Raw genomic sequence first — 109,787 nt, 5'->3', positions numbered from 1 at the left:
AACAGCGTGTGCACCGCGAACCACGACGCCGCGACGGACGCGATTCCGAGCAGGGCGGCCACGATGGCGGGGGCGCCCGTGCGCGACCCCGCCGCCACGACGTAGCCGACGCCGACGAGGCTGGCGACGCTGGCCGACACCACGACGGTGTCGGCGACCCAGCGGGTGGGATCCTCGCGGGTCACGTAGGCGCGGGTTTGTTCGGCGTCCATTCCGCCGATGAGCAGCCGCGTCCACAGCACATAGACGCCGGCGGTGACGACCCATCCGATCAGTGCGAACCGCCAGCCGACCGTGTTGCCGACCGTGACGGCGACGGCCACGCCCAACACCACGGCTATCAGGATCCGGACCGCGACCGTGTCGCGGGACAGCGCAAGGAGGGATTTCACACTTCCGACCTAAGCATCATCGGAAGCGCCCCCGGCCGAAAATTAGCCGTTCTGGGCCCGCGGCGGCGCCTGCCCGAGCTTGTTGACCGCGAACGTCGCGGCCTGGTTGACCATGCCGTTGTCGATGTAGGACATGTGCGACATGATGTTGCCGCCCGGGGAGCAGATCGGGTCGTCGGGGGCGCACAGGCTGATGGTCTTGCCGACCAGCGCCGGGCTGATCGTGGGCAGCGGCTGGCCGCCCCACAGCATGCTGGAGAACCCGCTGGTGGGTTCCCCGAACAGGGCGACGGCGGCGACGCGATCGGCCGCCGGGCCGGGCAGCGTCTGGCTGGCCAGGTCGATCACGGTCGAGCCCTGCGAGTACCCGCCGAGCACCATCTTCGTGTTGGGGCAGCTGGCGGCGACGTCCTGGATGTGCGCGCTGGCGTCGTTGGCTCCGGCCGTCGCGCTGTTGTGGTAGTCGTCGTTGGCCGGGTAGTTGACCGCGTAGGCGCTGATGGAGCGCCCGCCGAGCTGTGTGGTGAGCGAGTCGACGAATGCCTGCCCCACGTTGGCCAGGCCGGGTTCCTGATGGGTGCCGCGCGCGAAGACCACCGCGACGTCGGTGCATGGGTCGGCGGACGCGACCGGGGCGGCGAAAGGCGCGCTCAGCGCCGCCCACGCCGTCACGGCCGAAACACCAACGATGCGGGCAAGGCTGCGTGAATTCATTGCCAAATGCTGACACACCATCGGCGGTGGCGGCGCACGCGGGCCGAGCGCTGTCCGGCGCGCGGCATGGAAACGTTTGGTGAATACCGAGAATTTCGGGCCGGAGTTTCCTAGAGTCGGCATACCGGCCGGTGGCGTGAGCTGCCCGTCCCCGGTATCGAACGTGGTTGTGGGGTAGAGGGGAAGGACACCGGGGGATGAGTTTCCTGACGTCGCCGCCAGAGATAATCTCGGCGCTGCTTCACGCGGGCGCCGGCCCCGAGCCGATGCTTGCCGCGTCGGCCGCGTGGGACGGGCTGGCCACCGAACTGGGGTCGGCCGCGCAATCGTTCTCCTCGATCACCACCGGGCTGGCCGGTGACGCGTGGCAGGGAGCCGCCTCGACGGCGATGCTGTCCACCGCGGCGCAGTACTCGAGCGTGCTGAGCGCGGCGTCGGCGCAGGCGCAAACGGCCGCCGCCCAGGCCCAGGTGGTGGCCGCCGAGTTCGAATCCGCCCTGGCCGCCACCGTGCACCCCGCGCTGGTCGCCGCCAACCGCAGCCAATTCGTTCAGCTGGTGTTCTCGAACCTGTTCGGGCAGAACGCCCCCGCGATCGCCGCGGCGGAGGCCCAGTACGAGCAGATGTGGGCGCAAGACGTGTCCGCGATGGTGGGCTATCACGGCGGGGTGTCGGCCGCCGCTTCCCAGCTGTCCTCCTGGGCGTCGGCCATCCAGGGCCTGCCGGCCCAGGCGTCCGCCGCGATCGCCGGCAGCCCCGCGGCCGCGGCCTTGACCCCGGCGGCCGCGCCGGCCGCCAACCCGGTCCTCGACCTGCTCGGCGGCGTCGAGAGCGAGGCGACCAACGTCGTCGCCCAGGCCGAGCACTACGCCGTCGCCATCATCAACGCGCCCACCTCCCTGTTGTTCGGCTTCCCGCTGATCGGCGGCGGGGCGGCGGCGCCGCTCGGCGGCACGATCACCGGCGGGAATGCAACCGCCCCGCTGACGGTCTTCGGCGGCACCGAGCCGCTGGTGAACGCCTCCGTCGGCCCAGGGTCGGGCATGCCGCTGCTGGTGGACACCGGATCGACGGGCCTCGTCGTCCCCATGACCAAAGTCGGGGGCCTGATGGGAATGCTGGAAATGGGCATACCGCGGGGCCTTGGCATCGGCGGTTACAGCGGCGGGCTGGACTACCTGTACCTCACCTACAACGCGCCGGTGAACTTCGGCGGCGGGCTGGTCACCGCGCCGACCCCCGTCAACGTCGAACTCTTCGCCTGGCCGGTGTCCTTCCAGTCCGCGATGAACAGCGGCCTGACGTTCCAGTCGTTCTTCGCCACCGACGGGGCGTCGGGCGTCCTGGGTGTCGGCCCGAACGCCGGCGGCCCGGGCCCGAGCATCCCGCTGCAGGCGCTGCCGTCGCCGTATAATCAAGGCCTGCTGATCGACCAGCCCGCTTCTCAACTACAGTTCGGTAGCTTCTCGACACTCGGATCGCCCACGGTATTAGCGCAGCTCACCGGGGCGCCTATTCCTACTTCCGGCCTGGACGTGACAGTCACTCACGGCGCGACTACGACGTCGTATCCGAATGTCCCATCGATCGTCGACTCCGGTGGTGTGGAAGGAACTTTCCCGACGGGCTTAAACGCGCAGCCGGGAGACACGATTAATGTCTACGCCCCAGGCAACACAACGACGCCGCTGTACACGTTCCAATACAACACGAATTACTTCCCGACGCCGATCTCGAGCGGGTTGATGAACACCGGGAACATGATGTTTGCGGAACACCCGGTATATATCAATTACCTCACCGGCAACTCGACCGTTTTCCAGTGACCTGAGGCGCCTCCGCGCCCGAATTCCGTTGGCGGAACGCCGCATTTTCACGTCGGCGTCGCGAGCTTTTCCTAAAGTTTGCCGTACCGGTCTAGGCCGTTCTCGAATCCGACCGGGCGCGGAGGGGAAGGACATCGGGGATGAGCTTTCTGGTGTTGCCGCCGGAGATCAATTCGACGCTCATGTACGCGGGCGCGGGCTCGGGGCCGATGCTGGCGGCCGCGACGGCGTGGGACGGGCTGGCCGCCGAGCTGGGCTCGGCGGCGCAGTCGTTTTCGTCGATCACCTCCGGCCTGGCCGGCGAGGCCTGGCAGGGGACCGCCTCGACGGCGATGCTGTCGACCGCCGCGCACTACACCAGGGTGCTGAGTGCCGCTGCGGCACAAGCACAATCGGCCGCCGCGCAAGCCCAGACGATCGCGAGCGCGTTCGAATCCGCCGTGGCCGCCACCGTGCATCCCGCGTTGGTGAGCGCCAACCGCAACGAGCTGGTGCAGCTCGTCGTCTCAAACCTGTTCGGGCAGAACGCACCCGCGATCGCCGCCGCCGAATCCGACTACGAGCAGATGTGGGCCAGGGACGTCGCCGCGATGGTCGACTACCACGGCGGTGTGTCGGCGGCGGCGGCGCAACTGAGCTCGTGGTCGGCCGCGCTGACGGGCCTGCCGGTCCAGGTATCGGCCGCGACGAGCGCGAATCCCGTTGGCACGGTTCTGAGTTCACTGAACTCCGCGGCCACCACCCCCGGACTCGGGGCTCTCGAGCACTACGCCCTCGCCGCGATCAACGCGCCCACCGAGTTTCTCATCGGCCGCCCGCTGATCAGCGCCGGGCCGGCGGTAGGCCTCGGCGGGACGGTGAGCGGCGGGACGGCCACCGCGCCGCTGACCCTCTACGGCGGCGCGGAGCCGTTGGTGAACGCCTCGGTGGGCGGCGGGGCGCCGGTCCCGTTGCTGGTCGACACCGGGTCCACCGGTCTGGTGATCCCCTTCCAAAACGCCGGGGGACTGCTGGGAACACTTCAGCTTGGTTTGCCCAGTGGCTTCGGCATTGGCGGTTACAGCGGCGGAATCAACTATCTGTACGCCACGTATAACGCGCCGGTGAATTTCGGCGGCGGACTCGTCACGTCGAGAACGCCCGTCGACATCGAGCTCTTCGCATGGCCGGCATCCCTTTCGGCGGCGATGAACCACGGCCTCACGTTCCAGTCCTATTTCGCGTCGGACGGCGCGAGCGGCGTGTTGGGTGTCGGCCCCAACGCCGGGGGTCCGGGCCCGAGCATCGCCACCCAGGCGCTGCCGGCGCCGTACAACACGGGCCTGCTGATCAACGAAACGGGGCAGCACCCTTACCTGCAGTTCGGCGCGCCGCCGACGAACCTGAACCCCATCGCCACGTTCTCCGGGGCTCCGATCGCCACCCTGGAAATCGGGACCGGCCCGCTCGGCGCGATTTTCCCGCAATACTCGGTGAACGCCGTCATCGATTCCGGCGGCGTTTCGGGGACCATCCCCAGCGGCCTCAACGCCGTTCCCGGCGAGCTCATCAGCGTCTTCGCCCCCAGCGGCGCGCTGCTGTACTCCTACATTTACGACGGCACGTACTTCCCGACCCCGTCGCCGTACATCATGAACACCGGCGCGCTGCCCTTCCTCGCGCACCCGGTGTACATCTCGTACAGCCCCAGCGGCGTCGGGACGACGACGTTCTACCAGTGACCCGTCGCTCACACCGCGGCGTTTTGCCTCGCTGAGCCCCGGGGTACCTGCAGGGGCATGGGGTGGGTGACGGCGCACGCGGTCGCGATCGTGGCGGCGTTGCTCGCGGCGTTCTGGGCCGCGCTGGGCATCGTGGTTCGGCAGCGGGTCGCCCAGTGCGTTCCCGCCGACGAAGCCATCTCGACCGCCGTGACGGCGACCGTGCTCCGCGATCCATTGTGGTGGGCGGGCACGCTGGCGGCGGTCGCCGGTTACGTCTTTCAGGCGCTGGCGCTGGCTCACGGATCCCTGTTGTTGGTCCAGCCCCTGCTGGTGTCCTCGCTGCTGTTCGCCTTGCCGATGAGCGCGAGGCTCAGCCACCAGCGCATCAGCTGGGCCGAGTGGGGCTGGGCGGCCATGCTGACCGCCGCGCTGGCGGTGTTCGTCCTCGTCGGACAGCCCCGCGAGGGCCACAACCGGCCTCCGGTGCCGGCGTGGACGCTCGCGCTGGCGATGACCGTGCCGCTGGTGGTGGTGTGCGTGGTCGCGGCCCGCCGCGCCGCTGGGCGCGCGCGGGCGATGCTGCTGGCCGTCCCGGTGGCTGTCCTGCTGGGGATGGTCGCCGTGCTGACCAAGATCTGCACGCGCCATTTCGCGATCGGCGGCTGGCACGGGCTGATGACCGTCCCGGCACCGTACGTGTTGGTCGCCCTGGCCGTCGCGCTGACGGTGTTGCAGCAGTCGGCCTTTCATGCCGGTGCGCTGCAGGCGTCGGTGCCGATCATGTTGGTGGGCGAGCCGGTCGTCGCCGTAGCGCTCGGGGTGGTCGTGCTCGGCGAACACGTCGCGGTGCGCGGCGCGGCCGCGCCCGTCCTCGCGGTCGCGGTGCTGGCGATGGTGGCGTCGGCCACCGCGCTGGGCCGCGATCAGGCGCCCGGCCCGACTGCGGCGACGCCGTCGTCGCGGGTGCCCCCGATGGCCGCCGCCGGGGTCGCTACCGTTGACGTACCCCGACTCGGACCGGACCGAGGTGAACGTTATGAGCCGTAGCCGTGCAGGCGCCGTTGTCCTGGGAGCGATCGTGGTCGCGCTCGCCGGCGTCACCCAGCCAGGTGCGGCGATGGCCGCGACGGGGCTCGCGCCCACCACCGTGCTGGCCGACGCGCCCCGGATGCCGGAGGGCGCGCAGCCGCAGCTGGCGTCCGACCCCGCGCAGCTGGCCGACGACCTGGTCGCCGACGAGCACGCGCTGCGGGACCCGTCGACGGCCGAGCCGGCGCTGACGGCGGCGGCCAAGCGCCAGCAGGCGGCGTATCGCGCCGTCGGGCGGCACCCCGAATGGGACGCGACCACGCGACCGCGCATCCCGGCGGCGCTGCTCGATGTCTACGACCGCAACGTCGACGCCCGCCGGCAGCTGACCGCCATGACGCCCGTGCGGGACACCCTGCCCGCGTGGCGCATCGAGCCTCCGGCCCCGGCCGACGAGCTGCTGGGCTACTACCACCAGGCGGAGGCGAACTCCGGCGTCGGCTGGAACTACCTGGCCGCGATCAACCTCATCGAGACCCGGCTCGGCAGCATCGTCGGCGTCAGCACCGCCGGCGCGCACGGACCCATGCAGTTCCTGCCCGCGACGTTCGCCAGCTACGGGCAGGGCGGCGACATCGACTCGCCCCGCGACAGCATCATGGCCGCGGGCCGCTACCTGGCGGCCAACGGCTTTGCGAACGATCGCGATCACGCCATCTACCAGTACAACCACGCGAACGAATACGTCCGAGCGGTCGACCAATACGCGGCGCTGCTGGGGTCCGACCCGTCGACCTTCGGCGCGTACTACCGCTGGGACGTCTACTGCCGCACCACCGCGGGCGACGTCTTGCTACCGATCGGCTACGCCGCGACGTCGCCGATTTCCGCCGCGGACTACGTGGCGAGCCACCCGCAGTAACACCAAGACACGAAACAGGTTGGTGTACAGCCGTTTTCGTGTCAGGTCAGTTCTACAGCGCGTGGCGCAGATCGGGGCCCCGGGTCTCTGGAGACCTCTGCTGCTTCGCGGCGTAGAGATCGTCGTCGGCGACCGCGTACAGCGCGGCGACGTCCGCGTTTTCACCGGGTGCGGATGCCGCGCCGACGCTGGTGCCGGGGGTGTGCATCCGCACGCCGGCGACGAACCGTTCGGCCGCCGTCGGCGTCCGGCCCGCGCGCTCCGCGATGCACACGGCGAATTCGTCGCCGCCGAACCTGGCCAGAACGGCGTTGGCCGGAGCCACTTTTCGCCACACGCTGGCGCGGCTGACCAGGTGCTCGTCCCCGGCGACGTGACCGTCGGTGTCGTTGATCCGCTTGAAGTTGTCGATATCGAGCGCGATGACGGTGACGGTGGCCGCCGACGAGCGGGCCCGTGCGAGCAAATCGGTGGTGGCGATCTCCCAGCCGGCCCGGTTCAGCAGGCCCGTGAGCGGATCGGTGCAGGCCGCAGCGACCAGGCTGCGCGTCACCAACCCGAAGGATTCGGCGGCCCCGACGATCGCGACCACGAAGATGATGTAGTCGATGTAGAACTTGGCCGTGTGCGAGACCGCCAGGCCGGCAACGGACGCCAAGGTCAGCAGGCCGACCAGGGCGACACCGCGGCGCGGCGAGTAGAAGGCCCGCAGGTACATCGCCAGGAACATCGGCGCGATCAGGCAGGCCAATTCCGCGCTGATCGCGATGTGGAAGGCCATCACGATGGGCGTGGCCACGATGGCGACCGCCGTCGCCGGCCCGGGTTTGTCGGGCCGGACGGCCAGCCACACCAGCGCGGCGACACCGAGGGCGATCGCCACGATGCCCCCGGTCGGATTCCCCATGGGCCGGCCGGGGTGGAGCGGAAACACGGTGGTGAACACCACGCCGTAGGCGTAGAGGAACGTGGTCGCGCCCAGATAGATCCGGAGCAGCCGGACCTGGTGTGCGGCGTAGAAGCCGCTTCCCGAATCGGCGCGCAGCCGCAACGGGTATCGGCGAGTGGCCCGACGGCCGAAGGGGCCTGCGAGGCGAAGACCCATCCCGTCACTCTCTGGTCAGATGTGGTTATGCGAGCGCATCCGCGATCATCTGAACCGTAATGGATGGGTCGAGCAATTTCCGCAAAAGAAGGGGACGGTTTTAATCCGTCTCACTTCAACATATTACGCACCCGGGGGCTTGCGGCAAGACCGGGGTCATGCCTCAAAATCGCTGGTCGAAACGGAATCGGCGCGAATTGGGGGGTAGCGAAATGAGTGTGTTGGCAACGGCGGGGGAAAACCACGCGGTGCTGATCGCCGGGGGAGGCCCGACGGGGTTGATGTTGGCCGGCGAATTGTCGCTGGCCGGGGTCGAGGTCGCCATTGTCGAGCGGCGTACCAGCCAGGAGTTGATCGGCGCGCGGGCGGGCGGGTTGCATTCGCGCACCATCGAGGTCCTCGACCAGCGCGGCATCGCCGACCGGTTCCTCGCGGAGGGCCAGGTGGCCCAGGTCGCGGGGTTTGCCCAGATTCGGTTGGATATCAGCGACTTTCCCACCCGGCACCCCTACGGGCTGGCGCTCTGGCAGACCCACATCGAGCGGATTCTGGCCGGTTGGGTCGACGAGCTGGCGGTGCCGATCTATCGCGGACGCGAGGTGACCGCCGTCGCCCAGGACGACACCGGCGTCGACGTGACGCTGTCCGGCGGCCGGTTCCTGCGCGCCCGCTACGTCGTCGGGTGCGACGGCGGACGCAGCGCGGTCCGCAAGTCCGTCGGCATCGACTTCCCAGGATGGGATCCGACGACGAGCTACCTGCTCGCCGAGGCCGAAATCGCGGGCGACACCGAGCCGGAATGGGGCATCCGCCACGACGCGCTCGGCGTTCATTCGCTGAGCACGGTGGAGGACGGCGGGCGGGTGCGGGTCATGGTGACCGAGCGGCAGGTGCGCGAATCCGGCGAGCCCACCCTCCGCGAGCTGAGCGAGGCGCTCGTCGCCGTCTACGGGACCGATTTCGGGATGCACAGTCCGACTTGGATTTCGCGGTTCACCGACGCGGCGCGACAGGCGGCGGCCTATCGCGCGGGGCGGGTCCTGCTCGCCGGCGACGCCGCGCACGTGCATCACCCGATCGGCGGGCAGGGCCTCAACACCGGCGTGCAGGACGCGGTGAATCTGGGCTGGAAGCTGGCGCAGGTGGTCAAGGGGATATCGCCCGACGGGCTGCTCGACAGCTACCACGCCGAACGGCACCCGATCGGCGCGCGCGTGCTGCGCAACGCGATGGCGCAAATGACGCTCCTACGCCCCGATGAGCGCCTGAAGGCGTTGCGCGACAGCGTGTCCGAGCTGCTCAGCATCGACGAGCCGCGGCGACGATTCGGTGCGATGATGTCGGGCCTGGACATCCGTTACGACCTCGGCGAGGGCCACCCGTTGCTCGGGCGCCGCATGCCCGACCTGGAGGTGGTCACCGCCGACGGCCCGGCGCGGGTGTTCGGCATGCTGCGCGATGCGCGGCCGGTGCTGCTCAACCTCGGCGAGGATGCGTGCGACATCGGCGCCTGGGCGGATCGGGTGAAATCGGTCAAAGCCAAATACGTTGGGGCGTGGGAACTCCCGGGGCTCGGGGCGGTTTCCGCGCCGACCGCCGTGCTGATCCGGCCCGACGGATACGTCGCCTGGGCGGGGGAGCGCGACCGCGCCGGGCTCGCCGCTGCCCTCACCACGTGGTTCGGCGACGGTCAGCGGCGTCCGAACGCGCCGGGCCCGGCGTGAAAGAGCCCGATCAACAGCACCCCGAGCGCCGTCGCGCAGAACGGCCACAGCGGGTCGCGCCCGTGGAATGCGGCGTGCAGCGCCACCGCGGCCAGCACCAAACCGGCCCATCCCGCAACAACATTGGGGACGGGGCCACCGCCCCACGCGTTCGGGTAACGCTGTTTGGTGATGCCACGGACGAAGTGGGGAATGGCGTTGCCGGCCAGCAGGCCGCCGAGGAACGCGAGCGCAATAGCCGGGATCATGGCTCTCCTTTCCCCGAACCGCGCGTCAGCACGGGCATCAGCACGGCGTCCACGATGCGCGCGACCTCGACGTCATCGAGCGGCTGGCCGGTGACCAGGATGCGCGTGAAAACGAGCGCGGCGGCGATCTCGGACGCCAACTCGTGGTCCGCCCGGGCCGGCAGCTCGCCGCGCTCGATCGCGCGCGCGACGAGCTCACCGATCACCGATCGCTTGGCGCGCAAGACCTGACCGCGGACGTGCTCGGCGAGCTCGCCGTTTTCGCGCATCGCATTGAGCAGGCCCAAAATCAACGCGCCGTCCTGCGATGCCAGGCTGTCGCGCATCTGCTTGATCGCTTGGGCCAGGTCGCCGCGGAGATCACCGGTGTCCACGTCCGCGGCCGCGGCCGTGCCCTGCCGCGACAGCGCCGCCATCACCAACTCGGGCTTGCCCGGCCAGCGCCGGTAAATCGTCGCCTTGCTGGCGCCCGCTCGCGCCGCGACCGCGTCGATCGTGAGCCGCTCGTAGCCGGTGGCCGCCATCAACTCCAGGACCGCATCCAGAATCGCGTCGGTGCGCGATTCTCCACGAACCACTCGGCCCTCCGATGAACGAAACGGTTTCGTACACTTAGGCTCGACGATAGGGGCGCCACGGCCGGCGGTCAAGGCGGGAAGGAACCGGACGTTCGCTCAGTTTGTAGTGCACGTGCCCGGCCGGACCGCCAAGATCGGCTTGCAGACACGATGAGAGGCGAAGATGACCGACTCAGCCAGCGGGGTTAGGCCCAACAGGGTGCGGATCGGCGTTCAGCTGTGGCCCGGGGGGACGCCCGACTACCGCACGTGGCGGCAGGCCGTGCTGCGCGCCGAAGAGCTCGGCGCCGACGCCATCTTCGGCTACGACCACTTCCACAAACCGTTCGTCGACATCGTCGACGGCGTCCCGCAGCTGCACGACGAACAGCCGGAGGTCAACAACTTCGAGGGCTGGACGGCGCTGGCGTCCTGGGGCGAGATCACCAGCCGAGCCGAGATCGGTCTGCTCGTCACCGGCATGCCCTATCGCAACCCCGACCTGGTCGCGGACATGGCCCGCACCGTCGACCACATCAGCGGAGGCCGCCTGATCCTCGGGCTGGGGGCGGGCTGGTACTGGAAAGACTTCACGGTCTACGGGTACGACTACGGCAGCGTGCGGGCCAGGATGGACCAGTTCGACGAGGGCCTGGCGCGCATCGAGCACCGGCTCGCCCACCTGACACCGGGTCCGGTGCGGCACATCCCGATCCTCATCGGCGGCGGCGGCGAGCGGCGGACCATTCCGATCGCGGCGCGCCACGCCGACATCTGGCACAGCTTCGAACCCATCGAGGCATTTCGTCGCAAGAACGAACTCCTCAAGAGGCTGGCCGCCGAGGCCGGACGCGACGAGTCCGCCATCGAGCGGGGGATGGCGTGGACGGACGCCGCGACCGCCGACGCGTTCGTCGACGAGGGGGTCACGCTGTTCACCACCGAGATCCACCCGGACGGCAACGGCTACGACTTCTCCGAACTGGAGACGATGCTCGCCTGGCGCGATCGGTAAGGCGAGCCGGTAGGGCTAGTCCGGCGGCTCTTCCTCGGTGCCGCCGGTGGCTGCGGCCTGCTCCCGCTCGCTGGGCTTGCCGGGAACGTCCTCCGCTTCCCGCTCGTTGGCGACCTTCTCGCCGAGCTCGTCGACGATGTCCTCCAGCTGCTGGGCGTGGGTCACGGGATCTCTGTCGGGGTTCGTCATATCGCCTACCCCATACCCAGCCGCGCGATTGGTAATCGTTCGTATTGGGAATGGGAATTGGGATAGCATCAACCGGACGCGTCGCAGGGCTGCAGACACGGCGCGGCGATGGAAGTATCTCAACAGTGGCCACCAAGAACCCGCAAACGATTTCGTACCCGGCGCCGGAGAAACGCCCGCGCCGCCACCAATCCGAAGCGCTCGACCCCCACGTCATCGTCCTGTTCGGCGCGACGGGGGATCTGGCCAAACGCAAGCTGATCCCCGGCCTGGCCTACCTGGACCAGTCGGAGCTCGCCCCCGATATCCAGATCGTCGCGACGTCGCTCGAAGACCTCAGCGACGACGAATTCCGCGAGCTCGCCAAGAACGCGATCGACTCGTTCGCCACGCACAAGCTCACGGACGAACAATGGGCCAACTTCGCGAAGATCATCACCTATGTCCCACAAAGCGCCGGGCCCGAGGCGCTCGCCGCCGCCGTCGCCGAGGCCGAGAACAACCTGGGGCCCGACGTGTGCCGGCTGCATTACCTGTCGGTCCCTCCGAAGGCGGCGCGCGCCGTCATCACGATGCTGCGCGACGCCAAGCTCGTCGAGCGCTCGCGGGTGGTGATGGAGAAACCGTTCGGCACCGATCTGGCCAGCGCGGTGGCGCTCAACGACTTCGTGCACGAAACGTTCGAGGAATCCCAGATTTTCCGGATCGACCACTTTTTGGGCAAGGAGGCCGCCCAGAACATCCTGGCATTCCGCTTCGCCAACGGGCTGTTCGAGCCGATCTGGAACCGCAACTTCATCGACCACATCCAGATCGACATCCCCGAGGCGCTCGGGCTCGATCAGCGGGCGAACTTTTACGAGGAGACCGGCGCCTACAAGGACATGGTCGTCACGCACCTGTTCCAAGTCATGGCCTTCGTGGTGATGGAGCCCCCGACCGCACTCGAGCCGTTCGCGATCAGCGAGGAAAAGAACAAGGTCTTCCGGTCGATGCTGCCCATCAAGCCGTCCAACGTGGTGCGCGGCCAGTACAGCGGGTACCGCGACGAGAACGGGGTGGCCAAGGATTCGGACACCGAGACGTTCATCGCGCTCAAGGTCGGCATCGACAACTGGCGCTGGGCCGGCGTGCCGATCTATCTGCGCACCGGTAAGAAGATGGCCGAGGGTATCCGCATCATCTCGATCGCCTTCAAAGAGGCTCCGCGAACGATGTTTCCGCCAGGATCGGGCGTGGGAACCCAAGGCCCCGACCATCTCACGTTCGACCTCGCCGACAACTCGAAGGTGTCGCTGTCGTTCTACGGCAAGCGCCCGGGTCCCGGCATGAAGCTCGACAAGTTGTCCATGCAGTTCTCCTCCCAAGAGATCGACACCGTCGTCGATGTGCTGGAGGCCTATGAGCGGCTCATCCTCGACGCGATGCGGGGGGATCACACGCTGTTCAACACCGCCGAGGGCATCGAATCATTATGGGAGCGTTCGGAAGACCTGCTCAACGATCCCCCCGCCGCCAAGATGTATCAGCCCGGCACGTGGGGTCCGAACGCGATTCACCAGTTGATCGCGCCCAACGCCTGGCGGTTGCCGTTCGAGCGGGAGTGGCGCGAGAAGAAGGACAAGCCGTCAGATTAGTTCGATCGACCCCCGGCAACCCCGGGTATATGAGGAATCGAAACGACACCACACCGGACGTCGCGGCAATCGAAGCCGTGACCCATGCCTGGGAGAAGGCATTGGCCGAGCACGATGTCGAGGCGCTCCTGGCGTGCTATGCACCCGACGCGGTGCTGGAGAGCCCGGTCGCGGCCCACATTCTCGGCGCCCAGGGCGTGTGCCGGGGTCACGACGAGTTGCGTCCTTTCCTCGCCGAAGTCGTCGCCCGCACACCCGAAGAGCGGCAATATCACCGCGCCGGCTTCTTCACCGACGGCCGCCGTGCGACGTGGGAATATCCCCGCCAAACCCCGAACGGCCAGCAGATGGACTTCGTCGAGGTGATGGAGATCGACAACGGATTGATCACCGCGCACCGCGTCTATTGGGGATGGCGGGGCGTGCAAATCCTTCTCAACGACGAGTACCACCGGCCGTGATCGCCGGTTAGTCCGTAAACTCCGTCCGCCCCGGCGGATGACCCAGCCACTCGCGCAATTTCGCGTAGATCTCGGCGTGATTGAGCAGGTCGAAGTGGTGCAGGCCGGTCAGCGTCAGGCCGTGGTCGGGGTCGAACGGAACCTGACGCGACTTGCCTTTGCCGGATGCGCTGTGCGGGCGCACCAGGCGGTCGCCGAGCACGGCCCCGACCGCCCCGGGGCCGGCGCTGGTCGCCACGAAGTGGTAGACGGCATGGGGCAGGAACGGGACCTCGTTGCAGCGGTCGCGCAGGAACTCGTCCGGGTCGCCGTCGCACCAGTCCTCGTCGAGCAGGGCGCCGTAGCGCAGATCCTTCGTCCCGGCACTGCGGGCGTTGAGAAACGCTGCCAGGCCTCGGGTTTCGGGTAGCCGCGCCAGCGCCCAGGAGGCGGCATTGACGCCCTTCTCCAAGTCGGCGCCCAGGTGCGGGGATCCCAGGCAGACGACGTGGCGAACGGAGTCGGGCCAGCCGTGCCGGTGCTCGGTCCCGTAGTGGCACGCGCTGCGCGCCACCAGGCCGCCCATCGAATGACCGATCAGCGCGAGCTCCTCGACCGGAACCGGCCACAGCGCCTGCAGCCGATCAAGAAGGGCGGCCAACGATTTCCCGTTCTCCGAGATGTGCAGGCCCGTGTTGTAGCGCAGGTAAACGGGGGTGAAGCCCAACTCGTCGCGCAGCCGGGCGCCGTACGGAGTCATCTCCTTGCCGTCGCGCGGCCGCCGCCACCACGAGCTTTCGGTCATGCACCAGCCGTGCACGAACACCGCGATCCGCCTGGTGGCTTCCGGGAACGCCGCGGCAGTGTCGGTGGGGCTCATCGCGATCGGCTTGCCGCGCCGGCGGATCTGCATGGTCAGCGCGAAGCCGTTGCCGTGGTCGGTCAGCTCATCACCATAGATTCCGTTGAGCGCGGCGATGAATCCGGCGACCCGGGGATCCGATTCGACGGTCTCGTCGTCGTCGCTGCCGCGCGCCTCGGCGGCCAGCGCGCCGGCCCCGCGCAGCGCCGCCCGAAGCGCGCGATCGACGGCGTGGTAGGTCGCCGCGGCGGTCGTGTTGTGGACGACCTCCACGGGTTTGGCCACCGGGCCGATGGAGCCGAAAACCCGCCGCGCGATGCCGCTGTGCGTGTCGCGCACCAGGCTCGTGAGGACGTGAGTGCCCTCGCCGGCGAGGTCGGCGAGTGATCGGATCTCCTGTCGCTGCATGAGCCACTCCTTCCCGTTCCCACCCAGGGTTCCCACTCCGGGGGCTGGTTAAAGCGGCCAATACGAACCGAGAAACGCGGTTTTCAAAACAATGGACAGCAAACTTTTGACGTAATCCAGTTTGTTACCTACGGTGACGCAACTCGCGCCGGCTGACACGGCCAATGATCAAACGCCAATTCGGCTCCGGAGCGATCGCCGGCTGTTACGATCTGCCGATCGCCAAATGTCTCGGCGTTACATTTAGCGACTATTCGGTGGAGGGCGGGATTATGTCGTTGCTGAACATCGCACCAGAGTTGGTGTCAGCGGCCAGTGGAAACCTAGAGAACTTGGGCACTACGCTGCGCAGCGCGACGGCGGCGGCGGCTGGTCAGACGACCGCGATCGCGGCGCCCGCCGCCGACGAGGTTTCCGCGGCGGTGACCGCCCTTTTTGGTGCGCGGGGTCAAGAATTCCAGACGCTCAGCGCCAAGGCGGCGGCCTTTCACGACGAATTCGTGAACCTGTTGAATGGTGGGGCCGCGCAATATGTGAGCACCGAAGTCGCCAATGCCCGGCAAACGGTGCTGAACGCGGTGAATACGACCGGCGCCGGGGCGGCGGCGGCCAGCCCGGCTCAAACGTTCAGCCAGAACTTCGGCCCGGTGCAGGTGGTAATAAGCGGGGGCGCCGGGGGCGTGGCTGAATCCTTGATCCTGAACGGCCCGTTCGGCCAAGTCGGGTCGTTGTCGCTGAGCGGGATCCCGTTCGCTGCGCCCGGCGGCTCGGGCATCGGACTGGCCGTGAATGGCACGGGAAGCATCAACACGCCGCTCGGCCCGCTGACGTGGTTGTCCGCGACCGGCAGCGAGTACGCGGGTCCCGGCGGGTTCGGGGCAAACCTCGGTGGGCTCACACCGGTCGGCTACCAGGCGATTTCGGTGACCGGAAACGCTTTGGGCCAGATCACCGGCGGGTCGTTTACCACCTTCGGCATGGAGTTCTTCTTCCAAGGATCCCAGTTCGGCGTTATTCCGCTGTTCGCGAACCTGCCGCCCGTGATCTTCTAGCCGGGCGCACCGCCTACCCTTGCCACGTGGACGTCGAACACCACGGGGCACCAACGCCGCGGCCGCGCAGATCGGCCCTTTACCTGCCCGGCAACAACTCCCGGGCGCTGGAGAAGGGCAAGACCCTGCCGGCGGACGTGTTGATCTTCGACCTCGAGGATGCCGTCGGACCGGACGCGAAAGCCGATTCACGGACGAAGGTGTGCGACGCGATCTCGTCGGCGAGCTACCACCCTCGCGAGGTCGTAGTGCGCATCAACGGCCTCGACACCGACTGGCATCACGACGATTTGGCCGCAGTCGCCGCGTCGGTCGCCGACGGGGTGCTGGTACCGAAGGTCGAGACGGGCGAACAGGTCCGCGCGCTGGCCGCGTCGCTCGACAAGCTCGGCGCGCCGGAGTCGCTGCGGCTGTGGGTGATGATCGAGACCCCCCGCGCTTTCCTGAGGACCGAGGAGATCGCTTCGGCCAGCGGCCGTTTGGCCGCCTTCGTGGTGGGCACCAACGATCTCGTCAACGACCTGCACGCACTGCACGTCCCCGGGCGCGCGCCGGCGCTCACCGCGTTGTCGCTGGCGGTGTTGGGCGCGAGGGCGGCCGGAAAGGCGGTCCTGGACGGCGTTTTCAACGACATCGGCGACGAGGACGGGTTTCGTGCCGAGGCCCGGCAAGGTCGCGAGCTGGGGTTCGACGGAAAGACCCTCATTCACCCGTCCCAAATCGCGCCGGCCAACGAGCAATTCGGTCCGTCGCACAAAGAGGTGGCCGACGCCCGCAAGATCGTCGCGGCCTACGATCAGGCCCGGGCGGCGGGAAAGAGCGTCATCACGGTCGATGGCCGGATGGTCGAGAGCCTGCACGTGCGCGACGCCCAGCGGATCCTGGCCCTCGCCGAGCTCATCTCAGAGCGCGAACCCGCTTCCTAGCGCGCGGCGATCCACTGGGTGAGCGCGTCCTCGAGCGCCGCCGTGACACTCACGCCGGCGCTGGTGGCGGCGTCCTCGAACCGTTCGACCAAGTCCGCCGGCACCGAGGCGTTTACCTTGCAGCGGTCCGGCTTTTGGTTCCCCTGCGCGCGGGCCACCGGCTCGTGTCGCGCGACGGTCGCGTCCATCGTCTCGCGCAGCGCGGGCATCTCGTCGAGCAGGCGGGCGAGCTCGTCGCGCTCGATGCGAAGCACCTCCGACGGCCCGGTCGTCGTCACCGTCGCGGAACGCAGTTGCCCGCGGCGGAGCACGGATTCGCCGATCACCTCGCCGGGGCCCAGCACGGCGATGCGGTCCTGGCCGACGTACACCCCGGCCTCGCCGTTGAGCATGATGTAGCAGGCGTCCGAGGGCGTCTGCTCCTGAATCAGCGGCCAGGGCTTGGACCGCGCGATGCGGTGCGCCGCTTCGACGAGACGCCGCAACTCGCTTTCGGAGAATTTGTCGAATGCGTTGAATTCGCGTAGCCGGCGGACGTCTTGCTCCTGGTGTCCTTCCGCGTCCACTTTCATAGCGGGCTCCTCGTGCGCGATGTAAACCCGGACATCGAGGAGCCTAACGTGAATTTGCAGCAATAACGGGGAAAAAGTTAATCGGCGGCATGCGCCTGCCAGCCGGCCGGGTCCCGGCACCCGGTAGGTTGAACGCGAATCCGGACGACACCGAAGGGAGACACCGTGCGCCAAACCGCGGCCATGGCTGAGGCCGACCGCGCGTGGATGATCGATACTCTGCTCGCGCTGCTGCAGACCCCGAGCCCCGCGGGGCGCACGGACGCGGTGATGCAGCTGATCGGCGACATCTTCGACGACTTTGGCGTGCCGTTCACCCTGACCCGCCGCGGCGCGCTGACCGCCGAACTGCCGGGGGAGTCCGCGACCACCGACCGGGCGCTGGCGGTGCACGCGGACACCATCGGCTGCATGGTGCGCGCCCTCAAGGACAACGGACGCCTCGAGCTGGTTCCCGTCGGCACCTTTTCGGCGCGGTTCGCCACCGGCGCCCGGGTGCGGATCTTCAGCGACGACCCGGACGAGTTCATCACCGGCACCGTCCTACCGCTCAAGTCCAGCGGGCACGCGTTCGGCGACGAGATCGACACCCAGCCCACGGACTGGAAGCACGTCGAGGTCCGCGTCGACCGCAAGGTGTCCTCGCGGGACGACCTGGTCCGTCTCGGGCTGAACGTGGGTGACTTCGTCGCGCTGATCGCCAGCCCCGAACTCACCGCCGACGGCTTCATCGTTTCGCGGCACCTCGACGGCAAGGCCGGTGTCGCGGTCGCGCTCACACTGGCCAAGCACTTTTCGGAGAACAAGGTTGTTTTGCCGCACCGCACCACGGTCATGGTCACCATCACCGAGGAGGTCGGCCACGGGGCCAGCCACGGCCTGCCCGCGGACGTCGCCGAGTTGGTCTCGGTGGACAACGCGGTGTGCGCGCCCGGCCAGCACTCCATCGAGGACGGCGTGACCATCCCGATGGCCGACATGCACGGCCCCTTCGACTACCACCTGACCCGCAAGCTGTGCCGGCTCGCCGAGGAGCAAGGGATTCCCTTCGTGCGGGACGTGTTCCGCTACTACCGCTCCGACGCCGCCGCGGCCATCGAAGCCGGCGCGGAAACCAGGGCCGCGCTGGTCGGCTTCGGCCTCGACGGCAGCCACGGGTGGGAACGCACCCACATCGAGTCGCTGGAGGCGGCGTACAACCTGCTGCACTGCTGGTTGCGGACGCCGCTGACCTTCGCCAAGTGGGACGCCAAGCCGTCGGGCAACCTGCGCGACTTCCCGTCGTCCAAGCAGCCCGCGCCGACCGAGCAGTGGGTGCCGCTGGCCCGTGGCGAGCACGCCGAGCCCGGCGACGCGTCGCCGGGGTCGCACTGGCCGCCGTCGGAGGGCCCGCAGGCCTGACGACCCCAGGCCTGACGATGCGCCGCGCGGCGGCGAAATCTGTCCTGGACCGCTCCACCTGCGCACCGCGGCTCAAAGGCGGGAAGCGAGGGTCTTTACCGGGCCCCGCGCGGCGGATAGTGTCGACTGCCAAGCATTAAATCAAGCGATTTATTTAAGCATCGGGCGAGTGCGACCGGGAGAACGACATGTCACACGACATTGCCGACCGAAGCGAAACCGAGCAGATCGTTCTCGACTTCATCCACGCGGCGTACGGCGAGCACATGAACATCGACGCGATGACCGCGTTGATGGCGGACGACTTTGCCTGGCAGCTGCACGTCCCCCTGTCACCGGTGGTGGTCGGACGCGACGCGGCCCGCGCCGAGCTCGAGAAGCACGCGAGCCTCTCCACCGGCATGATCGAGGGCAGCGAAATTCGCACGATCGTGTCCACCGGTGACACCGTCGTAGTCGAACGAATCGACGTGAACGCCATGAACGGCATCACCGTGAAGTTCTTCGTCACAGCGATTTTCGAGGTCCGCGACGGTGCGATCACGCACTGGCGCGAGTATTGGGACACCAGCCACGTTGCGCGGCAACTCGGTATCGACCCGGCGCACATGTTCGATCCGCTGGCCGGCGACTCCTAGCCGGCGTGTACGTCCGGGGTGCGCACATGCTCCGGGCGGAAGCCGCGCCCGACGATGATCGGCGGGATGAACTGCAGGGGGCCGCGACCGACGAACTTGGGAACGGGGATGGGGGACAGGTCCCCGGTCAGATTGGGTTCGACCGCCCGGTTCTGGATGAAGACCTGACCGGCCTGGATGATTCGGGTGGGCAGCTCGCGGCGTTTCTGGACCTTGGCGAGGTCGGCATCGGTCAGCCGGTTTTCGCGGAGGGGTCCGGACAGAATATTCGCCGCGGCGACCGCATCGGCGACCGCGAGGTTGATGCCGACCCCGCCGGCCGGCGACATGGCGTGGGCGGCGTCGCCGATGCACAGCAGCCCTGTGCGCCACCACTTTTCGAGCCGGTCCACCCGCACGTCGAGGTGGCTGGTGTCATCCCACGAATGCAGGTCGTTGACGTGCTCGCGCAGCTGCGGCCGCGCGGAGACCAGGCGCTCTTTGAACGCATCCAGCGAACCCTCGCGCGGGTCGGTTCCCTTGGGCATGAGGTGGGCGACCTGCCAGTAGTCGCCCCGGTAGATCATGGCCATCAGCAGTCCCCTGCGGATCACCCCGAACAGCTCTTGGGGGTCGCCGGGACGCCATTTCAGCCGGAACCACAGGACGTCCATCGGTGAGTGCGCGGCGGCGATGGTCATGCCCGCGGCGTCCCGCACGGCGGACTTGCGTCCGTCGGCGCCGACCACCAGCTCCGCGCGCACCTCGAGGTCGGGCGTGCGCACCCCGGCGACTCGCTCGCCGTCGAAGATCAGGTCTTTGACCTCGGCGTTGCGGATCAGCGTGAATTCCGGGTAGGCGCTTGCCTTTTCGGCCAGGAAGTCCAGGAAGTCCCACTGCGGCATCAGCGCGATGTAGGGCTGCGGAAAGCCCAGCCGCTTCAGCACGCTGAAGTTGCCGAAGGTCCGAAGCGAGCCGTCGGTGTCGAAGGCGACACGCGTGATCTTGGTGTGGGGCAGGCGCAGGAACTCGTCGATGAACCCGAGCTCGTCCATGATCCGCAGGGTGGTGGGATGCACGGTGTCGCCGCGGAAATCGCGCAGGAAGTCGTTGTGCTTCTCACACACGACGACTTGGACGCCGGCGCGGGCGAGCAGCAGAGCGTGAACGAGTCCGGCGGGACCGCCGCCGGCGACACAGACCTGGGTCCGCAGAACGGTCATGCGCTGACCCTACTCGCCGGGGGTGGCGATCTCGCCCGCTGCGAAGCGGCATCGTCAACAACGACGCTCGGCGAGCCGAAACAGCTTGCGGACGAATTGGTTTCGCCGCAGGCGGGGCGCGTATCCCACCGCGTGGTGTGCGCGCGGCCGCCCATAATCTAAACTTTATCTAAGAGCCTCTTACTATTTCCTTAGTATTCGGGTAGGGTCGGATTCAGGCTGGTCGAGCGATTGCGGGAGCGGAATGAAGGTATTCGACGTCGTCGTTGTGGGTGCGCGGTGCGCCGGTTCACCGCTGGCCACGATGCTCGCGCGCAGGGGTTTGAGCGTCTGCCTGGTCGACCGTGCGCACTTTCCGTCGGACACCCCGTCGACCCACATCATTCAGCCTTCGGGCGTGCAGGTGCTCGAGGAACTGGGCGTGCTGGACGCGGTGATGGCCGCCGGCGCGGTCTCGCTCGATCGCATGACGATGGTGATCGACGATGCGGTGCGAATCGAGGCCACGGTCGATCCCACGATCACGACCCCGCGCGGCGTGTGCATTCGGCGTGTGACGCTGGACGCCTTGCTGGTCGACGCGGCGGCCGCGGCCGGCGCCGACGTTCGCACCGGCTTGCGCGTGACAAACCTCATCACCGAGGACGGGCGCGTGACCGGTGTCGAGACGGCCGGCGGCCCCATCCATGGACGGTTGGTGGTCGGCGCCGACGGGCGCCATTCGACGATCGCGGCGCTGGCCGGTGCCCGCGAATATCACGTCGCGGCTCCCGGAAAGATGTTTGCCTGGGCGTATTTCGAGGGCGTGCGCGACCGCGAGGGACACGCACGGCTCGGCCGCCGGGGCGATCTGGGCTTCCTCGCCGGGCCCACCGACGGTGACCTCTACATGGCCGCGATCGCGATCGATATGGCGAAACAAGCCGAGTTCCACGCCAACCGAGACGCCAACTTCACTGCCGGCCTGCGGGCCTGGCCCGAACTTGCGGAGGTGGTCGGAGGCGGTCGACGCGTCGGCCCCATTCGGGTGCTGACGAACTGGCACGGCTACTTCCGCGAGGCCGCCGGCCCCGGATGGGTGCTCGTCGGCGACGCCGGCCACTTCAAGGATCCGTCCCCGGGGCAGGGGATCGGCGACGCGTTCCGCCAGGCGCGCCGGCTGGCCCGCTCGATCGAGGAGGGGCTGGGCGACACCAGTCCCGACGAGGCCATGCGGCGCTGGTGGCAGTGGCGCGACGACGATGCCTATGAGATGCATTGGTTTGCAAACGATTTCGGCATGCCGGGCGCCACGACACCGTTCAGAACGCGCCTGATGAAGGAGGTCGCCGCCGAGCCCGCACCGAAACAGATGCTTCTCGGTGTGCTCAACCATGACGTCCGTCCCTCGCAGTTGTTCACGAATCGACTCGTGTTCCGGGCCGCGGCGCGCACGCTGCGCGACAGGCCCGACCGGCTGTTCGCCACGCTCAAGGAGATCGTCGGCGCGGGGAAGCAGAACGCGCTCCGTGCCCGGCGGCGGCGGCTCGTTCCGGCGTAGCTCCGCGAACGGCGGTACCCGTCAGGACGTCGGGGCCACCGCGGCGCAGTGGTGCCGCGCCCGGTTTCCGCCGCATCGCTTGGCTTCGTACATGGCGGTGTCGGCCTCGGCGACCAGCTGACGGAACGCACGCTCGGCGTCGTCGCAGCCCACGCTGCGCAACGGCAGGGTCGCGGTTCCCACGCTGGCCGTCACCGGGGCGGGGATCGCCGCCACGGCGCGACAGAGCCGATGACCCCACCCGTGCGGCGGTTCTGCCGCGACGACGTCGGCGATCAGAAATTCCTCCCCGCCGACGCGACCGATGACCGAGGTGTCCAGGCAGGCGGCCGTGAGCGCCCGGGCCGCCGCGACAAGCGCCTTGTCGCCGGCGGCGTGCCCTTGGCTGTCGTTGACCGCCTTGAAGCGGTCAAGGTCGACCATGGCCACGGCCAGATACATGTGGTCGCTGCCGGCGAGAATCCGCCCGATGACGGCGCGGTCGCAGGCCCGCCGATTCAACAGGCCGGTCAGCGGGTCGCGATCGGCGCGCAATAAATCGACGCCCAGCGCCCGCACGACGATTTGGATGGCGAATGGCACGATCACGTTGAGTTCGAGCACGAGAAAGTAACCGGTGAAGGCCAGTGTCGCATCGCCGGCGAAGACGAGGCGCACCACTTCGAAGGCGCCCACCGCACCGGCCAGGCAAAAGTTCAAAGCCATATACCGGCCGGTGTGAAAAAACGCGACGTAGCCACCCGGAACGGCTAAAGCCGAGCACGCCATCAGCGCGACGATCGGCTCGGTCTGCCAGAGGCAGCCGGCGGCCACGCTCGCGCTGCCGGTCATCGCGAACACGATCGATTGGCGCCGCGTGGGCCACCGGGACAACCACACCAACGCCATGCCCAGCCCGACCAGGCCGGCGAGCGTGGAGACGGTCAGCGCCACACGCGGATAAAACGGGGTCTGACCCCACAGCACGTTGACCGGCCACAGCGCCAGCGACGCAGAAACCCCCGCCAGGACCCGGCGGGTGTTGGCGCTCAGACCGTGGGCTTGCAGGTAGCCGGTCAGCCAGTCGAAGTGGTCGGGCTGTCGCCACCACGCCGCCAACCAATTCATTGATTGCCTTCCGGGTTGGTCATCGAGATTTACCAAACTAAACCCGGATCGCACGCTGATTACGACGAATGCTGCTATTCGACCGGAGGAATGCTTCGGGCGAATAATTTGGAATGCAAGTCTGATGTACGCTCGTGTTTTTCGACGACCGAATATGTGACGCGCCAGAATCATTCGCGCCGTGAAAGCGGAGGATCAGTGCACAATCGACCGCTCGAGGGCCGCCAGCGATTGCTCCAGGTAGTCCGGACCGAAGATGGGCATCGTGCCCACCTGGTCGCGGAAATCCTGCGGCGTGCCGCTCCAGTCATAGGTGAGGGTGACGTCGGTGCGGTCCCCGTTCGGGGCGAGGTCGTAGCGCCAGAACCACCCGCCGGGGCGGTGCTTGCCCGCCTCGTCGAGCTGGCCGGGCATCCAGCCGATCACGCGGTCCTTCTCGAACACGTTCACCAGGTTGTGGACGACGTAGTCACCGCCGGCCCGGTCCAGAAACATGTTCATCGCGAACATCTGTCCGGCGCCGGTGATCGGTGCGACGTCCACCGCGTCGCGGACCCAGTCGGTGGGTTCGGTGTTGCAGTGGTGAGACGGGTCCGCGAGGACGGCGAAGATCTGCGTCGGCGTCGCGGCCATCGTGCGGGTGGCGACGTAGCGTTCGGCGGTGGCGGTCATGAGTTGTCCCTGGGTCCGTAGGCTCGGGCGATGTCGGGGGAGTCGAGCCAGCCCGAGTATGTCGGGCGGGAGGGCCAGCCTTCGGGGGAATCGAGCCATTCCTCCTGCCGGCCCCACGGCAGGATGTCGATCAGCCCGAACGAATGGCTGAGTTGCTCGGTGCCCCGCCCGTTCGTGTGCCACGTGCGATACACGGTGTCGCCGTCACGCAGGAACACATTGACCCCGAAGCCCCCGCCGGGAGGCGCGTCCATGTCGGCGCCGAACGTGCTCTCCGACGCGGAGTACCACTCCATGCGGTTGCCGACCTTGCGCTTGTAGGCGAGTGCCTCCTCGATCGGTCCGTTGGTGACGATGACGAACCGGGCGTCGTAGTTGTCGAGGAACTCCAGTCGGGTGAATTGCGACGTGAAGCCGGTGCACCCGCCGCACTGCCATTCGGCGCCGTCCGACCACATGTGGTGGTAGACGATGAGCTGCGCACGGCCGGCGAACACATCCACCAGACGGATGGGGCCGTCGGGGCCGATCAGAGTGTAGTCGGGCAACTCGACCATCGGCAGGCGCCGGCGCTGGGCCGCGACCGCGTCAAGTTCGCGGGTCACGGCCTTCTCGCGCTTGCGCAGTTCGTCGAGCGCCGCGCGCCACGTCGAGTGGTCGACGATGGGGGGTAGGGCAGTTTTATCCGAGGGCATGGGATCCACCTTTGCGGTCAATGTCTTGCTCCGAAAGGTCTGACTCGTGGCGCGCCCGAAAGTCATCGGTAGCCTTACGCGGCATGACCGACTCCGTCGTCGTCAAGGTCAAGCCCGGCAGCCGCAAGGGGCCCCTTGTCGAGGTCGGTCCCGACGGCGAGCTGACGATCTACGTCCGGGAGCGCGCGGTCGACGGCAAGGCCAACGAGGCCGTCACCCGGTTGCTTGCGGCGCACCTGCAATTGCCCAGGAGCCGAATCGAATTGGTCTCCGGAACGACGGCGCGGCTCAAACGTTTCCGGGTCAGCCGTTGAGCATTCCTCCGACTACGCCGTCACCGCGTTCAACGCGGCGATCGCGTCGACCACCGCGTGCGGCCGATCCAGGGAGACAAAGGTTCTCGCGTCGGGCACTTCGATCAGCTGCGCGTTGCTGAACAACGCGGCCAGTCGCCGGCCCAGGCCCGGGGTGAAGCAGCGGTCTTCTTGGCCCCACACCAGCGTGACCGGCTTGGTGAAACGGGGCAGCCGGGTGGCGACATCGGTGAGATCGAAGGTAGCCACCTGACGCAGCAGTGCCGCCAGGTCGCGGCAGATGCGTGAGTCGGTGAGGCAGGGCTGCAGCCAGGCGGAGGTGAGGTCCGGGTCGGGCCGCTTGATGAGCAGGCCGAAGCCCAGCGGCGAGTGGCGCAGCGTGCGCGACCGCAGGAGTCGAATCAGCGCCTTGATCGAGGTGGGGCCCCGAAGCAGGCCGAATGCGACGTCGAACGGGAAGGGCGGGCACTTGTCGAAGGCGTCGCAGTTGGTGAGGAGCAGCCGGCCGATCCGGTCCGGGTGGGCGTCGACGACCAGTTGGCACAGCCCACCGCCCGTGTCGCTACCGACCAGCGTCACGCCGGAAAGGCCGAGGGCGACGATCACGTCGTTGACCAGCTCGGCGACCCCGGGCAGGGACAGCACGCCGGCGTCGCGGACGGGGATGGTGTGCGAGCCCAACGGCAGGGTCGGCACGATGCAGCGGAAACCGCGCCGCGCCAGGCCTTCGGCGACCTCGCGCCACAGTCGACCGTCCACCAGGATCCCGTGGACGAACAGCACCGGCGCGTGCGGTGAATCCTTCGGTCCGAATTCCTGGTATTCGATCGTGGCCTGCCGGAGCGCGAGCTGTGCCATGACGGTCATTCCTCCCTACAGCGTTTGGTGCCGACCCCACCCGAATCGAAGCTCAGCGGCCGCTGCCAGGGCCACCCCGGACACTGCCATGGACTGCCAATGCCTGGTCAGGGCTCCAGATTCACCAGCGCTGCGCCGGTCGCCAAATCCAGGGGAACCGACACCTGGTCGTGCGTAATGACCCAGCGGCCGCCGAGCTTGCGAAGGCACATCGTCGCCCGCACCCAGAAACCGTTGGTGGCCACACCGGTGCGCAGCGTGCCGCTGAGCCGATTGAGGCTGTGGGCGAACGCCACGCCCTCGCCCACGGTGACGGCCAGCTCGCGAACCTCGTACTCAAGGGGGCACTCGTATGCCGCGAACACGCGTTCCCAGTTCTTCCGTTTTGCCTGCCCACCAACATGCCGGAGCGGTGGTTCGATGTCGAAGGACACCACGTCGGACGCGTAGATCGACATGACCGCATCGAGATCGTGGGCCCGAAGGGCGCCGGCCAGCTCGTCGATGAGCCGTCGAATCTCGGCTTCGTCGGCCGCGGGGTCGGTTTCGGTCGTCACGAACTCGACGGTAGCCGCCCCGGACCTATTGACCTGCACGGCCGGGCTCGGTTCGATGATCCATATGCCACACGGGGGAGGCTTGCCATGAGAACGTTCGTTCGCCGTCTCGTTCCCGCCGCCTTGGCGGCGTTGGCATCGATGGCCGCCGTGACGATCGCGACGCCGGCGGTGAGCAGGGCCGACTGCGCGGACGGCGAGTGGTGGGACCCGACCGGCAAGGTCTGCCGGCCGCTCGGTGTCGGGCCGCAGCCGCTGGCATGCGACCCGGGGCAGTGGTGGGACCCGACGGCCAATGTGTGCCGGCCGCTGGGTGTCGGGCCGCAGCCGCTGGCATGCGACAACGGCTGGTGGTGGGATCCGGGCGCCAACGTTTGCCGTCCGCCGCTGGTACCGCCGGCGAGCTGATCCCGACGTGGCCTCAACAGATCGCTTAGTAGACGCTGGCGTTCCTTCGCCACGCATAGTAAGCTCATAGCTAATAGTGAACGTGCTCGTCTATAATCCGCAGAACGAAGGCGCCATGTACACCGCCCCATCGCCTTTTGACGACCCGACGACCCCGATTGACGCTCAGGCGTTGCGAGCATGGTGGGCGCGCCAGCGACGCCAGCCGCAGCCAGTCGACCGGCGCAGAGCAGAGCGGGTCGTGTTCACGCGGCAGAGGTAGCGGCTCAGCCGGCGGCGTTCAGGATCTTGATCGCGAAGACGAGCGTGTCGCCCGGCCGGATGCCGGCGCTGGGCTGACCGTCGGGATAGCCGTCCGCCGACGTCATGGCGACGGCGACCGTGGACCCGACCTTTTGTCCCGCAATGGCCTTCTGGAACCCGGGCACGACCCCGCCGAGGGGGAAGTCGACCGCGGCGCCGCGGTCATAGCTGCTGTCGAACACGGACCCGTCGCGTCCGTTGACGCCCATGTAGCAGACGGAAACCTTCGCCGTGCTCGGGACCGTTGCGCCGTCTCCGGCGTGCAGCGTGTGCACCTGCGTCTGGGCCACGCTGAAGGGTGCCGTCACGCTCACGCGCGGAGCCGCCGTATCCGTGGACCCGGTGACCGCGACGCTGCCCGTGGTTCCGGCCAGCGTCCAGTCCGGCGCCCCGCCGTTCGGCGGTGCCGCGGTGGGGCAGGAGCCGGCGGCGGTGGCCGTGCCCGGCGTGACGAGCATGACGCTGGCCGCAACACAGGCCGCGAGCGCGACGGAGTGGGACACCCGGGAAGATTTCACGGCCGTCACGCTACAGGGCCTTCGGACTAGCTTGCGATCCCAGCCAGTTCGTGTGCCACCGCATCGAAGGCGCGCAGCGTGTCCAGCATGTGCGGCTCGTGGGAATGCGGCTGGCTGGACAATTTGGCGGCGACCATCTCGGTCTCGCGGTTGATGTAGATCATCTGGCCGCACATGCCCAGGCACAAGGCCACGTTGTTGCCGGGGTAGGGGAGCCACACCTGGTTGCGGTACATCCCGCCGGGTAGTTCGGTGTCCTCGGGGCACGCGGCGAACGCCTGGCGCGAGTCGGGGCCGCCGTGGAGCGTGTCGGCGATCCACGCCGCCGGCACCACTTGTTCGCCGGTGAGCGAGACGCCGTCGCGCAATACCAGCTCGCCGAATCGGATCATGTCGGTGAGGCAGGCGTTGATGCCGCCGTCGAAAAATCCGGTGCCGGCGGGGTCTACACCGATGGTGGCGTCGCATTGGGCGCCGATGCGGCTCCACAGCAGCTCCGACATCAGTCCCGGCATCCGCCGGCCGCCGGCGACCTCGCAGATCCAGCCGAGCACATCGGTTTCGCACGAACGATATTCGAACGGGCCGCCGTGAGCCGACTTCTGCCGCAAGGTGAGCAGGAACTCGCGCAGGCCGGCGGGGGCGTCCGGACTGCGCCTGGGCGCCCAGCCCATCGCCTGGTCGAGCAGATGAATTTCCGCGGACGGGTCGCCGTAGTTTTCCGAAAAGGCGATGCCGGACCTCATGTCCAGCAGGTGGCGCACCGTCGCACCCGCGTAGCCGCAATCCGCAAGGGCCGGAACGTAGTTCGTGACCGGCGCTTCAAGCTCGATCGCACCGGCCCCGTGCAGCACGCCGACGACGGCCCCCACCAGCGATTTGCTCACCGAGAAGAGCAGGTGCCGGGTGTCGGCTTTGAGATCGTTGAGGTACTCCTCGGCCACCATCGACCCGCGATGGGCGACGGCCCACCCGTCGGTCGCGGTGGCCGCCATCACCGCGCCGACGCTCGTGGCCGCCCCGTCGGTGTTGGTCACCGGGATCTCCGCGAGGGGAGCGGTGGCCGGCGGGATGGCAGCGACCGGGCCGGTCCCGCGCGAGATCAGCGCGGTCGGCACCATGTCCTCGACATGCTGGAACGACCACTGCAGGTAGGGCGGCGACAGCCAGTTGTCCAGTGAGATGCCGGCCGGGGCGCTCACGCGCGCGCGACGAGCCGAGAAACGATCGGCGCGGCGGGCGTCAGGGGCGTCGAGACGAACTTCGCCTTCATGCCCTTGACCCAGCGCTGGCAGCGCTCGCTGAGCTGGTAGTCGTCCGTCTGCAGATGTGAGCGGGTGACAAGCACGCCGAGTTGGGCGCCCTCGGAACGCAAGTCGCCGGGAGCCGCGACCCGCATGTAAAAGGCCTCGGACCCGTCGAGCAGCGTGGCCCAATCGTTGGCGGTCCGCGAGAAGGAGACCCGACCGTCGTCGTCGATGCGCCAGACCCCGGTGCGTGGCGTCGCGGTGAAGATCTCGATATCGGGCGAGGTCTCGGTGAGTATCACCTGGCCCCAGACCTCATCCTCGCCATAGCCGCGCTCCCAGCGCGTGTTGATCTCGTCGATGTCGAGCTCGTAGTCCACGTCCATGTACTCGAGCAGGTGGAAAAGGAACAGCGGCATGTCGGCGTAGGCCTCGGCGGTCAGGTTCGTCATCGGGCTGGCGCCGCTGAGGCGCGGATTCACCTCGCCGAGGTAGAGCTCGTCGGAGTCGAGGTCGTGCAGCAGGTCCACCTCGAAGTAGCCGAGGTAACCCTCGCGGCGCATGACGTCGCCCAGCTTCGTCACCATTTCCCGCGCGGCATGTGTCTGTGCGGGCGGCAGCACCTCGTGCCAGATGTCGTTGCCGCACCAGCTGCCCCGGCTCGGCGTCAGCTCCGAGTAACCGACGAGACTGGTCATCGCGGGCCCAACCACGGTGCCGTGGCGGGTCACGGCGCCCTCGAGGCACACCTCCACATTGCGGATCCGCTTCATCACCTTGAGGTCCTGCCCGACCAGGTCGCCGGCGTTCTTGTCCCAGTCCTGCTGCCCGTGGACGAAGAACGTCCCGCTGCCGGCATTGCCATAGGCGATCGATATGACGAGGTCATCGCCCAACCCGGCGTTTTGTGCGAGCTCCAGCAGCTCGTCGTACGAGCCGGCCCGCCCGATCGTGTTGGGCACGCTGGGCACCCCCGCCTCGTCGGCCAGGCGCGTCATGACAATCTTGGAGCCCAGCCGATTGCGCAGCTCGATCGGCGGGTGCATGACCTCGAGGCCCGCCGACCGCGCGAGGGCCTGGATTTCCTCGTTCATCATCACAAAGCAGCACTTGCCGCCGGGGCCTTTGCCCGCGATGAACTCGAGCGTCTCGGAATCGGACAGCAGGTGGCTGCACACCTCGTCCATGGAGTCGAAATCGCGGCGGTCCCGCCGCCGGGGCACGAACACGCGCGAGTGCGTGCCCTCGAAAGAGTCAAAGTAGGTGAGGTAGAAGAAGTTTCGTATCCAGCGGTCGACGCCCAGCAGGTTGAACGGTGTGGGAGAGATGAAGTACAGGGGCACCTTGTTGGTGTGGAAGAACGCGCGGATGTCCGACAGACCGTTCAGGACGCGCGGCGCGGGCTCACTCATGTTCAGGCCTCCCGCGTTGACGTCGACGCCCGGGACGGGAGCGCTGGGGTTTGTGCGACGGTGATGACATCACGTAGCTGCATTGCACAATTGTGCGCCCTGCCGCCGGTCGATGTCTGGGGAACTCCGGGGACGGCGAGCCGAAGCGGCGTAGCAGCACCCAGCAGCTGGTCGACTTGGGCGGTCGGCTGTCAAGAGTTGGGCATGATCTCAACCGGATGTTCGCTCAACGGCTCAATGACGATTCCGAAGTTCTTCATCAGGTCAATGGACCGGGTCGTATCTATCACGCTCTTGATGTCACCCTCAATTATCATGTACGCCGCCCGGTTCGATCTGTCATAGAACTCTCGCATCGATTCCATGGTGCGAAAGACCGGAAAGTACTGCACGCCTTCACGTTCAAGCAAAAACAACCTCTGATTGCCGTCTTTCGTGTCACCAAAAGGGGTGGAGTAGAAGACCCTCTCGTCATCGGTGTCCGTTCGTGCGGCGCGCTTCTTTCTTTTAAATAGGCGCACGATGTCTCCTTTAAGCGGGTGTCGTTGGCGAACTCAGTATTCAGTGAACCACTCCACCGCCCGGTCAAAGTCGTGCGCAACGGGGTGCGGTCACATGCGACGCGCTGATGTCTCAGCTCCAGTACGTGGCAGTCGTGGTGTACATGCGTCCGGTTAGCTCGTCGACGGGTAGGTCGCGCAGTTGCGCGCTGAGCACCTCGACGCTGACCGTACCGTCCCAGCCGCGGTCCAGCAGCGTTGTGGCGAAACGGTTTAACTCGAGAACACCTTCGCCGGGCAAGGCGCGGCGGTGCAGGCTTTCGCGGATCATCCGGTCTGGATACTCAGGTTCCAGTGCATCGGCGAACTGAACGTAGGCGATGTCGTCCAGCGGCACCGCCGACAGGTCCTCCCACGTGTTGGAGCTGAAGCAGAAGTGCCACGAGTCAATCATCAGCCCGGCCCGCGCCGTCTTGCCCGCGGCCAGCACATACTCCATGCCGTCGCTGATCGTCGGAATTGCGCCCAGCGGTGTGTATTCCACCGCAATACCAGCACCGGCATCGTCGAAGATCCTGGCGCAGCGTCGAATTCGCTCCGCTGGCGCCTTGTCAGTGAACACCGTCAGCACCCAGTCCGCGCCGATGGTCTTCGCGCGGTCAGCCAACTGCTCGGCGTTTGCCATGGTGGCGGATTCGTCGTCGCCGACTATGAAGGCGAGCAGTTCGTGGCAGCGCACTCCAGTTGCGGCATATGCCTCGATGGCGGCCGCGTCGACCCGCTCAGCGTTGATGCCGACTGAGTCGAACCCGGCCGCGCTCGCCGCCGACACCAGGTCGGACGTCGCGATATCCCACTTGCCGTCGGGTGTCAGAGCAAGCTGCACAATCGCAGGACGCTACTCCGCGGCTAGATCCGGCACCCACACCGCATCGTTGATTGCGATCAGGACGCGATGAACGCGAGCAGATCCGGATTGAGGACATCTGCGTGCGTGGTCAACATGCCGTGGGGGTAGCCGGCATAGCTCTTCAACACGCCGTTCTGAAGTAGGTCGAGCACTCGGGGTACCGAGCTGGTGAAGGGAACGATCTGATCGTCATCGCCGTGCATCACCAGGACGGGGACGGTGATCGCGCGCAGATCCTCGGTGTAGTCCAGCAGCCAGGCAGACACGGTCTCATAGTGAGCGTGGGCGCTGCCGGACATGCCCTGTCGCCACCAGTTCGCAATGACCGCCTCGGACGGCTCCACCCCGGGTCGGTTGAATCCGTAGAACGGACCCTCGGGCACCGCGCGGAAGAATTCCGATCGATTTCCCAGGATGCCCGCCCGCACCGCGTCGAACCACTCTTGGGGTTGCCCGCCGGGATTGCTCTCGGTCTGCAGCATGGTCGGCGTCGGGGAGGACACCAGTACCGCCTTGGCGACTCGCTCTTGGTGACGGGCCACATAGCGGGCCACCTCAGGACCGCCGGTGGAGTGCCCGATATGGACGGCCTCGCGCAGGTCGAGTTGCTCGGTCAACGCGGCCAGGTCGGCCACCCAGTGCTCGATGTCATTGCCGTCCCCGGTCTGCTCCGATCGGCCGTGTCCGCGCCGGTCGTGCGCGATCACCCGATAGCCGTGGTGCAGGAAGAACATCATCTGCGCGTCCCAGTCGTCGGCCGTCAGCGGCCAGCCATGACTGAAGACGATCGGCTGGCCCGAGCCCCAGTCCTTGTAGAAGATCTCGACACCGTCCGAGGTGGTGATGGTGGGCATGGCCTTTCCTCCCGCGGTCGCCTCTCGCGGGCGCCTCCCGCGGTCGAGTGACAGTCAACCGCAAGCCAGAAACTTTTTCCTGCTGGCCTCTCCAGCTCGTTGATGGAAGGAGCTGTCATGGGTCTTGGCTCTAGCGTTGCGCCACCGGCGATCTGGGCTCCGCCGGCCGACACGCCGTGCGCCGCCGTGCGCGAGGCGGGTGGACGAGGCCCAGGCACTACCACGGTGCTGGAACTGCTCGCTGCCAGAATCCAGTTGTCTGCTGGCATCATTGGTCGGAGTAGTTCCGATGAGGCATCGGCATTGGTGCGCCGGTCCGGGAAGGTACGCCGTGCTGAAGGGGGAGCGCCAGGACAGCTGGTCGTACCGTCTCCAGACGACTTTCGGAGACCGACGATGACACCGCCCAACGATGGCGCCTGGGATCCGGCCACCGGCGTGGGAGCCACGGCCACGATGGCGGCCGCGGCAAGAGCCGTCGCCACCAGGGACGGGACCATCAACGACGTATTCGCCGAGCCATTGGTGCGCGCGGTCGGGGTGAACTTTCTGACCCGCTGGGCCACCGGTGAGCTGGTCGCCTCGGATCTCGACGTCGAGGGCAGCCCATGGGGTCTGGCACAGATGCCTGCATCGATTGCGGCCCGAACGGCGTACTTCGATGAATTCTGTGCCGACGCTGCGGCGGCGGGCATCCGCCAAGTCGTCATTCTCGCCTCGGGCCTGGATGCTCGTACTTATCGACTGGACTGGCCGACAGGGATGACGGTATTCGAAATCGATCAGCCGGCCGTCATTAAGTTCAAAGCCACGACGCTGGCCCAACTCGGTGTCGAACCGAAAGTCGATGTCCGCCCGGTCGCAGCCGACCTGCGCGAGGACTGGTCGATAGCGCTGAAGACGACGGACTTCGACACCAGCAAGGCCACGGCGTGGATCGCCGAAGGTCTGTTCGGCTATCTGGCACCGGAGGCTCAGGATCGACTGCTCGATGCCGTCACGGCACTCAGCGCGCCAGGCAGCCGCCTCGGAAGCGAGGCCGTGCCGAATACCGCCGACATGGACCCCAACGCAGCGCGCGAACGCATGCGGGAGGCGACGGCCAAGTGGCGCGAGCACGACTTCGAACTCGACTTCGACGTGATCGCGTTCGAGGGCGAGCGCCACGACGTCTCCGCGTACCTTGACGCGCGCGGCTGGACATCGGTCGCAACGCCAATGGCCGAGCTGCTCGCCGGCCACGGGTTGGGGGCGATCGCGCAATCCGACGACGATCGACAAACGATGAACGGCGTCACCTACTACACGTCGACGCTGGGCACAGCACGCTAGCACCGCCGAAGCGGGGGTCAGCTGCAACTCGACCCACACCACAGCACGACGCGAGGAGGAAACCCATGGGAACGATCGCATACCGCCACCCGGCCGTCGTCGGCGTGGCCGCCGTCGCGCTGATCAGCGTCGGCTGCAGCAATGGCAAGAGCGTCGACGCGTCGCCACCACCTCAGGTCGGGGGGAACACCATCTCCACGTCCAGCACACCAGCGCAGCCCGCCGAGGTGAAGCTCACCGGGGTGGGTGACGTGGAAGTGACTTTGACCGGCCCGATCGCCGCCAAGTACTTGTCGGCAACCGATGCTCAGAAGAACGCTCTCGGCAAGCCGCTGACGGGTGACCGCAACGCGGGGACACGGGAGAGTGGCCTGGTATTCCAGCAGTTTCAGGGCGGCGTGATCACCGCCAGGAACGCCGCGGCCGGCACGCCCGCATATATCACCCTGGGCATGATCCGGGAAGCCTGGAATGTCCCACGCGGTCCGGACGGCACACCTGAGGTCACCGGCACTAATGGTTCGGCGGGTCCGCTGGGTTTCCCAACCAGCGATCAGAACGCCGTCGGCGATCTACTCGTAACGACCTTCGAGCACGGCAAGGTCGAGTACAACCAGAAAACCGGCCAGGTCGAGGTAACGGTAAACGGCAAGGTCGTGCCATCCGGCCTGTAGCCTGACCCAGCTATTTCATGCCGGGTGGTCGCGTTGTCATCCGCGAGCTCCGAAAATGCCAAGCTCACTGAGACTACGGTGCTCGTATGTGTCTCAGTTAAGTTGTCATTTCCGTAATGGCGACTAGTCGCTCACCTTAAGTCAGGGACCAACGATTGGTGGCGCGTGCGCAAAGGGGGATCGAGACCTTCCGCTCGTCCGCGGCTTGGCTGGGCCTGATATAGCGGCGCGGCGCGGGGTATTACGTTCCGGGCGCGCCGCTCAGCTTCGTGGGGCAAGGCCTCGGCACCCAGTTGGCTTGATCTCAAGCCGATACGCCAAAACTCCGAACGGCGGTATCTTTGCAGATTATGATCATGAGGCGTTCACTTGTCGGCGGGGCCGGCGCAGCTAGTTCTCGGGCAGTTCACCCATTGGACGTCATCCAACGAGCCACGATCGTCGGAAGTAATGATGAATAAGGACCCTCGAGATGGTCAAAGCGATGAGTTGGCTGCGACACACACCTCAGAGTCGGACCTGTTGCGGCGCGACCCCAGCATAGATGCGCATCGTCTTTGCGAGGCTGCCGGTGCAGTGGCTCTGCGCGCCTATGCTCCGTATTCACATTTTCGAGTCGGCGCCGCGGTTCAGGTCGACGATAAAATTTTTGTCGGTGCGAACATTGAAAACGCAACCTTCGGTGCCACAGTTTGTGCGGAACGCATCGCCCTGGCCAACGCAAAGATAGCCGACGTCGGCACGGTTCGCGCACTAGCGTTGCATTTTCCTGATGCTGACAGTGATGCCCCTATTACCTCCATGGTTCCGTGTGGAATATGCCGTCAATGGCTGACCGAATTATATCCAGAATGCCTCGTCATCATTTGTCAACGCGATCGTGTTTTCACCATGCGGGAACTCCTACCAAACCCATTCGTGTTGTAAGCAGAAATTGGCAGGATCCACCGGACGAGAATCACGCGCCACTACCTGACAAGCCGGGTACCTGCGGAGATCGATTTCACGTCGCGACTGGCCTCTCACGACGCAAATTAGTGTCTGGATCTGACAGCAACTTGATTCTTACATATGACGCGCGATATTGGTATGCTATCTGCGTGTCCACGGACGATGCTACAGATGCTGATGGGGACGATGAGATGGTCGATCAACAGGACCAGCCGGATCAAATAACTTTGCTCGACCTTCTTTATGCCGTGGTTGCAACAGATCTCGGTATGCGGGTTAACGCGGCGGATCTAAGTCAGTTCAGCTGCGCCGATTGGTCCACAATTGCATTGGTCGGATCGGTGATCATTTTGAGCTGGATCGGATTCCACAAAAACCGGACGGCCGTGTATTCGGAGCGCAAACCTGTTGGCTCGATGAATTTCTGCTCGCCACGATTTGCCCAGTTCATGGCTTCAGTTGTTGTGGTTGTCTTGTATTTCGCGATGGGTATACAGCTCAGCTTGCCGGGCAAAGACAACCCAAGCCCTCCTGCTCTTGATGTCCGAGAAGAGCGGATGGCGTTAATGCTACTACTTATATTCGGTGCATACGTGATTTGGGATCTATTAGACATCGTTGAGGCGAACATAGCTAATTCTAGCGACTGGAGAAAGCGTGCAGCGAAGGGCGCGCTCGTTACCGCCGCTTTCCTGCTTCTATTTGCGCTAGTATGGGGTGGTACATACTGGCTTTTTGGAGCTGTGGTTCCCGGCGTGTGGTTGATTTTCGGTATAAATATCGTTCTGATCTTGTGTCTATGGTTCTTCCGTGTTGCTCAAGACACGTGGGGAAACACCGCTAGTTGAACGGGCGCAATCCGGAGCCGATCAATACTCTGCTGTCGCGATGCTCATCGGAATGTTATGCCGGACAACGAGTTAGGCATCAGTTCGACGTATCCACCCCGCTATCTGACATGAATACTGTTGTGCTGGGCATGATTTGAAAGGTGGATACGCGCAGTTGACGTTTGCATGACGGCTCAGACGGTTGGCCAATCTCATTCTGTGACTGGTTGATCCAGTTCTAAACTCGGAGTTAGTGACCTCTAGCGATATCGAGGATATTGCATTGGGCGCAACGGCAACGCCCTTGTCACCGACGCGGCAGGCCGCATCCCGTAGTCATACCAGCTCCGTGTCATACCAGCTCCGTGTCATCCCAGACGGGCAGGACCAGTTGGCGCAGGTCGCGCCTTCCGCGCCACCGTCTCACCGGTGATACACTGGCGTGTATGGACACAGTGACGGTGCGCGAACTCCGGAACAGCGGAGGAGAAGTTCTGCGGCGCGTGGAGCACGGTGAGCGCATCGTCATTACCCGGGACGGCACGCCGGTAGCAGAGCTTCGCCCTCTGCCTCGTTCCAGCGCCGGCCCAGCGGAACTGATTCGTCGCCGTAAGACTCTTCCACAGGTAAACCCGAACGCCCTCCGGCACGACATCGACAACCTGATCGACCCGTCGCTGTGACGGAAGCCCAGGACCGCGGGATGCTGGATACCTCCACAGTGATCCTGCTAGGCCAGATATCCGACCCAACCGAGCTCCCCGACGAATCGGTGATTAGCGCGATAACGCTGGCCGAGCTTTCCGTAGGTCCGCACGTCTCGCGCGACGATGCCGAGCGCAGTGCCCGCCAACAACACCTCCAGCAGGCCGAGGCGGACTTTGACGTACTTCCGTTCGATGGCGACTGCGCCCGAGCATTTGGCAGCGTAGCGGCCGCACTGCGCGCGTCGGGGCGCAAGCCGGCTGCGCGAGCATACGACGCACTCATCGCAGCCAGCGCAATCGCACATGCGGTGCCGCTATACACGTGCAATCCCGCCGACTTCGCAGGAATCCCGCGACTGGAGCTCCGATCGGTCACCCACCCGTATCACCAGCAGGGAACTGACAAATAGCGATGAAAAGCGTTGGGCAGCAATACGATATGTAGTCGTTTACCGGTAACCTCTTGATCGAGAAGACGCCAGTCATATTGGGGATCGGCGATGCAGTGATCTTCGATGCGACACGACTCGAACATGAGACGACGCCGTTGATCGCAACGGCCGGGAATAAGCAGCCGCAAAGGATAGTGCTCGTCGCCCGTTATTACCTACAACCTTAGGGCCCGGCCAGCTGCCAGCCCAGGCCTGGAGGTGCCGGCTTCACGACGGCGTTCCGAGCCGCCCGCCGAGCGGGGTGGAGGCTATCCCTGATTCCTGATGAATACGGCGGACTTAACTTGACATAATGTCGCTTATCGGCATAACTCAACCGCAGCTGGCGGCCCGGCGACTCGGTGGCGCACCCGCACTGGACGATCGACCACCGCGAGCATGGCTCGTCGACATCGCCTTCCGCCCGCAATCGCACGCTTTCAACCGACGGCACCGTCCGTCCGCTCGACCGACCATCGACAGATGTGGACCCAACCGGAACCGTGACGGCCGGCCGGGCCACCCGTCGCGACCCGGCGAGCCCTTCCTGCTTCTGCCCACCGCACGACCCCCAATACGTCACTGTGACGAATTGGCTTGGTGCGCACGGTCATTCAGTCCGGGCCGCCGCGCACCGGACCGCGCGACCCACGACCGTAACCGCTGCGAGCCCCGGCCAACGCATGGCCATTTTCGTGGCCGACCGATCGCATGCCACCCGCGCGCGGAGCGATGGGACCGCCGAGGCGTCGGTTCCCGCCGGCCGGACGCACTCGCCCACCGCCGGCCGCAGAAGGTCTATGCGACCCCATTCCGTCACGTGACGATTCGCCGCTCTCCACCGGCCCGGCGCGCCGGCTAGAACAACGGCGAAAGGCCCGAGTTGATTATCGCCGACAGGTCGTTGAAGTTGTCCGTCCACGTGGCCGGCGTCCCGCCGTTGGCGAGCGTCGTCGCGATGGACTGCGGGATCTGCACCAGCATGGTGTCGACAAGACCGGCACCCAAAGGACTTTCGGCGGACGTCAAGAGCCCGGCATACGAGATGTCGAACGTCGACGCGTATCCGTTGAGGAACGCGCCGGTGCCGGCGGCGGGCACATTCAGCACATCGGACAACGCCACCAGCGGTTGCCCGGCGTTCCACGCATCCACGGCGGCCTGCATGGTGTCGGCCACCGCCTGGGACGTGCCGAACGAGATACCCAATGGTGCAAGCAGAAGTTCCAGCCCGATGCTCGGCAGCTGTTGGGACAGCACGTTGGTGAAGTTCTGCGATATCAGGCCGGGAATCTGGAGAAGGTCGACCAGCGAGCCTGCCGTCGGTATCAACGAGACCAGGATCCCGGTGTTGAAGGTGTTGACGGAAGAGCTGATGTTACCGGCTGCGATGCTGGTGAACAGCGTCTGCAGATTCTGCGGCATCTGTTGCAGGAGAGGTTGCAGGCCGCCACTCCAGATCAGCGACAGATCGCTACCGGCCCTGCTGGCGAACGCGATCTGGTTGTGGACCACCTGCGCCAGGATCGGCAGCGGATCGGCCTGCATTTCCGCGCCGATCTGCTGAAGGTTGGTCCAGGCACCGGTGATCACATTGGCCCACGGGCCAATCGGCCCGGGCAGCGCGCCCAGGTTGAGCCCGGAGGCGCCGGCGCTTCCGGCCAGATTGGCGACACCGGTCTGGACGGACCCGGCGACGGTGGTCAGCCCCTGCTGCAGGACAAGCGGCGAGCGGGCGGCCGCCGAGATGGTCGCCGCCACGCGGGCCTCCCCGGCGCCGATCGCTCCAGTCGACGCCCCGGCGCCGATCAGCGGTTGCCCCAACAGCGTCTGCGTGGGTGCACTGACGAGGCCCAGCACCTCACGTTCAACCTTTTGCAACGGCGCCGCATTCGCCGCTTCCGCGGCCGCATACGAGGCCGACCCGGCGCTCAAGGCCTGTACGAACTGATCGTGAAACGCCGCGGCCCGCGCACTGAGCGCCTGGTACCACTGACCATGCCCGCCGAAGAGCTTTGCGATCGCCGCCGATACCTCGTCACCGGCCGGAGCCAACACCTCCGTGGTGGGACCCGCCGCGGTCGCGACGGCAGATTTGATCGTCGAGCCCAGACCGGCCAGGTCCGACGCCGCGGCATCAACAATTTCCGGAGCTGCGACCAACAACGACATCACGCACCGCCCACCAAGTCGGGCGTCATGACAGCGGCGCCGATCGGCGGAATTGCTTGCCGCCCGGCCTGCAATCGCGCAGCGGTAATACGCGGTTCTAGCTGGCGCGTACGACGGTCCATACCGCCCAATTTCGAGGTCAAACGCGAATCTACCAACCCCCCAGGATTACCCGTACGGAAGCCCAGTTCCACGACCGCTCCTTTGCTAGTTGTTGGAAACGATGCTTCGCAACATCACCGGTCCGGACATTACCCAAGGGTAAGTTCGCGCACAAGACATTTGTTGAATATGCATTCAATGTGGCTTGAGCTGCGCTTTCGCGTACATAGACCGGGGAGCATGCGGCTGTAGCCACGCCAGCTAACCACTGCGCTTAAGCCGCCCCGAGGGCGGGCTTATTTGCTGACCTAATTTGCCACTTGATTGCTCATGAAGCCGCAAAATGCCCGACAACGAGGGGAGTTAAGGCGGGCCTAACGGTAGCTGCGACGCCGCCATTTCGGATCCGAAAGAATGGCGGGCGGGACTTGAGTTCCCTTCCCCTTCCGGCGCTCAGCAATCCGTCATTCCCGCGCGGCGACGGGCATTCCGGGACCGATATGGGGGCGCACGGCGCGGCCACTGCGGCGGGTTCTGCAACGGGAATCCGGTAAGCAGCACGCCCATCGCGGGCTACGAAAAAGTCCAGTGGGCTGGTGCGAAGCAACGCACCAGCCCACTGTCGCGAGTCTGTGTTTTAGACGGCAGAGACTCCGATTGCCTGGGGCCCCTTGGCTCCTTGCCCAACCTCGAATTGAACGCGCTGGTTCTCCTCGAGTGAGCGGTAGCCGCTCCCCTGGATCTCGGAGTAGTGCACGAAGAGGTCCTTCGCACCGTCGTCAGGGGTGATGAAGCCGAAGCCCTTGTCCCCGTTGAACCATTTCACAGTTCCCTGTGGCATTTACTTTCTTCTCTCATTTCAAATGCGGGATGTACCAATAACATCCACACGACCAAATTAGCACGAGCCGGTCCGTTCACGAAAACCGTTGTGCCGCTGCGATAATTAACGCTGCGCGGGGCCGGAGCTCCGGCGGCCACGTCTGCGGCCGGCGCTGCCCGAACGGCGGGTCTGCGATGGGTGCGGCGTGACCGCCTTCCTCGGCGCGGGAGCCCGATAGGGCGCCAGTTCACCGACCACCGCATGAACGGCCGCCGAGTCGACGGTGACCTCCTGCGGGGTCACCCGGATGCCTGCGCGGCGCATCAGCGCGTTTGTGTCCTTGCGCTGCTCGGGCAGGACGACGGTCACGACGTCACCCGCGTTGCCCGCCCGCGCCGTTCGCCCGGACCTGTGCAGGTAGGCCTTGTGCTCGGCAGGCGGATCGATGTGCACCACCAACTCGATTCCGTCGACATGCACGCCGCGCGCGGCGATGTCGGTGGCCACCAACACGCGCGCCTCGCCCGTGCTGAAGGCGGCGAGGTTCCGGTCGCGTGCCGGTTGGGATAGGTTGCCGTGCAGATCGACCGCCGGAACACCGGACTCGGTGAGCTGCTTGGCGAGCTTACGCGCTTGATGTTTGGTGCGCATGAACAGGATTCGGCGACCACTGCCGGAGGCGAGCCGGTGTACCAGCTCCTTCTTGGCCTGTGCCCCGGAGACGTGGAATACGTGGTGGGTCATCTCGGACACCGGCGAGTGGGAGCCGTCGACGGAGTGCAGCACCGCGTCGCGCAGGAAGCGGTCGACGAGCTTGTCGACGCCGTTGTCGAGGGTGGCGGAAAACAGCAGCCGCTGGCCGCCGCTCGGCGTGGCCGCCAGTATGCGAGTCACGCCGGGCAGGAAGCCGAGATCGGCCATGTGATCGGCTTCGTCGATCACCGTCAGCTCGATCGCGTCCAGGCTGATCAGCCGTTGCTTCATCAGGTCTTCGAGCCGACCGGGGCACGCCACGACGATGTCGACGCCGGACTTCAGCGCCGCCACCTGCCTGCCCTGCGGTACGCCACCGAAGATGGTGGTCACACGCAGGTCGTTGGCGGCGGCCAACGGTTCCAGCGTCGCGGTGATCTGGCTGGCCAGCTCGCGCGTCGGGGCCAGCACCAGACCCGACGGCCGCGACGGACGGCGGGGACGGCCCGCCAGCCTGCTGACCAGAGGGATCGAGAAGGCGAGCGTCTTGCCGCTGCCCGTCTTGCCGCGGCCGAGCACGTCGCGGCCGGCGAGCGTGTCGGGAAGCGTTTCGATTTGGATGGGAAATGGGTGGGTGATCCCCCGCGCGGTCAGCACTTCGATGAGCGCTTCGGCCACGCCGAGATCGGCAAATGTCTTGCCAGTGGTCAAGTTGATGTCTTTCAGCGTTGTTGTGCCGAGTTGGCGGCGCAATGCGCGCGATCGTCAGCACAGGGTGGCGAGATTGCCGTTGGGCAAAATCGATCGCCGCGATACGAACTGTGCCGGGTTTCAGTGCGTCAGCCACGGGATCGGGCCGGCGCCGGAAGGAGGAAGAAGCGTTTCACGACGTGCTGGCCGTCCAGTCAGACAGCCAACGTTCCCCATAGCTTAGCAGCATCGCGATCTTGTCCCCGCCCACCCACCCGATGGCCCGAGGGAATGCGGGCCAGACCGCTTGATTACTCCGCAACTGCGGTAATAATAAACTTCTACAGCTGTTTCTACGGTGTACTGTCGAGGGGGACCTGTGGCGCGGTTGGGTGGGCCGTGACAGCCCCGGTCTGGATGGCGTTCCCGCCGGAGGTGCATTCGGCATCGCTGTCCAGCGGGCCCGGCCCCGCCTCCTTGCTCACGGCGGCGGCGGCCTGGCACTCATTGAGCGCCGAATATGCCGCCGCGGCAGATGAACTCGCAGCCATGCTGAGCGCCGTGCAAAGCGGTGTCTGGCAGGGCCCGAGCGCCGCGCAATACGTCGCCGCCCACGCGCCATACATCGCGTGGCTGGCGCAAGCCAGCGCCGACGCCGCCGCGGTTGCCGCTCAACTCGAGATCGCCGCCACCGCCTACACGACGGCGCTAGCCGTGATGCCGACGCTGGCGGAGCTGGCCGCCAACCACGCCACTCACGCCGTGTTGGTGACCACGAACTTCTTTGGCATCAATACCATTCCGATCGCCCTCAACGAGGCGGACTATGTGCGGATGTGGATCCAGGCCGCCGCCACCATGAGCACCTATCAGGCGGCCTCGACGATAGCGGTGGCGGCCGCGCCGGGCAGCACACCGGCGCCCCGGATCATGAAGGCGAACAACGACGCCATGGGGAATTCGGGAGGCATGGGTTCCGGCTCTGGTTCGGAGATGGGCTCAGGCATGGGCGGCATGGGAAACATGCCCGGGATGGGCACCGGCTTGCCCACCAACGCCGAACAGTGGTGGCAGGCCATCTTTCCCTTCAACCCATTTGGTCCCCCCACGACGCTGCAGCCGAACCTTTCGATGTTCCTGTCGCGCGCCGAAACGATGATTCCCATGTACGCGAACAACCCCGAGCAATTGATGGAAGCCCTCGTGCTGCTGGGAACCCAGTTCGTCGTTCATCGAACCCTGGTGTTGATCAACATGTTCTACAACTACCCGACGTTGATGGCCACCCTGCCCGCCTTCGTCGCCAACAATCCGATCTATTCCCTGGGCGTGATCGCTCCCCTCGCCACCATGCCCGTCGGGGCGACCGGCGGATTCGGCGGTCTCGCCGGACTCGCCGGCGTGGCCGGACCAACGCCGGTGGCGGCGTCAGCCCCGCCGAGCCCGATCGCGACGGCACCGGGCCCGCCGACCGGCGCCGTCGCTTCGGTTACGGAAATCGCGCCATCACCGGCCCTGGCGCCGACGGCGCCAACACCTACAACTTCAGCCCCGCCGGGAGTCGCGCCGCCACCACCGGTCGCGGGCCCAGGTGAAACGGCCGGCGCGCACGGCTTTATCACCCAGTACCTGGTCGCCGCTTCCCGGACCGGTTCGCAATCGCGTTCCCGCGCCACGGCTCACAGCCCGGCGGCGCAGACTGCCGCGGCGCCGGCTTCCGTGGCGGCGCCGGCCGCCGACCGCACTCCGGGGCGAAAGTCCGCCGCGACGAAGGATGTTGGGCGGGGCTACCGCTACGAATACCTGGATGCTTCGCCGGTCGCGTCGGGGCGCGAGGCGGGCCCGCTGGGTTTCGCCGGCACCCGCGACCACCCCGCCGCGCGCCCGGCGATCGGATTGACCACGTTGCCCGCGGACGCCTTCGGTGGTGGACCGACCCTTCCCCTGCTACCCGGCAGTGGACAGACCGGTTAGCCCGTCGCCACCACCGATTCGGAGTTCCACGGCGCCAGCCGTTCGGACGACGCCGGCGACTCGGGGAGATCGTCACTGACGTCCCAGGAAGCGGCGAGCCGCCCGACGCCCAGTGCGACCGCGCAGTGCACACCGAGCTCCACCAGCTGGTCCTCGCTGAAGTGCTCGCGCAGCTCGTGGTACACCGCGTCATCGATGGCGAGATGGTCGGTGGCGAAGAGCTCGGCGAAGCGAAGGGCAGATCGCTCTGCCTCCGAGAGGTTTTCGGCGTCGGCCGGCCGTTCCAGCGAGCAGACGGCGTCCGCGTCGAGGCCGTCGTCGATGGCGCTCTGGTAGCGCACCGCCATGCAGCTTCGGCACTGGTTGAAAAACGCGATGCGCAGCCGCACCAACTCGAGCAGCCGGGGCGGCAGCGTCCCGTCGGCGCGCAGCGCCGCGGTCACCGAGCCGAGCGCCTCGGCGACCGCGGGGAGCCGACCCATGATCGCGGCCACGCCGAGGTTGATCCGATCCCCTTGGCCGAGATCTTGCGTCGGCACCGCGGCGAACGCTTCCGAAGGCGCGATTCGCGTCAATTCACCGTCTCCTCTATCCAGTTGGTGTATGGATGAAAACCATTCACTGGACACTACGACACTTCGTTGCTCTGATAGAAGGGCTCTTGCAGGCGGCGAAGTCCGACGAAAGGACCACATCGATGCGTCCACGCACCGTAGGCGTTCTCCCAGTTGTGGTCGCACTTTCATTCGTCACGCCGCCCGGCCAGAGCTTTGCCACACCCGATAGCGGGGTGAATTCGCAGACGCTGAACCAATCCTCGCAAGACGGAAGGGATTTCGTCATCCGCGAAAGTACGATCGCCCCTGGCGGCAGCACGGGGTGGCACTTCCACGACGGCACGTTGGTCGGAGCGATCAAGCAAGGAACGCTCACCCACTACGCCGCCGACTGCTCGGTCGACGGCGTCTACAACCCCGGTGACACGCTCAACGAGCCGGCAGGACCCCAGCACGTGCACCTGGGCCGCAATCTCGGCGCGACGCCGGTGATCTTGGAGATCATCTACGTCCTCCCGGCGGGCAAACCCCTGGCCGAGGACGCGGCAAACCCTGGCTGCCCGTTTTCTTGAGACCTACCGGCCGAACGGTGCTCCGTCGAAGCGCTCGCGGGTCACGAATTCCGGAACCGGCCGTCGTCGCAGCTTTGTCACCTGGCGCACCGGCTTGCCCAGCGGCACGACGGCGGCGATAGCGTACGGGTCGGGCACGCCGAGCAGCTCCTTGACGCGCGGCTCCTCGGCCACGGCCATCGTGGTCAACACCCCGCCGTAGCCCTCGTTGCGCGCGGCCAGCAACACGTTCCACACGAACGGGTACACCGAGGCCCCGGGCACCACGCCGACGCGATCCAATTCCTGGTCGGTGGCGGCGACGACGGCGAGGTCCAGGCAGATCACCAGCACCACCGACGCCTCCCGAATCGGGGCCCACATCTGCGCGGGCGGCTCGGTCGCGTCGACCGTCGACGCGTCGGGGCCGCTCGGCTGCAACGGATTCCACGGCGACTCGCCGTGTGCGAGCTGCGCCGTGTAGCGGCGGGCGGCGGGCAGTCCGAGGTCGGCCAGGGCCGACCGGGTCCGCTCGTCGCGCAGGACGATGACGCGCACGCCCTGCCGATTGCCGCCGGTCGGCGCGAACCGTGCGTTGTCGAGGATGCGCAGCAGTACGTCATCGGGAAGCGGGTCCTCGGCGAATTCGCGCACGGCGGGCGTGGATCGCAAGACGTCGTAGAGCTCCATCAGCCCATCGTGCCCCAGGCGGTCAGGCGGCGTCGTGGAAGATCAAGCCGAGCGTGCACCGCTCACCGGAGCGGACCACCGAAACCCCGTGGCGCACGGGGGCGGCCGACCAACCCCGCGTCGAGCGGACGGGGCGTTCCCGGGTGGTGAACACGTAGCCGTGCCCGTGCGGCAGCGTGGTGGCGGTGCCGCGTGATTGCGCTCGCGGCCGCTGCTCGACGAGCAGGAACTCACCGCCGGTGTGCGCCACGCCCGGCTCGTTGAGATTGATCACGACCTGCAGCGGAAAGACGAGGTCCCCGTAGAGGTCCCGGTGCAACGCGTTCCAGTCACCGGGCCCGTATTTGAGCAGCAAGGCCGTGGGTTTGGTTTGCCCGGCGCGATGGCATAGGTCCAGCCACTCGTCGAGCGTGTCGGGCCAGGGCGGCTCGCGGCGCAGCTTGGTCCACCAGTCGCGGGCGATCGGCAGGAGCCGGGGGTAGAGCGCCTGCTTCAGCTCCTCGATCGGCTGCGGGTAGGGCCGCTTGAAGTAGCGGTATTCGCCCTGCCCGTAGCGGTGGCGCGTCATGTCGATGGTGGCGCGAAACAGGCCGTCGTCCCGGTAAAGCCCGAGCACCGACGCGCACTCGCGCGGAGTCATCAGCTGCGGAAGCAGCGCTCCGCCAACGTCATTCATGTCGGCGGCGACCGCCTCCCAGTCGGCGGCCTGCACCCGCCGGTCCCATTTCGAGGGCATCAGAACAATCGGCCCGCCGCCGCGGGTATCGGCGCCTCCAGGTCGAGCAGGAACCGCTTGCGCTTCAGACCCCCGGCATAACCGGTGAGTTCGCCGTTCTTGCCGACCACGCGGTGGCACGGGACCACGATGCTGAGCGGGTTTCGGCCGACCGCTTGGCCGACTTCGTAAGCCGTGGTGCCGTCGCCGAGTTGCGCGGCAAGCTCGCCGTAGGTGGTGATCTCGCCATACCCGATGTCGAGCAACAGCTCCCAGATTCGGCGCTGGCGTGGATCGCCGGCCAGGGCGATCGGCAGGTCGAACCGGGTGCGTTTCCCGCTCAGGTACTCGCGCAGCTGCTCGACCGCCCGACCGAACAAAACGTCGGCGCCCGCCTCGACGTAGCGCCCGAGGGCCGCGGCCGTCGGCGGATGCCAATGGTGCCGGAAATACACGCCCGTCAGAGCGTCTCCGTCGGCGGCCAGGGTCAGCTCGCCCACCGCACTATCGATCCGCGTGTGTCGTGTCTGCATCGTTGCACCTCCTTTCACGGTAAACGATGAGCGCCGGGGAAACGTGAGCTCTAGATTCGTTGCATCCGCTTCTCACATTCGACAACGCTCCGGCGTCTTCCCAGTGAGCGTCGCCGAATGTCAGGGAGGAACCACGAACGGTGAATGTCCCTCGGCACGTCAAGCCGCCGTTCGAGACCGTCGTGGTCAGCCACGGTGCGACGGTGTTGCGGGTCGTGCGGGCGGTGGTCGGTCACGCCGACGCCGACGACGCCTGGTCGGACACGTTTCTGGCCGCGTTGAAGGCCTACCCGCAGCTGCCGGGCGACGCCAACGTCGAGGCGTGGTTGGTGACGATCGCGCATCGCAAGGCGATCGACATCGCCCGCGCGACGTCGCGGCGGGCCATTCCGCTCGCCGATCCCCCCGACTCCCCCGTCCCCGAGCGGGCCGACACCCGCGATCCCGACCTCGACGCCGCGGTGGGCGCGCTGCCACCCAAGCAGCGCCAGGCGGTGGCCTACCACTATCTGGCCGGTCTCCCCTATTCCGACATCGCCGCGATTCTCGGCGGCAGCGTGGCCGCCGCCCGGCGGGCCGCCGCCGACGGGATCGCCACCCTGCGACGCACCTACCCCCGCCTCACCACAAGGAACCACGAATGACCACACCCGATCTGACCAAGCACTACCCCGTCGACCGCGAGCACCTTCGCCGCCTGCACGCGCGGCTGGAGATGAATGCCGAGGCCGGCGGCCTGCTCGACATCGCTTATCGCACAGTGGATTCCGCCGTGGGACCGCTGCTGTTGGCGGCCACCCCCCGAGGGCTGCTGCGGGTGGCGTTCGCGAACGAAGACCGCGCCGGTGTGCTGCAGGACCTCGCGGAGCGCGTCAGCCCGCGGGTGCTCGAGTCGCCCGCCCGGCTGGATCCTGTCGCGCGGCAACTCGACGAGTATCTCGACGGCCGTCGCCGCCGCTTCGACGTCGCGCTGGACTGGTCGCTGTCCCAAGGTTTTCGGCGCACGGTGCTGGAACACCTCAGCGCCGACGTCGGCTACGGCCAGACCGCCAGCTATGCGATCCTGGCCGGGCTGTCCGGCTCCCCCAAGGCCGTGCGCGCCGTCGGCACGGCGTGCGCGACCAACCCGATTCCCATTTTCGTGCCGTGCCACCGCGTGGTCCGTTCCGACGGAACGATGGGCGCCTACCGCGGCGGTGCCGCAGCCAAGCGCGTCCTGCTGGATCTCGAGCGGCGTGCGCGAGAGTGCAACTAGCGACGCGTTTCTCGAGTGGCGACGTCGGTAGGTGCACGCTCGCGGGGCGTTACGCCGGCGCGGACCAATGCATCACCTTCATCGTGGTCATCTCGTCGAGGAGCTCGGGGCCGAAGCCGAACCCGGTGCCGCTGGCGCGGCGCGGCTGGGATGCGCCCCCGGGGGCGCCGCCGAAGACGTTGTTGATCTTGACGGTGCCGACGGGCAGGCTGTGCCAGGCCTCCTGCGCGTGGGCCATGTCGCGGGTCAGCACGGTCGCGGCGAGCCCGTAGCGGTCGTCGGCCGCCTCGGCCAGGGCACCGGCGAAGTCGGGAACCATCCGCACCGCCGCGATCGGACCGAACGTCTCCTCGCTCATCACCAGCATGTCGGGCGTGCAGTCGGTCAGCACCGTGGGCGGGTAGAAGGCCCCAGGCCCGGGCCCCGGTTCGCCGCCGGCGAGAACGTGGGCGCCGCGCTGCACCGCGTCCTCGACGTGCGCGTGCACCTGATCGCGATGACGCTCGTCGACCAGCGGCCCGATCCGATCGGCCCACGCCGCCGCCTCCTCGGCGAGCGCGCCGACGAACGCGTCGGCGATCGACTGGACGGCATAGATGCGCTCCACCGACACGCAGATCTGACCCGCGTTGGCGAAGGCGCCCAGTGCCGCCTGGCTCGCCGCCCAGCGGGCGTCGACGTCGCCGTCGACGATCAACGCGTCGTTGCCGCCGTTTTCCAGCAGCGCCTTCGCGCCGCGTCCGGCACAGGCGCGGGCGATCTCTCGGCCGGCCGCGCTGCTGCCCACGTGCGCGACCACGTCGACGCTCTCCGCCTCGGCCAGGCGGGCGCCGACGGTTTCGTCGCCGTCGACGATCTGCAGCACGCCGTCGGGCAGCCGCGCGGCCAACAGCTCGGCGAACCGCCGGCCGGTCTGCGGGCAGCGCTCGCTCGGCTTGTGCACCACGGTGTTTCCGGTCACGAGCGCCGCGCCGAGCAGCCCTGCGGCCACCGCCACGGGGTCGTTCCAGGGCGTCAGCACCGCCACCACGCCGCGGGGCTGGGGAATCATCAGGTCGGTCGCCGACCACCCGCCCTGCAGGCTGCGCCCGCGGTGCAACGGCCCGAGCTGGGCGTACTGCATGACGGTCCCGACCCCGGCGTCCACGCCGCCGAGGGCGTCGTCGCGCAGCTTGCCCGTCTCCCGCTCGTTCAGTTCGGCGAGTTCGCGGGCCGCGGCGCGGACATCGGCGGCCGCCGCCGCAATCGCGGCGGCGCGTTCGGCCGATGGGGTGCGCGCCCAGCCGGGTGCGGCCTCGGCGGCTCGCCGGATCGCCTCGTCGCAATCGGCCGGCTCGGTGATGGGCACCTGCGACACTTTGTCGCCGGTGCGAGGGTCCAGGACGTTGATGACCTTGGTCATGGTCGAAGCCATCGACCCCGTTTACCCTCTCGGCGCGCGGGCCAATCAGTTAATGCCTGTGGCAGTTTTCGGCTTCAGGTAGGGTCGGCGAACCGGACCGAAGGGCATGCGATGGCAAACACATACGCCGACAACGCCTTCACGTCGCGGCAGGCGTTGGATCCCGGTCTGCGCAAGGCGGCCCATTTTTTGCCCCGGGGCTACGCATTGCACCGGGGCTACAAGATCCAGCGCCGGCTGATGAACCTGATGGGCAACGCGGGACGGATCCGTAACCTCCCGGTGGCCGCGGTCAACGAGCACGTCACCGTCCGCCTGCATCGTCCGGCCGGTCTTCCCGTCCGGGCGCCGGCGATGTTGTGGATCCACGGCGGCGGCACGATCATGGGCCACGCCGCCCAGGACGACAAATTCCTGCGAAAGCTGTCGCACCTCACCGGCGTCGCGGTGGCCGCCGTGGACCACCGGCTGGCCCCCGAGCACCCCTACCCGATCCCGGTCGAGGACTGTTACGCGGCGCTGCGCTGGCTGTCGCGCCAACCGTGGGTCGACCCGGATCGCGTCGCGGTCGGCGGGGCCAGCGCCGGTGGTCATTTCGCGGCGGCCGTGGCGCAGCGGGCGCACGATCGCCAAGACGTCCGCCTTGCGTTTCAGATGCTGGTGTACCCGATGCTCGACGACCGCACCGGAGCCAACGGCGGCGGTCACAAGCGGCTCATGTGGACCGAAACCGACAACCAGCAGGCGTGGCGGTGGTATCTCGACGGCGCGGATCCCGCCGCGGCCGCGCCCGCGCGGCGGGAAGATCTGTCGGGCCTGGCGCCGGCCTGGATCGGCGTCGGGACGCTGGACCTGTTCTATGCCGAGTGTCTGGACTACGCGCGACGGCTGCGCGAGGCGGGCGTTCCCGTGCACGAGGAGGTCGTCCCGGGCGCGTTTCACGCGTTCGATCAGATCGCCGACAAGGCGCCGATTTCGGTGAAGTTCTTCGCCAGTCAATGCGACCACCTGCGCGACGCCCTCGCCTCGCCGTGAACGGCCGCCTCCGACCGAGTTGACTGCAAAGTTTGCGGATTGTGCAACTATTAGTGGCATGGGCAATCCCCTAGGCCTTCGTGAGCGGCGTCGGCGCCAGACCAGTGCCGACGTCCGCGACGCCGCGGTGCGCTTGGCGCTCGAACGCGGCTTCGACAAGGTGACCATCGAAGAGATCTGCGTCGAGGCGGGAATTTCGACGCGCACGTTCTTCAACTACTTCCCGAACAAAGAGTCCGCGATCGCCTATGGCCCGTCGGACCTGCCCGGGGAGCTCGCCGCGGAATTCGTCGCGGCCGGGCCGGCGCCCTATTCGGTGGTCCTCGCCGAGCTGATCACCCTCGCGGGACACCATCTGCGCGACATGCCACCGCTGCGCGAACAGGCCGCCGGCATGCTCGAACTCTGCAAGACCAGCCCGGCCGTGTTGGCCGCGTTCCTCGCCGAGCTGGAACGGTTTCAGAACCAGCTGACCGACATCGTCGCCCGCCGCCAAGCGATGCGGCCCGACGACGAGATACCCGCGTTGATCGCGGCGCTGGCGTTGACGGCCGTGCGTTCGGGCATCGAGCGCTGGGCCAGCGCCGAACCACAGGATTACGACGACACGCCGATGCCCTACGTCGAGCGGGCCGCGGCCCTGGTCAACAGCATCTTCGCGAAGTGACGCGATAGTTAGCTAGATCACCTTCGTTTGCATGGTCTGCAAATTGTGCAGGCGGTGTATTATGCTGTGGTGGCATCAGACGGGGGTTCGCGATGCAGGGACAGGCTTCCCAGGGCCCGACGGCTCAAACCCATCACGGCGGCGTGCGAACGCCGTTGTGGCGCAACCTAATACGGTGATCACCTCGAAGGCGACGCACCAACGTTGATTTGACGACGAGAGGAATCCACGCAGGTGCAGCTATCCAGGGTCGTGCGCAACGCGTGGTTGCCGCTGTTGATCGTGGCGGTGGTGGTGATCGGCGGATTCACCGTGGCGCGGGTCAAGTCCTTCTTCACGGCCAACGACACCGGCGTCCTGACGAGCCCTCGGCAGGAGGACTCCAAGCCGTTCAAGCCCAAGGTCGTCAAGTACGAGATCTTCGGCTCGGCCAGTCACGCCAACGTCAACTACCTGGATCTGGCCGCCGACCCCAAGCGGATCGACGACGCGCCGCTGCCCTGGACCCTGGTGCTGTCCACGACCGCCCCGTCGGTCTTCCCCAACCTCTCGGCGCAAAGCGACGGTGACCGCCTCGGTTGTCGCATCACCATCGACGACGAAGTGAAGGACGAGAAGATAACCAACGGCGTGCACGCCCTGACCTTTTGTCTGGTGAAATCCGCATGAGCGCAAACGCTGAACACCCCACCGACACCCTCCCGATCACCAGACACGCTGTGCGCCCGGCGATCCCGCGATTAATCCGACGCTTCGCGGTGCCCATCATCCTGGGCTGGATCGCGATCATCGCGGTGCTCAACACGATCGTCCCGCAGCTGGACGAGGTCGGGAAGATGCGCTCGGTCTCGATGAGCCCCGACGACGCGCAATCGGTCATCGCGACCAAACACATGGGCGAGGTGTTCCACGAGTACAAGTCCAACAGTTCGGTCATGATCGTGCTGGAGGGCCAAAATCCGCTGGGCGCCGACGCCCACGCGTACTACGACCAGATGGTCAAGAAGCTCGACGCCGACACCAAACACGTCGAGCACGTCCAAGACATGTGGAGCGACCCACTCAGTGGGGCCGGCGTCCAGAGCAACGACGGCAAGGCCGCGTACGTCCAGGTCTACCTCGCGGGTAACCAGGGCGAGGCGCTGGCCAACGAGTCGGTCGAGGCCGTCCAGGACATCGTCAAGCACCTGCCCCCGCCCGCCGGGGTCAAGGCCTACGTCACCGGACCCGCCGCCGTGCAAGCGGATCAGCACATCGCCGGTGACCGCAGCCTGCAGGTGATCACCACGGTCACGTTCATCGTGATCATCGCGATGCTGCTGATGGTGTACCGATCGATCGTCACGGTGCTGCTCACGTTGGTGATGGTCGTGCTCGAACTCGCCGCCGCGCGCGGCATGGTGGCCTTCCTCGGCTACTACAACATCATCGGGCTCTCCACCTTCGCCACCAACCTGTTGGTCACGCTGGCGATCGCGGCCGCGACCGACTACGCGATCTTTTTGATCGGGCGATATCAGGAGGCCCGCTCGATCGGTGAATCGCGAGAAGACTCGTATTACACGATGTTTGGCGGCACCGCGCACGTGGTGGCCGGGTCGGGCCTGACCATCGCCGGCGCGACGTTCTGCCTGCACTTCACCAACCTGCCCTACTTCCAGACGCTGGGCATCCCGTTGGCCATCGGCATGGTGGTCGTGGTCGCGGCGGCCCTGACGCTGGGCCCCGCGGTCCTCTCGGTGGCGTCGCGGTTCCGCCAGACGCTCGAGCCCCGGCGCACACAGCGGATCCGCGGCTGGCGCAAGATCGGCGCCGTCGTCGTCCGGTGGCCCGGCCCCGTTCTGATCGTCACGATTGCGATCGCGCTCGTCGGCCTGCTCACCCTGCCCGGGTACCGGACCAACTACAACGACCGCAAGTACCTGCCCGCCGATCTGCCGGCGAACGCCGGATACGCGGCCGCCGACCGGCACTTCTCCAAGGCGCGGATGAATCCCGAGCTGCTGATGATCGAAAGTGACCACGACCTACGCAATTCCGCCGACTTCCTGGTCATCGACAAGATCGCCAAGTCGATCTTCCGGGTGCCCGGCATCTCGCGCGTGCAGGCGATCACCCGGCCGCAGGGCACGCCGATCGAGCACACCTCGATCCCGTTCCAGATCAGCATGCAGGGCGTCTCCCAGCAGATGAACCAGAAGTACCAAGCGGACCAGATGGCCGACATGCTGCACCAGGCCGACATGATGCAGACCACCATCGACAGCATGGTCAAGATGCAGAGCATCACCGCGCAGATGGCCGACAGCATGCACGTCATGGTCAAGAAAATGCACGACATGACCATCGACGTCGCCGAATTGCGCGACCACATGGCCGATTTCGAGGACTTCTTCCGACCGCTCCGCAGCTACTTCTATTGGGAGAAGCACTGCTACGACATCCCGGTCTGCTTTTCGCTGCGCTCGGTCTTCGACGCCCTCGACGGCATCGACACGATGACCGATGACATCCAAAGCCTGCTGCCCGTGATGGATCACCTCGACACGCTCATGCCTCAGATGGTGGCGCTGATGCCGTCCATGATCGAGAACATGAAGGCCATGAAAACGACGATGCTGACCATGTATTCGACCCAGAAGGGTCTGCAGGATCAGCAGAACGAGGCCCAGAAGAACTCCAGCGCCATGGGCAAGGCGTTCGACGCCTCCAAGAACGACGACTCGTTCTACCTGCCGCCGGAGACCTTCAACAACGCCGAGTTCAAGAAGGGCATGAAGAACTTCCTGCCGCCCGACGGGCACGCGGTGCGCTTCATCATCAGCCACGACGGCGATCCCATGACGCCGGAGGGCATTTCGCACATCGATGCGATCAAGAAGGCCACGTACGAAGCGCTCAAGGGCACACCCCTGGAAGGCTCCAAGATCTACCTCGGCGGGACCGCGGCGACCTTCAAGGACATGCAGGACGGCAGCAACTACGACCTGCTGATCGCCGGAATCGCCTCGCTGTGCCTGATTTTCATCATCATGCTGATCATCACGCGAAGTGTCGTGGCCTCGGCGGTGATCGTCGGAACGGTCTTGCTGTCGCTCGGCGCGTCCTTCGGGCTCTCGGTGCTGATCTGGCAACACCTGATCGGCATCGAGCTGCACTGGATGGTGCTGGCGATGTCGGTCATCATCCTGCTGGCCGTCGGCGCCGACTACAACCTGCTGCTGGTGTCCCGGTTCAAGGAAGAAATACACGCGGGCCTGAACACGGGCATCATCCGGGCCATGGGCGGAACCGGGTCGGTGGTCACCTCGGCGGGGCTGGTGTTCGCCTTCACGATGATGACGATGGCGGTCAGTGAGCTCACGGTGATCGGCCAGGTCGGTACGACCATCGGCCTCGGCCTGCTCTTCGACACGCTGATCGTGCGGTCGCTGATGACCCCGTCGATTGCCGCGCTGCTGGGCAAGTGGTTCTGGTGGCCCCAACGGGTGCGGCAACGGCCGGTACCGTCGCCGTGGCCGACGCCGGCAAAGGAGCACGAATCGTTCGCGGTGGCGCCCTGAGCTAGGTGACGACGCGCCGAGCCTGCGCACAGCGCGTGCTTGACCCGAATTTTTCAGCGCTGTACGCAGTTTCGATTTCGGTTCGGCCTAGGTGACCCACTCGGGCTGCTGGCTGGCGTCGACCGCGGAAAAGTCCTTGTGCGCGAGGCCCGCGGTGGTGCCGCCGTCGACGACGAACTCCGAGCCGGTCGAATAGCTCGACTCGTCGCTGGCCAGGTACACCACCAGGTTGGAGACCTCCTTGGGCTGGGCGATCCGGCCCAGCGCGGTGTTGAAGATGTCGTCGGGGACCCACTCGGTCATCGGCGTCTTGATGAGCCCGGGATGGATCGAGTTGACCCGGATGCCGCTCGGGCCCAGCTCCAACGCCGCCGACTTCGTCAGGCCCCGGACCGCGAATTTGGTTGCGGTGTAACCGTGGCAGGCGATGGTGCCGGCCATGCCCTCGATCGAGGAGATGTTGATGATCGATCCCCGTCCCGCTTCCTTCATGGGTTTCACCACGGCGCGGATGCCGAGAAACACGCCCGTGAGGTTGATGTCCAGGATCCGGTGCCACTCGGAGAGGGCGTAGTCCTCCAGGGTTCCGATGTTGATGATGCCGGCGTTGTTCACCAGCACGTCGACGCCGCCGTACTCGCCGATGGCGGTGGCTACCGCCGCGTCCCAATCCTCCGGTTTGGTGACGTCGAGGTGCACGTAGCGGGCCGCGTCACCGACCTCGGCCGCCACCGCCTTGCCCTCGTCGTCGAGAATGTCGCCGAACACCACCTTGGCCCCCTCGGCCACCAGCGTTCGCACGTGCGAGGCCCCCATCCCCCGCGCACCGCCGCTGATGAGCGCGACTTTTCCCGCCAAGCGTTCTGCCACTGGTCTGCTCCTGTCGTGCCCATGGGTTTGTTGCACCATACATATGCACGCAGATGTATGACCAGGGTTTGATCAGCAGCTACTTGGCTTTCGGGCGGTTAGGGCTGTGCTTTCCGGGGCAGTAGTCCGCGGTGGCGGCGCCGACGAACGTCTCGGCTTGCGACTGGTTCAGCCGGTGCGCGCCCGTCAGTTGGTCGATCTCGTCCTTCTGCGTGTAACCGGCGTTGAGGTCCTGACACATCACCCGCGCCATGTTCACGGTCTGGTCGGTGTTGCCGAGGTTGATGCCGTGGGAATTCAGGAAGTTGGTGAAGTCCTGGTCCGTCTGGTCGGCGCGCGCGACGCCCGCCGGCATGAGCACCACCGCCAAAGCGGCGCCGAGCGCGCACGCACCCATCGTCTTGATATCGCGCTTCATCGCTCCCCCTGCAGTCAAGCTCCGCATCAATGGTTCCACCATCGATGGTTTTACAGGTTTACCATTTCTTATGTCAATGATTCTCGGCCCGGCGCCGGCGCGCGAGGGAAAGCCGCGAAGTTTCACCGGTCGTTCGCTGCTGATTCCGGTTCAGTTCAATTGGCACCGCGGCCCGTATTCGAAACGCCCGAACTAATCGACGACGTCGAAGATCGCCGCGGCGGAGGTGATCGCCTTGTCCGCGTTGCCCTCGTCGTGCAGCAGCATGCGCACCCCGACGCGCCCGCCGCCGCCGTGCGCGGTGCCTTCCACGCGGAAGGGGCCGACCTTGCCGCGGGACATGAACATGACGTGCCAGCTGATCACCTGGACCTTCCTCGTTCCGGCAAGGTCGGCTGCCAGGTCGGTCGCGGCGGTCTCGAGGACGACGTGCTGGGGCCCGATGTGCAGCGCGGCGTCCGGCGAGGCGAGTTCGGCGCTCAGCGCCGGCAGCACCCAATGGCCGTCGTCGCGCTTGCTCGCACCGAAGGCTTCCCACAGCGGCGGCAGGTCGGGCGAGTCCTCGATGATCAGCTCGGTGCCCGAAACATCCATCTTGCCAAGGCCTTCCGGGGGGACACCGATGACCGCCCCCTGCCCCTCGTTGAAGGCGATCACGCGGTCGGGATTGTCGGCGTCCACGATCTTGCACCGGCCGTAGCCCATCGTCCGGCCCTGATGCACGATGCCGGACCCGACGATCTCGATTCTCGTGACGTCGTAGCCCGGGTCGACGATCTGTACCGACGCGATGACCGGATTGGGGACCGCGACCATGTCGGTCTGACATCCCTCCGGCGACGAGATGGCCAGCGGCGCGACCATCAGGCCACCGGCCTCGTTGCGCATGTCGCGGCGGATGGTGACGGTGTCGTCGGATTCGCCGAGGTTCATGGCCGAGTGGTTGCGGCCGATGTAGCGGTAGCTGAGCAGTCCGGTCCAGCGCCGGAACAACTCGTCGCGGTAGGCGTCGGTGTCGCTGGCGAGCTCGCGGATGTCGCGGGGCCGGTCGCTCACTTCGGGCCTCCCTCTACGGCTTTGCCCCGGCGCACCTGGTTGAACGGCACGCCGCGATCGGCGGCGTACTCGCGGGGAAAGTTCAACACGCGCTCGCCGATCACGTTGCGCGCCATCTCCGTCGTGCCGCCGCCGATGCTGGCGATCTGGCGGCCCAGGTAACGCGTGCCGACGTCGAGCAAGCCCGCGTCGTCCTCGACCACGGCCGCCGGGCCGGCGATGGCGTGGGCGGTGTCGTTCTCGACGTCGTGAACCGCGGCCATGTCGAGCCGGATGATCGATCCCGCGGCCGGGGGCAGGGTGCCGGCGACGACGGCGTGGAAGACGTGCTCGCTGAGCTGCCCGTGCACCGCCCGGTGCACCAGCGCCCGGCCGACCATCTCCCGGACCCGTTCGCTGCCGCCCTGCTTCGAGCGCTCGACCAGCGACATCAGGTCGATCGAAATATCCTCGGCCTCAGCGATTCCCGGGCCGCTGGTGTACTCCGAGCCGTCGCCCATGGTGCGCCGCTCGTGGTAGAGCTGCCGCGAGGCGACCTCCCATCCCTTGCCGGGTTCCCCGACGACGGCGTCGTCGCCCACGTCGACGTCGTCGAAGAATTCCTCGCAGAATTCGACCGAGCCGTTGACCTGACGGATGCGGTTGATCGTCACCCCCGGGTGCCGAAGGGGCACCAGAAACATGGTGAGGCCGTTGTGTTTTGGTGCGTCCCAGTCTGTTCGGGCCAGGCACAGGCCGTAGTCGGCGGCGAACGCCCACGTGCTCCATGTCTTGGCGCCGTTGATGATCCAGCGTCCGTCCCGGCGATCGGCCCGGGTGATCACGCCGGCCAGATCCGACCCGCCGCTGGGCTCCGACAACAGTTGAACGAGGACTTCGTCGCCGCGCAGCGCCGCGCGGATGTGGGTGCGCTTCTGCTCCTCGCTGCCCATGTCCAGGATCGTCGCGCAGCAGATGGCGAAGGACGGGATGTTGAGCAGCAGCGGCGTCTCGTAGGCCAGGGCCTCGGCGTCGAAGGCCTTTTTGTACTCGTAGCCCAGTCCCAGCCCGCCGTACTCCCGCGGGAAGCAGATGCCGGCGAATCCCCCGTCGTACAACTTGCGCTGCAGTTCGCGGGCGCGCCGCCACGACGCCAGCTCGTCGCGCTCCAGGACCATGGCCTCGTCGGAGTCGAGCCTTGGCAGGTTCGCGGCCAACCAGCCTTTGGCTCGGCCGCGGAACTCCTCGACCGACTCGGCGCTCACCGAATTCGCCTGCGCGTCATCGCCGATGGCCTCCTCGAGCTTGTGCTGGGCGACTGTACAGCACCCCTTGGCGACTGTACAGGTCGACTAGGACGCGTTCAGCCGCACCGCCTCGCGGATGAGCGCGGTCAGCGCCTTCTCATCGATCGTGTCTCCCTCGTGGAAGTCGATGGCCCGCCGCGTGTTGCCGTCGAGGCTGGAGTTGAAAAGACCCGACGGATCGTCCAGCGAGGCGCCCTTGGCAAATGTCATCTTCACCACGTTCTTGTACGTCTCCCCGGTGCAGATCATCCCGTCGTGATACCAGACGGGTACGCCGCGCCACTTCCATTCCTCGACCACGTCGGGATCGGCCTGCTTGATCAATCTTCTGATGTGAGCGAGCGTTTCACCGCGCCAATCGCCCAGCTCCTTGATTCGGGCGTCGATCAGCTTCGCAGGAGGCTCCGTCATGTGGTCGTCGCCTTTCTATGGGATGGTGAGCGCGATCTTGCCGACGTGCCGACCGGCCCGCATCACCGCCATCGCGTCGTCGAGCTGCTCCCAGTCGAACACGTGGCTGATGTGGGGCTTGATGCCCGCGCTCGTCATGAACTCGCACAACAGCCGGTGCTCGCGCACGCTGCCCACCGTGATCCCGACGATGCGCAGGTTGTTGAGCATCACTTCCGCGACCGAGACGGGCGCCGTGTCGAATCCGGTCAGCACGCCGATCACCGCGACCGTGCCGCCGACCCGCGCCGAATGCACCGACTGCGCCAGGGTGGCGGGCCCGCCGAGGTCGACGATCAGGTCGGCGCCTCTCCCACCGGTCAGCCGCTTGACCTCGGTCTCCCAGTCCGGTGTCGCGCGGTAGTTGATGAGATGCGTTGCGCCCATGTCGGATCCGACCTTCAGCTTCTCGTCGGACGAGGACGTCAGAATCACGGTGGCGCCCAGGTGTTTCGCGAGCTGGACGGTGAACAGCGACACCCCGCCGGTTCCCTGGGTGACCACGACGTCGCCTTCGTCGACGCGGGCTTCCCGCAGGGCGCTCCAGGCCGTGACGCCGGCGCAGGGCACCGTCGCGGCCTCGACGTCGCTCAGGTGCGCGGGCGTGGGCACCAGTCCCGCGGCGTCGGCGACGCGGTACTGCTGCAGCCACCCGTCTTCGGTGTCGCCGGGCAGCTCCCGCTTGGACTCCGGCGTCGGCGGCCCATCGAGCCAGCCGGGGTGAAACGCCCCCATCACCCGGTCCCCCGCCTGCGGCCAGTCGACCCCGGCTCCGACCGCCACCACTTCCCCGGCGCCGTCGCTCATCGGCACGCGTGGCCACGGCCCGGGGAGCAGCCCCATCAGGTTGACGTTGTCGTGAAAGTTGAGGCTCGAGGCCCGCACCCTGACCAGCACCTGCCCCCGACCGGGTTCGCCGACCGGCCTGTCGACGACCTCGAGGGGCGCGCCGGGGGTGTTCATCACCATCGCCCGCTGGCGATCCGGAAGGCTCATGCGGGGCCCGCCTCCTTCGCTACGCGCGGCTCGGCCGAGCCCCAATTTAGCTGTCGCACTCGGCGCCAAGTAATCTGCCGTCGACCCGCATCGCCGCGCGATTACCGCCCGATGCTATGGCGATCAAGGAATCGGCATGACCGGCACGCACCCGTTCGACGACGCGGTCCAACTCGACGCGATCGACGCCGAGGTCTGGCGCGGCAGGACCCATCCGGAATGGGCCAACATGGTCGGCCCGTTCGGCGGCATCACCACGGCCGTCATCGTGCGGGCCATCGAGACGCATCCCGACCGCATCGGTGAGCCGTTGGCGTTGACGGTCAACTTCGCCGCACCCGTCGCCGACGGCGCGTTCGACCTCTCGCTCCGCGTGGTGCGCACCAACCGCACCAACCAGCACTGGTACGTGGATCTGCGCCAACAGGGCGAAACCAAGGCCACGGCGACGGCGGTGTTCGCGACCGTCCGCGATACCTGGTCCGACACGGAGGCCCGCCCTCCGAGCGCGCCCCCACCGGAATCGATCGCGCCCACCGGCATGGGCCACGTCGTGCGCTGGGCGGACCTCTACGACATGCGGTTCGTCGAAGGCCCGATCCCCGCCGCGGACGGGCGACCCAGCGCTTCGTCGACGACGACGTTGTGGGCGCGCGACAGAGCGCAACGCCCGATCGACTATCCGGCGCTGGCCGCCCTGTCCGACGTCTTCTACCCGCGGGTGTTCCTGCGCCGGGGCGCGGTCATGCCGGCCGGGACCATCTCGCTGACGACCTATTTCCTCGCCGACCGGCACCAGCTCGACGCGGTGGGTGGTGACTATGTCCTGGCCACCGCCCACGCCCACCGCTTCTCCGGCGGCTACTTTGACCAGAGCGCCCAGCTTTGGACCCGGGACGGGGTCCTGATGGCCACCAGCCATCAGATCGTCTACTTCAAAGGCTGAGGGGTTACAGTTTCGGGGTGAAGTGTCACGCTGGGCGGAAACGCCGGTCGACCAGAATCGAGCCGCAATGACGGAACAGGCCACCGACGCCGACACCGCCACGCTGCTGGCCATCGAGGCGATCAAGCAGCTCAAGGCCCGCTACTGCCGGTACCTGGACGCCAAGGACTGGGCGGCGTGGCGGTCGGTGTTCACCGACGACTTCCTCAGCGACACCTCCGAGGCCGGCGGCAAGCTGATCCGCGGCGCCGACGATTTCGTGGCCTTCACCCGCAGGAGCATCGGACGCCCCGCGCAGGCGACCGCGCACCACGTGCACGCCCCCGAGATCGAGCTGACGTCGGCGACGACGGCGCGCGGCGTGTGGGCCCTGCAAGACGTGGTCCGCTTCGGTCCGGGCGTGACGCTGGTCGGCTACGGTCACTACCACGAGACCTACGCAAACGTCGGCGGCCATTGGCTCATCGAGAGCTCCAAGCTGACCCGGCTGCGTGAGGACATCGTCACCCCGGTGTTCTCGGTTTACATTTCCGACCGGATCCGGCGGGTGGCTGGCAAGCTCGCCGGGCGGATGATCGAACGGTAGGCGTCGATGACTGTTGGCACCATTTTGATCACCGGCGCGTTCGGCCAGGTCGGCCGGCGCTGCACACAGCTCCTGCTCGAGCGGGGGCGCACCGTCGTGGCGATGGATCTCCGCAACGACAAAACCCTTGCGGCCCAAGCCGAATTGGGCGCCGGTGGACACGCCGGCGCGCTGATTCCGGGCTACGTCGACCTGCTGGATGCCGAGGCGGTACGCGATCTGGTCGCGACCCATCGGCCCGGGGCGATCATTCACCTGGCCGCCATCGTGTCGCCGCCGTCGTACCGCAATCCCGGGCTGGCGCGGCGCGTCAACGTGGGCGGTACGGAGAACCTGCTGGCCGCGGCGGCGACGCTGGAGCGTCCGCCGCTGTTCCTGATGGCGTCCAGCGCCGCGGTGTACGGATCGCGCAACCCCTACCGCCACCCGGAGCGGATCACCCCGGACACGCCGGTGCAGCCCATCGATCAGTACGGCCAGGACAAGGTCCTGGCGGAGGCGGCGATCAGGGCGAGCGGCCTGCCGTATGCGCTGTACCGATTGGGCGGGATCATCTCGCCGGACACCCAGGCCGGCATCAACGGTGACTACCTGACCCTGATGCGCTCGATGCCGAGCGATAACCGCATGCACGCGGTGGACGCCCGCGACGTGGCGTTGGCGTTCGCCAACGGCGTCGATCGCGCGGCGACGATCGCGGGCAAGGTCCTGCTCATCGGCGGCAACGAAACGTACGTGCTGTTGCAGCGCGACCTAGAGGACGACCTGATGACCGCCGCCGGGCTGGGCCGCCTCGGACCGTCGGCGAGCCTGCCCGGCGACCCGCGCGACGACCGCGGCTGGAGCTTCACCGGCTGGTACGACACCACCGAAGCGCAGGCGCTGCTCGACTTCCAGGAGCACGACTGGCAGCAGACCCTGGCCTGGATCGCCGAATCGCAGGGCTGCCAACGCATCGTGTTGCGCGCAATCGGGCCCGTGCTGCGGCCGGTCATGCGGGCCGCCCTCAAGCTGCAGCGCCGGGCCGAGCGGCGCGGCCCGTACGCGGACCCCTGGGCGCTGATCGAGAAGAAATACGGCGCGGCGGCGCTGGCCGCCGTGGACTAGGTCTGGGAAGCGAAGAAGACGGCGGCCTTGCGGATCGAATCCTCGACGGGCTCCGGTTTCCAGCCGAGCTCGCGTTCGGCCTTGCCGTGGTCGAGGGGCGACATCAGCTCCGCCATCCGAATCCCGGCGTAGGCGAAGGGAAGGTCGCGGCGCAGCACACGCGCCAGCGCGTCGTTGACCCGCGCACCGGCGCGCAACGCCACCATCGGGATGCCGATCCGCGGTGGCCGGCGGCCGACGGCGGTGGCCGCGATCTCGTGCAGTTCGCGGACGCTCATGTACCTGTCGGAGACGATGTAGCGCTCGCCGTTGCGGCCGCGCTCCGCGGCCAGAAGCATTGCCCTGGCGGCATCTTCGATGCCCACGACTTCCGACGAGTAGTCGAAATAAAACGGGAACCGTCCCTTGGCGACCAAGGCCAGCAAGGAGCCGTGCGGGGTCGGCGCCCAATCGCCGGGCCCATAGGTGGTAGAAATGCACATCGCCACGCCGGGCAGGCCCTTTTCGCGCGCGTACGACAGCAACAGGTTTTCGCCGGCCACCCGCGCTTCGATGTAGGCACCGCCCTGGTCCCAGTTGTGCGGATCGTCTTCGGTGACCGGGCGGGTGTCGCTGATCGCCAAAGAGCCTGCGGTGCTGGTGTAGACGAACTTGGCGAGGTCGGCGTCCAGGGCGGCGTCGAGGACATGCCGCAGCCCCTCGACGTTGGTCCGGAACAGCGGCGCCGGATCACGCAGCCACATCCGCGCATCGACGACGCAGTAGTAGACGACGTCACAGCCGCTCATCGCGGCGCGCAGGGCGTCGTCGTCGAACACGTCCCCGTAGCAGCGCTCGACGGCCAGGTCCTCGATCCCCTTGGTGGAACTGCTGCGGCGCAACATGACTCGCACGTCGGCGCCCGCCGCGACGAGCTGGCGCGTGACGTGGGATCCGAGGAAGCCGCTAGCGCCGATCACCAGCTTCTTGGGGGCCCCCACTAGCGGTCGATCCATCCCATTTGCGCGGCGGCATGGTGGCCGCCGACGGGTGGGGTGAGCCCGTCGAGCCTCGCGAGTTGGTCGGGCGTGAGTTCGAGGCTGTCGGCGGCCACGTTCTCCTCGAGCCTCGACACCCGTTTGGTTCCCGGAATCGGCACGACGTCAGGCCCTTTCGCCAGCAGCCAGGCCAGCGCGACCTGGGCCGGGGTGGCGCCCGCGTCCGCGGCGATGTCACGCACCTCGTCCGCGCACCGCAGATTGTGCTCGAAGTTCTCGTCGAAGAAGCGGGGGTTGGTCTTGCGGTAGTCGGTGTCGGGAAGCTCGCCGGTGGAGCGGATGGCGCCGGTGAGGAAGCCGCGCCCGAGCGGTGAGTAGGCGACGAATCCGATTCCCAGCTCGCGCAATACGTCGAGGACCCCGTCCTCGGGGTCTCGGGTCCACAGCGAGTATTCGGACTGCACGGCGGTGACGGGGTGCACGGCGTGGGCGCGGCGAATGGTGTTGACGCCGACCTCGGAAAGGCCGATGTGGCGGATCTTGCCCGCGGCGACGAGCTCGGCCAGCGCCCCGATCGTGTCCTCGATCGGAGTGGCACGGTCGAGGCGGTGTTGGTAGTACAGGTCGATGCGGTCCGTCGCCAGCCTCCGCAGCGACCCGTCGACGGCAATGCGGATGTTGGCGGGGCTGCTGTCGAGGCCGTCACGGCCGGTGTGGGACATCAGGCCGAACTTGGTCGCCAGCACCACCCGATCCCGCCGGCCCGCCAGGGCTCGGGCGAGCAGTTCTTCGTTGACGTAGGGGCCGTAGACCTCGGCGGTGTCGATCAGCGTGACCCCGAGCTCGATGGCGCGGTGGACGGTGCGGATCGCTTCGGCGTCGTCGGTGCCGGCGCCGGCATAGGCGACGGACATGCCCATCGCGCCCAGGCCGAGGCGTCCGACTTCGAGTTCGGCGAGATGAGCAGGTTTCATGGGCACATTGTGCGCCGGGCAACCACGAGCCGTGGGACGGGTACCGTTGCGCTCGTGCACGACACCGCCCGACCGGCCCGCAATCTGGCCGTCGACTTCTATCGGGCGTCGGGCGTGGTCCTCATCGTGCTGGGCCATTGGCTGGCCGGCTCGGTGACCTACCACGACGGATCGTTCGGTCGCCAGAACCCGCTGGTCGACCTGCCCTGGACCCAGTGGCTGACCTGGCCGTTTCAGGCGGTGCCGACGTTCTTTCTGGTCGCCGGGTACGCGAGCGCGTTGTCCTGGACGCATCGGCACGAGACCGACGGCGTGTCCCGTCAGACCTGGCTCCGGCATCGACTGGCCCGGGTGCTGGGGCCGACCGCCGTGTACGCCGCGCTGGTGTCGATCGTCGTGGTGGTGCTGGGCGTCGCCCACGTGGCGGGATCGGTGCTCGAGTACGCGGGCTGGGCGGTCGCCATGCACCTGTGGTTCCTGGCCGTCTACCTGATCGTGGTGTCATTGACGCCGATTGCGATTGCCGCACAACGGCGTTGGGGGCTCCTGGTGCCCGCGGGGCTGGCGGTGGGGGTCATGGCGGTGGACGCTCTTGCGATCGGTCTGCACCTGCACGGCCTCGGCTGGATCAACTACCTGCTGTGCTGGGGAACGTTCTACCAGCTCGGAATCGCCTGGCGCGCGGGCCTGTTGACCGGCCGAAAGACCGCGCTGCTCGCGGCCTGCTCGGCGACCGCGCTGGCGCTGCTGATCGGGCTGGGACCCTACCCGGTCAGCATGATCGGCGTTCCCGGACAGACCATCGACAACACGACGCCGCCCAACGCGGCGCTGCTGGCCTTCGGATGCGCGCAGGCCGGGTTGGCCATGACGCTCGCACCGGTGCTGAACCGCGCGCTGCGTTCGGCTCCGGTGAAGCGGGTGCTGGCCGTCGCGAACGACAACGTGATGGCGCTCTACCTCTGGCACATGATTCCGGTCGTGATCGTCGCGGTCGTCGCCTACCCCGCGGGTCTACTGCCGCAACCGCCGGAGGGCAGCGGGGCGTGGTGGCTCGCCCGGTTGGAGTGGGTACTGGTCCTGAGCGTGGTGACCGCGGTCGAGCTGGCGCTGCTGTATTGGCGGCGGCGTTTCTTCGCCGCCCCCCTGCCCATGGCAGGCGTGCCCCTCTCGGATCGTTGGGGCGAAATCTGCTTGCTGGCCGGTGTCGTGCTGGCCGCCGCCGGCCTGCACTTCTTCGCCTACCTGGGCTTTGCTCCGGACGGGCGGTTCCCATGGCTGATTGCGGGGCTCTTCGCCCTGGGCGTGCTGCTGGCCGCGCTTCGGCCCACCAAGGTCGGCCGGCGGTCGCCCGACCCGGCACGCGCGACCGGATGAATTGTTTGAGTCTGCCCTGAAACCCGTTTGCCGACCGACTTACGACCCCCGGGACAGGGGACGTAATGCCCTGGTCGGGAGCGATATACCGGAGCAGACTTCGCGGTAGGTTCGGCGCCATTTCCTGCGTCCGGGCCAGACGGAGACAACGTCGCCAAGGGAGTACACCGATGTTAAACAGCCTGACGCTCCACAACAACGAGGTCGCCCAGCAGCGTGCGCAGGACACCGAGCTCCTCAAGGACTCGGGTGCGCACAAGCTTGTCGTCACGGACCGCGACGGCAACTGTTTGGCTTTCGTATTGGCTTGGGACAGCTTCGAATACGACGCCGAGACCGACACTTACGTGTGTGTTGCGGACGGCGACGGCCGGGAGCTCATGACCGTGTACGCCGCCGGCGACATCAAGTCCGCCCCCGGTGCGAACATGTACGTGATAACGGCACCGGACGGTTCTCACGCCGCGGGGCATCTCAGGCCCTGTTGACCCGCCGACCGCACCTGCCGGCCTGCCCTCGAACGTCGCCCCACCCCCATGGGAGGCGCTAAGTTCCGTGGCGCTTGATGCCGCACGATCTTTCACTGGGAGCGACACGGCCGCGCCGGGCAATCCGCAGCGACGGGTTTCGGTGAGCCGCGGGTTATGATAGACCGTTCGTACGGTTAGTCCACGCCGAAGGGTTCGAGTTCAAGATGCCCAGATCGCCTGGAAGACGCGGCGAGATTCTCGATGCCTTTGTCCGCTATGTCGCCGAACGTGGTTATGACAGAACGAATATCGGCGATATCGCCGACGAGCTCGGGATGTCCAAGGGCACCATCGTTCACCACTTCGGCACCAAGGCGCAGATGTTGCGCGAGCTCGAAGAAACACATTTGGCCCGTCAGCTCGATGTGCTGCGGATGGTGTGGGACCGGCTGGCCGCGCCGCACGAGCGCATCGCCGCGATCATTTACGCCTCCGCGTTGCTGCAGGTGACCGAACGCGATGCGACGGTGGCAAGCCAGCGTGAGGTCGTGCAGTTGTCGGATGACCCGGCCATGCAGCAAGTGCGCAAGCTGCGTCATCAGTTGCAAACGCTGGCGATTGACGAGATCCGGAACGGCATCGAGATCGGCGTCTTCCGATCGGTGGACGTCGAGCTGGCGGCGCTGCAGCTGTGGGGATCGCTGGAGTGGATGTGGGTGTGGTTCCATCCCGCGGATTCGCGGACACCCGAACAGGTCGGTGCCGCGTTCGTCGACGTGTTCCTCGGCGGCCTGCTGCTCGACCGGTTGGGGCTGAGCCGGTGGGCGAACCCGGCGGCGGACGTCGTTGCGGTGGTGCGCGAGAGCCTCGCCGCGGCGGGTGCCGCCGCGGACTGACCGTACTGACGACGGAATAGTGTGCGCCGGACGGCAATTGCCGTCGCGCGAATGGGTGCCCGCTTCGCGGGCTGCGACGGCCATTTCGGCGGCGATTGTGGGTGGGCCAGCCACGATCGCGTTTATTGACTGACCGTACGGTCTAATGCCATAGTTGCTGGGTGGGGCAAGCCAGCGCGACATGCAGCACGGAGGCCGAGACCGCCGACCGGCGTCCGAAACGAAGTGATGCGCTGCAACGCGCCTCACGCGCAGAGCCGCTGCGCCATAGCCCACCGCCAGCGAAACAGCCTCTGCCGCAATGCTTTCCGCAGAGCACGCCGTGGTTACCCCTCCCCCGTCGGACTGGGCGGCATCCATGACTGCCTCCAACGCGATTGGCAGCAAAGCACTCCAGCGGATCCGGCCGGGGACCGAAGTCGCCGGCGGGTTCTTCCGGATGTGCGTCCTGACCGGCAAAGCCCTGCGGCAGCCGTTCGAATGGCGTGAATTCATCTGGACCGGGTGGTTCCTCATGCGGGTATCACTGCTGCCCACCATCGCGGTGTCGATCCCGGAAACCGTGCTGCTGATCTTCACGCTCAACCTCCTGCTGGCCGAGATCGGCGCCGCCGACGTCTCCGGTGCCGGCGCCGCGATCGGAGCGGTCACCCAGCTCGGCCCGATCGTCACGGTGCTCGTCGTCGCCGGCGCCGGGGGCACCGCGATCTGCGCCGACCTGGGCGCGCGCACCATCCGCGAGGAGATCGACGCGCTCGAAGTCCTCGGCATCGACCCGATCCACCGGCTGGTGGTCCCCCGCGTCGTCGCGTCGACGATCGTCGCGGTCCTGCTCAACGGCCTGGTGGTCGCCGTCGGCCTGGGCGGCGGCTACCTGTTCAGCGTGTACCTGCAGAACGTCTCGAGCGGTGCGTATCTCTCCACGCTGACGGCCCTGACGGGCCTGCCCGAGGTGGTGATCGCCTTCGTCAAAGCCGCGACGTTCGGGCTCATCGCCGGCCTGGTCGGCTGTTACCGCGGGCTGATCGTCCATGGCGGGTCCAAGGGCCTGGGCACCGCCGTCAACGAGACGGTGGTGCTCTGTTTCATCGCGCTGTTCGCGGTCAATGCGGCGCTGACCACCATCGGTGTCCGGTTCGGGACGGGGCGCTGACATGACCGCGGACACAGTGGCGGCACCGGCGGGGTTCCACTTTCCGCGAGCCACCCTCGTCCGATACGGAGAAGCCCCGGCCCGGGCCCTGGTCGAGCTCGGGCAGATGGTCTGGTTCGCGCTGAGCGCGGTCGGGCAGATCCCCTTCGCACTTCATCGCTACCGCAAAGAGCTGCTGCGGATGGTCGCGCAGATGGGCATGGGCAGCGGCGCGATGGCCGTGGTCGGTGGCACCGCCGCCATCGTCGGCTTCATCACCCTGTCCGCGGGCTCACTGGTCGCCATCCAGGGCTACGCGACGCTGGGCAACATCGGCGTCGAGGCATTCACCGGATTCCTGGCCGCACTGGTCAACGTCCGGTTCGTCGCCCCGGTGGCCGCCGGTCAGGCGCTGGCCGCCACGGTCGGCGCGGGCGCCACCGCAGAACTGGGCGCCATGCGCATCAGCGAGGAGATCGACGCGCTGGAGGTGATGAGCATCCGGTCCGTCGCCTACCTGGCGTCGACCCGGATCGTGGCGGGACTCATCGTCATCATCCCGCTGTACGGGCTGGCGATCACCATGGCCTTCGCCTCCCAACAGGTCACCACGGTGTTCTTCTACGGGCAGTCCGCCGGCACGTACAACCACTACTTCCACACCTTCCTGCGCCTCAACGACGTGGGCTGGTCGTTCGCGGAGGTGATCCTGGTCGCGGTGGTCGTGATGACCACCCACTGCTACTACGGCTACAACGCCAGCGGCGGGCCCGTCGGCGTCGGCGAGGCGGTCGGCCGGTCGATGCGGCTGTCGCTGATCACGATCGTCGTCGTGGTGGTGCTGACCGCGATGGCGGTCTACGGAAAAAGCCCGAACTTCAACCTCACGGTGTGACCGCCGATGACAGCCCCGGCCCCCAAGATCAAGGAGAACCCGCCGCGCATCCCCCCGTACAAGACGGTCGCCGCGGTGTTCTTGGTGGTCGCCGTGGTGGTGTTGGCGTTCGTCTGGCTGCAGTTCCGGGGCCGGCTCACGCCGAAGACGCCCCTGACGATGATTGCTCCCCGGTCGGGCTTGGTGATGGATCCTGGCTCGAAGGTCACCTATAACGGGGTGGAAATCGGTCGGGTGGCCAACATTTCGGAGATCCAGCGTGACGGCACTCCTGCGGCGAAGTTCGTCTTGGACGTCGATCCCAAGTACATCAACCTGATCCCGGCCAACGTGGATGCCAACATCAGGGCCACCACGGTGTTCGGCAACAAGTATGTGTCGCTGACCTCCCCGAAAAACCCTACGGCACAGCGCATCACGCCGCAGGACCTGATCGACGCGAGGTCGGTGACGACGGAGTTCAACACCCTGTTCGGGACGATCACCTCGATCGCGGAAAAGGTGGACCCGGTCAAGGTCAACTTGACGCTGGCCGCGGCCGCGCAGGCACTGACCGGTTTGGGCGACAAGTTCGGGCAGTCCATCGTCAACGCCAACGCCATCCTCGACGACGTCAATCCGCAGATGCCACAGCTCCGGCATGACATTGCGCAGCTGGCCGCCCTGGGCGACACCTACGCCAACGCCGCGCCGGACCTGCTGGACTCCCTCAGCAACGCCGTGATCACGGCGCGCACGCTGCACCGGCAGGAAGCCGACCTGGATGCCGCATTGTTGGCCGCGGCCGGGTTGGGCAACACCGGGGAGGACATCTTCCGGCGCGGCGGCCCCTACCTGCAGCGGGGACTCGCCGATCTGGTGCCCACCGCCCAGCTGCTCGACACCTACAGCCCCGAAATCTTCTGCACCATCCGCAACTACTACGACGAAGAGCCCGCGGCCTACGCGACGACGGGCGGCGGCAACGGCTACGCGCTGAGGACCATGACCGAGCTGACGTCGGGGCTGGGCGGCATCCTGACGCTGCCCGGGCTGGCTGGCACCGTGGCCACGATGGGGCTGCTCGGGCTGGCCGGCCTGGTGGGCGGTGCGCCGAATCCCTATGTGTTCCCGGACAATCTGCCGCGCGTGAACGCCCGCGGCGGGCCGGGCGGCGCGCCGGGCTGCTGGCAGGCCATCACCCACGACCTATGGCCCGCACCGGAATTGATCGTGGACACCGGCGCCAGCCTCGCGCCGTATAACCATCTGGACACCGGCTCGCCGTACGCCATCGAGTACGTATGGGGCCGCCAAGTCGGGGACAACACGATCAACCCATGAAAATCACCGGGTCCGCTATCAAGCTCGGCATCGTCTCGCTGGTGCTGTTCCTCATCACCGTGTCGATCGTCGTCGTGTTCGCCCAGATGCGCTTCAACAGCACCAACAGCTATTCGGCGGAGTTCGACAACGCCAGCGGGCTGAAAAACGGCCAATTCGTCCGGGCGTCCGGGGTGGAGGTCGGCAAGGTCAAAGCGGTGCAACTGGTCGACGGGGGCCGCAAGGCGGTGGTGAAGTTCGACGTCGACCGCTCGATAACGCTCTACCAGTCGACGACCGCGCAGATCCGCTACCTCAACCTGTTCGCCGACCGCTACCTCGAACTCAAACGCGGCGAGGGCGAGGGCGCCGACCGGGTGCTGCCGCCGGGTGGCTTCATCCCGTTGCCGCGCACCGCACCGGCGCTGGATCTCGACGCCCTGATCGGTGGTTTCAAGCCGCTGTTCCGCGCCCTCGATCCGGAAAAGGTCAACACCATCGCATCGGCGCTCATCACGGTGTTTCAGGGTCAGGGCGGCACCATCAACGACATCCTCGACCAGACCGCGCAATTGACGGCGCACATCGCCGAACGCGACCAGGCGATCGGCGAGGTGGTCAAGAACTTAAACACCGTGCTGGACACCACGGTTCGGCATCGCAAGGAGTTCGACCAGACCGTCGACAACTTCGAGAAGCTGATCACCGGGCTGCAAAACCACGCCGACCCGCTGGCCGCCGGCACCGCGCACATCAGCGACGCCGCGGGAACGGTGGCCGACCTGCTGTCGGACAACCGCGCGCTGCTGCACAAGGCGATCAACTACCTGCAGGCCCTCCAGCAGCCGCTCGTCGACCAACGCGATCAACTCAGCGACCTGATCCACAAGACGCCGACCGCGCTCAATCTGATCGGACGCAGCATCGGGCTCTACGGAGACTGGGTGAACTTCTACGTCTGCGACCTCACGATCAAGTGGAACGGGCTGCAGGCGGGCGGCCCGGTCCGCACGGTCCGGATCTGGCAGCAGCCCACGGGTAGGTGCACGCCGCAATGAGAACCCTGACGGAATTCAACCGCGGTCGTGTCGGGCTGATGGGCATCACCGTGCTGGTGCTCGCGGTCGTCGTCGGACAAAGCTTCACCAGCGTTCCGATGCTGTTCGCCACTCCGAGCTACTACGGGCAGTTCACCGACACCGGTCAACTGAACAAGGGCGACAAGGTGCGGATCTCCGGCGTGAACGTCGGCAAGGTGGAGGGGCTCGACATCGACGGCGACCACGTCCTCATCAAGTTTTCCCTCGGCCCCAACACCATTGGCACCGAAAGCCGGCTCGCGATCAAGACCGACACCATCCTGGGCAAGAAGGTGCTCGAGATCGAGCCGCGCGGAAACCAGACGTTGCGGCCGAGGGGCGTCCTGCCGCTGAGCCAAAGCACCACCCCCTACCAGCTCTACGACGCGAACTTCGACATCACCAGGGCCGCCGCGGGCTGGGACATCGACACGGTCAAGCGGTCGCTGAACGTCCTGTCGCAGACCGTCGACCAGACCTACCCGCACCTGAGCGCCACCCTCGACGGCCTGGCCAGATTCTCCGACACGATCGGCAAGCGCGACGAGCAGATCAAACACCTGCTCGCCCAAGCCCATCAGGTCGCCAGCGTGCTCGGCGACCGCAGCGAGCAGATCAACCGGCTCCTGGTCAACGCGAAGACATTGCTGGTGGCGTTCAACGAACGCGCTCGCGCGATTTCCGCCCTGCTGCAGAACGTTTCCGCGTTTTCGGCGCAGGTGCAGGGCTTCATCAACGACAACCCGAACCTCAACCCGGTGCTCGAGCAGTTACGCGCCATCAGCGACGTGCTGGTGGCACGCAAAGACGACCTGGCCCAGACCCTCACGTACGTCAGCCAATTCGCCGCATCGCTCGGTGAATCCGTCGCGTCGGGACCCTACTTCAAGATCGTCCTTTCCAACCTGCTGCCGTACTGGATCCTGCAGCCGTTCGTCGACGCCGCCTTCAAGAAGCGCGGCATCGATCCCGAGGACTTCTGGCGCAGCGCCGGCCTGCCCGAGTTCCGCTGGCCCGACCCGAACGGCACCCGGTTCCCCAACGGCGCGCCGCCGCCGGCGCCGCCGGTGCTGGAAGGCACGCCGGATCATCCGGGTCCGGCGGTCCCGCCGGGCACGGCGTGTTCGTACACCCCGCCCGCCGGCGCGGCACCGCGGCCGTGGAACCCGTTGCCGTGCGCGGGCATCGACATCGGACCGTTCGGCGGCAGCTTCCCCGCACCGGTCGACGTCGATGCGTCGCCGCCGAACCCGAATGGCCTACCGCCGACACCGGGGATCGCGATCGCCGGGCGGCCGGGCGCGCCGCCGCCGGATGTGCCGGGCACCCCGGTGCCGCTGCCCACCCAGGCGCCGCCGGGCGCGCGCACCGAGAACCTGCAACCAGCCGGCCCCGTCCCGCCACCGTCGGCATTCGCACCCGGGCTGCCACCGGGGCCGCCCGCGCCCCCGGGACCCGGCCAGCAGCTGCCGGCCCCGTTCATCACGCCGGGTGGCACGGGAGGAAGCGGCGCAGCGGGAGGTAGCCAGAATTGAGCACCGCCTTTGGTTTTCGCAACCCGCGGTCCCGGCGGGTGATCGGGGCGGTGATCGTCGCGCTGGCTCTTGTCGCGGGGTTCGTCGGGTTGCGGCTGTACAACAACTTCACCACCAACACCGTGGTCGCTTACTTCCCGTCGGCGAACGCGCTCTACGCCGGCGACAAGGTCCAGATCATGGGCGTTCGCGTGGGTGCGGTCGACAAGATCGAGCCGGCCGGCGACAAGATGAAGGTCACCTTCCACTACGACAACAAGTACAAGGTCCCCGCCAACGCGTCCGCCGTGATCGTGAACCCAACGCTGGTGGCATCGCGCAACATTCAGTTGGAGCCGCCCTACCGGGGTGGCCCGGTGATGGCCGACAACGCGGTGATTCCCATCGAGCGCACGCAGGTGCCGACGGAGTGGGACCAGCTGCGCGAAAGCGTCGCCAACGTCATCGACAAACTCGGACCGACCCCCGAGCAGCCCAAGGGCCCGTTCGGTGAGGCCATCGAGTCGTTCGCGGACGGGCTGGCGGGCAAGGGCAAGCAGATCAACACCACTCTGAACAGCCTGTCGCGGGCGTTGACCGCGCTCAACGAGGGTCGCGGCGACTTCTTCGCGGTGGTGCGCAGCCTGGCGCAGTTCGTCAACGCCCTGCACAAAGACGACCAGCAGTTCGTCGCGCTGAACGCGAACCTGGCCCAGTTCACCGACGAGTTGACCGGTTCCGACCGGGACCTCGCCAACGCGTTACAGCAATTCGAAGGCCTGCTGTCCACCCTGCGCCCGTTCCTGGACAAGAACCGGGAGGTGTTCGCGCACGACGTCGACAATCTCGCCAACCTGACCACCACCCTGGTCCAACCCGATCCGCTGAACGGTTTGGAAACCGCGCTGCACGTGCTGCCGACGCTGGAGACGAACCTCAGCCAGATTTACCACCCGTCGCACGGCGCGGTCATGTCCATCCCGGCGATCCCGAACTTCGCGAACCCAATGCAGTTCGTCTGCAGCATGATTCAGGCCGGCAGCCGGCTGGGCTACCAAGACTCGGCCGAACTGTGTGCCCAGTACCTCGCGCCGGTCCTCGACGCGATCAAGTTCAACTATCTGCCGTTCGGGCTGAACCTGTTCAGCACGGCCGAGACCCTGCCGAAGGAAGTCGCCTACTCCGAGCCCCGGCTGCAGCCGCCGAACGGGTACAAGGACACCACGGTGCCGGGGATCTGGGTGCCCGACACCCCGTTATCGCACCGCAACACCCAGCCCGGCTGGGTCACTGCGCCGGGCATGCAGGGCACCCAGGTGGGACCGATCACCGGCGGCCTGTTGACCCCCGACTCGCTGGCCGAGTTGATGGGCGGCCCCGACGCCGCACCGCCGCCGGCGGGATTGCAGACGCCGCCGGGACCGCCGAACGCCTACGACGAGAACCCCGTGTTGCCCCCGATCGGCGTGCAGGCACCGCAGGTGCCGATCCCGCCGCCGCCACCGGGACCGGGCGTGCTCCCCGGACCGGTCCCACCGACGCCCGCGCAGGCCGCGGTGGCGGGAGCGGGATCATGATGCGCGCCTTGATCATTCGATTCCGCTACCGGGCGCGGCAGGCGCTGGCGCTCCTGGCGGCGGCGGTGGCGCTGACGTCGTGCGCGAAGTGGCACGGCATCGCGAACGTGCCGATGCCCGGCGGCCCCGGCAGCGGGCCCGGCAACTACACGATCTACGTGCAGATGCCCGACACGCTGGCCCTCAACGACAACAGCCGGGTGCGGGTGGCCGACGTGTTCGTCGGCACGGTGCGCGCGATCAGCCTGAAGAACTGGATCGCCACGCTGACGCTGCGTCTGGACAAGGGCGTCAAGTTACCCAAGAACGCGACCGCCAAGATCGGGCAGACCAGCCTGCTGGGCTCGCAGCACATCGAGCTGGCGGCGCCGCCCAATCCGTCCCCGCAGCTGCTGAGGGACGGCGACACCATCCCGCTGAGCAACGCGTCGGCGTATCCCACGACGGAGCAGACCTTGGCCAGCCTCGCGATGATCCTGCGCGGGGGCGGCATCCCGAACCTCGAAGTGCTGCAGAACGAGGTCTACAACATCGTCAACGGGCGGGCCGACCAGATTCGCGCCTTCCTGGGCAAGCTGGACACCTTCACCGCCAGGCTCGACGAGCAGCGCGAGGACATCACCCGCGCCATCGACTCCACCAACCGGCTGCTGGCATACGTGGGCCCCCGCTCGGACGTTCTCGATCGGGTCCTGACCGAATTCCCGCCGCTGCTCAAGCATTTCGCCGACAAGCAGAACCTGCTGATCAACGCCGTTGACGCGACGGGACGGCTCAGCCAGGTGGCGGACCAATACCTGTCCGCATCCCGGGGCGACCTCCACGAAAACCTGCTCGCGCTACAGTGCCCGTTGCGGGAACTCGGCCGCGCCGCACCGTATTTGATCCGGGCGCTCAAGCTGATCCTCGTCCGGCCGTTCGACATCGACTCCGTGCCCAAGGCGTTCCGCGGCGACTACTTCAACCTGTCACTGACGCTGGACCTGACCATGAGCTCCGTCGACAACGCGGTCCTCACCGGGACGGGATTCTCCGGGACGCTGCGCGCGCTCGAGCAGTCGTGGGGTCGCGATCCCGAGACGATGATTCCCGACGTCCGGTACACGCCGAACCCCAATGACGCCCCGGGTGGCCCGATGGTGGAAAGGGCCGACCGGCAATGCTGACCCCCTTCATCAAGCGTCAGTTGGTCATGTTCGCCGTCCTGTCCGCGATCACGGCGGTGGTGCTGGGCGGCTACTACCTGCAAATTCCCACCGCGGCCGGGATCGGCCAGTACACGCTGAACGCGGACCTGCCCTCCTCGGGCGGCCTGTACGAAACGGCCAACGTGGCCTATCGCGGTGAAACCATCGGCAAGGTCATCGCGGTCGAGCCGACCGAGAAGGGCGCGCGGGTGCAGATGCGCATCGCCGACCGCTACAAGATCCCGATCGACGCCTCGGCCAACGTGCATTCGGTGTCGGCGGTCGGCGAGCAGTATCTGGACCTGGTGTCGACCGGCAATCCGGGCAAGTACTTCGCGCCCGGACAGACCATCACCCGCGGCACCGTGCCCACCGAGATCGGCCCGGCGGTGGATGCCGCCAACCGCGGGCTGGCCGCGCTGCCCAAGGACAAGATCGCCTCGCTGCTCGACGAAACAGCCCAAGCCGTAGGCGGATTGGGCCCCGCCCTGCAGCGCCTGGTCGATGCGACCCAGGCGATCGCCGGCGACTTCAAGACCAACATCTCCGATGTCAACGACATCATCCAAAACTCCGGGCCGATCATCGACAGCCAGGTCACATCGGGAGACTCGATCCAGCGCTGGTCGCACAACCTCGACGTCCTGGCCGCGCAGAGCGCGGAAAACGACCAGCACGTGCGCAGCATTCTGATGCAGGGCGCGCCGACCGCCGATCAGGTCAACGCGGTGTTCGGCGACGTCCGCGAGTCGCTGCCGCAAACATTGGCGAACCTCGAGATCGTGCTGGACATGCTCAAGCGCTATCACAAGGGCGTCGAGCAATTGCTGGTCTCCTACCCCCAGGGCGCCTCGGAAGGCCAGACGGTGACGGCCCCCTTCCCGGGGTACGCGTCGCTGGGCACCTCGCTGACAATCAACCAGCCGCCGCCGTGTCTGACCGGGTTCCTGCCGGCGGCCGAGTGGCGGTCTCCGGCGGATACCAGCCTGGCGCCGATGCCGTCCGGAACCTATTGCAAGATCCCGCAAGACACCCCGGCAAACGCCGTGCGCGGGGCACGTAACCTGCCGTGCGTCGACGTTCCCGGTAAACGCGCCGCGACGCCGCGGGAATGCCGCGACCCTAACCCGTACGTCCCGTTGGGCACCAACCCGTGGTACGGCGATCCCAACCAGCTCTTGACCTGCCCGGCCCCGGCGGCGCGCTGCGACCAACCGGTGAAGCCAGGCCAGGTGATCCAGGCGCCGTCGGTCAACAACGGGCTCAACCCGGCGCCCTCGGACCGGGTCGCGGGCACGCCGCCCCCGGTCAGCGATCCGCTGCAGCGGCCGGGTTCGGGGACGGTCCAGTGCAATGGGCAGCAGCCCAACCCCTGCGTCTACACCCCGAACGGGCCCCCCGCCGCCGTGTACAGCCCCCAGAGCGGGGCGCTGGTCGGGCCCGACGGCATCAAGTACGCGGTCGAAAATTCGACCAAGACCGGCGACGACGGGTGGAAGGACATGCTGGCGCCGCCCCGCTGATTCGCGGAGCGCTCAATACCGTTGATTGGCAGCGCTTTTCGCCGCTACCCGAGCCGTCCAGGGCGCTACCCCGCCGAGTTTGACACTGACCGCACGTACAGTCATATAATTGCATGGGCCGGGTGCCGCGCCGCGGCCGCCGGTGACCTACCGAGATCGGAGCGAAATGCCGGAAGTGATTGGCCTGGGCCAACTCCGGAGCGACGCGTGTGCGTATCTCGAGCGGGTCACCGCCGGGGAGGCGATCGACGTGGTTCGCCGTGGCAAGTTGGTGGCGCGCATCGTGCCCGTCGGCGACTGGCGGGTGGCCCCGATCCCGGCGCGGTCCGGCAAGGCCCCCTCGCCCGAGGCCGGCGGCTGGGTCGGACTCGAGGAACTGCGCACCCGCGCCGGGCGCTGCTTTGACCGGGTCGCGGCCGGCGAGACCATCTATGTTGTGCGCGGCGGCAGGCTGCTGGCGAGGATCGTGTCGGCCGGTGACCCGACGACGTTCTCGCGACCGGCCGACGCCGGGCGGCCGATCGAGCTCGATGAGCTGCGCAAGCGCGCGGGACGCTACTTCGACAAGGTCGCGGCGGGGCAGACCATCGAGGTCAGCCGCGGCGGGAAGCTGGTCGCGCACATCGTGGCGGCCGGCGGGACCGACGCCTGCAAAGGGGCCTGACGGCCCAGGTATCGCGTGGCCGTGAGCCGCGGCTTTCCCTCGTGGCACCTGCCGGTTTCGCGCGGCGCGATGTGGGTAGGCTACCCTAAGCAATACATAGGAAGGCTTACTTACCGTGCCGTTGAGGTTTCCGTTTCATCCCCACGCGGACCCGTCCCGCCGCGCCTGGCTGCCGTGCCCGAACTGCGGATGGGGCCGCAACAAGTGCTCCGACTGCCGCAGTCACCGCAACTGCGGCGCGCACTGGCAGTACCTGCTGAGCAACCGCGCGACGCTGGTCAAACTGCAATGTCCGGGCTGCGCGAACGTGTGGTCGACCGACACGCGAAACCGCTAAGACGTCGGGAAGGCGTCGTCGGGAAGGGGGCGCTGGCAGATCGCGCGCGCCTCGACGTCGCCGAGCCCGAACAGGCGCAGCACGTTTTCGGTGACGCTGTCGGCGGCGCGCGCGTCGTCGCGATCCGGATCGTCACGCAACAGCTTTCCGAGCCCCAGCAGCGCGCCGCCCGCCATGGCCAGGGCCAGTTCGGGGTCGTCGACCCGGAATCTCCCGGCCTCGACGCCCGCCCTGATGTCGCGCAGCGCCCGAGGCGCCAGGCCGCGATCGGACGACAGCAGCGCCGGCCCGTTGGCCAACAGAATCTCGCTTTCCTGCGGGCGGCGACGAAACAGGCGGCCGGTCAGCCGAAAACTGGTGGCAAACGTTTCCGCGGGGTCGTCGATCGACTCGGTGAGCCGGTCCAGCATGGCCCCGTGTGCGTCGAGCACGTCGGCCACCGCCGCCTCGAACAATTGCTCCTTGCTGTCGAAGTGGTTATAGAAAGAGCCCATCCCGACGTCGGCCAGTCGGGTGATCTCCAGGACCGGCACGTTGACCTTTCCCTCGGCGATCAGCCGCTGGGCGGCGCCGATCAGGGCCGCCCTGGTGCGCTGTTTGCGCCGTTCCAGACGGCTGGGCGGCTCGGCGCCCTCGGGCATCGCACTCATGACTTAGCAGTATGCCTCACTTCTGATGATTTCGTCAGTAACTCTTGACCGGACGTTGCCTAGTATGTGACGATTTCGTCAGTTCACTTGAGGATGGCCATGAACCTGACGCACGCCCACCGGCAGCTGCACAGCGAGCAGACAGCGCTGCGGGGCGAACACCCCGGGCGGTCCCGCAATCCTGTGATCAAGGTCGCCGACCTCGCCTGGCTGGAGTTCGAAAAGCCCGACCTGACGCGCGCCGAGGCGTTCGCCCGCGCCTTCGGCTTCCAGACCGCCCGCCACGATCCCGCCGAGCTGCACTTGCGCGGCACCCGGGCGGGCGGCCCGTGCGTGCTGCTGCGCCGCGGGCCGCGCACGCGATTCACCGGGGTGGCGTTCCGGGCCGGCGACGAGGCCGACGTGCTGCGGCTGGCCGACAAGTCCGGCGCCGCCGCGCGCCCGCTGCCGGAGCACATCGGCGGGCTGTCGGTCGACCTGGTCGACCCCAGCGGCATGCCCGTCCGCGTCGTGGCCGGCGTGCACGAGCTGCCCGAGCTGCCCGGCCAGCCGGCCCTCGTTTTCAATTTCGGCGACGAGGTGCGCCGCGCCAACGCCGGGCAGCGCCCGCCGCGCGTGCCCGCGCGGGTGCAGCGGCTGGGCCACCTGGTGGTGCAGTCGACGAAGTACCTCGAGGCGTTGGACTGGTATCTGGACAACCTCGGGCTGATCGTCAGCGACTTCATGTACTTCCCGGGGCAGCGCGACCGCGGCCCGACCATGAGCTTCATCCGCTGCGACCGGGGTTCGACACCGGCCGATCACCACACGCTGGCGATGGCGCTGGGCCCGGCCAACCGCTACCTGCACTCGGCCTACCAGGTCAGCGACCTCGACGCTCTGGCCGCGGGCGGCGAATACCTCACGGACCGAGGGTATTTGCGGTCCTGGGGAATCGGCAGGCACATCCAGGGCAGCCAGATATTCGACTACTGGCGCGACCCCGACGGATTTTTGGTCGAACACTTCGCCGACGGTGACCTGTTCGACAACACCGTCGAGCCCGGCTGGGCGCCGTTCACCGCGTCCGGGCTGGCCCAGTGGGGGCCGCCGGCGACCCGGGACTTCCTCGGCACCGACCTGAAATCCGCTCGCCACGAACTGGTCTCGATGATCACCGCGCTGCGCGCAACCAACGAATTCGATGTCAACCGCCTCGTCGGCCTACTGAAAGTGCCCGCATCATGACCGTCTCCGTGCTGCACACCGCCGACTCGTGGTGGCTCAAGACTCCGACCGGCGCCGCCAAGATCGACACCGCCGCGACCACCACCGCCGCACTGCTGGGCGACCGGGCCGCGATCCAGGCCGCCGCGGGTGCGGAGACCGTCGCCCTGGACACGCTGAAGCCGATCTCACCGGTCACCAGGCCGTGCCGGGTGGTGGCGCAGATGACCAACTTCGAGTCGCACGTCCGCGACGCGGGCATGGACCCGGCGTCGGTGCCGCTCACGTTCTTCCGCAAGGCGTCGGCGTCGATCAACGGGCCGTTCGACGACATCGTCAAGCCCTCACACGTCCAGCTGCTCGACTACGAGGTGGAGATCGGGCTGGTGATCGGTCGCGCAATCCCGGTCGGCACAACGGTTTCCGATGCCAACCTCGCCGACTTCATCGCCGGGCTGGTGGTCACCAACGACGTCTCGGCGCGCGACATCCAGCTCCCCCAGACCCAGTTCTACGAGGCCAAGTCCTATCCGACGTTCACCCCGGTCGGGCCCGAGCTGGTCTTGCTGACGGCCGACGAGCTCAAACGGTTCGGCGACCTGCGGCTGCGCCTGAGCGTCAACGGCCAGGAGCGGCAGAACGCGCTCGTCGACGGCGACATGCTGTATCGGCCGCTGGAGGCGCTGCAGTCGCTCACCCAGTTCCAGGAGCTCTCGCCGGGTGACCTGGTGCTCACCGGCACCCCGGCCGGGACGGCGCTCAGCGCGCCGCCCAAGCCGGTGCAGTTCATCGGGAACCTGTTGCCGCCGGCCCTCAAGTGGAAGATGTTCTTCACGCGCCAGGCCGGCAACCGCGACTACCTGCAGGACGGCGACGTCGTCGAGGCGTCGGTGGCCACCGACGACGGGGCCATCGACCTCGGAACCCAGCGCACCACAATCCGATTCGCGTGACGGACGACCCCATTCGGCGCGTCCCGGTCGTCATCGTCGGCGCCGGCCCGACGGGCATCACCGCCGCCACGTTGTTGGCGCAACACGGGGTGGACTGCCTGGTGCTCGACCGCTGGCCCGGGATCTACCCGCAGCCCCGCGCCGTGCACCTCGACGACGAGATCTACCGGGTCATCGCCCGCCTCGGCGCCGGTGACGAGTTCGCCGCGATTTCGCGGCCCACGCTCGGTCTGCGGTTGCTGGACAACCGATCCCGGCAACGGCGCGTGCTCGCCGAGTTCCACCGCGATCCGGCCCGCAGCCCCAACGGCTTCCCGCAGGCCAACATGTTCGATCAACCCGAATTGGAAGCCGTCCTGCGCGCCAACCTCAAGCGGTACCCGAACGCAGAGGTGCGCGGCGACGCGGAGGTCACCGAGCTGTCCGACAACGGCGACCGCGTGCGCGTGACCTTCACCGACCGCCGCGACGGTCGCGTGCGGCACGTCGAGGCCGGCTACCTGCTGGGCTGCGACGGCGCCAACAGCGTGGTGCGCGCCCAGATCGGCTCGGCCATGCGGGATTTGAACTTCGAACAGCGTTGGCTGGTCGTCGACGTGGCCAGTGACGCCGACCTGCGGCAGTGGGACGGCGTGCACCAGGTCTGCGACCCCGTTCGCGCGGGGACGTACATGCGCATCGGACCCGCCCGCTACCGATGGGAGTTCCGGCTGCTGGCCGGCGAAAGCGCCGACGACTTCGGGACTTTGGCTGCGCTGCGGCCGCTGATCGCGCCGTGGGTCGGCGGCGTCGCGGACGGCGAGTTGCGCCTGCTGCGGGTCACCGAGTACACGTTCCGCGCGCAGATCGCCGACCGGTGGCGCCGAGGAAACGTGTTCATCCTGGGCGACGCGGCCCACCTCACTCCCCCGTTCATCGGCCAGGGCATGGGGGCAGGCATGCGGGACGCGGCCAACCTGTCCTGGAAGATCGCGGGGGTTTGCGACGGCTCCCTGGCCGCGGAGGTCCTGGACACATATGAGCGGGAACGCAAACCGCACACCCGCCACATGATCCGGTTGGCGCTGGGCGTCGGCTGGGCGATGACCGGCGGTGGCCGGTTGGGCGACGCGGCGCGGCGCGTCGTGCTGCCCCGGCTGCGGCTGATTCCCGGGCTGCGCGACAAGGTGGTCGACTCGACCACCCCATCGCTGCGCGCTTCCGCGCTGGTGCACAGGTCGCGCCGGCCGCGCCAGCTCGCCGGCACGCTGTGCCCAAACCCCTTGCTGCCCAATGGCCAACGGCTCGACGACGTGATCGGCACGGGTTTCGCGCTGATCGCCACCGGCGACCCGGGCGACGCCGACCAGGCGCTCCTGCGCCGGCGCGGCGTTGCCGTCGTGACCGCGCCGCCCGGCAGCGCGCTGGACGCGTGGCTGCGCCGGGGCCGCGCCACAGCCGCGCTGGTGCGCCCGGACCGGACGGTCCTGCGCGCCGGGCGCGACCTCGCGGCGCTGTGCGCGTTTACGGCCACCGTCGTGCGCGGCGGCTGAATCGGCGAGCGGCTAGGACTCCGACGGCCTGGCGACGATCACCGGTACCCGCACCGAGTGCAGGACGGTGTTGCTCACCGACCCGAGCAGCAGGCCGGTCAGACTGCCCCGGCCATGGCTGCCCACGACGACGAGCTGGGCGGAGGCTGCCTCGTCGATGAGGTGTCGCGCCGGACGATCGCGGACGACGCGGCGGTGCACCGTCACGTCCGGGTAGCTTTCCAGCCAGCCCGCCAGGCTCTCGCCGAGACTGCGCTGCGCCTCCTCCTCCACCGTCGCCCAGTCCAGATAGGGAACCTCGGTCGTGACGTCGCTCCAGGCGTGTAGGGCCACGAGGTCGACGCCGCGACGCGAGGCTTCGTCGAACGCCAGCTCCGTCGCGCGTTCGGAAATCGGGGACCCGTCGACGCCAAGGAGCACGGGGGCGTCCTGGCGGTCGGCCAGACCCTCTTCGTGAACGACGGCGACCGGGCAATTCGCGTGCCGCACCACCGTCGAACTGACCGAACCGAGCACGCCGCGGGCCAGCAATCCGCGCCCGGAGGTGCCCACCACGATCATCTCCGCCTCGTCGGACATGTTGATCAGGGCCGGCGCCGGGGCGGCGTACACCAATTCCCTGCCGATCGCGACCTTCGCGTCGGCAGGCATCGCATCCTCGGCGATCTTGACGGCGTGCATGATGGCCTTTTTGCCGTCGTCCTCGAGCCGGACCAGCATTGCTTCGGGGTACGGCACCGGCGGATAGGTGGCGGTGGGGGTGGCCACCGCGTGGACGACCGTCAGCGCAACGTTCCTCATTGCGGCGTCCTGGGCCGCCCAGCAGACGGCCGCATCGGCTGCCGGCGAGCCGTCGACCGCGACGACGATGCCCAGCCGCTTCGTAGATGTCGACACTTGGTTTCTCCCTTCGTCAGCAGCGACGCTATCGGCCGGCGGGTCGCCGGTCGTGAGGCTTTAGTCCTCAACCGCTGGGGACGTAGGGCTGTCGCTGGAACCCGTTGGGGCCGTTGGGTTGCCCGAGCGGCGCGCAGTTCGCCCGGAAGTAACCCAGTCGTCAGCCGTTGGTCGGGAAGTGTTCAGACCTGGCGCCGCTGCAACTGCGCGATGATCCAGAACGGTAACGCCACGAAGAGCGTGCCGCCGATCAGGTTGCCCACGGTCGTGACACCGATGTTGGTGAGCAAGCCGCCGTGGCCGAAGCCCCACCCGATCCCGGCGCGCGGGGCGGCGGGGTGAAACTGGTTGAGCAGCAGGGGAAGACCGAGGAACCCCACGTTGGCGATCACGTGCTGGGTGCCGCCGATGACGAACGCGAACGGTCCGTAAAACGCGAAGGCCATCCGCGCCACGTCGCTGCGGGCCTTGAAGAACATGCACATCGCCGTCTGCAGGAACCACGTGCACACCACGGCCAGCAAGAGCGCGGTCCAGAACGGCTGGCCGGCCTTCGCGGCGCCGACAGCCGCCGCCCGCTCGGCGAATGCTCCCAGGTAGGGGCCTCCCGCGGCGCCGCAGATCGCGACGAACACAAATGCGCCGACGATGTTTCCGATCAGGCCGACGACGACGAGAAACGCATACGTCCCGAGGTTCATGCTGCGTTTGAGCACGGCGAGGAATCCGGCGGCCATGTCCGCGGTGATCAACGACATGCCGGACACCAGAATCAACACGAACGACATGCCGAATGCCAAGCCCATCAACAAGCTCGCAACGCCCGGCGTCTTCACGCCGGTGCTGACGACCAGCGCGAGCAGCACGCCGAAGGCCACCATCGCGCCGCCGACCAGCGAGCGCACGAAGAACGCCCACGGGTGCGCGGCCTTCTCCACCGCCATGCCGGCCACCCGGTCCACCATCGCGCCTACGCTCAGCGGTTCGAACGGGTCCTCGGCGGCGCCCCGGGCAGGCAGGGGAATCAGCGTGTCTTCCGTGGGGACGTGGCGCTCTCGTTGCGGCGCCGGCGCTTCGATCGTCATCGGTGTTGCCCTTCGGTGAAGTCGTTGATCGAGTTGATGACCGCGGAGACCTGCTCGTCGCTGAGCTTGTCCCCGGCAAAGACGTGGTGGAGCAGGACCTTGAGGTCGAGCATCTGTTGCAGGTAGACGAGGCACGGTGGGCACTCCTCGAGATGCTTGGCGACGATCGGCCCCCAGTGCTCCGGATCCGCGTCGACGAGGTCGTCGACGAGCCGAACGAAGTCGACGCAGTCGACGGCCGGAATTGTGTTGTCGTAGACGGTCATCGTGGATACCGCTTTTCCAATTCGTTTCGGAGATTGCCCCGGGCGCGGTAGAGCAGCGAACGCTGCGCCTCGGCCGACAGCCGAAGGATCCCGGCCGCCTCGTCGGCCGATACGCCCGCGAGGTCTCGCAGGATGATCAGCTGGCGTTGCCGCTGCGGCAGCTGGTCCAGCGCCGCGCGTACGAGTGCCACGAGTTCGCCTGCTGCGGTTTGGTCCTCGCGGAGAAAGCGCTGCGACGGCGGGTCGCTCCAGTGCCCGGCATCGGGGTGCGCCGCGGGGTGCATGCGACCCGACAGCGGGTCGGTGTCGTCGGCGACGAGCACCTCGTGGTCGCGAATGCGAGACTCGCGCCGCCGGTGCCGCGAGGCGGTGTGCTTGACGATCCCGAACAACCAGGTGCCCACCGAGGATCGCCCCTCGAACGAGCTCGACGACTGCAGGACCTGAACCCATGCCTCCTGCACGGCTTCCTCGGCCACCGTCGCCGAATTGACCATGGTTCGAGCGAAGTTCACCATGGGCCGGTGATAGTCGCGCACCAGGCTGGCGAGCGGGACTCCGCCGACCAGGTGCTGGGATTCGGTACCGTCGGACGGCGCCGTCACCGGAGTCGCCATCGACCCTCGCTCAGTCGCATCGGGCGAGTTCCCACCGCAATTGCGCCTCCGAGGGCGACTGGACCGGGATGAACGCGGCCTCCCGGTAGCGCCGGCTGGCCGCGGTCCTGCTGGCATACCCTTTGCCGCCGGCCGTTCGGATCTCCAAATCGGCGCCGCCGCTGGATAGTTCCGCCGCGGCAAGCCGCAGCGACAGCAGCTCCTTCTTCGTCGGCGCGCCCGGCCCGCCGACGGCGGCGGCCAGCCGCGCCAACGTTGCCTCCTCCGAGGCAAGCCGTTCGGCGAGGCGGTCGACATCGGCTCCGAACACCGCGTTGGTTCCTGTCAGGCTCAGCCGGGCTTGTTCCAAGGCGGTGCTCGCCAGTCCCAGGCACATCGCCGACTGCAACACGAGGAAGGTCGGACGCACCCCGTGCAGGAAGCCGTCGAAGTCGCGCGACAGCACCTGCTCGGCGGGCACGTATGCGCCGTGCAGATTCAAAAATGACGAGGCGGTACTACCCAGCGCCAACAGATCGAAGGGCTCTCCCACGACGATTCCCGGTGTATCCAACGGCATTGCCACGATGAGCCTTTCGCCGCTCTCGGCGCGCACGGCGGTGACCATCGTCGAGTCGGAGTAGAGGTTGCTTGCCCATCGGATCGGGCCGGAGACGTGATACCCGCCGTGGGCGGGCGTGGCGGTCAGTTCCACGCTGCCGCAGCCCGCGGCCTCCTTGAACGCCGCCGCCATGCCCGTCACTCCGAGCGCGGTCCCGGCGAGCAGTCGACGAGCGGCTGCCTCGCCGAAAGGCGTTGCGGCGGTGAGTAAGTATTCCACCGTCATCCGGTGGGCCCACACCGAGAACGCGGTGCTCATGCACTCTGCGGCGATCCGGCGGATGACGTCGGCCATCTCGGCAAGCCGGCCATCGACGTTGCGCGGCGCGCCGATTCCGAGCAGCCCCGCCTCCCCCAACGCGATGAAGCTGCGCCGGGAGGGGTGCTCGCCGCGGTCCAGGGCCCCGGCGTGGGCCCGGATGTCCTGCAGCAGTTCGAGGCCGAGCCGGCCGGCCGCGGCCTCCGTCGTGGTGGTCAACGCGCTGTCTCCTATTCGGTGATCAGAGCCGAGTCGACGCTGACCGGGCGGCGGAACGTGTTGACCACGGGCGACCACGCGATGGCGTTGTCGTGGATCTCCCTGAGGGTGGCGTCGTCGGCGTTTCCGGCGAGCGTTACCGTGCAGCGGACCGCGCTGAAGCCCAGGTGTTTCCCATCGGGGGTGTCGCCCACGCCCCACACCGCGGAGATGTCGATGTCACCCTCCATCTCGACCTCGATCTTGGTGAGGGTGACGCCGCGGTGCGTCGCGTTGGCCAGCAGGCCGACCGAAACGCACGACCCGAGGGCGGCAAGGGCGGTCTCCGAGGGGTTGGGCGCCGAGTCGTCGCCCAGCAGCGCAGGTGGCTCGCCGACCAGCATCGGCGCCAGGTCGCGCACATAGGTGACGTTCCGGAAACCCGTCTCACAGACCGTCCTGGCTTTCAGCGTCTTCTTGCCGGTCTCGGGGTTGGCCTTGGCATTACACGACAGCCGGTCGAGCCCCGCGGCATCGATGACGAGCGCGTCGGTCATGAACTTCCTCCGTTTCCGATGAATGTGGGCCTTCACCGGATTAGTGCTCCCGGGTACCGATGCGTGACGGCGGGCCGGCCGACCAGGCGCCGGGGACGCGCGGGATCACTTGCCTGAAATCTCACGCCACGCGCGAGCTGCCGGGTCGCTTTCGGCGTTGCTCAGTGGAACCGACTCTGCTCGATGTAGTGGCGTTTGTGGGGTGCGATCGGCGCCGCCGAGGTAGCTGATTCGCGGGACGGCGGCGTTCGTGGGGCAGGTCGCCGGCACCGCGCCGGGTCTGCGGGCGAATAAAATCCCGCGGATCTTTTGGCCGGCGAAGTTCAGGCGCCGGGCGGCTGCGTCACGAAGTCGATGAGCTCTTCGACGCGGCCGATGAGGGCCGGCTCCAAGTCGTTCCAATCGCGCACGCTCGAGCGAATTTTGCGCCAGGCACGCGCGATGTCCGCCTGGCCGGCGTGCGGCAGGCCCAGCGCCGCGCAGGCACCGTGCTTCCACTCCATATGCCGCGGGACGGCCGGCCAGGCCGCCAGTCCAAGCCGCTGCGGCTTGACCGCCTCCCAGATGTCGACGTAGGGATGGCCCACCACGAGCGTGTCGGGGCCGCCCGGCCCCCGTCGTACCGCCTCGGCGATTCGCGCCTCCTTCGAACCCGCGACGAGGTGGTCCACGAGCACCCCGAGCCGGCGGCCGGGTCCGGGCCGGAACTCCGCCACGATGCCCACCAGATCGTCTATCCCACCGAGGTGCTCGACGACCACTCCCTCGATGCGCAGATCCGCACCCCACACCTGGGCGATCAGTTCGGCGTCATGGCGGCCCTCGACGTAGATGCGGCTGGCCCGCGCGACGCGGGCCCGCGCCCCGGGCACCGCGACCGAACCGGACGCCGTCCTGCCCGTCGCGGCGGGCGCCGCGCGACGCGGCGCGGTGAGGATCACGGGGCGGCCCTCGAGCAAATACCCAGGGCCGAGCGGAAAGCCGCGGGTGCGGCCGTGGCGGTCCTCCAGCTCGACGCGACCGTACTCGACCCGCACCACCGCGCCGACATAGCCGGTCTCCACGTCCTCGACGACCAGGCCAAGCTCGGCCGGCTGCTCGGTCGAGCGGGGCTTGCGGCGCCCGGCGGCGAGGACATCAGTGCCATAGCGATCAACCACCCGGCAATACTAGGAAGCGTTGCGGCCAAACGCCCTTAGGGCGCGCCGGGCCAATAGTTGCCGGACCGCATTTGCGCCGCGGCGAGTTTCGCCTCATAAAAGCCGGCGCCGCAACGTGCGTGACGGCAATTCGAAATTGTTAAAGCACTAAGGATTCGGGCGCAAGCCTGAAAAATCCATAAATTAGTCGTAAGTAACTGCGTGGTCTTACCGGGCTGATGACGTCGCCACTGCTACGTTGCTAAGTGCCGTTAATGCACAGCGTGTGACGGTGAGCGAGGTGGACGAAATGGACCTGTCCCATTGGGTATCGAGCATTGTCGCCTTCGTGCGCGCCGGTTACCCCACCGGCATGCCGGTGACGGGGTACGTGCCGCTGGCGGCGTTGTCGCGTCGGCGCGTATCCAACGACGAGATCACCACCATCACAAGAGAACTGATCATGCGCCGGTGCCCGCCGATCAGCACCGCCGACGTCGGGGTGGCGATCACCCACGTCACCAACGCGATGCCCTCGCAGGATGACATCAATCGCGTGCAGCGCCGGCTGCAGGCGATCGGCTGCGCGCGCGGCTAGATTCCGGCGCCCAACGTCGACTTGTGGCGCGCAATCGCGCCGGTCTGGCGCCACGACTCCACGTTCGGCCGGCCTACGAAATTCGGCGACCGTCCGTCCCGAAGAAGTGCAAGTGCCCGGGCTCCGGATGCAGGCGCACCCGGCTGCCCTTTTCCGGCGGGTGACGCCCGTCGGCGCGCGCGACGACGGGCTGGCTGATCACCTTGCCGGATCCGGTGATCCGGCCGTAGAGGTAGGCGTCGGCCCCGAGCTCCTCGACCACGTCGACCTCCATCTCGACGCCGAGGCCCCCCAGCTCGAAGTGCTCGGGGCGGACCCCGACCACGACCTCGGTTGCGGTGGCAGCCATCTGGCGCGGCAGCGCGATCGGCCAGTCCCCCAGCGACACCGCGCCGTCCACGATCGGCAGCGTGAACAGGTTCATCGCCGGTGACCCGATGAACCCCGCGACGAACACGTTGTCCGGGTTGCGGTAGAGCTCGCGCGGCGTCGCGAACTGTTGCAGCACGCCGTCGCACAGCACCGCGACCCGGTCCCCCATGGTCATCGCCTCCACCTGGTCGTGGGTGACGTAAACCGTTGTGGTTCCGAGCCGGCGCTGCAGCGCCGCGATCTGGTTGCGGGTCTGCACCCGCAATTTGGCGTCGAGATTGGACAGCGGCTCGTCCATCAGGAACACCCGCGGCCGGCGCACGATCGCGCGGCCCATCGCCACCCGCTGGCGCTGCCCGCCGGAGAGGTCTTTGGGTTTGCGATCCAGGTAGGGCTGCAGGTCAAGCAGTTTCGCCGCGGCCAGCACCTGCTCGCGGATCTCGCCCTTCGGGGTCTTGGCGATCTTCAGCGCGAAACCCATGTTCTGCGCCACGGTCATGTGCGGGTACAGCGCGTAGTTCTGGAACACCATCGCGACGTCGCGATCCTTCGGATCGACGTTGGTGACGTCACGGTCCCCGATCCGGATGCGCCCGGAATCCAGCGTTTCGAGTCCGGCCACCATCCGCAGGGAGGTCGTCTTGCCGCAGCCGGACGGCCCGACCAGCACGACGAACTCGCCGTCCCCGACGTCGAGGTCGAGGCCGTCCAGGGCGGGGCGATCCGCGCCCGGGTAGCGGCGGGTCGCCTGCTCGAAACTCACCGAGGCCATGGCTATCCGTTCATTCCGGTGACGGCGATCCCGCGCACGAAGGAGCGCTGCGCGACAGCGTAGATGATCACCAGCGGCACCATGATCAGCATGGAGGTCGCCATGATCACCGGCCAGCGGGCGACGTATTCGCCCCGCAGCCGAACCAGGCCCAGCGTCAGGGTGGCGAGGCTGTCGCGCTGCAGCATCAGCAAGGGCCACAGGAAGTCGTTCCACACGTTGACCCAGGTGAGCACCGCGAGCACCAGCACCGCCGGCCTCGCGTGCGGCAACAGGATCCGCCAGTAGATCTGCCACGGCGAGCAGCCGTCCAGGATCGCCGCCTCCTCGAGATCGCTGGGCAGCGTTCGGAAGAACTGTCGCATCAGGTAAGTGCCGAACGCGCTGCCGAACAAACCCGGCACGATCATCGACCACGGCGTGTCCACCCAGCCCAGCGCGCGCATCAGGATGAATTGCGGGATCACCGTGACGGTCAGCGGCACCATGAGGGTGCCCAGGTACAACACGAAGAGCGTGTCGCGACCCCGAAACTGCAGCCGCGCGAACGCGTATCCGGCCAGGGAGCAGAAGAAGACCTGCCCGGCCGTGACGCACCCCGCGTACAGCACGGTGTTGAAGAACATGCGCCCGAACGGCATCAGCGAGAACACTTCGGTGTAGTTCGACCACTGGGGATGCGCCGGCAACAGCCTGGGCTCGGTCACCTCCCCTTCCCTCTTCAGCGAGCCGGACACCGCCCAAGCGATCGGGAACAGCCAGCACCACGCGATCGCCAGCAGGGCGGCATAGACCACCACGGCGCGAAAGACGTTGCGCGTGAACGTCCGCTCAGCCGAGGCCACCGGAAGCCTCCCACGAACGCTGCCGGGTGAGGCGCAGCTGCACGACGGTCAACACGAGCAAGATCGCGAACATCACCCAGGCCAGTGCCGAGGCGTAGCCGAATTCCAGGAAGGAGAAGGCGTGCTGGAACAGCATGATGCCCAGCACATAGGTCGCGCTCTCCGGTCCGCCGTTCGCGCCGTTGAGCACGTAGACCAGGTCGAACGCCTGGAACGCGTGGATGATCGAAATGACCACCACGAACGAGATGGCCCCCCGGATCAGCGGCACCGTGATGAACGCGAACTGCCGGACCTCGCCCGCACCGTCGATTTTGGCCGCCTCGTAGACACTTTCCGGCACCCCCTGCATCGCGGCCAACAAGATGACGGTGGCGAACGGCACGGCGCGCCAGACGCTGACGACGCAGAGCGACGCCATCGCCCAGTTGGGGTCCACCAGCCAGGGGATCGGGCCGATGCCGACCCAGCCGAGCATGATGTTGAGCAGCCCGTTGTCGGTGTTGAAGACGAACTGCCACACGACCGCCATCACCACCGACGAGATGGCAAGGGGCAGAAAGACGATGGTGCGAAAGACGCCGATGCCCCTGACCTTGCGGTTCAGCAGCGCGGCCACGACGAGGCTGATGACGACGGTCGGGACCACCGTGCCCACCGTGAAGATCACCGTGTTGCGGATGGCGATGAGAAACAGCGGGTCGGAGGTGAACAACTCCCTGAAGTTCTTCAGCCCCACGAACTTCGGCGGCCTGAACACATCCCAGCTCTGAAAGCTCATGTACAGCGAGAACACCAGCGGAAAGATCATGAACACCGCGACCGCCGTCAGGTTCGGCGCCACGAAAAGGCGGCCCGCCCGCGCGCGCCGCCGCAACGGACCGGATCCGTTGGCGCTCTTGCGGGTAGCGGTCGAGGTCATGGGTTGCGCAGCACCTCGTCGAGGGCGGGCGAGAGCCCGGTCAGCGACGTCGCCGGCCGCGATCCGCGCAGCACGGGTCCGAAGCTGCGGTCCATCAGGGCGACGATCTTCTCCCACGCCGGGGTGACCGGCATTCCGTCCGAATAGGCCGGGCCCTGGGTGAGCACGGCGAGGTTGCCGATCCGGTGGTGCGATGCGGCGAAGCCGGGCGAGTTGAGCGCGGAGCGCAGCACCGGCACGAAGAGGGTGGATTCACCGGTCAGCGCCTGACCGACGGGCCCGGTCGCGAATTTCACGAATTCCCATGCCTGTTGCTTGCGTTGGCTGCTCGCGGAGATCGCCAGCCCGGTGGAACCGATATTGGAGCGGGCGGGCTGTCCCTGCCGGCGCGGCCCGACCGGCAGCGGGGCGACGTCGAAATCGAGGTCCTCGGCGCGGATGAAGGTCTGGTAGCGCCAGTGGCCGCCCATCGCGATGCCCGCCTTACCCGACGCGAACAGATCGGGCGTGGACATCGACTGCACCTCGGATGCGTCGGGCGCCACCCGGTGTCTGGTGGACAGGTCGGCGTAGAACTGGACCGCCTCGATGAAGGCGTCATCGCCGAAATTGAAGTGGGTGGGGTTGGTGAGCGGGCTGGCCCACGGGACCCCGTTGTTCATGGCGAACAACCCGGCCGAGTAGTACGAGAACCACAGGTTGACGAAGCCCCACTGCGAGGCGCGGCCCGATCCGTCGCGCTTGGTCAGGGCTTTGGCGGTGTCCAGGAACTCGGCGAAGCTCCACGGCCGGTCCCACGTGCCGGGCGGCGGCGGCAGCCCGGCCTCGGCGAAGAGCCGCTTGTTGTAGAACAGGTAGTTGCCCGACCACTGCTCGGGAAGCGCGTACTGGCCCCCGTTGAACGCGAAGGTGTCGTACAGCGAGGGGATGCTGTCCGATCTCAGTTCCGCCGCGAAGGCGGGGTCGCGCGCGAGCATGGTGTTCAGGTCCAGCAACACCCCCCGGTCGGCCAGTTCGGCATAGGTCAATTCCCAGGCCATCAGCACGTCCGGGCACTTGCCGCCGGCGCAAAACGTCGAGAGCTGCTGCATCACGCCCGGCGCCGACAGCACCGGGCGAACCTTGATGTCGGGATGTCGGCGCTGGAATTCCTCGACGATGCGCAACCTGCGATCCCGCTCGTCGGGATTGGCGGCGAAAAAGAAGGTCAACGCGTCGTCATCGGGCGCGCAGCCGCCGGCCCACGGGGCCAGCGACGCCGCGGTGAGCGCGCCCGCACCGCGCAGCAGGCTTCGTCGGCCAAACGGCTTATCCAGCATGACGCTTCCGATCTTGCCCGGTGGCCGGGAGCGTGAAAACGGCCCGGCGCAGGCGGTCCGGATCGCCGGTGATGTCGATGGTGTGAATGCGGTCGTCGAGTCCCAGGCCGATCCGCAGCAGGATTTGGGCGCGCCCGCGCGGCGCGATGACGACGCCCGGGGCGCCGTCGATGAGCAGCACCACGCCGGCCCGCGCGCGCCGGGTGAAATGGCGAGTCTCCTCGGCGACCTCTCTCGCGCCGCGCAGCTCTGTCGGCACGCCCGCTCCGACCAGCGCCGGGTCGACCCGGCGCAAGACGTCGGGCGCCAGCAACTCGAGCAGGGCGGCGATGTCGCCGCCTTGGGACGCGGCCAGAAAGGCCTCCACGACCTCGAGATGCGCGGCCGCGCGAGCGGGTTCGACGGCCGGGCCGCCGTGCAGTCGGCCGCGCGCCCGGCTCGCGAGCTTCTTGGCGGCCGCCGGGGACCGGTCCAGCAGCCCGGCGATGGTCTCGAAGGGCATCGCGAAGACGTCGTGCAGCACGAAAGCGACGCGCTGGGCCGGCGACAGCCGATCGAGCACCACCAGCAGCGCGGTGCTGACCGAGTCGGCCAGCAGCGCGGCCTCGTCGGCGGGGGCCGCCACGGTTGCGGCGAGGCGGTCGAGTTCGTCGGGGTCGGCGAGCGGTTGCTCGGCGCGCCGCTTGCGCGCGCGGAGCTGGTCGAGCGCCTCATGGGCGGTGATCGTCGTGAACCAGCCGGTGAGGTTGGCCACCCCGTCAGCGCCGTCGATTCCGTGCCGGCTGGCCTTCAGCCACGCCGACTGCACCGCGTCGTCGGCGTCGGCCACCGAGCCGAGCAGCCCAAACGCGACCGACCTCAGGTGCCGCCGATCCGCGTCGAACCGTTGCGCGAGATCGACCATATTTTTCGGTGCGCTCATGGGTCACCTTTCCTGCGCCGGAGTCGTCAAGAAGATGAACGCATCCATCCAACTCTCTGTCGCAAAGGAGACCAGCACCATGACCCTACCGATTGTGCGCCGCAACGTGCCGCGCGGCCATCCGGCTCGCCGCTGTGGAAACAGCTGTAGGACAAGGGATTGAGTCAGATGCACACCGCCTACGTACTCGTCGCGCTGACAACCGCCGTCGTCACCGCCGGAATCGCCGTGGCCGACCTCATTCCCGCCGGGTTCGTCCTGGCGAATTCGGCCGAAGTCGGCGTGCCGCGCTCGTGGTTGCCGCCACTGGCGGCGGCGAAGCTGGCGGGGGCCGCCGGGCTGGTGGTGGGGCTCCTGGGCCTGCCGGCGCTGGGGATCGCGGCCGCCGCCGGGCTGGTCCTGTTCTTCGTGGGCGCGGTCATCACGCACCTGCGGGCCGGCGTCCTGTACAACATCGCGTTTCCCGGCGCCTACCTGTGCCTGTCCGCGGCAACGCTGGCCCTGTCGATCGCGCGCTGAGTTCGGCCGGCCTCAGGCGGGAAAGTACCGGATCCGGTTGATCGCGTTGCCCGGCCACGCCACCTCCACGAACACGATCCCGCGGCCGTGCGCCGAATTGACCGAAACCGCCACCGTGGCACCGGCGCCGATCACCTTGGTGCAGCCGGCCCCGCCGAGTTGCTCGACGAGCTCGCCGATGTCGAGCGGGTCGTCGTCACCCAAAGTTATTGGGGCACGGGCAGATAACGCACGGGCGGCCGCGGACTTGTCGTTGCGCGAGACGGCGCCGAGGAAAGCCAGCGCCAGCCTTTTGTGCCGCGAACCGACCCGCCGAAAGCCGGCCACGAAGCCGGCGGTCCCCCGCAGGCCCTGGTTGGCCAGCAGGCCGCGCGACAGCTGCAGGGCGGGCGACGCCGCGCCCGGCCCGGTTCGCAGGAACTGCAGCATCATCGCCGGCAACTCCCAGTAGGCGCGCAACCTGCCAATCTTCCAGCTGCCGTTGGCTTCTCGCAGGTCGTAGCGCAGCAGCGCGGGAATGTACATCGTCACGGCAGGGCCCATCGACACCTCGAGCTCGAGGTCGCGCAGGACGCTTGTGCCGAACACGATGTCGAGGTCGCGATGGAACTTGATGTCGCGCGGACCGATGAAGGTGTCGTAGAACCGGCCGATCTGGGCGTGCCCCCGGTGCGGCCGGGACCCCACCGGGTCTTCGATGCGGCCGTCGGCGGCGAACAGCCCGACCCACCCGGCACGGTCGTGCGCGGCGGCGGCCTGCGGTGAGCGCTCCACCGCGGCGAGCAGACGCTCCCGATCCAGCGGCACCACCATCAGTGCCCGCCGACCAGCTCGACGCCGACGGTTCTCATCTCCTCCAACGCTGCCGCGGCGGAGTCCGCTGCCACCGCCGCCGTCAGGTCGACCAGCACCCTCGTGGTCAGCCCGGCCCGGGCCGCGTCCTCGGCGGTCCGCCGGACGCAATGGTCCGTGGCGATGCCGACGACGTCGACCTCGTCGACCCCGTGACGCCGCAACCACTCGAGCAGCGGCGTGCCGTTTTCGTCGGCGCCCTCGAAGCCGCTGTAGGCCGCGGCCGAGGCACCCTTGCGGAAGACGGCCTCGACGGGACCGGTGTCGAGGGCGGGATGAAAATCCGCGCCGGGGCTGCCCGCGACGCAGTGCGGGGGCCAGGACGACGAGAAGTCGGGGTGGTCGGAGAAGTGATCGCCCGGGTCGACGTGGTAGTCCGCGGTCGCCACCACGTGGTCGTAGCCGGGCTCGCCGGCCACGTAGTCGTTGATGGCGGAGGCCACCCGCGCGCCGCCGTGAACCGGCACCGAGCCGCCCTCGCAGAAGTCGTTTTGGACGTCGACGATGACCAACGCTCGCACGGGTCCACCCTAGCCTCGGCGGGCCACTAGCTGGGCGTTCGACCGGACCTCGGGGGCGCACGGTTTGTTTGCCGGTCGGTCGGGTAACCCAGCTGCCATGTTGATCCGCAGAATCGCGAGGCCCCTGCTGTCGGCGGTGTTCATCGGCCAGGGAATCGACTCGTTCCTCAATCCCAAGCCCGCGGCCGAGGCCGCGGCGCCGGCGGTCGACGGTCTTCGGGCCCTGCCGGATCCCGTCGGCAGCAGCATCCCCAGCGACCCCCAGACGTTCGCTCAAATCAACGCCGCCGTTCAAATCGGCGGCGGTCTGTTGCTTGCCACCGGCAAGGCGCCGCGGATCGCCTCTGCGGCGCTTGCCTTCACGGTGCTTCCGGCCAACCTCGGCGCGCACATGTTCTGGAGCGAAAGCGATCCCACCCTCAAGGCCCAGAAGCGCAAGGACTTCCTGACCGACCTCAGCCTGTTGGGTGGGCTGATGATCGCCTCGGCCGATACGGCCGGCAAGCCGTCGTTGGGGTGGCGCGGACGCCAGGCGGCCGAGCGGCTCTCCGAGCGGGTGTCCTCGGCGCTGCCCGGATCCGACGACACGTTCGACGAACTCGGCGAGCGGATCGTGCACGGCCTGCAGGTCGGTGCGGAACGCGGGCGCGAATTGGCCAGCACCGCGGCCGAGCGCGGCGCCCCCTACGCCGAAGCCGCGCTCGAACGCGGCCGCGAACTGGCCAGCACCGCCGCCGAGCGCGGCGCCCCCTACGCCGAGGCCGCCCTGGAACGCGGCCGTGAACTGGCCAACACCGCCGCGGAGAAGGGCGCCCCGCTCGCCAAGAAGGCGCGCAAACGCGGCGAGGAGCTGGCGAGCACGGCGGCGGAAAAGGGCGCGCCGCTGGCCAAGAAGGCGCGCAAACGCGGCGAGGAGCTGGCCGATACGGCGCGCGACCGCGGGGTGGAGTTCGCCGAGATCGCGCGGTTGCGCGGCAGCGAGCTCGCCAACACGGCGGCCGCACGCGGCAGTCAACTGGCCGACGCCGCCCGCGAACGAGTCGGCGACCAGGTCCCCTCCCGTCGGCGCCGCCTTCCCTGGTAGCCGCCGGGGCCGGAGCGCGCTCATCTCGACCAGCGCGACCCCAGTTCCTCCGGCGTCCACACCGGCCAATCGGGATCCCCGACCGGCTCGCCCCCGCTGAATCGGGCGACGATGCGCGGCCCGCGCAGGCGGCTGTTGTCGTAGACGGTCGCGATATCGGAAGAAGCGATGGCGTCGGCGACCAGCGCCCACAACCGGCGGTGCCGCTGGCGGATCTTGGCCTCCGGCACGTGGTGGCCGCCGGCGAGCACGCGGTGCCGGACGCGCTCGACGGCAAGGTCTTCCGGGATCAGCAGCGCATGCAGGACAACGGTGAAGCCCTGTCCGCGCGCGCTGCGGATCAGGTCGAGCTTCGTCGGATGCGAAAACACCGTCTCGGCAACGAAATTGCGGCCCAGCTCGATCAGCTTCGCCCGGGTTTCGGCGGCGACTCGCGCCGAGTCATAGGCGTGCGACGCCGGGTCCTCCGGCCAGCGCTGCCGAGCAATCTCGTCGGCATTGACCACCAGACTTCCGGGCAGCAGCGGCGAGAGCGTGAAGGCGATGAACGTCGACTTGCCGGCGCCGTTGGGCCCGACCACCAGGTCGAGTCGCTTCATCGAGCCGCCGGGTCACGATCAGCGCTTGGCCGCAAGCGGCGCCTCCGTGCCGTCGGGTCGGTACTCGACGATGTCGCCGGCGTCGTTGAGAGCGACCGTGGCGATCCCCTGCCCGGCCAGCGCGGCCCCGTAGTCGGTGCGGGCCAGGCTTTCCTCGATGGCCGCCGAGATCTCGGCGTTGAACACGACGCCCTCCTCGACGGTGAGGTCGCCGGTCGCCAAGCGGCCCGCGAGGGCGGCCTCCACCCGTCGTCGAGAGGTGGTGTGCTGACTGGATACCGCGCGCCCGACCCGCGCCCAGTGGTCGAGTTGCTGCTTGGCCGAACGGCTCTGCCGGGCACCCTCCGATGCGGCGCTGTCCATCAGGTCGGCGGCCACCCGCGTGACGCGATCGAGAGCCTCGGCCATGACCTTCCTCCGTCCCTGCAACACTTCGTTACAAATCGTAGCATAATGCTACGGGGGTGGTCGCCAGGCGGTAAAGGCGTCGACGATGGCGTCGACGGCCTGGCCGGCGTCGGCGGTGACCCCGGCCTCGTCGGGACCGAGCGGTTCCAACGCGTCGAACTGCGACCGCAGCAGCGCCGCCGGCATGAAATGGCCGGGCCGAGCGGCCAGCCTGGCGCCGATGAGTTCCGGCGAACCGCGCAGGTGCAAAAACTCCACCGGCGGGCAGTGTGCCCGCAGCTGGTCGCGGTACTTGCGCTTGAGCGCCGAGCAACTCACCACCCCGCCGCCGCGATGGCCGGCCAGCCAAGCGCCGACCGTTTCCAGCCACGGATAGCGATCGTCGTCGGTCAGCGGTTCACCGGCGGTCATCTTGGCGATGTTGGCCGGCGGGTGCAGGGTGTCGGCGTCCACGAAGGGCACCTGCAGCCGTTGCGCCAACGCCGCGCCCACCGTGGACTTCCCCGATCCCGAGACCCCCATCACCACGACGGGTGGCCGGGCGGCTACTGCGGCAGGTTGCGGTTCCATTCCACCCAGCCCACACCGGCGCGGCCGTCCGCGGTGCTGACGCTGACCCAGGCGCGCGGGAACTGGCTCACCCGCCCGTCGGCGGCGACCAGTCGCACCGGCGCCTGGCCGCGCACCTCGATGTCCGCGGTGATGCCGCCGGGGCTGAGATCCAGCGTCGCGTCCAGCGGTAATCCGTTGTCGCCGAAGGCCTCCCGCGAGGCAATGGCATCCAGCTCGACGACGTTGCCGCCGGCGTCCTGGGTATAGCCGATGCTGAACGCGGGCGCGCCCGGGATGCGGATGTTCACGCCGTGCAGGTGGGTGCCGTCGTTCAGGTGCAGCGCGCTCCAGATCCAGTCCATGCTCCACCAGTCACGCACCCCCCAGGAGTGGTCGCGCTGCCCGGGCACCGCGTCGAGGCGGTAGCTCGTGCCGTCGATCGTGACGGTTCCCGTGACGGTGCAAGGGATTTCGTAGCGCGTCGTGAGCCGGTACTTGTACGGCGTGCCGTCGGTGGCCCACTCCAGATTCATCGCCATCTCGACCGGCGTTCCGGGCTCACCGCGCAGCAACGCCGACGGGTCGGGGTAGGCCTGGGCCCGCGCCCGCACGTCGACGCGGTAGGCCTGCAGCGGCACGCTGGCGGAGTGGCCGATCTCGAAGCCGTCGGCGCGCACCACCCGCGGGTCTTCCGGCAGCGGGACTTCGGCGTCGACGGCAACGGTCGGCAGGTCGGGTCCGCACAGCAGCGCGTGCACCAGGGCCTTGCCCTGGTTGGCTATCAGGCCGATGCGGAACCAGCCGCCCAATCCCTGTGCGGGATCGGCGAAGTCGGCGTACCAGCTCTCGCTCCACAGCGGTTCGGCGGTCGGGGTGTGGGCGAGCTCGTCCCCCTCGGTCGGCCGCAGCGGCTCGGCCGCCACCGGGTCGGGCAGCGTCGCCAACGCATCGGTGTCGAGCACGTGCTCGCAGTTGCGCTCCAGCATGGTCATGAACATCCGGTCGCCGCGGTCGGTGCGCTCCACCAGCATCGACGAGACGATCGCCATCATCACGCCGAAAAAGCTTTGGCGCCGAACCCCTTCGGCGACGTCGGCGAAGGTGATCGGCGCCGCCGGCCCCAGCGCCTCGTGGTAGGCGCGCAGCAATTCGTCGTACCGCTCCTTGCGGTCTTGCGTGCGCAGCGCGCAGCCGAGGAAGTACGCCAGGTCCGTCAGCGCCGGCCCCCAAGACACGGTCTGCCAATCGACGACGGTCAGCGGGCGGTCGGCCCCGGCGGTGCCGAACAACATGTTGTCCAGCCGGTAGTCGCCGTGCACCAGGCCACGGATCCGGTCCTCGGCCGACTCCTGGGCGAGGTAGCCGTCGAACGCGGCCACCAGGCGTTCGCATACGACGCGGTGCTCGGGCGCGATCTGCTCGCCGTACCGGTCGATGAAGCCGGCGTACAGCGGGGCGATCATCGCCTGGTTGAGCGGCGAATCGCGGTTGAGCCACGGCGCGTCGGCCAGCGCCGCGTCGCCGAGCAGGGGCCCGTGCAACCGCGCCAGCTCGACGACGCCGAGGCGGGCCTGTGCGGTTGTCGCACCGGCGATCTCGTCACCGACGATGGCAGGTCCCGCGTCGCCGAGCAGCAGGTCGAACGCGCCCGTCGCGGTGTCGACGGCGGCGTGATAGCAGGGCGCCACCGGCCCGCCCAGGCGCGGCGCGATGTCGCCGTAGAAGCGGACCTCACGCTCGTAGAGCCCCAGCGCCGAGCCCGTCTGCCGGCTCACCGGATCGGACGCCGCGACCTTCAGCACCACCGACTCGGGCCCCTCGGCATCGGCGTAGGTGAGCCGGACGCGGTAGCACTCACTCATCTGGCCGGTGCCGATGCGCTCCACGGCGAAGTCGGCAATGGGTCCGGTGCCGATCGCGGCGGCCAACCAGGCCGCCGTGAGATCACCGGGTCGTTCGATGACTTGCTCTGTGTCGGCATGCATGACGGACAGCGTGCCAGGTCACTGCGCCAGTGAGAAGCCGTCCCATGCCATCCGGCGATGGGGGTGCGGATCGAACTCGATCCGGCTCTTGCGGTCGAACACCATCACGGCGCGGTCGTCCGGGGTGTAGGGGGGCCAGTCGTCACCCGGCGAGCCGGTGCGGCTGAACGACCGCCACCGGCGCTGCACGTGATTGCTGACCCGCAGCGCCGCTCGTCGATCCGCGGCCGCGGTCAGCAGGGCACCGAATCGGGTGCGGTAGACGTCGAAAACCGCCAGCAACTCGGTCGCGTGCGTGGCGCCCAGGCCGGACCAGCGCAGCGTCCGCGGGGCGTAGTCGTATCGGTACAGGTACGTGGGCGCGTGGACGCCGTGCGCCTCGGCGATCTGCCAGGCCGCCGAGCTGAACGCGAAGTCGCCGCCGAGCTGGATGCAGGCCGACGGCGCCGGGTAGTCGGGGTAGGCGGCGGTGATGCGTTCGCGCGCAGCGGGTTCCGTGTCGGCGAGCAACTCCTCGATCATCGACTCGTTGGTCGGCAGCATGCGCAGGAACCGGGTGAACAGGCGGCCCTCTTCGGCGTTGGTGCCCACGATCAGCGGCACCCGATGCGCGCGGCCGGTCCGCATGGCCTCGACCGGATCCACGGGCAGGACGTCGTCGCCGAAAACCGGGCCGATCGGGAAAGCGCCGAGCCGGTTCTCCATGCCCTGGTCGATCAGCCGATGTTGGGTCTCCACAAACTGCGCCGCGGACGCCCGCCGCAGCGCGGTCGCCGCGTCCTGCGGGCGGGCGCCGAGCAGGCGGGCGAAGCGCGTCGCGAACTCGGCGGCCGTTTCCCGCGACCGCACCATACCGGAGGCCGGACTTTCCGAAATGGCCTGGGCGAACAGGCCTTCGGCGGCGGGCACCGCCAGCAGCGTGGCGGTGATGTGCGCGCCCGCGCTCTCCCCGAAGATGGTGACCTTGGCCGGGTCGCCGCCGAATTCGGCGATGTTGTCGCGGATCCACTGCAGCGCCAGCACCAGGTCGCGTAGGTAGAGGTTGCTGTCGATCGGCATTTCGGGGGTGGACAGCGACGACAGGTCCAGGCAGCCCAGGGCGCCCAGGCGGTAGTTGACCGATACGTACACACAGCCGCGGCGCGCCAGCGCCGCCCCGTCGTACAGCGGCGTGGCCGAGCTGCCCAGGATGTAGCCGCCGCCGTGGATGAAGACCATCACCGGTAACGGCTTGTCGGACGGGACTTCCGGCGTGACGACGTTGAGGGTGAGGCAGTCCTCGCTCATCGGCTGATAGCGCCCCACACCCAGCATCGTGTAGCGGCGCTGCTGGGGCGCGCAGTGGGCGAAGCCGTGGCAGTGCCGCACACCCGACCACGGCGGCGCGGGCTGCGGCGCCCGGAGCCGCAGCGGCCCCACGGGCGGGCGGGCGTAAGGGATGGATCGCCAGCGGTTTACGCCGTCGCGGGTGAAGCCTTCGACGGTGCCGGCGGTGGTGCGGGCGCGGATGGTGCGCTCATGCATACCAGTGACGGTAGCCGACACCACGGCCCCGAGGCGCGGCTAGCGGCCGAATCCCGGGGCGTGGCGGTTAGCCTGGCGGGATGCGGATCGCCGCCCTGGTCGCAGTCGCGTTGCTGGTCGCCGGATGCTCGCACCTCGGCGGCGACAACGCGGGACGGCCGCCAACCACGTCGCCGACCTCGGCCGGCACCGCCGCGACGACCACCCCGCCGTCGGGCAGCAAACCGCCGGCGCCGTCCGCCGCGCCGGCGTCCGGCGCCGCGATTTCCGATGTCATCGCCTGGATAGAAGCAGGTCATCCCGCCGATCCGGGGCGCTATCACAGCGCGACGCGGCAGGGCGCCACCACCCCGCTCGGCAACGACATCGCGCTGACCGCCCAAGCCGGCAAGGTTTCCTGCATGACCGATGCCAAGCGCACCGGCGGTGCGCTTTCGTGCCTGGTGAACCTGGCCAATCCGCCGCCGCGACCGGACACGGCCTACGGCGACTGGAAGGGCGGCTGGGTCGACTTCGACGGGACCAACCTGCAGGTCGGCTCGGCGCGGGCCGACCCCGGTCCGTTCCTCAACGGCAACGGACCCGAGCTGGCCGACGGGGACACGCTGTCATTCGGCGACTACCGCTGCCGCGCCGATCAATCGGGCCTGTACTGCGTGAACTACGCCCATCAGTCGGCGGTGCGGTTCGCGACCGCCGGCATCCAGCCGTTCGGTTGCCTGAAGTCGGTGCCGCCCCCGGACGGTGTCGGCACCGCGTTCAGCTGCTGAGCTTCGGCGCTTGGCGCGTGCCGAATTTTGCTGCACCCGCTGTTTGGGCGTGGGACCATTTGCCGATGGACGCCGACGACGCCGAAAAGCGCATCGCTGACCTGGAACGTCAGCTCGCCGAGCAGAAGCGCATCGCCGAGCTGGAACGTCAACTGGCCGAAGCCAAGGCGGCCGCCGGGCAGGATCCCGACGATCGCGCACGCCAGTATGCGCAGTCGTTGTGGGAGGGTTTGCGCACCGGCGGTCCGGCCGGCCCCGGTGGGCCGTCCGCGCCCGAGATGGCGCAGCATCGAGAGGCTTTCATGCAAGCCGCGGCCCAGGCGGGCCTGTCCCAGGAACAGATCGACAACATCTTCAAGCACGGCAAGGCGACGTTCAAGGTGGGGCATTCGGTCGTGTATTCGCAGCAGGGCGCGACACCGGGCTTCGGCGCGGTCGCCGGCATGGCGCAGCCGCCCGGCTTCCCGCAGCCACCCGGCTTCCCGCAGCAGGTCGGCTCGAGGCGCCAAGTCGCGCAGGGCCGCCGCCGGCCGTGGGGCATGCGCGGGTGGCCGGATCGGATCGGGGCGATCGTCGGGGCCCTCGGCCTGTGCATCGGCGCCGCCGCGTCGCTGACCGCAACGATGCCGGCGAGCGCGATGTGGACGAGCCCCTTCGTGTGCGACAGCGGCTACCAGCTGGCGTACGACACCACCAACTACAGCTACAAACCGGGCCAGTCGGGGACCAGTGTCAGCTTCGAATGCGTCGGCGCCACCGGCTCTTACGAGCCCAGCTGGATCGCGATCGACGCGCTGCAGACGATCCTGACCACCGTGGTGCTGGCCGCCGCGGTGGGCGTCGGGTTCCTGATCTGGCGCGCCTTCCGCAGGAAGAGCTGACCGTCAGCCGGGCGGGTTGGCGAGGGCGGCGAACAGCTCGGCCATCTCGTCGGCGGGCCCGCCCGGAACGGTGTAGCCGGCCTCGTCGCGAATCTCGGCGAGGTGGTCACGCACGTCCTCGACGGACAACCCGGGACGGTGGAAACCCCGTGTCCTGCCGATGAAAAACCGCGCGACGTGCCCGGCGCCGGCCGTGTAGATCTCCCCGGAGACCGGGCAGTCCCGGTGGGTCAGGAACGCCGCGACCGGCGCCACCAGCGCCGGGTCGAGCTGCCGAAGGTATTGGCCGACAAGGTCGTCCATGATCGCCCGCGCCGCCGCGTCATCCGGCCGCTGCGCACCGTCGATCGAGTGCGCGAGCATCCGCGTGTAGGCGATCGGGGCGATGGCGTTGGCCTTGATGCCATAAGCGGCCCCCTCGGCGGCCAGCACCCGGGTGAAGCCGATCAGCCCGGTCTTGGCCGCACCGTAGTTGCTCATGCGTTCGGCGCCAAGGATTCCCGCCGCCGAGCAGGTGTTCAGGATCCGGCCGTAGCGGCGCTCGCGCATCGACGCCCAGGCGGGCCGCGTCACGTAGAACGCGCCTCGTAGGTGCACATCGATGAGGGGCTCGAGCCGGTCGGCGGTCATGTCCTCGAACGGGGCGTCGTCGACGATTCCGGCGTTGTTGATCACGATGTCCACCCGCCCCCAGGTGCTCAAGGCGGTGTCGACGATCGCCTGTGCGCCGGCGAGAGTCGTCACGCTGTGCGTGTCGGCGACGGCCTGGCCGCCGGCGCGACGGATCTCGTCGACGACGCCGCCCGCCGCGTCACCGTCGGAGCCGGCTCCGGTCACCGAGCCCCCGATGTCGTTGACTACGACGCGCGCGCCCCGGCCCGCCAGCAGCAGCGCATACTGCCTGCCCAGTCCCCCGCCGGCGCCGGTGATCACGGCGACCTCGTCGTCGAACCGCAGCTCAGTGCTCACCAACTGACCGGCAGCTCTTTCATGCCGTAGATGTTGGCGTCTTTGAACTTGAGTTGCTCCGGCGGCACGGCCAACGTCAGCCCGGGTAGCCGGCGCGCGAGCGTTGCGAAGGCGACCTGCATTTCGACGCGGGCCAGGTTCGCCCCGATGCACTGATGCACGCCGTACCCGAAACCCAAGTGCCCGCGGGCGTTTCGGCCGACGTCGAAGGTTTCGGGATCGTCGACGAATGCGGGGTCCCAGTTCCCGGCGGGCAGGTTCATCATGACGAACTCGCCCGCGCGTATCAGCTGGCCGTCGATCAGCAGATCTTCGATGGCCACGCGATCGACCTGACTGTGCACGATGCTGAGGTAGCGCATCAGCTCTTCGACGATGTTCGCGACGACGGCGGCGTCGTCGGTCTGTCCGAGCCGCTCGAACACCGCGGGATGTTGCAGCAGCGCAACGGTTCCCAAGGAGATCATGTTGGCGGTGGTCTCGTGGCCGGCCTGCATCATGATCACGCTGTTCATGGCCGCGGTGGCGTGGTCGAGTTGGCCGGTCGCCACGTATTCGGTGACCAGGCGGCTGATCAAGTCGTCGCCGGGTTCGCGCGCCTTTCGCTCCACCAGCTCCTCGATGTAGGCGTACATGGCCCCGAAGGCCTGACCCTTTTCCGCGTCGCTGGACTTCTGGTCGAGCCCCTTCGTCGTGTTGCGCTGGAAGAGTTCGAGGTCTTCCGGCGGCACGCCCAGCAGCAGCGCGATCACCATTGACGGCACCGGCAAGGCGAATTCACGCACCAGATCGGCTGGCGCACCGGTATTGATCATCTGGCGGAGATAGCGGTCGACCATGGCCTGGATCTGGGGCCGCATCGATTCGCAACGCCTGAAGGTGAAGTTACTGGTCAGCATGCGCCGCAACCGATGATGCTCGGGATCGTCGGTCCGCGCGAACATCACCGGGACCTTGTTCTCGTCGTCCTTGGGCATGATGGAGTCCGGAATCGTCTTGGCGGACAAGCGCGGATCGACCAACGCCGCTTTGATGTCGTGGTAGCGGCTGATCACCCAGACCGGGTTGCCCTGAAACATCGCCCTTCGCAGCCCGGGTTGGTCCCGCCACTGGGCGAACTCGGTCGGGGGCGCGAGCGGGCAGTGCCCAGGTCGCGGGACGGGCAGCACCGGTAGGTCGGCAGCGGAGCAGGCATCGGCGGCGCCGAAGGAATTGGAAGTTGTTGTCATAAACCGCGTTTCCCAGTAAGTGTCAGACGACTGCCAGTTATAGAGCGTAAAGGCACGCTTGGTGGCAGTCAACTGTCGGTTAGGCTGTCCCCATGTCCGGGGTTGACGACCGGCCATTGCGGGCGGACGCGGCGCGCAATGTCGAGCGCATACTGCGCGCGGCGCGAGACGTCTATGCCGAGTACGGGCCCGACGCACCGGTCGAGGCCGTCGCGCGCCGCGCGGGCGTCGGTGAACGAACCCTCTACCGCAGGTTTCCGACGAAGGCCGACCTGGTCCGCGCCGCCCTCGATCAGAGCATCGCGGAGGATCTCACGCCGGTAATCGACAAGGCCCGGCGCGCCGAGGACCCGTTGCGCGGCCTCACCCAGCTGATCGAAGCCGCGATATCGCTGGGCGCCCGCGAACACAGTCTGCTGACCGCGGCGCGCCGGGCCGGTTCGCTCACGTCCGATATCTCGGTTTCGCTCAACCAGGCGCTTGACGAGCTGGCCCGCGAAGGCCAGCGCGTCGGCAGCATCCGAGCCGACCTGGTCACCGACGACCTGCCCCGCCTGATCGCGATGCTCTTCAGCGTGCTGGCCACCATGGATGCGGGCTCCGACGGCTGGCGACGCTATGTCGCCCTCGTCGTCGATGCGGTATCGGTCAACGAGCGACAGCCGTTGCCGCCGGCCGCGCCGCTGCGTTACGAGGTCGGGCCGGATAGCTGGCCACTGTGAACGATTTAGTTGATGGTGACCCCGGCGTCGACCTTGAACTGCAGGCCCGTCACATAACGAGACTCATCGGATAGCAGGAACAGCACCGCGTTGCTGACGTCGGCCGGCGCCACGGCCGGGGTGGGCATGGCGTTGACGAAGATGGGGATCAGGTCGGACCGCTGCTCACCCAGCAGAGGCCCGAACGACGGCGGAACCATCCCGGTGGGCACCCCGGTGGGAAGCACGGTGTTGACGCGCACGTTCTGCGCGGCCAACTCGTTCGCCAGCGCCAGCGTCAAACCGACGACGCCGTACTTAGCGGCGGTGTAGGGCGTCTGCAGCGGAAAGCCTTTGATGGCACCGGCAGAGCTGACATTGACCAGGCTGCCGCCACCCTGGTCGAGCAGGTGCGGTATGGCGGCCGCGCAGGTGTTCCACACGCCGATGAGGTTCACGTCGACCACCGTGCGCCACTGATCGGCGGTCGTCTTGTCCCAGGGCGCCACCGTGAGCACACCGGCGTTGGCGACCGCCCCGTCCAGGCCGCCCAACTCGCCGGCGCCCTCATCGACCGCGGAGCGCAATTGCGCCTCGTCGCGAACGTCGACGATGCGACTGCAACAGCGGCGGCCGAAATTCTCTACCAGCCTTACCGTTTCGGCCAGCTCCTCTTCGGTGGCCAAGGGGTACTCGATCTGCGGCAAGGATTGGCAGATGTCGACCAGGACGAGGTCCGCGCCCTCCTCGGCGAGTCGCAGCGCGTGGCTGCGCCCCATACCCCGGGCAGCGCCGGTGATCAGAATGCGTTTACCGGCAACGCGTCCCACCTACTGCTCGTTCCACATCAGGCCGCGCATGGTCGCGGAGAGCGGGATGTCTTCCACGCCGATCAGTCCCGGGGGCGCGCTGCAGACCCAGTCGATCGCATTGACGGCCCGGCCCGCGGTCGCGATGCAGCCGGCATCGGTGGCGTCGAAAACGGGGTGCGAAACATGGGTGTTGATCTCCACCCGCGGTTCGCCCTCCACGACGACGCGGTGGACGCCGGTGTGTCCCTCAGGCGGGAATTCCCAGTCGGGCGCCGCGGCTTGGGTGAGCCTGGTGACGTGCTCGAGGGTGATCACCGGCTTGCCGTCGCGAACGCCCTCGGTGGCGAACCGCACCGCGGCCATCTGTCCCGGCTCCACGGTCATCATGGTGCACTCGATCCGCTCGGGCGTGAACCAGCGTTCGATGCGCTGGCGCACGTCCTCGAGCTTGATGTCGAGATGGTCCGCCAGGCTGCGGACCTGGCCGCCCCACATCGCCACGATCACGCCAGGCAGGAACATCATCGGCGAGTCGTCATCCGGTGTCGTGCCGAATCCCATTGCCGCGCCGGTGAACTCGGCGTCGTCGTAGTTTCCGTAGTCGAAGATCTCCTGGACCGTGATCGAATCGACCCGCGTGGTCAGGCTGGCCGCCGAGTGCACCAATGTATCGCCGGAGAAACCGGGGTCGATGCCGTTGACGTAGAGGGAGGCGTTGCCGGCCGCGCAGGCGCGCTGCAGGGGCTCGCGCAACCAGTCGTCGGCGTGGTGAGGCGTGACCAGCCAGACCATCGACGTGCCGACGACGTTGCAGCCCGCCGCGAGGAACTTCGCCATCTGCTCGATCGCTTCCATCGGCCGGGTCTCCCCCTGCGAGGTGTACACCACGCAGTCGGCGCCGAGGGCCACCAGGGCGTCGATGTCGTCCGTGGCGAGGATGCCGGTCGGCTTGTCCAGCCCGCAGAGTTCGGCGGCGTCCCGGCCGATCTTCTCGGCGCTGGCCGCGTGCACGCCGATCAGTTCGAGGTCCGGCCTGCCGATGATGGCCCGCAACGAATGGCGTCCCACGTTTCCGGTGGAGAATTGAATGACTCTGCGCACGGTTGCCCTCGTCCTTCCAGCGGTGGGTGATGACCGATCATGTCAGTAATCGGGTATCGGCAGGGGCGAGTTGTTCGAGTCGATGCCGCCGTCGACGTGGAAGATCGCGTTGGTCGCGTAGCAATCGCGCGTGCAGAGATACACCGCGAGCCGTCCGAGATCCTCGACGTCGCCCAGCCGGTGCAGGGGTGTGGCCTCCTGCATCTTCTCCAGCGACCCGGGCATCAGGTCCAGGCTGCCCCGAAGGCCGTCGGTGGCGAACGAACCCAGGGCGATGGCGTTGACGCGAATCTTCGGGGCCAGTTCCTGTGCCATGGCGCGGGTGAGCGCTTCCAGGCCGCCCTTGGCGACGCAGTAGGCGGTCAGCGCACGGATGCCGAATCTCGCGGAGCCCGAGGAGATGTTGATGATGGAACCGCGCCCTGCGCTGAGCATGTGCGGCGCCGCGAGCTGACTCATGATGAAAGCCGACGTCACACACCAGTCGAAGGTGTGCCGGAAGTCTTCGTCGGTGATGTCCAAAAATCGCGCGTAGGTCGAACCGCCGACATTGTTGACGAGAATATCGATGCGGCCGAAGCGCTCCATGGCCGTGTTCACGACGCGTTCCCCGTCCGGACGGCTCATCGCGTCGGCGACGAGCGCCAGGCCCTTGCCGCCCGCGGCCTCGATACCCTCAATGGTGCCAACGATATCCGCCTCGGTGCGCGCGGTTCCCACAATCGTGGCCCCGGCCTCCCCCAAGACCCGCGCGATGCCTGCGCCCACACCTTTCCCGGCACCCGTGACGATCGCGACCTGTCCATCCAGGCGGAATTGCTCCAATGCCATGCCGGGCTCCTTCGACCGCGGGTGATGCGTGCGCGATTCACTCTAGGAACGCTTACTGACTAAAGTCAACGAATATAGGCGGTGAGAATTCGCTGTGGCGGCTACGATCCGACAATGATCAAGTTGTGCAAGCCTTTTTGGCCGGAACACGGCATAATGGCGGGGTTAGCCCACAACGTGTGGCATGAGTCAGGTCAATCGTGAGGAAAGAAATGGCTGTGGCGGATCGGCTGTCGGCTCGAGAAGCCAAGCGGCTGCAGACGAGGGAGCGTTTGATGGGCGCCGCCATCGCGGAGTTCGCCCGCGCCGGGATGGCC

At 67.7% G+C, this 109,787-nt stretch carries 114 protein-coding genes and 1 pseudogene (2 of these 115 cut by a window edge); 54 read left to right on the top strand and 61 right to left on the bottom strand.

Annotation, left to right across the window (positions count from 1 at the left end; all coding sequences use genetic code 11):
* Window positions 1-392, bottom strand: partial view of a DUF1345 domain-containing protein gene (locus AWB89_RS09675; RefSeq protein ID WP_085100163.1) — the 5' portion only. 259 nt of this gene lie to the left of the window's left edge; only the first 392 of its 651 coding nucleotides appear in the window; its start codon is at window positions 390-392; its stop codon lies beyond the left edge, outside the window.
* A gap of 42 nt (window positions 393-434) precedes the next feature.
* Window positions 435-1,106, bottom strand: coding sequence for a cutinase family protein (locus AWB89_RS09670; protein ID WP_085173176.1), 672 nt, complete (start codon window positions 1,104-1,106; stop codon window positions 435-437).
* Between the two features lie 197 nt (window positions 1,107-1,303).
* Here AWB89_RS09670 and AWB89_RS09665 point away from each other — a divergent pair, with 197 nt between their 5' ends.
* The 4 genes and pseudogenes from AWB89_RS09665 to AWB89_RS09650 all read left to right on the top strand — a co-directional run bounded on the left by AWB89_RS09665 (window position 1,304) and on the right by AWB89_RS09650 (window position 6,586).
* Entirely contained in the window at window positions 1,304-2,932 is a 1,629-nt protein-coding gene (locus AWB89_RS09665) for a PecA family PE domain-processing aspartic protease (protein WP_085173173.1), read from the top strand.
* Between the two features lie 140 nt (window positions 2,933-3,072).
* Window positions 3,073-4,632: pseudogene (locus AWB89_RS09660) on the top strand (PecA family PE domain-processing aspartic protease); the annotation flags it as partial.
* A 78-nt stretch (window positions 4,633-4,710) separates the two neighbouring features.
* On the top strand, window positions 4,711-5,682 hold the full coding sequence (locus tag AWB89_RS09655; RefSeq protein ID WP_169716588.1) for a DMT family transporter: 972 nt from the start codon (window positions 4,711-4,713) through the stop codon (window positions 5,680-5,682).
* Window positions 5,672-6,586: a lytic transglycosylase domain-containing protein gene (locus AWB89_RS09650; protein ID WP_085173169.1), complete on the top strand. Its 915-nt coding sequence runs from the start codon at window positions 5,672-5,674 to the stop codon at window positions 6,584-6,586. The genes AWB89_RS09655 and AWB89_RS09650 overlap by 11 nt, the downstream gene beginning before the upstream one ends.
* Before the next feature lie 52 nt (window positions 6,587-6,638).
* On the opposite strand, the gene AWB89_RS09645 is transcribed toward AWB89_RS09650, so the two are convergent.
* On the bottom strand, window positions 6,639-7,637 hold the full coding sequence (locus AWB89_RS09645; RefSeq protein ID WP_085173167.1) for a GGDEF domain-containing protein: 999 nt from the start codon (window positions 7,635-7,637) through the stop codon (window positions 6,639-6,641).
* 266 nt (window positions 7,638-7,903) lie between these two features.
* On the opposite strand from AWB89_RS09645, the gene AWB89_RS09640 reads away from it, so the two are divergent.
* On the top strand, window positions 7,904-9,415 hold the full coding sequence (locus AWB89_RS09640) for an FAD-dependent monooxygenase (RefSeq protein WP_085173165.1): 1,512 nt from the start codon (window positions 7,904-7,906) through the stop codon (window positions 9,413-9,415).
* Here the strand turns inward: AWB89_RS09640 and AWB89_RS09635 are convergent.
* Window positions 9,382-9,663, bottom strand: coding sequence for a hypothetical protein (locus tag AWB89_RS09635; protein ID WP_085100145.1), 282 nt, complete (start codon window positions 9,661-9,663; stop codon window positions 9,382-9,384). The genes AWB89_RS09640 and AWB89_RS09635 overlap by 34 nt on opposite strands.
* A complete protein-coding gene (locus AWB89_RS09630) occupies window positions 9,660-10,241 on the bottom strand; it encodes a TetR/AcrR family transcriptional regulator (protein ID WP_085173163.1) in 582 nt (193 codons plus the stop codon). Before AWB89_RS09630 ends, AWB89_RS09635 begins: the two co-directional genes overlap by 4 nt.
* A gap of 163 nt (window positions 10,242-10,404) precedes the next feature.
* Here AWB89_RS09630 and AWB89_RS09625 point away from each other — a divergent pair, with 163 nt between their 5' ends.
* Window positions 10,405-11,235, top strand: a complete 831-nt coding sequence (locus AWB89_RS09625; RefSeq protein WP_085100139.1) for an LLM class F420-dependent oxidoreductase — start codon at window positions 10,405-10,407, stop codon at window positions 11,233-11,235.
* A gap of 15 nt (window positions 11,236-11,250) precedes the next feature.
* Here the strand turns inward: AWB89_RS09625 and AWB89_RS27510 are convergent, their stop codons facing one another.
* A complete protein-coding gene (locus AWB89_RS27510) occupies window positions 11,251-11,424 on the bottom strand; it encodes a hypothetical protein (protein ID WP_169716587.1) in 174 nt (57 codons plus the stop codon).
* A gap of 125 nt (window positions 11,425-11,549) precedes the next feature.
* Here AWB89_RS27510 and zwf point away from each other — a divergent pair, with 125 nt between their 5' ends.
* Together zwf and AWB89_RS09615 are read left to right on the top strand one after the other, a co-directional pair.
* Complete coding sequence (gene zwf / locus AWB89_RS09620; protein ID WP_085100136.1) at window positions 11,550-13,061, top strand: glucose-6-phosphate dehydrogenase; 1,512 nt, start codon at window positions 11,550-11,552, stop codon at window positions 13,059-13,061.
* 29 nt (window positions 13,062-13,090) lie between these two features.
* Window positions 13,091-13,522, top strand: a complete 432-nt coding sequence (locus tag AWB89_RS09615; protein ID WP_162293304.1) for a nuclear transport factor 2 family protein — start codon at window positions 13,091-13,093, stop codon at window positions 13,520-13,522.
* A 7-nt stretch (window positions 13,523-13,529) separates the two neighbouring features.
* On the opposite strand, the gene AWB89_RS09610 is transcribed toward AWB89_RS09615, so the two are convergent.
* Window positions 13,530-14,771, bottom strand: a complete 1,242-nt coding sequence (locus tag AWB89_RS09610; protein WP_085173548.1) for a lipase family alpha/beta hydrolase — start codon at window positions 14,769-14,771, stop codon at window positions 13,530-13,532.
* Window positions 14,772-14,935: 164 nt separating this feature from the next.
* On the opposite strand from AWB89_RS09610, the gene AWB89_RS09605 reads away from it, so the two are divergent.
* Together AWB89_RS09605 and AWB89_RS09600 are read left to right on the top strand one after the other, a co-directional pair.
* Window positions 14,936-15,823 (top strand): PE family protein, encoded by an 888-nt coding sequence (locus AWB89_RS09605; RefSeq protein ID WP_085100133.1) that lies wholly within the window; start codon window positions 14,936-14,938, stop codon window positions 15,821-15,823.
* A 26-nt stretch (window positions 15,824-15,849) separates the two neighbouring features.
* Window positions 15,850-16,749 (top strand): HpcH/HpaI aldolase/citrate lyase family protein, encoded by a 900-nt coding sequence (locus tag AWB89_RS09600; protein ID WP_085173162.1) that lies wholly within the window; start codon window positions 15,850-15,852, stop codon window positions 16,747-16,749.
* On the opposite strand, the gene AWB89_RS09595 is transcribed toward AWB89_RS09600, so the two are convergent.
* Window positions 16,746-17,321: a cyclic nucleotide-binding domain-containing protein gene (locus tag AWB89_RS09595; RefSeq protein ID WP_085100127.1), complete on the bottom strand. Its 576-nt coding sequence runs from the start codon at window positions 17,319-17,321 to the stop codon at window positions 16,746-16,748. The two genes, AWB89_RS09600 and AWB89_RS09595, sit on opposite strands and share 4 nt — an antisense overlap.
* A gap of 165 nt (window positions 17,322-17,486) precedes the next feature.
* Between AWB89_RS09595 and AWB89_RS09590 the strand changes: the two genes are divergently transcribed.
* Together AWB89_RS09590 and AWB89_RS09585 are read left to right on the top strand one after the other, a co-directional pair.
* The gene (locus AWB89_RS09590; RefSeq protein ID WP_085100124.1) at window positions 17,487-18,722 is read left to right on the top strand and encodes an osmoprotectant NAGGN system M42 family peptidase; all 1,236 of its coding nucleotides are present in this window, start codon (window positions 17,487-17,489) and stop codon (window positions 18,720-18,722) included.
* Between the two features lie 188 nt (window positions 18,723-18,910).
* A complete protein-coding gene (locus AWB89_RS09585; RefSeq protein ID WP_085173161.1) occupies window positions 18,911-19,360 on the top strand; it encodes a limonene-1,2-epoxide hydrolase family protein in 450 nt (149 codons plus the stop codon).
* Here the strand turns inward: AWB89_RS09585 and AWB89_RS09580 are convergent.
* Window positions 19,357-20,562: an FAD-dependent oxidoreductase gene (locus AWB89_RS09580; RefSeq protein WP_085173159.1), complete on the bottom strand. Its 1,206-nt coding sequence runs from the start codon at window positions 20,560-20,562 to the stop codon at window positions 19,357-19,359. The genes AWB89_RS09585 and AWB89_RS09580 overlap by 4 nt on opposite strands.
* Before the next feature lie 244 nt (window positions 20,563-20,806).
* On the opposite strand from AWB89_RS09580, the gene AWB89_RS09575 reads away from it, so the two are divergent.
* Window positions 20,807-22,102: an FAD-dependent oxidoreductase gene (locus tag AWB89_RS09575; RefSeq protein ID WP_085173157.1), complete on the top strand. Its 1,296-nt coding sequence runs from the start codon at window positions 20,807-20,809 to the stop codon at window positions 22,100-22,102.
* A 21-nt stretch (window positions 22,103-22,123) separates the two neighbouring features.
* On the opposite strand, the gene AWB89_RS09570 is transcribed toward AWB89_RS09575, so the two are convergent.
* The 3 genes from AWB89_RS09570 to AWB89_RS09560 form a co-directional block, all read right to left on the bottom strand.
* Window positions 22,124-23,209: a GGDEF domain-containing protein gene (locus AWB89_RS09570; RefSeq protein WP_085173155.1), complete on the bottom strand. Its 1,086-nt coding sequence runs from the start codon at window positions 23,207-23,209 to the stop codon at window positions 22,124-22,126.
* A 195-nt stretch (window positions 23,210-23,404) separates the two neighbouring features.
* Window positions 23,405-23,881, bottom strand: coding sequence for an SRPBCC family protein (locus AWB89_RS09565; RefSeq protein ID WP_085173153.1), 477 nt, complete (start codon window positions 23,879-23,881; stop codon window positions 23,405-23,407).
* Window positions 23,878-24,576 (bottom strand): DUF899 domain-containing protein, encoded by a 699-nt coding sequence (locus tag AWB89_RS09560; RefSeq protein ID WP_085173151.1) that lies wholly within the window; start codon window positions 24,574-24,576, stop codon window positions 23,878-23,880. Before AWB89_RS09560 ends, AWB89_RS09565 begins: the two co-directional genes overlap by 4 nt.
* Before the next feature lie 83 nt (window positions 24,577-24,659).
* On the opposite strand from AWB89_RS09560, the gene AWB89_RS09555 reads away from it, so the two are divergent.
* On the top strand, window positions 24,660-24,890 hold the full coding sequence (locus tag AWB89_RS09555; protein ID WP_085100103.1) for a DUF167 domain-containing protein: 231 nt from the start codon (window positions 24,660-24,662) through the stop codon (window positions 24,888-24,890).
* A gap of 12 nt (window positions 24,891-24,902) precedes the next feature.
* Here the strand turns inward: AWB89_RS09555 and AWB89_RS09550 are convergent, their stop codons facing one another.
* Window positions 24,903-25,748 carry an alpha/beta fold hydrolase gene (locus tag AWB89_RS09550; RefSeq protein WP_085173546.1) on the bottom strand — a complete coding sequence of 282 codons (846 nt, stop codon included), beginning with the start codon at window positions 25,746-25,748 and terminating at the stop codon, window positions 24,903-24,905.
* Window positions 25,749-25,855: 107 nt separating this feature from the next.
* Window positions 25,856-26,305: a YybH family protein gene (locus tag AWB89_RS09545; protein ID WP_085173544.1), complete on the bottom strand. Its 450-nt coding sequence runs from the start codon at window positions 26,303-26,305 to the stop codon at window positions 25,856-25,858.
* Window positions 26,306-26,392: 87 nt separating this feature from the next.
* Between AWB89_RS09545 and AWB89_RS09540 the strand changes: the two genes are divergently transcribed.
* Complete coding sequence (locus AWB89_RS09540; RefSeq protein ID WP_085173149.1) at window positions 26,393-26,713, top strand: hypothetical protein; 321 nt, start codon at window positions 26,393-26,395, stop codon at window positions 26,711-26,713.
* A gap of 266 nt (window positions 26,714-26,979) precedes the next feature.
* On the opposite strand, the gene AWB89_RS09535 is transcribed toward AWB89_RS09540, so the two are convergent.
* The 6 genes from AWB89_RS09535 to AWB89_RS09510 form a co-directional block, all read right to left on the bottom strand.
* Window positions 26,980-27,543: an FKBP-type peptidyl-prolyl cis-trans isomerase gene (locus AWB89_RS09535; protein ID WP_085173146.1), complete on the bottom strand. Its 564-nt coding sequence runs from the start codon at window positions 27,541-27,543 to the stop codon at window positions 26,980-26,982.
* Between the two features lie 17 nt (window positions 27,544-27,560).
* Window positions 27,561-28,736: a serine hydrolase domain-containing protein gene (locus tag AWB89_RS09530; RefSeq protein WP_085173144.1), complete on the bottom strand. Its 1,176-nt coding sequence runs from the start codon at window positions 28,734-28,736 to the stop codon at window positions 27,561-27,563.
* Complete coding sequence (locus AWB89_RS09525) at window positions 28,733-30,193, bottom strand: biotin carboxylase (RefSeq protein WP_085173140.1); 1,461 nt, start codon at window positions 30,191-30,193, stop codon at window positions 28,733-28,735. Before AWB89_RS09525 ends, AWB89_RS09530 begins: the two co-directional genes overlap by 4 nt.
* A 191-nt stretch (window positions 30,194-30,384) precedes the next feature.
* Window positions 30,385-30,714: a hypothetical protein gene (locus tag AWB89_RS09520; RefSeq protein WP_085173138.1), complete on the bottom strand. Its 330-nt coding sequence runs from the start codon at window positions 30,712-30,714 to the stop codon at window positions 30,385-30,387.
* A 112-nt stretch (window positions 30,715-30,826) separates the two neighbouring features.
* Window positions 30,827-31,579: a sugar phosphate isomerase/epimerase family protein gene (locus tag AWB89_RS09515; protein ID WP_085173135.1), complete on the bottom strand. Its 753-nt coding sequence runs from the start codon at window positions 31,577-31,579 to the stop codon at window positions 30,827-30,829.
* Between the two features lie 59 nt (window positions 31,580-31,638).
* Window positions 31,639-32,457: an alpha/beta fold hydrolase gene (locus AWB89_RS09510; protein WP_085173133.1), complete on the bottom strand. Its 819-nt coding sequence runs from the start codon at window positions 32,455-32,457 to the stop codon at window positions 31,639-31,641.
* A gap of 396 nt (window positions 32,458-32,853) precedes the next feature.
* On the opposite strand from AWB89_RS09510, the gene AWB89_RS09505 reads away from it, so the two are divergent.
* From AWB89_RS09505 to AWB89_RS09485, 6 genes are all read left to right on the top strand, one after another.
* Window positions 32,854-33,789: an SAM-dependent methyltransferase gene (locus AWB89_RS09505; RefSeq protein WP_085173130.1), complete on the top strand. Its 936-nt coding sequence runs from the start codon at window positions 32,854-32,856 to the stop codon at window positions 33,787-33,789.
* 65 nt (window positions 33,790-33,854) lie between these two features.
* A complete protein-coding gene (locus AWB89_RS09500) occupies window positions 33,855-34,463 on the top strand; it encodes an LGFP repeat-containing protein (protein ID WP_085173127.1) in 609 nt (202 codons plus the stop codon).
* A 450-nt stretch (window positions 34,464-34,913) separates the two neighbouring features.
* Entirely contained in the window at window positions 34,914-35,390 is a 477-nt protein-coding gene (locus AWB89_RS09495) for a cytidine deaminase (RefSeq protein WP_169716586.1), read from the top strand.
* 173 nt (window positions 35,391-35,563) lie between these two features.
* Entirely contained in the window at window positions 35,564-36,262 is a 699-nt protein-coding gene (locus AWB89_RS26965; RefSeq protein WP_142282493.1) for a hypothetical protein, read from the top strand.
* 428 nt (window positions 36,263-36,690) lie between these two features.
* Entirely contained in the window at window positions 36,691-36,927 is a 237-nt protein-coding gene (locus AWB89_RS09490) for a type II toxin-antitoxin system Phd/YefM family antitoxin (protein WP_085100071.1), read from the top strand.
* A 20-nt stretch (window positions 36,928-36,947) separates the two neighbouring features.
* Window positions 36,948-37,361 carry a type II toxin-antitoxin system VapC family toxin gene (locus AWB89_RS09485; RefSeq protein ID WP_085101406.1) on the top strand — a complete coding sequence of 138 codons (414 nt, stop codon included), beginning with the start codon at window positions 36,948-36,950 and terminating at the stop codon, window positions 37,359-37,361.
* An 879-nt stretch (window positions 37,362-38,240) separates the two neighbouring features.
* On the opposite strand, the gene AWB89_RS28270 is transcribed toward AWB89_RS09485, so the two are convergent.
* The 3 genes from AWB89_RS28270 to AWB89_RS09470 all read right to left on the bottom strand — a co-directional run bounded on the left by AWB89_RS28270 (window position 38,241) and on the right by AWB89_RS09470 (window position 41,883).
* Complete coding sequence (locus AWB89_RS28270) at window positions 38,241-39,554, bottom strand: PE family protein (protein WP_142282492.1); 1,314 nt, start codon at window positions 39,552-39,554, stop codon at window positions 38,241-38,243.
* Window positions 39,555-40,293: 739 nt separating this feature from the next.
* Window positions 40,294-40,497 (bottom strand): cold-shock protein, encoded by a 204-nt coding sequence (locus AWB89_RS09475; protein ID WP_085100065.1) that lies wholly within the window; start codon window positions 40,495-40,497, stop codon window positions 40,294-40,296.
* 105 nt (window positions 40,498-40,602) lie between these two features.
* Window positions 40,603-41,883: a DEAD/DEAH box helicase gene (locus AWB89_RS09470; protein WP_085173538.1), complete on the bottom strand. Its 1,281-nt coding sequence runs from the start codon at window positions 41,881-41,883 to the stop codon at window positions 40,603-40,605.
* Window positions 41,884-42,261: 378 nt separating this feature from the next.
* Between AWB89_RS09470 and AWB89_RS09465 the strand changes: the two genes are divergently transcribed.
* Window positions 42,262-43,836 carry a PPE family protein gene (locus tag AWB89_RS09465; RefSeq protein WP_085173124.1) on the top strand — a complete coding sequence of 525 codons (1,575 nt, stop codon included), beginning with the start codon at window positions 42,262-42,264 and terminating at the stop codon, window positions 43,834-43,836.
* Here AWB89_RS09465 and AWB89_RS09460 read toward each other — a convergent pair.
* Entirely contained in the window at window positions 43,833-44,411 is a 579-nt protein-coding gene (locus AWB89_RS09460; protein ID WP_085173123.1) for a carboxymuconolactone decarboxylase family protein, read from the bottom strand. The two genes, AWB89_RS09465 and AWB89_RS09460, sit on opposite strands and share 4 nt — an antisense overlap.
* 32 nt (window positions 44,412-44,443) lie before the next feature.
* Between AWB89_RS09460 and AWB89_RS09455 the strand changes: the two genes are divergently transcribed.
* On the top strand, window positions 44,444-44,965 hold the full coding sequence (locus tag AWB89_RS09455; RefSeq protein WP_241520454.1) for a cupin domain-containing protein: 522 nt from the start codon (window positions 44,444-44,446) through the stop codon (window positions 44,963-44,965).
* Window positions 44,966-44,968: 3 nt separating this feature from the next.
* Here the strand turns inward: AWB89_RS09455 and AWB89_RS09450 are convergent, their stop codons facing one another.
* The 3 genes from AWB89_RS09450 to AWB89_RS09440 are packed head-to-tail and all read right to left on the bottom strand — an operon-like array spanning window position 44,969 to window position 46,882.
* Window positions 44,969-45,634: a nitroreductase family protein gene (locus AWB89_RS09450; protein WP_085173121.1), complete on the bottom strand. Its 666-nt coding sequence runs from the start codon at window positions 45,632-45,634 to the stop codon at window positions 44,969-44,971.
* A gap of 22 nt (window positions 45,635-45,656) precedes the next feature.
* Window positions 45,657-46,370, bottom strand: a complete 714-nt coding sequence (locus AWB89_RS09445; protein ID WP_085173119.1) for a 2OG-Fe(II) oxygenase — start codon at window positions 46,368-46,370, stop codon at window positions 45,657-45,659.
* A complete protein-coding gene (locus AWB89_RS09440) occupies window positions 46,370-46,882 on the bottom strand; it encodes a methylated-DNA--[protein]-cysteine S-methyltransferase (protein ID WP_085173117.1) in 513 nt (170 codons plus the stop codon). The genes AWB89_RS09445 and AWB89_RS09440 overlap by 1 nt, the downstream gene beginning before the upstream one ends.
* A 140-nt stretch (window positions 46,883-47,022) precedes the next feature.
* Between AWB89_RS09440 and AWB89_RS09435 the strand changes: the two genes are divergently transcribed.
* Together AWB89_RS09435 and AWB89_RS09430 are read left to right on the top strand one after the other, a co-directional pair.
* Window positions 47,023-47,526 carry an RNA polymerase sigma factor gene (locus AWB89_RS09435; protein WP_085173115.1) on the top strand — a complete coding sequence of 168 codons (504 nt, stop codon included), beginning with the start codon at window positions 47,023-47,025 and terminating at the stop codon, window positions 47,524-47,526.
* Window positions 47,523-48,137 carry a methylated-DNA--[protein]-cysteine S-methyltransferase gene (locus AWB89_RS09430; protein ID WP_085173113.1) on the top strand — a complete coding sequence of 205 codons (615 nt, stop codon included), beginning with the start codon at window positions 47,523-47,525 and terminating at the stop codon, window positions 48,135-48,137. Before AWB89_RS09435 ends, AWB89_RS09430 begins: the two co-directional genes overlap by 4 nt.
* Before the next feature lie 49 nt (window positions 48,138-48,186).
* Here AWB89_RS09430 and AWB89_RS09425 read toward each other — a convergent pair whose 3' ends face one another.
* Window positions 48,187-49,551 carry an aldehyde dehydrogenase family protein gene (locus AWB89_RS09425; protein WP_169716585.1) on the bottom strand — a complete coding sequence of 455 codons (1,365 nt, stop codon included), beginning with the start codon at window positions 49,549-49,551 and terminating at the stop codon, window positions 48,187-48,189.
* Between the two features lie 99 nt (window positions 49,552-49,650).
* Here AWB89_RS09425 and AWB89_RS09420 point away from each other — a divergent pair, with 99 nt between their 5' ends.
* The 4 genes from AWB89_RS09420 to AWB89_RS09405 all read left to right on the top strand — a co-directional run bounded on the left by AWB89_RS09420 (window position 49,651) and on the right by AWB89_RS09405 (window position 54,804).
* Complete coding sequence (locus AWB89_RS09420; protein ID WP_085173111.1) at window positions 49,651-50,574, top strand: alpha/beta hydrolase; 924 nt, start codon at window positions 49,651-49,653, stop codon at window positions 50,572-50,574.
* 58 nt (window positions 50,575-50,632) lie between these two features.
* Entirely contained in the window at window positions 50,633-51,241 is a 609-nt protein-coding gene (locus AWB89_RS09415) for a TetR family transcriptional regulator (protein WP_085173108.1), read from the top strand.
* Between the two features lie 234 nt (window positions 51,242-51,475).
* A complete protein-coding gene (locus AWB89_RS09410) occupies window positions 51,476-51,910 on the top strand; it encodes an MmpS family transport accessory protein (protein ID WP_170929156.1) in 435 nt (144 codons plus the stop codon).
* A complete protein-coding gene (locus AWB89_RS09405) occupies window positions 51,907-54,804 on the top strand; it encodes an MMPL/RND family transporter (protein WP_085173105.1) in 2,898 nt (965 codons plus the stop codon). The genes AWB89_RS09410 and AWB89_RS09405 overlap by 4 nt, the downstream gene beginning before the upstream one ends.
* An 87-nt stretch (window positions 54,805-54,891) precedes the next feature.
* Here AWB89_RS09405 and AWB89_RS09400 read toward each other — a convergent pair whose 3' ends face one another.
* The 6 genes from AWB89_RS09400 to AWB89_RS09375 form a co-directional block, all read right to left on the bottom strand.
* Entirely contained in the window at window positions 54,892-55,674 is a 783-nt protein-coding gene (locus AWB89_RS09400; protein ID WP_085173103.1) for an SDR family oxidoreductase, read from the bottom strand.
* 79 nt (window positions 55,675-55,753) lie between these two features.
* A complete protein-coding gene (locus AWB89_RS09395) occupies window positions 55,754-56,092 on the bottom strand; it encodes a DUF732 domain-containing protein (RefSeq protein ID WP_158089813.1) in 339 nt (112 codons plus the stop codon).
* Window positions 56,093-56,284: 192 nt separating this feature from the next.
* The gene (locus AWB89_RS09390) at window positions 56,285-57,148 is read right to left on the bottom strand and encodes a hypothetical protein (RefSeq protein WP_085173100.1); all 864 of its coding nucleotides are present in this window, start codon (window positions 57,146-57,148) and stop codon (window positions 56,285-56,287) included.
* Complete coding sequence (locus tag AWB89_RS09385; protein WP_085173097.1) at window positions 57,145-58,392, bottom strand: acyl-CoA dehydrogenase family protein; 1,248 nt, start codon at window positions 58,390-58,392, stop codon at window positions 57,145-57,147. Before AWB89_RS09385 ends, AWB89_RS09390 begins: the two co-directional genes overlap by 4 nt.
* Before the next feature lie 87 nt (window positions 58,393-58,479).
* Complete coding sequence (locus AWB89_RS09380; RefSeq protein ID WP_085173095.1) at window positions 58,480-58,845, bottom strand: DUF1801 domain-containing protein; 366 nt, start codon at window positions 58,843-58,845, stop codon at window positions 58,480-58,482.
* A gap of 15 nt (window positions 58,846-58,860) precedes the next feature.
* A complete protein-coding gene (locus AWB89_RS09375) occupies window positions 58,861-59,880 on the bottom strand; it encodes a zinc-dependent alcohol dehydrogenase family protein (RefSeq protein ID WP_085173092.1) in 1,020 nt (339 codons plus the stop codon).
* Window positions 59,881-60,016: 136 nt separating this feature from the next.
* On the opposite strand from AWB89_RS09375, the gene AWB89_RS09370 reads away from it, so the two are divergent.
* The 3 genes from AWB89_RS09370 (at window position 60,017) to AWB89_RS09360 (ending at window position 62,519) form a co-directional block, all read left to right on the top strand.
* Window positions 60,017-60,826 carry an acyl-CoA thioesterase gene (locus AWB89_RS09370; RefSeq protein ID WP_085173080.1) on the top strand — a complete coding sequence of 270 codons (810 nt, stop codon included), beginning with the start codon at window positions 60,017-60,019 and terminating at the stop codon, window positions 60,824-60,826.
* 67 nt (window positions 60,827-60,893) lie between these two features.
* Window positions 60,894-61,412: a nuclear transport factor 2 family protein gene (locus tag AWB89_RS09365; RefSeq protein ID WP_085173078.1), complete on the top strand. Its 519-nt coding sequence runs from the start codon at window positions 60,894-60,896 to the stop codon at window positions 61,410-61,412.
* A 6-nt stretch (window positions 61,413-61,418) separates the two neighbouring features.
* On the top strand, window positions 61,419-62,519 hold the full coding sequence (locus AWB89_RS09360) for an NAD-dependent epimerase/dehydratase family protein (protein WP_085173076.1): 1,101 nt from the start codon (window positions 61,419-61,421) through the stop codon (window positions 62,517-62,519).
* Here the strand turns inward: AWB89_RS09360 and AWB89_RS09355 are convergent.
* Window positions 62,516-63,514 (bottom strand): NAD-dependent epimerase/dehydratase family protein, encoded by a 999-nt coding sequence (locus tag AWB89_RS09355; protein WP_085173074.1) that lies wholly within the window; start codon window positions 63,512-63,514, stop codon window positions 62,516-62,518. The two genes, AWB89_RS09360 and AWB89_RS09355, sit on opposite strands and share 4 nt — an antisense overlap.
* The gene (locus AWB89_RS09350; protein ID WP_085173532.1) at window positions 63,499-64,470 is read right to left on the bottom strand and encodes an aldo/keto reductase; all 972 of its coding nucleotides are present in this window, start codon (window positions 64,468-64,470) and stop codon (window positions 63,499-63,501) included. Before AWB89_RS09350 ends, AWB89_RS09355 begins: the two co-directional genes overlap by 16 nt.
* Before the next feature lie 54 nt (window positions 64,471-64,524).
* Here AWB89_RS09350 and AWB89_RS09345 point away from each other — a divergent pair, with 54 nt between their 5' ends.
* From AWB89_RS09345 to AWB89_RS09290, 12 genes are all read left to right on the top strand, one after another.
* A complete protein-coding gene (locus AWB89_RS09345; RefSeq protein ID WP_241520453.1) occupies window positions 64,525-65,847 on the top strand; it encodes an acyltransferase family protein in 1,323 nt (440 codons plus the stop codon).
* A 170-nt stretch (window positions 65,848-66,017) separates the two neighbouring features.
* Complete coding sequence (locus AWB89_RS09340; RefSeq protein ID WP_085173072.1) at window positions 66,018-66,335, top strand: hypothetical protein; 318 nt, start codon at window positions 66,018-66,020, stop codon at window positions 66,333-66,335.
* A gap of 206 nt (window positions 66,336-66,541) precedes the next feature.
* Window positions 66,542-67,213: a TetR/AcrR family transcriptional regulator gene (locus AWB89_RS09335; RefSeq protein ID WP_085100002.1), complete on the top strand. Its 672-nt coding sequence runs from the start codon at window positions 66,542-66,544 to the stop codon at window positions 67,211-67,213.
* A gap of 439 nt (window positions 67,214-67,652) precedes the next feature.
* Complete coding sequence (locus AWB89_RS09330) at window positions 67,653-68,366, top strand: MlaE family ABC transporter permease (protein WP_372515259.1); 714 nt, start codon at window positions 67,653-67,655, stop codon at window positions 68,364-68,366.
* Window position 68,367: 1 nt separating this feature from the next.
* Window positions 68,368-69,240: an MlaE family ABC transporter permease gene (locus AWB89_RS09325; RefSeq protein WP_085099996.1), complete on the top strand. Its 873-nt coding sequence runs from the start codon at window positions 68,368-68,370 to the stop codon at window positions 69,238-69,240.
* Between the two features lie 6 nt (window positions 69,241-69,246).
* The gene (locus AWB89_RS09320) at window positions 69,247-70,563 is read left to right on the top strand and encodes an MCE family protein (RefSeq protein ID WP_085173070.1); all 1,317 of its coding nucleotides are present in this window, start codon (window positions 69,247-69,249) and stop codon (window positions 70,561-70,563) included.
* Window positions 70,560-71,600 (top strand): virulence factor Mce family protein, encoded by a 1,041-nt coding sequence (locus tag AWB89_RS09315; protein WP_085173068.1) that lies wholly within the window; start codon window positions 70,560-70,562, stop codon window positions 71,598-71,600. Before AWB89_RS09320 ends, AWB89_RS09315 begins: the two co-directional genes overlap by 4 nt.
* Window positions 71,597-73,156 (top strand): virulence factor Mce family protein, encoded by a 1,560-nt coding sequence (locus AWB89_RS09310; RefSeq protein ID WP_085099987.1) that lies wholly within the window; start codon window positions 71,597-71,599, stop codon window positions 73,154-73,156. Before AWB89_RS09315 ends, AWB89_RS09310 begins: the two co-directional genes overlap by 4 nt.
* Window positions 73,153-74,712, top strand: a complete 1,560-nt coding sequence (locus AWB89_RS09305) for a virulence factor Mce family protein (protein WP_085173066.1) — start codon at window positions 73,153-73,155, stop codon at window positions 74,710-74,712. The genes AWB89_RS09310 and AWB89_RS09305 overlap by 4 nt, the downstream gene beginning before the upstream one ends.
* On the top strand, window positions 74,709-75,878 hold the full coding sequence (locus AWB89_RS09300; protein ID WP_372515239.1) for a virulence factor Mce family protein: 1,170 nt from the start codon (window positions 74,709-74,711) through the stop codon (window positions 75,876-75,878). The genes AWB89_RS09305 and AWB89_RS09300 overlap by 4 nt, the downstream gene beginning before the upstream one ends.
* Window positions 75,872-77,422, top strand: coding sequence for an MlaD family protein (locus tag AWB89_RS09295; RefSeq protein ID WP_085173056.1), 1,551 nt, complete (start codon window positions 75,872-75,874; stop codon window positions 77,420-77,422). Before AWB89_RS09300 ends, AWB89_RS09295 begins: the two co-directional genes overlap by 7 nt.
* Window positions 77,423-77,588: 166 nt before the next feature.
* Window positions 77,589-78,086 (top strand): type II toxin-antitoxin system Phd/YefM family antitoxin, encoded by a 498-nt coding sequence (locus tag AWB89_RS09290; protein ID WP_085173055.1) that lies wholly within the window; start codon window positions 77,589-77,591, stop codon window positions 78,084-78,086.
* 333 nt (window positions 78,087-78,419) lie between these two features.
* Here AWB89_RS09290 and AWB89_RS09280 read toward each other — a convergent pair whose 3' ends face one another.
* On the bottom strand, window positions 78,420-79,073 hold the full coding sequence (locus tag AWB89_RS09280; protein ID WP_085173054.1) for a TetR/AcrR family transcriptional regulator: 654 nt from the start codon (window positions 79,071-79,073) through the stop codon (window positions 78,420-78,422).
* A 99-nt stretch (window positions 79,074-79,172) separates the two neighbouring features.
* Here AWB89_RS09280 and AWB89_RS09275 point away from each other — a divergent pair, with 99 nt between their 5' ends.
* The 3 genes from AWB89_RS09275 to mhpA are packed head-to-tail and all read left to right on the top strand — an operon-like array spanning window position 79,173 to window position 82,764.
* Complete coding sequence (locus tag AWB89_RS09275) at window positions 79,173-80,300, top strand: VOC family protein (protein WP_085173526.1); 1,128 nt, start codon at window positions 79,173-79,175, stop codon at window positions 80,298-80,300.
* Complete coding sequence (locus AWB89_RS09270) at window positions 80,297-81,232, top strand: fumarylacetoacetate hydrolase family protein (RefSeq protein WP_085173053.1); 936 nt, start codon at window positions 80,297-80,299, stop codon at window positions 81,230-81,232. The genes AWB89_RS09275 and AWB89_RS09270 overlap by 4 nt, the downstream gene beginning before the upstream one ends.
* A complete protein-coding gene (gene mhpA / locus AWB89_RS09265) occupies window positions 81,229-82,764 on the top strand; it encodes a bifunctional 3-(3-hydroxy-phenyl)propionate/3-hydroxycinnamic acid hydroxylase MhpA (protein WP_085173052.1) in 1,536 nt (511 codons plus the stop codon). Before AWB89_RS09270 ends, mhpA begins: the two co-directional genes overlap by 4 nt.
* Before the next feature lie 12 nt (window positions 82,765-82,776).
* Here mhpA and AWB89_RS09260 read toward each other — a convergent pair whose 3' ends face one another.
* The 7 genes from AWB89_RS09260 to AWB89_RS09230 form a co-directional block, all read right to left on the bottom strand.
* The gene (locus tag AWB89_RS09260) at window positions 82,777-83,661 is read right to left on the bottom strand and encodes a universal stress protein (protein WP_085173051.1); all 885 of its coding nucleotides are present in this window, start codon (window positions 83,659-83,661) and stop codon (window positions 82,777-82,779) included.
* Window positions 83,662-83,843: 182 nt separating this feature from the next.
* Window positions 83,844-84,746, bottom strand: a complete 903-nt coding sequence (locus tag AWB89_RS09255; RefSeq protein ID WP_085173050.1) for a formate/nitrite transporter family protein — start codon at window positions 84,744-84,746, stop codon at window positions 83,844-83,846.
* A complete protein-coding gene (locus AWB89_RS09250; RefSeq protein WP_085173049.1) occupies window positions 84,743-85,012 on the bottom strand; it encodes a hypothetical protein in 270 nt (89 codons plus the stop codon). The genes AWB89_RS09255 and AWB89_RS09250 overlap by 4 nt, the downstream gene beginning before the upstream one ends.
* Window positions 85,009-85,629 carry an RNA polymerase sigma factor gene (locus AWB89_RS09245; RefSeq protein ID WP_085173048.1) on the bottom strand — a complete coding sequence of 207 codons (621 nt, stop codon included), beginning with the start codon at window positions 85,627-85,629 and terminating at the stop codon, window positions 85,009-85,011. The genes AWB89_RS09250 and AWB89_RS09245 overlap by 4 nt, the downstream gene beginning before the upstream one ends.
* Before the next feature lie 10 nt (window positions 85,630-85,639).
* Window positions 85,640-86,707 carry an acyl-CoA dehydrogenase family protein gene (locus tag AWB89_RS09240; RefSeq protein ID WP_085173046.1) on the bottom strand — a complete coding sequence of 356 codons (1,068 nt, stop codon included), beginning with the start codon at window positions 86,705-86,707 and terminating at the stop codon, window positions 85,640-85,642.
* Window positions 86,708-86,718: 11 nt separating this feature from the next.
* Window positions 86,719-87,243, bottom strand: coding sequence for an OsmC family protein (locus AWB89_RS09235; protein ID WP_085099949.1), 525 nt, complete (start codon window positions 87,241-87,243; stop codon window positions 86,719-86,721).
* A 323-nt stretch (window positions 87,244-87,566) separates the two neighbouring features.
* Window positions 87,567-88,403 carry a DUF3097 domain-containing protein gene (locus AWB89_RS09230; protein ID WP_085173044.1) on the bottom strand — a complete coding sequence of 279 codons (837 nt, stop codon included), beginning with the start codon at window positions 88,401-88,403 and terminating at the stop codon, window positions 87,567-87,569.
* Window positions 88,404-88,692: 289 nt separating this feature from the next.
* Here AWB89_RS09230 and AWB89_RS09225 point away from each other — a divergent pair, with 289 nt between their 5' ends.
* Window positions 88,693-88,980, top strand: a complete 288-nt coding sequence (locus AWB89_RS09225; RefSeq protein ID WP_085173524.1) for a DUF3349 domain-containing protein — start codon at window positions 88,693-88,695, stop codon at window positions 88,978-88,980.
* 73 nt (window positions 88,981-89,053) lie between these two features.
* Here AWB89_RS09225 and AWB89_RS09220 read toward each other — a convergent pair whose 3' ends face one another.
* The 5 genes from AWB89_RS09220 to AWB89_RS09200 are packed head-to-tail and all read right to left on the bottom strand — an operon-like array spanning window position 89,054 to window position 94,132.
* Window positions 89,054-90,124, bottom strand: a complete 1,071-nt coding sequence (locus AWB89_RS09220; protein ID WP_085104841.1) for an ABC transporter ATP-binding protein — start codon at window positions 90,122-90,124, stop codon at window positions 89,054-89,056.
* A 2-nt stretch (window positions 90,125-90,126) separates the two neighbouring features.
* Window positions 90,127-90,969, bottom strand: coding sequence for a carbohydrate ABC transporter permease (locus AWB89_RS09215; RefSeq protein WP_085104839.1), 843 nt, complete (start codon window positions 90,967-90,969; stop codon window positions 90,127-90,129).
* Window positions 90,956-91,891 (bottom strand): carbohydrate ABC transporter permease, encoded by a 936-nt coding sequence (locus tag AWB89_RS09210; RefSeq protein ID WP_085173042.1) that lies wholly within the window; start codon window positions 91,889-91,891, stop codon window positions 90,956-90,958. The genes AWB89_RS09215 and AWB89_RS09210 overlap by 14 nt, the downstream gene beginning before the upstream one ends.
* Complete coding sequence (locus AWB89_RS09205; RefSeq protein WP_085173040.1) at window positions 91,888-93,210, bottom strand: ABC transporter substrate-binding protein; 1,323 nt, start codon at window positions 93,208-93,210, stop codon at window positions 91,888-91,890. Before AWB89_RS09205 ends, AWB89_RS09210 begins: the two co-directional genes overlap by 4 nt.
* The gene (locus AWB89_RS09200) at window positions 93,200-94,132 is read right to left on the bottom strand and encodes a sigma-70 family RNA polymerase sigma factor (RefSeq protein ID WP_085173038.1); all 933 of its coding nucleotides are present in this window, start codon (window positions 94,130-94,132) and stop codon (window positions 93,200-93,202) included. The genes AWB89_RS09205 and AWB89_RS09200 overlap by 11 nt, the downstream gene beginning before the upstream one ends.
* A 168-nt stretch (window positions 94,133-94,300) precedes the next feature.
* On the opposite strand from AWB89_RS09200, the gene AWB89_RS09195 reads away from it, so the two are divergent.
* Window positions 94,301-94,651 carry a DoxX family protein gene (locus tag AWB89_RS09195; protein ID WP_085173036.1) on the top strand — a complete coding sequence of 117 codons (351 nt, stop codon included), beginning with the start codon at window positions 94,301-94,303 and terminating at the stop codon, window positions 94,649-94,651.
* A gap of 12 nt (window positions 94,652-94,663) precedes the next feature.
* Here the strand turns inward: AWB89_RS09195 and AWB89_RS09190 are convergent, their stop codons facing one another.
* Entirely contained in the window at window positions 94,664-95,464 is an 801-nt protein-coding gene (locus AWB89_RS09190) for a ketosteroid isomerase family protein (RefSeq protein ID WP_085173034.1), read from the bottom strand.
* On the bottom strand, window positions 95,464-96,024 hold the full coding sequence (pncA, locus tag AWB89_RS09185; RefSeq protein ID WP_085104826.1) for a pyrazinamidase PncA: 561 nt from the start codon (window positions 96,022-96,024) through the stop codon (window positions 95,464-95,466). The genes AWB89_RS09190 and pncA overlap by 1 nt, the downstream gene beginning before the upstream one ends.
* 97 nt (window positions 96,025-96,121) lie before the next feature.
* Between pncA and AWB89_RS09180 the strand changes: the two genes are divergently transcribed.
* Entirely contained in the window at window positions 96,122-97,108 is a 987-nt protein-coding gene (locus AWB89_RS09180; protein ID WP_085104823.1) for a DoxX family membrane protein, read from the top strand.
* A gap of 20 nt (window positions 97,109-97,128) precedes the next feature.
* Here the strand turns inward: AWB89_RS09180 and AWB89_RS09175 are convergent, their stop codons facing one another.
* The 5 genes from AWB89_RS09175 to AWB89_RS09155 are packed head-to-tail and all read right to left on the bottom strand — an operon-like array spanning window position 97,129 to window position 102,176.
* Complete coding sequence (locus AWB89_RS09175) at window positions 97,129-97,707, bottom strand: ATPase (RefSeq protein ID WP_085173032.1); 579 nt, start codon at window positions 97,705-97,707, stop codon at window positions 97,129-97,131.
* Between the two features lie 18 nt (window positions 97,708-97,725).
* Entirely contained in the window at window positions 97,726-98,115 is a 390-nt protein-coding gene (locus tag AWB89_RS09170; protein ID WP_085104818.1) for a TA system antitoxin ParD family protein, read from the bottom strand.
* A gap of 48 nt (window positions 98,116-98,163) precedes the next feature.
* Window positions 98,164-98,685: a gluconokinase gene (locus tag AWB89_RS09165; protein ID WP_241520452.1), complete on the bottom strand. Its 522-nt coding sequence runs from the start codon at window positions 98,683-98,685 to the stop codon at window positions 98,164-98,166.
* Complete coding sequence (locus AWB89_RS09160) at window positions 98,661-100,652, bottom strand: DUF7064 domain-containing protein (RefSeq protein WP_085173023.1); 1,992 nt, start codon at window positions 100,650-100,652, stop codon at window positions 98,661-98,663. The genes AWB89_RS09165 and AWB89_RS09160 overlap by 25 nt, the downstream gene beginning before the upstream one ends.
* Before the next feature lie 18 nt (window positions 100,653-100,670).
* Complete coding sequence (locus AWB89_RS09155; protein WP_085173021.1) at window positions 100,671-102,176, bottom strand: carboxylesterase/lipase family protein; 1,506 nt, start codon at window positions 102,174-102,176, stop codon at window positions 100,671-100,673.
* 80 nt (window positions 102,177-102,256) lie between these two features.
* Here AWB89_RS09155 and AWB89_RS09150 point away from each other — a divergent pair, with 80 nt between their 5' ends.
* The gene (locus tag AWB89_RS09150) at window positions 102,257-102,946 is read left to right on the top strand and encodes a hypothetical protein (protein ID WP_085173018.1); all 690 of its coding nucleotides are present in this window, start codon (window positions 102,257-102,259) and stop codon (window positions 102,944-102,946) included.
* Between the two features lie 65 nt (window positions 102,947-103,011).
* On the top strand, window positions 103,012-103,827 hold the full coding sequence (locus tag AWB89_RS09145; protein WP_085173016.1) for a hypothetical protein: 816 nt from the start codon (window positions 103,012-103,014) through the stop codon (window positions 103,825-103,827).
* Window positions 103,828-103,830: 3 nt separating this feature from the next.
* Here the strand turns inward: AWB89_RS09145 and AWB89_RS09140 are convergent, their stop codons facing one another.
* Window positions 103,831-104,796, bottom strand: a complete 966-nt coding sequence (locus AWB89_RS09140; RefSeq protein ID WP_085173014.1) for an SDR family NAD(P)-dependent oxidoreductase — start codon at window positions 104,794-104,796, stop codon at window positions 103,831-103,833.
* Window positions 104,793-106,025 (bottom strand): cytochrome P450, encoded by a 1,233-nt coding sequence (locus tag AWB89_RS09135; RefSeq protein ID WP_085173011.1) that lies wholly within the window; start codon window positions 106,023-106,025, stop codon window positions 104,793-104,795. The genes AWB89_RS09140 and AWB89_RS09135 overlap by 4 nt, the downstream gene beginning before the upstream one ends.
* 92 nt (window positions 106,026-106,117) lie before the next feature.
* Between AWB89_RS09135 and AWB89_RS09130 the strand changes: the two genes are divergently transcribed.
* Window positions 106,118-106,747 carry a TetR/AcrR family transcriptional regulator gene (locus tag AWB89_RS09130; protein ID WP_085173009.1) on the top strand — a complete coding sequence of 210 codons (630 nt, stop codon included), beginning with the start codon at window positions 106,118-106,120 and terminating at the stop codon, window positions 106,745-106,747.
* 5 nt (window positions 106,748-106,752) lie between these two features.
* Here AWB89_RS09130 and AWB89_RS09125 read toward each other — a convergent pair whose 3' ends face one another.
* From AWB89_RS09125 to AWB89_RS09115, 3 genes are read right to left on the bottom strand one after another with little or no spacing between them, the layout of a single operon-like run.
* Window positions 106,753-107,556, bottom strand: a complete 804-nt coding sequence (locus AWB89_RS09125) for a mycofactocin-coupled SDR family oxidoreductase (protein WP_085104799.1) — start codon at window positions 107,554-107,556, stop codon at window positions 106,753-106,755.
* On the bottom strand, window positions 107,557-108,639 hold the full coding sequence (locus AWB89_RS09120) for an NAD(P)H-dependent amine dehydrogenase family protein (RefSeq protein WP_085104796.1): 1,083 nt from the start codon (window positions 108,637-108,639) through the stop codon (window positions 107,557-107,559). It abuts the gene before it with no gap.
* Window positions 108,640-108,681: 42 nt separating this feature from the next.
* Window positions 108,682-109,470, bottom strand: coding sequence for an SDR family NAD(P)-dependent oxidoreductase (locus tag AWB89_RS09115; RefSeq protein ID WP_085173007.1), 789 nt, complete (start codon window positions 109,468-109,470; stop codon window positions 108,682-108,684).
* Window positions 109,471-109,682: 212 nt separating this feature from the next.
* On the opposite strand from AWB89_RS09115, the gene AWB89_RS09110 reads away from it, so the two are divergent.
* Window positions 109,683-109,787 carry the start of a TetR family transcriptional regulator gene (locus AWB89_RS09110; protein ID WP_085173005.1) on the top strand. Its footprint extends 495 nt past the window's final position, so the window shows 105 of its 600 coding nt (coding positions 1-105); the start codon lies at window positions 109,683-109,685; its stop codon lies beyond the right edge, outside the window.

It is taken from the genome of Mycobacterium paraense (genome assembly GCF_002101815.1).
In the GTDB taxonomy this organism is placed as follows: Bacteria; Actinomycetota; Actinomycetes; order Mycobacteriales; family Mycobacteriaceae; genus Mycobacterium; species Mycobacterium paraense.
The sequence above is the reverse complement of the archived record's forward strand: the minus strand, read 5'-3'. Positions and strand labels throughout refer to the sequence as shown.

What these genes read in the sequence shown, in the direction of transcription:
- AWB89_RS09160 (WP_085173023.1), bottom strand. Translation starts at nt 100,652, where the DNA reads ATGCATGCCGACACAGAGCAAGTCATCGAACGACCCGGTGATCTCACG.
- AWB89_RS09275 (WP_085173526.1), top strand. Translation starts at nt 79,173, where the DNA reads ATGAACCTGACGCACGCCCACCGGCAGCTGCACAGCGAGCAGACAGCG.
- AWB89_RS09310 (WP_085099987.1), top strand. Translation starts at nt 71,597, where the DNA reads ATGAGAACCCTGACGGAATTCAACCGCGGTCGTGTCGGGCTGATGGGC.
- AWB89_RS09615 (WP_162293304.1), top strand. Translation starts at nt 13,091, where the DNA reads ATGAGGAATCGAAACGACACCACACCGGACGTCGCGGCAATCGAAGCC.
- AWB89_RS09155 (WP_085173021.1), bottom strand. Translation starts at nt 102,176, where the DNA reads ATGCATGAGCGCACCATCCGCGCCCGCACCACCGCCGGCACCGTCGAA.
- AWB89_RS09575 (WP_085173157.1), top strand. Translation starts at nt 20,807, where the DNA reads ATGAAGGTATTCGACGTCGTCGTTGTGGGTGCGCGGTGCGCCGGTTCA.
- AWB89_RS09130 (WP_085173009.1), top strand. Translation starts at nt 106,118, where the DNA reads ATGTCCGGGGTTGACGACCGGCCATTGCGGGCGGACGCGGCGCGCAAT.
- AWB89_RS09355 (WP_085173074.1), bottom strand. Translation starts at nt 63,514, where the DNA reads ATGGATCGACCGCTAGTGGGGGCCCCCAAGAAGCTGGTGATCGGCGCT.
- AWB89_RS09205 (WP_085173040.1), bottom strand. Translation starts at nt 93,210, where the DNA reads ATGCTGGATAAGCCGTTTGGCCGACGAAGCCTGCTGCGCGGTGCGGGC.
- AWB89_RS09635 (WP_085100145.1), bottom strand. Translation starts at nt 9,663, where the DNA reads ATGATCCCGGCTATTGCGCTCGCGTTCCTCGGCGGCCTGCTGGCCGGC.
- AWB89_RS09450 (WP_085173121.1), bottom strand. Translation starts at nt 45,634, where the DNA reads ATGGAGCTCTACGACGTCTTGCGATCCACGCCCGCCGTGCGCGAATTC.
- AWB89_RS09115 (WP_085173007.1), bottom strand. Translation starts at nt 109,470, where the DNA reads ATGGCATTGGAGCAATTCCGCCTGGATGGACAGGTCGCGATCGTCACG.
- AWB89_RS09420 (WP_085173111.1), top strand. Translation starts at nt 49,651, where the DNA reads ATGGCAAACACATACGCCGACAACGCCTTCACGTCGCGGCAGGCGTTG.
- AWB89_RS09325 (WP_085099996.1), top strand. Translation starts at nt 68,368, where the DNA reads ATGACCGCGGACACAGTGGCGGCACCGGCGGGGTTCCACTTTCCGCGA.
- AWB89_RS09330 (WP_372515259.1), top strand. Translation starts at nt 67,653, where the DNA reads ATGTGCGTCCTGACCGGCAAAGCCCTGCGGCAGCCGTTCGAATGGCGT.
- AWB89_RS09320 (WP_085173070.1), top strand. Translation starts at nt 69,247, where the DNA reads ATGACAGCCCCGGCCCCCAAGATCAAGGAGAACCCGCCGCGCATCCCC.
- AWB89_RS09365 (WP_085173078.1), top strand. Translation starts at nt 60,894, where the DNA reads ATGACGGAACAGGCCACCGACGCCGACACCGCCACGCTGCTGGCCATC.
- AWB89_RS09625 (WP_085100139.1), top strand. Translation starts at nt 10,405, where the DNA reads ATGACCGACTCAGCCAGCGGGGTTAGGCCCAACAGGGTGCGGATCGGC.
- AWB89_RS09525 (WP_085173140.1), bottom strand. Translation starts at nt 30,193, where the DNA reads ATGAGTGAGCCCGCGCCGCGCGTCCTGAACGGTCTGTCGGACATCCGC.
- AWB89_RS09395 (WP_158089813.1), bottom strand. Translation starts at nt 56,092, where the DNA reads ATGAAGCGCGATATCAAGACGATGGGTGCGTGCGCGCTCGGCGCCGCT.
- AWB89_RS09335 (WP_085100002.1), top strand. Translation starts at nt 66,542, where the DNA reads ATGCCCAGATCGCCTGGAAGACGCGGCGAGATTCTCGATGCCTTTGTC.
- AWB89_RS09290 (WP_085173055.1), top strand. Translation starts at nt 77,589, where the DNA reads ATGCCGGAAGTGATTGGCCTGGGCCAACTCCGGAGCGACGCGTGTGCG.
- AWB89_RS09315 (WP_085173068.1), top strand. Translation starts at nt 70,560, where the DNA reads ATGAAAATCACCGGGTCCGCTATCAAGCTCGGCATCGTCTCGCTGGTG.
- AWB89_RS28270 (WP_142282492.1), bottom strand. Translation starts at nt 39,554, where the DNA reads ATGTCGTTGTTGGTCGCAGCTCCGGAAATTGTTGATGCCGCGGCGTCG.
- AWB89_RS09425 (WP_169716585.1), bottom strand. Translation starts at nt 49,551, where the DNA reads ATGGCTTCGACCATGACCAAGGTCATCAACGTCCTGGACCCTCGCACC.
- AWB89_RS09640 (WP_085173165.1), top strand. Translation starts at nt 7,904, where the DNA reads ATGAGTGTGTTGGCAACGGCGGGGGAAAACCACGCGGTGCTGATCGCC.
- AWB89_RS09375 (WP_085173092.1), bottom strand. Translation starts at nt 59,880, where the DNA reads ATGAGCCTTCCGGATCGCCAGCGGGCGATGGTGATGAACACCCCCGGC.
- AWB89_RS09550 (WP_085173546.1), bottom strand. Translation starts at nt 25,748, where the DNA reads ATGGCACAGCTCGCGCTCCGGCAGGCCACGATCGAATACCAGGAATTC.
- AWB89_RS09135 (WP_085173011.1), bottom strand. Translation starts at nt 106,025, where the DNA reads ATGACAACAACTTCCAATTCCTTCGGCGCCGCCGATGCCTGCTCCGCT.
- AWB89_RS09565 (WP_085173153.1), bottom strand. Translation starts at nt 23,881, where the DNA reads ATGACCGCCACCGCCGAACGCTACGTCGCCACCCGCACGATGGCCGCG.
- AWB89_RS09380 (WP_085173095.1), bottom strand. Translation starts at nt 58,845, where the DNA reads ATGACGGAGCCTCCTGCGAAGCTGATCGACGCCCGAATCAAGGAGCTG.
- AWB89_RS09210 (WP_085173042.1), bottom strand. Translation starts at nt 91,891, where the DNA reads ATGACCTCGACCGCTACCCGCAAGAGCGCCAACGGATCCGGTCCGTTG.
- AWB89_RS09580 (WP_085173159.1), bottom strand. Translation starts at nt 20,562, where the DNA reads ATGACCGTTCTGCGGACCCAGGTCTGTGTCGCCGGCGGCGGTCCCGCC.
- AWB89_RS09165 (WP_241520452.1), bottom strand. Translation starts at nt 98,685, where the DNA reads ATGGAACCGCAACCTGCCGCAGTAGCCGCCCGGCCACCCGTCGTGGTG.
- AWB89_RS09595 (WP_085100127.1), bottom strand. Translation starts at nt 17,321, where the DNA reads ATGAAAGTGGACGCGGAAGGACACCAGGAGCAAGACGTCCGCCGGCTA.
- AWB89_RS09340 (WP_085173072.1), top strand. Translation starts at nt 66,018, where the DNA reads ATGTTAAACAGCCTGACGCTCCACAACAACGAGGTCGCCCAGCAGCGT.
- AWB89_RS09235 (WP_085099949.1), bottom strand. Translation starts at nt 87,243, where the DNA reads ATGACCGACGCGCTCGTCATCGATGCCGCGGGGCTCGACCGGCTGTCG.
- AWB89_RS09250 (WP_085173049.1), bottom strand. Translation starts at nt 85,012, where the DNA reads ATGACCGTCTACGACAACACAATTCCGGCCGTCGACTGCGTCGACTTC.
- AWB89_RS09495 (WP_169716586.1), top strand. Translation starts at nt 34,914, where the DNA reads ATGATGAATAAGGACCCTCGAGATGGTCAAAGCGATGAGTTGGCTGCG.
- AWB89_RS09555 (WP_085100103.1), top strand. Translation starts at nt 24,660, where the DNA reads ATGACCGACTCCGTCGTCGTCAAGGTCAAGCCCGGCAGCCGCAAGGGG.
- AWB89_RS09415 (WP_085173108.1), top strand. Translation starts at nt 50,633, where the DNA reads ATGGGCAATCCCCTAGGCCTTCGTGAGCGGCGTCGGCGCCAGACCAGT.
- AWB89_RS09605 (WP_085100133.1), top strand. Translation starts at nt 14,936, where the DNA reads ATGATCAAACGCCAATTCGGCTCCGGAGCGATCGCCGGCTGTTACGAT.
- AWB89_RS09670 (WP_085173176.1), bottom strand. Translation starts at nt 1,106, where the DNA reads ATGAATTCACGCAGCCTTGCCCGCATCGTTGGTGTTTCGGCCGTGACG.
- AWB89_RS09225 (WP_085173524.1), top strand. Translation starts at nt 88,693, where the DNA reads ATGGACCTGTCCCATTGGGTATCGAGCATTGTCGCCTTCGTGCGCGCC.
- AWB89_RS09150 (WP_085173018.1), top strand. Translation starts at nt 102,257, where the DNA reads ATGCGGATCGCCGCCCTGGTCGCAGTCGCGTTGCTGGTCGCCGGATGC.
- AWB89_RS09500 (WP_085173127.1), top strand. Translation starts at nt 33,855, where the DNA reads ATGGGAACGATCGCATACCGCCACCCGGCCGTCGTCGGCGTGGCCGCC.
- AWB89_RS09370 (WP_085173080.1), top strand. Translation starts at nt 60,017, where the DNA reads ATGACCGGCACGCACCCGTTCGACGACGCGGTCCAACTCGACGCGATC.
- AWB89_RS09455 (WP_241520454.1), top strand. Translation starts at nt 44,444, where the DNA reads ATGAAAACCATTCACTGGACACTACGACACTTCGTTGCTCTGATAGAA.
- AWB89_RS09560 (WP_085173151.1), bottom strand. Translation starts at nt 24,576, where the DNA reads ATGCCCTCGGATAAAACTGCCCTACCCCCCATCGTCGACCACTCGACG.
- AWB89_RS09665 (WP_085173173.1), top strand. Translation starts at nt 1,304, where the DNA reads ATGAGTTTCCTGACGTCGCCGCCAGAGATAATCTCGGCGCTGCTTCAC.
- AWB89_RS09255 (WP_085173050.1), bottom strand. Translation starts at nt 84,746, where the DNA reads ATGACGATCGAAGCGCCGGCGCCGCAACGAGAGCGCCACGTCCCCACG.
- AWB89_RS09505 (WP_085173130.1), top strand. Translation starts at nt 32,854, where the DNA reads ATGACACCGCCCAACGATGGCGCCTGGGATCCGGCCACCGGCGTGGGA.
- AWB89_RS09445 (WP_085173119.1), bottom strand. Translation starts at nt 46,370, where the DNA reads ATGCCCTCGAAATGGGACCGGCGGGTGCAGGCCGCCGACTGGGAGGCG.
- AWB89_RS09180 (WP_085104823.1), top strand. Translation starts at nt 96,122, where the DNA reads ATGTTGATCCGCAGAATCGCGAGGCCCCTGCTGTCGGCGGTGTTCATC.
- AWB89_RS09490 (WP_085100071.1), top strand. Translation starts at nt 36,691, where the DNA reads ATGGACACAGTGACGGTGCGCGAACTCCGGAACAGCGGAGGAGAAGTT.
- AWB89_RS09195 (WP_085173036.1), top strand. Translation starts at nt 94,301, where the DNA reads ATGCACACCGCCTACGTACTCGTCGCGCTGACAACCGCCGTCGTCACC.
- AWB89_RS09475 (WP_085100065.1), bottom strand. Translation starts at nt 40,497, where the DNA reads ATGCCACAGGGAACTGTGAAATGGTTCAACGGGGACAAGGGCTTCGGC.
- AWB89_RS09510 (WP_085173133.1), bottom strand. Translation starts at nt 32,457, where the DNA reads ATGCCCACCATCACCACCTCGGACGGTGTCGAGATCTTCTACAAGGAC.
- AWB89_RS09585 (WP_085173161.1), top strand. Translation starts at nt 18,911, where the DNA reads ATGTCACACGACATTGCCGACCGAAGCGAAACCGAGCAGATCGTTCTC.
- AWB89_RS09200 (WP_085173038.1), bottom strand. Translation starts at nt 94,132, where the DNA reads ATGAGCGCACCGAAAAATATGGTCGATCTCGCGCAACGGTTCGACGCG.
- AWB89_RS09175 (WP_085173032.1), bottom strand. Translation starts at nt 97,707, where the DNA reads ATGAAGCGACTCGACCTGGTGGTCGGGCCCAACGGCGCCGGCAAGTCG.
- AWB89_RS09145 (WP_085173016.1), top strand. Translation starts at nt 103,012, where the DNA reads ATGGACGCCGACGACGCCGAAAAGCGCATCGCTGACCTGGAACGTCAG.
- AWB89_RS09280 (WP_085173054.1), bottom strand. Translation starts at nt 79,073, where the DNA reads ATGAGTGCGATGCCCGAGGGCGCCGAGCCGCCCAGCCGTCTGGAACGG.
- AWB89_RS09190 (WP_085173034.1), bottom strand. Translation starts at nt 95,464, where the DNA reads ATGGTGGTGCCGCTGGATCGGGAGCGTCTGCTCGCCGCGGTGGAGCGC.
- AWB89_RS09350 (WP_085173532.1), bottom strand. Translation starts at nt 64,470, where the DNA reads ATGAAACCTGCTCATCTCGCCGAACTCGAAGTCGGACGCCTCGGCCTG.
- AWB89_RS27510 (WP_169716587.1), bottom strand. Translation starts at nt 11,424, where the DNA reads ATGACGAACCCCGACAGAGATCCCGTGACCCACGCCCAGCAGCTGGAG.
- AWB89_RS09295 (WP_085173056.1), top strand. Translation starts at nt 75,872, where the DNA reads ATGCTGACCCCCTTCATCAAGCGTCAGTTGGTCATGTTCGCCGTCCTG.
- AWB89_RS09170 (WP_085104818.1), bottom strand. Translation starts at nt 98,115, where the DNA reads ATGGCCGAGGCTCTCGATCGCGTCACGCGGGTGGCCGCCGACCTGATG.
- AWB89_RS09540 (WP_085173149.1), top strand. Translation starts at nt 26,393, where the DNA reads ATGAGAACGTTCGTTCGCCGTCTCGTTCCCGCCGCCTTGGCGGCGTTG.
- AWB89_RS09650 (WP_085173169.1), top strand. Translation starts at nt 5,672, where the DNA reads ATGAGCCGTAGCCGTGCAGGCGCCGTTGTCCTGGGAGCGATCGTGGTC.
- AWB89_RS09220 (WP_085104841.1), bottom strand. Translation starts at nt 90,124, where the DNA reads ATGGCCTCGGTGAGTTTCGAGCAGGCGACCCGCCGCTACCCGGGCGCG.
- AWB89_RS09430 (WP_085173113.1), top strand. Translation starts at nt 47,523, where the DNA reads ATGACCACACCCGATCTGACCAAGCACTACCCCGTCGACCGCGAGCAC.
- AWB89_RS09405 (WP_085173105.1), top strand. Translation starts at nt 51,907, where the DNA reads ATGAGCGCAAACGCTGAACACCCCACCGACACCCTCCCGATCACCAGA.
- AWB89_RS09245 (WP_085173048.1), bottom strand. Translation starts at nt 85,629, where the DNA reads ATGGCGACTCCGGTGACGGCGCCGTCCGACGGTACCGAATCCCAGCAC.
- AWB89_RS09485 (WP_085101406.1), top strand. Translation starts at nt 36,948, where the DNA reads ATGCTGGATACCTCCACAGTGATCCTGCTAGGCCAGATATCCGACCCA.
- AWB89_RS09270 (WP_085173053.1), top strand. Translation starts at nt 80,297, where the DNA reads ATGACCGTCTCCGTGCTGCACACCGCCGACTCGTGGTGGCTCAAGACT.
- AWB89_RS09610 (WP_085173548.1), bottom strand. Translation starts at nt 14,771, where the DNA reads ATGCAGCGACAGGAGATCCGATCACTCGCCGACCTCGCCGGCGAGGGC.
- AWB89_RS09570 (WP_085173155.1), bottom strand. Translation starts at nt 23,209, where the DNA reads ATGAATTGGTTGGCGGCGTGGTGGCGACAGCCCGACCACTTCGACTGG.
- AWB89_RS09360 (WP_085173076.1), top strand. Translation starts at nt 61,419, where the DNA reads ATGACTGTTGGCACCATTTTGATCACCGGCGCGTTCGGCCAGGTCGGC.
- AWB89_RS09440 (WP_085173117.1), bottom strand. Translation starts at nt 46,882, where the DNA reads ATGCAGACACGACACACGCGGATCGATAGTGCGGTGGGCGAGCTGACC.
- AWB89_RS09300 (WP_372515239.1), top strand. Translation starts at nt 74,709, where the DNA reads ATGATGCGCGCCTTGATCATTCGATTCCGCTACCGGGCGCGGCAGGCG.
- AWB89_RS09655 (WP_169716588.1), top strand. Translation starts at nt 4,711, where the DNA reads ATGGGGTGGGTGACGGCGCACGCGGTCGCGATCGTGGCGGCGTTGCTC.